The sequence below is a fragment of the Kitasatospora sp. RG8 genome (assembly GCF_017813315.1).
Classification (GTDB): domain Bacteria; phylum Actinomycetota; class Actinomycetes; order Streptomycetales; family Streptomycetaceae; genus Kitasatospora.
Window position 1 is genome coordinate 1 of record NZ_JAGIYX010000009.1, and the last position, 110,596, is coordinate 110,596.

Consider the following 110,596-nt stretch of genomic DNA (forward strand, 5'->3'; position numbering starts at 1 on the left):
CCCCGCCCCGCCGCCGTGCGCCCGCCGCCGCCCCGCCGCCGCCCGCCCCGCGGCGGCGCCGCCCCGCCGTTGCCCGAACGTCCGTACCGGACCTGCCCTTTCGGCACAAGCTCCGCACGCGTCCCTTCCGTTCCGGACCCCCGCCCTGACACCATCGTCCGCTACCCCGTGACGGAACGTCGGTGACCGCCGCCCCGCCCGACGGAAGGACCACGTGACCCGCCCCGCCCGCACCAGCCCATCCCGCGCCCCCGCCCGCAGCCGCCCCGCCACGCCCGCCGGCGAGCACCGGCCCGCCCCCTGGGTCCGCACCAGGCTGCGCACCCAGCCCCTCGCCGCGCTGCTCACCGCCGCCCTCGCCTTCGCCCTGGTGTTCCTGGCCGCGGCCTTCCCCCGGGCCCTGGACCGTGGCGCCGACGCCGCGCTGCGCGACTTCCTCCACGACCGCGGCCCGCTGGAGACCAGCCTGACCAGCACCGCCTCCGCACCCCTCGGCGACCGCGCCGAAAGTGCCGCCGACCTGGAGCGCGTGGCCGCCGAACTCCTCGCCGCCACCGGCCCCGGCTACTCCGTGGCGCCCTCCGGAGCGGTCTTCGGCGCCCAGGCCGTCCAGCACCGCGCCCTCGCCAACCCCGGCCTGGACCGCCCCGACGGCCGCTCCAACCCCACCCTGCACCTGCTCTACCTGCACGGCCTCACCGAGCACACCACCCTGGTCGCCGGCGCCTGGCCGGGCCGCTCCGCCCCCGGCGAGCCGATCCCCATCGCCGTCAGCCGCGCCGCCGCCGACACCATCGGCATCCGCCTCGGCGACGTCCTCCAGGACGACTCCGCCACCTCGCGACAGGTCCGCGTGAGCGGCCTCTACACCGTCACCGACCAGGCCGAGCCGTACTGGAGCGACCTGCCCTGCACCGGCCGGGCGTGCCTGGAACGCTCCCTCAGCGACCCGAACACCCGCTTCTGGCACACCGCCGGGATCGTCGGCGGCGACGACCTGCGCACCCTCGCCGCCTGGGGCGGCCGCCCGGCACGCGACTTCTGGCGGCTGCCCGTCGACACCGGCGCCCTGCGCGCCGACCGGCTGCCCGAGGCCCAGCGCGGCCTCGCCTCCCACCTGACCGGCCCCGCCGCCGCCCACCTGGGCGCGGCCACCGCACGCCCCGACCTGACGACCGTCTCCCGCCTGCCCGGCCACCTCGCCCAGGCCGCCGCCCGCCAGGGCGCCGTCGCACCCCTGGCCGCGATCGGACCGGCGGCCGTCGCCGGGATCGCCGGCATCGTCCTCGCCCTGGCCGCCGCCCTCACCACCGAACGACGCGGCGCCGAACTGCGGCTGCTGCGCGCCCGCGGCGCCTCCGCCGCCGGCGTCCTGCTGCGCCTGTGCGGCGAGGCCGCGGTGCCGGTGCTCCCGGCCGCCGCGACGGCCACGGCACTGGCCCTGTGGCTGCTGCCCACCCCGCGCTGGACGGCGGCCGTCACGGCCGCCCTGGTCACCACCGTGCTCGCGCTGTTCACCGTCCCCGTCCGCGCCGCGCTGCCACCGGGGCAGGACCGCCACCGGGGCCGGGCCGCCCGGCGCGTACGCCTGTGCGCCGAGACCGTCGTCCTCGCCCTCACCGCCGCCGCCGTGGCCGGTGAGCGCCGCCGCGGCGCCGCACCGCCCGGCGACGGCCCCGACCTGCTGCTCGTCGCGGCGCCCCTGCTGATCGCCCTCACCGCGGCACTGCTGCTGGCCCGGCTGCTGCCCCTGCTCGCCGCCGCGGCGGCCCGCGCCGCCGCCCGCGGCCCCGCACTGGTGGGCTTCCTGGGCCTGGCCCGCGCCGCCCGCGGCACCGGCGGCCGGCCCCGCCCCTCCACCCTGCCGCTGTTCGCCCTGGTGCTCGCCGTCACCACCGCCGGCTTCGGCTCGACCGTCCTGGACGGCGTCGGCCTCGCCCGCCGGCAGGCCGCCCGGCTCACCGTCGGCGCGGACGCCTCCGCCGCGGCACCGGCCGGGCGCACCCTGCCACCCGGCTTCGGCCCGGCCGCCGCCGCCCTGCCGGGGGTGGAGGCCGCCACCACCGTCCGGCTGGAGAGCGAGGCCTTCCTGCTCGAAGGCGTCCCGGGCGTCGGCACCGGCGTCGACCCCCACGCCACCCAGGTCACCCTGGTCGTCGCCGAACCCCAGGCGTACGCGCGGATCGCCCGCACCGTCGGGACGGGCACCTTCGACCCGGCCCTGCTCACCGCACCGCCCGCCCCCGACACCGCAGGGCCCGCCGTCCCCGGCACCGCCCCCGCCCCCGGCACCGCGGCGCCCGCCGTCCCCGCCCTGTTCAGCGCCGACCTCGCACGCCACCTCGGCCCCGGCGGCCACCGGCTGCGGCTGCCCAGCGGCGGCGAGGTGCTCGCCGTGCGCGCCGGCGCCGTCGACGCCACCCCCGCACTGCCCGGCGCCACCCGGCCCTTCATCGTCCTGCCCACCCCGGCGGCCACCGCCGTGCTGCCCGAACTCGCCAGGGCCACCGACTGGTTCGCCGTCGGCCGCATCGACGAGCCCGCCCTCGCCGCCCTGGTGCGCCAACTCCCGCCCTCGGACCTCGCCGACCCCGGCGCCCCGCCCACCGCCGGGCCCACCGCCTCCGCCGCCGTCGTCGGCAACGACCCCGACGCCCTGCGCAGCGGCTACCTGACCCGCACCAGCGCCGCCGTCACCGCCGACCTCGCCAGGGACCCGCTCCAGCACGCCGCCGCCCGCTTCTTCCGCCACGCGGTCACCGCCGCCGGGGCGCTCGCCCTGCTCGCCCTCCTGCTCACCCTGCTGCGCGCCGCCCCCGACCGGGCCGCCCTGCTCGCCCGGCTGCGCACCATGGGCCTGCGCTCCCGTCAGGGCCTCGCGCTCATCCTCGCCGAGACGCTGCCGCAGACCCTCACGGCCGCGGCCGGCGGCGCCCTCGCCGCGCTGGCCGCCGTCGCCCTGCTCGGCCCGGCCGTCGACCTGTCCGCCCTGGTCGGCGCCCCGGTGCCGGCCGGCCTGCGCCCCGCGGCCGGGCCGCTCGTCCTGCCGGCGGCGGCCCTCGCCGCGCTGGCCGCGCTCGCCGTCCTCACCGAGGCCCTGACCGGCGGCCGCCGCCAGGTCACCACCCACCTGCGGGCCGGCGACCACCCCTGACCGTCCCGGCCCTGACCGGCCCATCCCTGACCGTCCCGGCCGGGACGGTCAGGGCCGGAGCGGTGCTCAGGCGTCGTGCCGGGCGGGCGGGCGCTTGGCGGCGCGGCGGCGGCCGAGAGCGGTGAGGGCGCCGATGAGCGCGGTGGCGAAGGCGGCGATGTCGCCGGCACGCGGCTCATCGGCGCGGGCAACCTGGAGCTCCTGGTCCAGCACCTGGACGGGGACACCGCGAGGGCGGAGCGCCTGCGCAAGCGGGCGGCCGTCGAGTGGTCCGTACGTCCGGCCCCGGCCACTGCCCCGGTCCCGGCGCAGGCGGGCCCCAGGGCGCCCGGGCCCGCCGGGAACCGGCCGCTGTCCCTCTTCCGGGCCGGCTGCGGCGTGGGCGGTGCCGTCACGCTCCAGCGGACCGGGTCCGGCCAGCCCTCCCGGCCGCACCCGGCGGGGGACCGGCTTGCCGCCGCTGCGCCGAGGGACCAGATTGAAAGGGGTGCGGCCTGCGGCGACAGCCCGGAGAGGTGTGGCGATGAGCAGGGTGGTGGAGTCGATCGACGTGGACGTGCCGGTCCGCGTGGTCTACGACCTGTGGGCGACCTTCGAGGACTTCCCGCAGTTCATGGAGGGCGTGGAGGAGGTCAGGCAGCTGGACGACCGCCACGCCCACTGGCGTACGAAGATCGCCGGGCTGGCCCGGGAGTTCGAGACCGAGATCGTCGAGCGGGTGCCCGGGGAACGGGTCGCCTGGCGCACCACCGGCGAGAGCGTGAAGCACACCGGCACGGTCGACCTGGAGCCGCTCGACGACGCCCGGACGCGGGTGCGGATGACCATGGCCTTCCAGCCCACCGGCCTGGCCGAGAAGGCCGCCGACAAGCTGGGCATCCTCGACCGCCAGGTCCGGGGTGACCTGCGCCGCTTCAAGCGGTTCGTCGAGGACCGCGGCGCCCCGGCCGGCCCCGGCCCGGCCCCCGGCGGCTGACGGCGCCCGTCGCCGATGCCGTCGGCGGCGCTGCGCCGCCGTGGCGGTCGGGGCCGTTCCACCGGGCCGGGCCGGACTGCGGCTACGGCAGCGGCTGGGACACCACGCCGAAGTAGTTCCCGACGACGCGCTGGACGCCCGGGCCCGTCTCGGTGCCGTAGGGGACGTTCGCAGCCGGGCGCGCCCGCGGCCCCGGGCACGGCGGCCCGGACACCGGGCGCGCCCGCGGCCCCGGGCGGGCCGGAGCGGGAGCCGCGCCGCCGGGGCTCCGCTTGACCGGAGATCTGATTAGGCGCCATATTACTTCTCGTGACCCAGCATCCCGGGACCGGCCCCGTCGCGCCCACCCTCGACCAGGCCCGCCGCCAGATCGCCCGCTACGGCCTCACGGCCGACCCGCAGGCGGTCCTGGTCGCGGCGCGGCTGATGGCGGCCGGCGCCCGGATCGGCCAGGCCGGCGAGGTCCACTTCGGCCGCTTCGGCCTCTCCACCGGCCGCTACCGGCTGCTGGCCGACCTGGAGGACCACGGCGGCGAGAAGTCGCCCTCCCAGCTCGCGGCGAGCCTCGGCGTCTCCCGGGCGACCGTGACCGGCCTGGTCGACGGCCTGGAGCGGGAGGGCCTGGTGGCCCGCCGGCCGTCCACCGAGGACGGGCGCGGCAACGTGGTGATCCTCACCGCGCGCGGCGCCGGCAAGCTGCGCGACCTGGCACCCGAGCACTTCGCCCGGATGCAGGCACTGGTCGGCGGGCTCTCCCCCGAGGAGTGCGCCACCTTCCTCGCCCTGCTGGCCCGGGTGGTCGCGGGCATCGACGCACTCACCGAGGACTGACCCCCGGGGGGCCGGCCCCGAGGACTGCCCCCGGGGACTGATCCCGGGGACTGATCCCGGGGGAGTGGCCCCGGGGAAGCGAGCCCCGCTCGGGCGAGGCGGGCCGGGCGGCCCGCCTTCCTTACGGCCCAATAGTTAGGTGCCTAAGCACAAATACTTAGCTCCCTAATCACATCAGCAGAGAGGACAACCCATGAGCAAGAAGGCCCCCGGCGCCCCGCCGCCCTTCGTCCTGTGGCGCGAGGTCCTGGCCGCCTACGCCATGCCCGCCGTGACGGCCGGTCTCGGCGGGGCCGTCACCCGGCAGCCGCAGCTGGTGGCCGCGGCCCTCACCACCATCGGCGCCACCTCCGCCCTGGTGGCCGCCGCCCTCGGCGCCACGCTGCGCCGCCGCCCCGTCCGCACCCGTCCCGCCCGGACCCCGCGCGCGCTCGCGGCCGCCGTCCTGGGCCTGGCCGCCGCGGCGCTCGGCCTCGCCGCCGGCCTCGCCGCCGCCCGCTGGCTGCCGCAGGTACCGGCCCTCGCCCACAGCCCGTGGCCGCGCCGGCTGCCGGTCGACCTGCCGCTCTCCTCGGCGATCGCGGCCACCGTCACCACCTGGCGCTGGCGCGGCAGCCGCCCCACCCACCCCGCCCGCCCCACCCTCACGCCGGAGTACCGGCTCCCCACCACACCCCGACCCGAAAGGCAGACATCATGATCGTCATCATGGGCGCCGGCGGCGCCACCGGCGGCGCCACCCTGCGCAGCCTCACCGCCCTCGGCGCACCGGCCCGCGCCCTGAGCCGCGACCCCGCCCGCCTGGCCGCCGCACTCGACGAGCACACGCTCGCCCGCACCGCGGTCCTCCCCGCCGACGCCGCCGACCCGCAGTCCCTGCGGACGGCCCTGCGCGGCGCGCACCAGCTCTTCCTCACCATGGCCAACGGCCCGCACCAGGTCCGGTACGAGCTGAACGCGATCGAGGCGGCCGCCGACTGCGGCGTGCGGCACATCGTCAAGGTCTCCGCGCCCGCCGCCGAGCCGGACTCCCCCGTCGCCGTCTCCCGCGGCCACCACCTGGTCGAGGAGCGGCTGCGCGCCTGCGGCATCACCGCCACCGTCCTGCGGCCGTACGCCTTCATGCAGAAGCTGCTGCTCCTGGCGCCCGGCATCGCCGCCGCCGGAGTGGTGCACGGCGCGACGGGCCAGGCGCGGTGCAACTACGTGGACGTCCGGGACATCGGGGACGCCGCGGCCGAGGTCCTCACCCGCCCGGAGCTGGCCGGCGGCACGTACCCGCTCACCGGCGGGCGGGCCTACAGCCACCCGGAACTCACCGCACTGCTGGGCGGGCTGCTCGGCCGGCCGGTCCGCTACCTCGACCTGAGCCCGTCCGAGCTGCACGCCCACCTGGTCGACCGGGCCCGGATGCCGCACTGGCTGGCCACCCACGTGGTGGAGATCCAGCAGCTCGCCGTGGTCCGCAAGGAGACGCCGGACGACACCTTCCTGCGCCTCGCCGGGCGCGCCCCGCGCACCCTGGAGGCCTTCCTCGGCGAGAACCTGCACCGGTTCCGCTGACCACCCCGGACGGCACGGCACGGCACGGCACGGCGGGCCGGGCCGTCCGGCACGCGTTCCGGAAGCGGGGCGTCAAAGGCGAGGGGACGGACTACGGTCGGGGGGTGAACGAGTACGCGGTGCCCGTCCTGCCGAGCCGGGACCTGGACGAGACGCTCGACTTCTACGGCCGCCTGGGCTTCGAGTCCCGTGGCGCCCGGGCCGGGTGGCACGGTTACCTGATCCTGGTCCGGGGGTCCGTGGAACTGCACTTCCAGCACGATGCGCAGGTGGACCCGCTGGCCACGGCCGGCAGTTGCTACGTCCACGTGGATGACGCGGACGCCCTCCACCGGGCGTGGGCCGAGATCGGCGTCCCCCGTGACGACGTCACGGGCAGCCGTCTGACGGCACCCGCCGACACCTCGTACCGCATGCGGGAGTTCGCCCTCGTGGACCGCAGCGGGAACCTGCTGCGGATCGGCAGTCCGTCGCCCTCCCGGCCGTGATCATGACGGCCACTCGGTGACGGCGTCGGCCGGCCCGTCCGGCACGCCGACGACGCGGGACCGGCCGACGGGCCGGTGCGGCTTCGCACGCCACACCGGCCCGTCCTGCCTCACAGCGGGGTGAGGACGTCCTGGTGCGCCCCGTCGATGACGAGGCCGTTGTCCAGCCGGACCCGGACCGTCACCCGCTTCCCCTGGTCCCGGTACGCGGCCCACTGCGGCTCCAGCGCGGCGATCTCCGCCTCCAGCCGCCGGCGGCTCGCCTCCGGCATGGTGTGCCCGTAGTCCTCGAACAGCGCCTTGAGCCGCTGGTACTCGCGGACCTCCTCGCTCTCCGGGAGCTCCCCGTCCACCCGCTCCACGGTGCCCTCGGCCCCGGCCCCCAGCGAGAGGAACCCGACGACGGCCCCGGGCTCCCCGGCGACCGCCTCGCCGATCCCGATGTCCTCGGCCAACCGGACACGCCGGCCTTCCTCCAGGGTCATCCGTCCTCTGCCTCTCCGTCGATCGGTGCCGCCGGCGCTGCCGGCCCGCGGCCCCGGCCATTATCCGCCGGGCGCGTCACGGTGCCGGGACGCGGGCCGGCAGCGCCGGCGGTACCGTGACGCGCCCGGATGCCCGCCCGGATGCCCGCCCGGCCCGCCGCCCGCCCCGCCCCGGGCGTCCGGGCGGTAAACCGCGTGCCCCGCGGGCACCGGCCGCGTTACCCTCGGCGCCATGAACGTCACCGGCCCGAACACCGCCACCGCGCGAGCGACCAGCTCGCCGGTTGCCGCCGCCTGACGTACCCCCCTCTCCCCGGCGACCGGACACGGTCCGCCGGTGGCCCTGAGGCGTTCCCCTCCCCGGTTGCGAAGACCGCGCGGCCCTGTTGTCCGGTGCCTCCCCACCCGGCACACGCGAAGGGACCGCCCCATGAACACCGACCAGCTCGTCCGCACCTTCACCGAGTACTACGAGGAACGCGGCCACCGCCGGATCACGGGCTCGACACTGCTGCCCCCGCCCGGCGACCCGGTGCTCTTCACCACCTCCGGCATGCACCCCCTCACACCCCACCTGGAGGGGCGCCCGCACCCGCTCGGCAGGCGGCTGGTCAACGTCCAGCGCTGCCTGCGCACCACGGACCTCGACGAGGTCGGCGACCCCACCCACCTGACCGTCTTCGAGATGCTCGGCACCTGGTCCCTCGGCGACTACGAGGGCCCGCAGAGCCTCGACTGGGGCTACGGCCTGCTCACCGACGGGTTCGGCATCGATCCGGGCCTGCTCCACGTCACCGTCTTCGGCGGCGACGACCAGGTCGGCCCGGACACGAGCTCGCTGGAGCTGTGGCAGGACCTCGGCGTGCCGGTCGAACTCACCGCCGAGGACAACTGGTGGTCCAACGGACCCACCGGCCCGTGCGGCCCGGACTCGGAGATCTTCCTGTGGACCGGCGACACCCCGCCGCAGTCGACGCCCACCCGGGACGACCGCTGGGTGGAGGTGTGGAACCACGTGATGATGCGCCACCGGCGCCTCGACGACGGCACGCTCGTCCCGCTTCCCCAACGCAACATCGACACCGGACTCGGCCTGGAACGGCTCTCCTCACTGCTGCAGGGCCGCTCCTCGGTCTTCGGCAGCGACGTCTTCGACCCCTGGCGCCGCCTCGTCCCGCCCCTGTGGCGGCTGGACGAACCGTCACTGCGACTGGTCTGCGACCACCTGCGCTCGGCCATCGTCGTCATCGGCGACGGCGTCCGCCCGTCCAACACCGGCCGCGGATACGTGCTGCGCCGCCTGGTGCGCCGGGTGCTCACCGTGCTGCGCCAAGGCGACCCGCAGCGCGGACTCGGCGACCTGCCGGTCGAGTTGGTCCGGCACACCCTGGACCGCTTCCGCCAGGACGTGGACCCGCAGTCCGTGCGCCAGGTGCTGCTCGACGAGGAACACCGGTTCGGCCGCCTCCTGGACCGCGGCCGCCAGGTGCTCTCCCGCCCCCGCTTCCGCGGCCCGCTGACCGAGGACGACCTCCACTACCTCCACGACACCCACGGCCTGCCACGCGAGCTGGTCCTGGACCTGCGGCCGCAGTGACGACCCGGGCCACGGCACCGGAGCCGAACGGTTCTCGGGACGTGACCACCCTGCGCGGTGGATCCCCGGCAACGAGGAACGGGATCCACCGCGCAGCCGGACCGCGGACCCGCCGCACGCGCCGCGGGCCGGCCCGCCACCAGGCCGGAGCCGGCCGACCGGCTGGGAGCCGGCCGGGGCCGCCCGGGGCCGCCCGGGGCCGCGAAGGGTGCACGGCCCCGGGGTTCACCCCCGGGTGTCCCGGGCGGCCGTGTCGTTGTGGATCAGCTCGGCCGTCTTCAGCAGGAGGCGGAAGTGCTCGTACGCCTGGGGGAAGTCCCACGGACGTCCCAGCCGGGCGACGTGCCGGCGCAGTTGCGGCAGGCGGTCCGCGATGGCGTCCCGCCGGCCGGCGTCGAGGTCCGCGCCGTTCGCGAGGTAGGCCGAGGCGCAGCCGGCCAGCCACGTGTCCAGCTCGGCCAGGGCGTCCTTGTCCTCGGCCGGGACGTCGGGGAAGGGGGAGCGGTGGTGCACGGCCCGCAGCCGCCCGACCTCGCCGAGAACCGCCTGCCTCCCTTCGGGTCCGGGCCACCTCCACCCGAGCAGGTGGCGCGTCTCGGCCCGGCGCGGAGTGCGCCGGTGCCGGGCCTTCTCGGCGCCGCGGCGCTCCGCGAACGCCTCCATCTCCCCGATCCACACCGTGCGGCTGGCCTCCAGCCGATCCAGGGCGTGCAGCAGTGCGGCCTCGTCCTTCCCGAGGTCACCTGCCGCGCTCAGGTACGCCCACGTCCCGTTGAACCCGAGCGGGCAGTAGCAGCCCACGGCATTCCTCAGGGCCCGGTGGCGCCTGCCGAAGGGAAGACCACGGTCACGCACGCGCCCGGCGTACACGCGAAAGCTCATGGGCCGCATCATCTCCCGGTCCCGGTCCTCGCCGCCTCCGGGTTCCCGGCGGGCAATCCGGTCAACGGTTCTTCCCGGGCAGCCGGCCGCCGGCGGGAGCCGCTCACGGCCGGCCCGCCCCGGAGGGGAGCCCCCGTCAGGACTCCGGGGGCGGGCCGCCGTGCTCGATCTCGTGGATGAGCCGCTTGAGCTGGGTGACCTCGTCCCGCAGGGCGCGGTCGCCGGCCGGGGTGAGGGAGAGCCAGGTGCGGGCACGTCTGCCCTCGTAGCCCTTCTCGATGTCGACCAGTCCGGCCTTCTCGAGGACGGCCAGGTGCTGGCTGAGGTTTCCGGCGGTCAGGCTCAGCGCCGTGCGCAGGAAGCCGAACTCGACCCGGCGCGCCTGGTGGGCGACCGTGAGGATGCCGAGGCGGACTCGCTGGTGGACGACGTCGTCCAGGCCGGTGACGGGATGCGGGTCGGGCCGAGCGGTCATGACGCGGCACGTCGGCGGGGCCGCTGGGCCAGGCCGAAGCCGAGCGCGCCGAGCAGGAGGAGTACACCGGGGACGGCGAAGTGGGGCAGGGCGGACCAGGGCGAGGCGGGGGCGATCCCCGCCCAGCCGGTGGTGAGCGGCACCAGCTCGACGGCCAGGTACACCGCGGCGAGCAGCGCCAGGGCGAGGCTGCGCTCCACCCAGGACAGCACCAGCAGCGGCAGCCCGACCGCCGTGGCGTTCCCGGCGAGCCGTTCGAGGAACATCGTCGTCCCGGAACCGGGGTCGAGGTGCAGACCCCAGAAGTCGACCGGGGCGCCGGGCTGCGGCAGACCGTGGCGCAGGCTCCACAACGCGGTTGCACCCGCCAGGCCGACCAGGACGATCCCGGTGGTGACGTACGGCCTGACCGCAGTGCCGACCCCGCGGTTGCGGGAGCGGCGGATGTAGAAGAACGCCGTCGCGGCGTAGGCCAGGGCGAGCCCGACGGGCCAGTACACCGCCGAGCCCTGCGTGATCAGGGTGCAGCCGCCGCCCGCCGCGGCGTCACCCGCCGGGCAGGGCACGGTCTCGACCCTGAAGGTCAGGCGGCCGACCAGGATTCCGCCCAACGTGAGCACGCCCAGCAGCAGGAGGGGGAACCAGGTGCCGCGCTGAACGGCGCGGACCTGGCGGGTCAAGTTGCCGAGGTCGGACAGGAGTTCACGGGGTGTCACCGACGAAGGCACTGATGCGTCTGTCATGAAATCAGCTTTGCATCACAAACCAGTTGTGACAAGAGAGCTGCGCGCACCGCAGGACCCGGAGACCGGCTGACGGCAGGTCAGCTGGAGTACGCGCCGCCGCTGTGGATGTCCACGCAGGCCCACACGTTCGGGGTGTCGGTGAAGCTGCCGCACAGACGGCCCCAGGCGACCTCGATGTCGGTCCACTCGGCGGTGATCCTCCCGTCGCGGGCGGTGCCGGTCATCCGCTCGTGGACCTCGACCTGCTGGTCGCCCTCGTGGAGGAGTGCGGTGGACCTGGTCGCCTTGCCCGGGTTGGTCCACGTCACCGTCAGGCGCCGCGCCCAGTCGTCGTGCCCGTCGATGGCGATGCAGACCTTGGGGCCGGACCAGTTGTGGGTGCAGGCGTCACTGCTGCGCCGGCCCGCTGCGGCGCCGGCCGGTGCGGCGGTGGCGAGCAGGACGATGGCGGCCGCGGACGCGAGTGCTGCGGCCCTGGCGACGACCGGGTGCATCAGGTCCTCCTTCTTCCCTGGGGTGTGTGCCCGCCGCTCTGTTTGCGGTGGGCACTCGGGTTGAACGAGGGGCGTGCGATGCCGTTGCGGCGGTCCACCCGGACGGCGGAGCGCCCCGGTGCGGCGCTGACGCCGGGAGCCGGACGCCGGCCCGGCCGGGGGAGGGGCCGGCGTGGTTCCCCGCGCGGCGTCCGCCTCGCTTCACTGCAACGATCCGAAGCAGCTGTCGTTGCGGCGACATCACCGCCCGCACCATCTGAAAACCCGCCGCGGCCACGCCTGCGGGCCGCCCGGCACGGTGCGAACGGCGGGCCGGCGGCGGACGTTCCGGGCCGGACCGGCCGGAGGCGGTGGGCGCCAACCGGTCGGCCGGGCCACCGGCAGGCCGACGGCAGTGCCCTGGCGCATCGGCGGTACCCCACGGCCCGGCGCGGCGGCGGAGAACTGCCGCGGACATGTGAACGGGCACGGGAGCGGGCACGGGAGGTGGCGCGGCCACGGGCATGGGTGCGGGCGGATGGCGAACGGTCAGCGGGCGCTGCCGAGGTTCCGGTCGCCGTCGGCGCCTTCGAGCATGAGGGTGGTCTCCTCGATGCGGCGGAAGCGGCCGTCGGGCGCGAACTCGGCGAAGACGTAGACCTCCATGCGGACGGTGGACCCGTCGGCCTTGACGACCTCCATCGTGTGGCGGTCGGCGTACCGGTCGCCGGAGGCGAGCTCGTCGTGGACCTCGACCGACCCGTCGGCGACGACCGTGCGCAGGTGGGCGATGTGGGCGAGGAACTCCGTGCGGTCCGCCCAGCTGCCGTCGGTGCGCTGGCGGTAGTCGGGGGCGAAGTGCCGGTCGGCGGCCTCGTCCAGGTCGAGGCCCGGGGTGAGGAGCAGGTCGGTGAGGGCGGCGCGGATGTCGGTGTGGTTCACGGGGATTCCTTCGGATGGGGGCGGGAACGGCCCGCCGTGGATCGACCGGAGATACGTGCCTTAAGCACGCTTATGACGGTACAGGGAAAGCGTGCGTCGCGCACGCTAATCTGAAGGGGTGAAGAACTCGACGGGACACGACATCGCCGACGCCCTCGGACTGCTCCTGCGGCGCAGCACCCGGGCCCGCCTCTACACCCGGCTGACGGAGGGGTTGGGGGAGGCGGTCGACGACCTCACCTACCCGGTCCTCAGCGGCCTGGCCCGGACCGGCGCGTGCAGCGCCGCCGACCTCGGCCGCGAGATCGGGCTCGACCGCACGACCGTCACCCGCCGCGCCGACCGCCTGGAGCGGGCCGGGCTCCTCCAGCGTCAGCCCGACCCGGCCGACGGCCGCGCCACGCTGCTCGCCCTCACCGACGACGGCCGCACCGTCGTCGCGGCCACCAGGCAGCGGCTCGCCACCGGCATCGAGGACTCGCTCGCCACCTGGCCGCAGGCCGACGCCCAGGCCTTCGCCCGCCTCCTGCGCCGCTTCGTCGACGAGGGGCCCTTCGCCCCCGACCACGACTGACCGTCACCACCCACCGTGCGTCCCGGTTCGGCCCGCCGCCGGGCTGCCCGGCCTGGGGATCGCCTGCCCTGTCCGTCACGGGCGGTGTGTGCGGGCGGTGTGTACGGGTGAGCGGGGCGGGGTCTACCGGTTCGCCCAGGGGAGGTTCCAGCCGCCGAGCCCGTTGTCGGGGGCGACGGTCTTCTCCCTCGTGTTCACGACCGTGACGATGTCGCCGATCAGCGAGCCGTTGGAACCGTTCGTGCCGCGTCTCGCCCTGCGCGCGTCTCGCCCTGCGCGCGTCTCGCCCTGCGCGCGTCTCGCCCTGCGCGCGTCTCGCTCCGCGCCCGCGCGCAGGGCCATGGGCGGCGCCGATCGCCGGCGAACCGAGGGAGCCGTGCGGCGCGTTCACCCCGGCGGGCCGTCATCGTCGCCGGGGGCCGGGCCGGCGGCCCGGGCAGCCCGGGGGCACGGCGGGGGAGCCGGGGGGCGTCGGCACGGCCGGCCGTCCCGCCCCGGGTCCTGCCGACGCCCCGGGTCCTGCCGACGCCCTGGGGGACGGCCGGGCCCTGGTGGTGATGCCGAAGCGGACGGCGGGAGGCCGCCTCCGCCACCTCCCGCCGTCGCCCTGACCCGGTATCACCTGCACGGACGCCTGCCCGCCGCCGGCAGGCGGCCCGCGGGAGGGGCCGCGACCGTTCCCCGCACGGCGTTCACTTCACTCCATTGCAACGACTCCGGTAGCTGTCGTTGCGTTAGATTTGATCCCAGTGCAACGATTTCATCGCTCTGAGCTGCACTGATGCTGCTATCGCGCAACGAACAAGTTGTCAGGAAATGGAAAGCAACGTAGCTTTTCCGTTGTCAGAAACACGGAGTGCAAGCGCGATCGCAGGAGAGAGACCATGCAGAAGTTCGACACCCCCGCCCCCGTCGCCGCGGTCCTGGACATCCCGGCGGGCCTGATCCGCCTGGTCGCCGCCGAGCGGGGCGACACCGTGGTGGAGGTCCTGGCGAAGGACGCCTCCAAGGGCCGGGACGTGAAGGCGGCGGAGCAGGTCACCGTCGAGTACGGCGGCGGCGTGCTGCGGATCCAGGCCCCGGCGGCCAAGAACCGGGTGCTGGGCAACTCCGGCCAGGTCGAGGTCACCGTCCAGCTGCCGGCCGGCTCCCGCGTCGAGGCCAAGGCCGCCCTCGCCGAACTCCACGGCACCGGACGCCTCGGCGAGGTCGCCTTCGACGCCGCCCAGGCCACCGTCGACCTGGAGGAGAGCGCCGGCGCCCGCCTCACCCTCCAGGCCGGCGACATCCGCCTCGGCCGCCTCACCGGCCCCGCCCACCTCACCACCCAGAGCGGCGACCTCACCATCACCGAGGCCACCGGCGGCACCCTCACACTGCGCACCGAGCACGGCGACATCACGGTCGGCGCCGCCCGCGGCGTCTGCGCCACCCTCGACGCCGGCACCGCCTACGGCCGGATCCACAACACGCTGCACAACACCGACACCGCCGCCGCCGGCCTGGCCATCACCGCGACCACCTCCTACGGCAACATCACCGCCCGCACCATCTGAACAGCCGCCGCGGCCACGCCTGCGGGCCGCCCGGACACGTCCTGCACGTCCTGCACGTCCTTCCACGAGACAAGGAACAATCATGGGCAAGGCCCTGCACACCACCGGGAACAACGCCGGGCCCGAGCGCCCGGAACTGCAGAAGGCCGTCCAGGAGTTCGTCGACGCAGGCTTCGCCGGCCTGCAGATGCGCGTGAACGACGAGCGGGGCGAGTGGGTCGGCAGCGCCGGGGTGCGCAAGCTGGGCGAGAGCGCCAAGCCGCCGACGGACGGGCGGTTCTGGGTGGGCAGCTCCACCAAGACCTTCGTCGCGGCCCTGGTGCTGCACCTGGTGGCCGACGGCACCGTCGGACTCGACGCCCCGGTGGCCGGCTACCTGCCCGGGCTCGGGCTGGACCGGCGGATCACCGTGCGGATGCTGCTCCAGCACACCAGCGGGCTGTACAGCTACACCGGAGAGCCGGACCCTGACGGGACGTTCGTGCCGGGGATAGCCGCGACGGGCAAGCCGTGGGTGGACAACCGGTTCCACAGCTACCGGCCGCAGGAGCTCGTGCAGTTCGCCCTGTCCAAGCCGGCACGGTTCGAGCCGGGGACCGACCAGAGCTACTCCAACACCAACTACACGCTGGCCGTGCTGCTCATCGAGCAGGCCACCGGCGGCTCGTACGCCGACCAGATGCAGCGGCGGATCCTGGAGCCGCTCGGTCTGCGGGACACCGTGGTGCCGGGCGACTCACCGGAACTCCCCGCGCCGCACGCCCACGGCTACTGCCGCTACCAGGAGGCAGGCCAGTGGAAGGTGGCCGACGTCACCCGCCAGAACCTCTCCCTCCTGGTCGGCGCCGGCGACATGATCTCGACCACCCGGGACCTCCACACGTTCTTCTCCGCGCTGCTGGGCGGCAGGCTCCTGCCGGCCCCGCTGCTGGCCGAGATGCGCACGCCGCACGGGATGCTCGGCTACGGCCTGGGGCTGTTCGTGCAGGACCTGGGACCGGACGGCGGCGGCATCACCATCGTCCACCACAATGGCGGCGCCCCGGGCGGCTACGGCGCGCTGATGATCAGCACGCCCGACGGCAGCAGGACCCTGACCGCCGGGCTGACCATGGGCGACGCCGCGATCGACCCGGCACAGGAGTTCCCGAAGGCCCTGGACCGGCTCATCAAGGCCGTGTTCTGCGGCGCGCGGGCCACGGGCTGACCGCGCCGGTCCCCGCGGACCGGGAGTCGCCCTCGGGGCGGCGAAGGGCGCTCGCCGGAGCGGCGGAACCGGTGCGCACCGGTGCGCACCGCGGTACCGGGACGAACCGGGCAGGTGGCCGCGGGCCATTGACGGGGCGGCAGAGGGTTATCGATAATCGGCATATCGTTAATCGATAACAACGGGGGTGGCGGGATGACTCTGACGGAGCGCTTGCGCAGGGCCGACTGGCTGGGCGAGATGCAGGCGGCACTGGTGCTGTGCCTGGCAGGGGCGGGAATCGCGGCCGCGCTGCCCGTCGCGAGAGCCGTCCTCGGCGACGACCACGTGGTCGTCCGGCTGGAGGCAGACCCGGCGGCCGGCCCGGCGGCCGGGCTCACGGGAGGAGCCGGGGGACTGCCCGGCGGCGCCGCGATCGCCCCGGAGTCGGTCGTCGAGGCGCACATCACCGATCCCAGCCTCCACCAGCGGATCGCCGAGCTGCTGACCACCCTGCCGACCCTGCTCCTCCTCGCCGGCGTCCTCGCCCTGCTGCTGCGCATCGTCCGCCGCGCCCGCCGCGGCGACCCGTTCACCGCCGCCACGGTCCAAGGACTTCGCGTCCTCGGGCTCCTGACCGCGCTCGGGGGGTCCGCCGCCGGAGCGGCCGAGAGCCTCGCCGCACTGGACCTCTCCTCCACCGTCACGCCCGGGGCGGCGTTCGCGGTGTGGGAGGTCCCGGCCGGCTGGCTGCTGGCCGGGATCGGGTTCCTGGCGGTCGCAGAGGTGCTGCGCCGCGGCGTGACGATGCGCGACGAGCTGGCGGCGGTGATCTGATGCCCCCCGAACAGGAACACCGGGTCGAGATCCACCTGGACCGGCTGCTGGCCGAACGCGGGCTGACGCTGACGGAACTGGCCGACCGGGTGGGCCTGACCCTGGCGAACCTGTCCGTGCTCAAGAACGGCCGGGCGCGGGCGATCCGGTTCAGCACCCTCACCGCGCTGTGCGACGTCCTCGACTGCCGGCCCGGAGACCTGCTCGACGTCTCGGACAGGGGAGGGGAGCGGCCCCGGGAAGAGCCGGGAGGCCGAGACCGGTAGGGGCCCGGACCGGCGGGACCCCGCCGACAGCCCCCGCAGACCGGACCCGCAGACACAACGACCCGCAGACGCGAACGAGGCCCGGCGCCCGCATGGGCACCGGACCTCGTCCGACAGTGGAGCGCCAGGCCCGGGTTGCACGGACTCTCCCTACTGAAAGTAGGGCGTGCTCTGGTAGCACCGCTGACGCCTGACGAGGAATCATCTCCCTCGCGACGAGAAGAATACTAGCAGGTCAGCGGCCCACCACCGAAGCCGGACCACCCGGCCCGCTGCGCCCGCCCGGCACCACCCCGCCCGCCCGGCCCCGCCCGCCGAGGCCCCGCGCACCCCCGGGGCCGGGCCCCGCGCACCCCCGGGGCCGGGCTCCGCGCCCGGCGGACCGGGCGGTCAGTGGCGGCTGAGATAGGTGAGGACCGCGAGGACGCGGCGGTGGCCGCTGTCGGCCGGCGAGAGGCCGAGCTTGGCGAAGATGTTGCCGATGTGCTTGTGGACGGCGTTGTCGGTGATGACGAGCCGGGCCGCGATCGTGGCGTTGTCCCTCCCCTCGGCCATCAGCGCGAGAACCTCGCGTTCACGTGGCGTGAGGGCGGCGATCGGGTCGTGGGCGGGACGGGTGAGGAGCTGCCCGATCACCTCGGGGTCCATGACGGTGGCGCCGGCGGCGACCCGCCGCAGCGCGTCGACGAACTCGCTCACCCGGCTCACCCGGTCCTTGAGGAGGTAGCCGACACCGCCGCGTCCGTCGGAGACCAGCTCGCCGGCGTACTGCTGCTCGACGTACTGGGAGAGGACGAGCACGGGCAGGCCGGGGTGCCGGCGGCGGGCCCGGATGGCGGCGTGGATGCCCTCGTCGCGGAAGGTCGGCGGCAGCCGCACGTCGACGATGGTGACGTCCGGCCGGTGTTCGGCGACGGCGGCGGCGAAGCCCGGGGCGTCCTGGGCGATCGCGGCGACGTGGAAGCCCTTGGCGGTCAGCAGGAGTTCCAGCCCGTTGGACAACAGGACGTTGTCCTCGGCGATCACGACCCGCATGCCAGGCTCACGGCGATCGTGGTCGGGCCGCCGACCGGGCTGTGGACGCGGACGGTGCCGTCGAGCGCCAGGACACGGTGGCGGATTCCGGCGATGCCGGTACCCCGCGACTCGTCGGCGCCGCCGACCCCGTCGTCACCGACCTCGATCGACAGCCGGTCACCGACGCGTGCGACACGGACGCCGGCCCGGGCGGCCCGGCTGTGCTTGGCCGCGTTGGTCAGCGCCTCGGCGACCGTGAAGTACGCCACGGCCTCGACCGCGGCGGGGACCGTCCCGAGGCCGCCGACGTCGACGGAGGTCTCGATCGCCGATCGGGCCCCCAGCGCGGCCAGCGCCCCGGCGAGTCCGCGGTCGGCGAGGATCGGCGGGTAGATCGTCCGGATCACCGCACGCAGCTCCGCCATGGCCTCCTCGGTGCCCTCGTGCGCCTCCTCCAGGAGTGCGGCCACCGCCCCCGGGTCCTCGTCCAGCAGCTCGCGGGCCACGCCCAGCCGCATCGCGACGGCCACCAGCCGGGCCTGGGTGCCGTCGTGCAGGTCGCGTTCGATCCGGCGCAGTTCCGCGCCGTGCGCGTTCATCGCGTCGGCCCGCGTCTCGGTCAGCGTCTCCACACGCTGCGCCAGCCGCTCGGCGGCCGAGGGGGACAGCAGCGCCACGCAGATCCGGGCGTGCAGGCGCGCCAGCGGCGGCACCAGCCAGTGGGTCAGGGCCGCGAAGACGACGAACTGCGCGGTCCCCAGGGTCAACGCCGTGCCCCACCCGGACAGCGGGACACCGGCGCCGAAACCGCCCGCGCGGGTGCCGGCGGGCAACGCCCACCACAGCGGCACCGTGACGGCCGTGGTCACCGCGTTGCCCGCACACAGCACCACGACGAGCCCGAACGCCAGACCGGTCACGACGCCTGCGCACAGCCACCCGAGAACACGCCGCGTACCGACGCGGACGGGACCGGAGCACGGGGACAGCAGCAGCCGGTCGGCGCGGCGGCGATGCCAGGACGCCCAGGCGCGGGCCGTCGCCGGGAAGACGAGCACGGGCAGCGCGAACAGGGCGACCGCAGCGGTGAACAGGCTCCCCGTCAGATAGCCCAGACCGCGCCACGTCGCCGAAAGCCTGCTGCCCCCGAGGTGGTTCACCCGCCCAAGTCTGGGCCATGGCGGCGGCGCCCGGCACTACAGCCCGCCACCCCTTTTTCCCACCGGTGAGGGGTACCGACCGCCCACCCCGGCCGGACCTAGCGTCGACGCCCATGACGACTTCACCGATGCGTCCGCCCCGGCGGCGCGGCCGGTCCCTCCGGCGGAACCTGGCGCTGGCCGCCGTCGTGACCGCCACCCTCTCCACCTGCGCGCCCGGCGCGACGGCCGCCGGGCAGCACGACGACCGAAGCCTGCTCCGGCTCCGGCTCCAGCGCGACGCCGATGCGATCACCGCGCTCGGCGTGACGGGAGTGCAGGCCCGCCTGGTCACCTCCGACGGCCGGGACACGACCGCCACCAGCGGCGTCGCCGACCTGACGGACCGCCGGCCGGTCCCCGGGGACGGACACTTCCGGGCGGCCAGCATCACCAAGACGTTCGTGGCCACCGTGATCCTGCAGCTCGTCGGCGACCACAGGATCGCCCTGGACGACCCGGTCGAGCGGTGGCTGCCCGGCGTGGTGTCCGGGAACGGCAACGACGGGCGCGCGATCACCGTTCGCCAACTGCTCCAGCACACCGGCGGCATCCACGACGACTACCCGGACTACACCTCGGCGCAGGACTTCCGCCGGCACCGGTACGACACCTCCACGCCCGAGCAGACCGTCGCCCGGGCGATGCGCCACAGCCCGGACTTCGAGCCCGACGAGGACTGGGGTTACAGCAACACCGGGTACGTCCTGCTCGGCATGATCATCGAGCGGGTCACCGGACACCCCTGGCACGAGGAGGTGAGGGACCGGATCGTCCGGCCGCTCGGCCTCGACCACACCTTCCGGCCGGGTGCCTCACCCGTGCTGCCCCGGCCGCACGCCGAGACCTACCAGCGGTTCAAGGCCGGCGAGCCGCTCGTGGACGTCACCGAGCAGGTCGGCCCGGGCACCAACGGAGAGGCCGGGCTCGTCTCCACCACCGCCGACCTCAACCGGTTCTTCCGCGCCCTGCTCGGCGGCCGGCTCCTGCCACCGGCGCAACTGGCGCAGATGACACGGACCGTCCCGGTCAGTGAGAAGTTCGAGCACTTCATGCCGGGTGCCCGTGACGGCCTGGGGCTCTTCTCGCGCCCGCTGTCCTGCGGCGGCGAGTACTGGGGCCACGAGGGCGGCGACTCCGGCTGGATCACCGCCACCGGCGTCACCGCCGACGGCCGGCGCAGCGTCACGGTCTCGCTGTCGGGCGTCCAGGCCGATTCCGAGGACGACGTCCTGCGCGTGGCACAGGCCGAGAACAAGCTGGTCGACGACGCCCTGTGCACGACGGCCGCGGACACCGGCCACCAGCCGCGCTGAGGCCCGCCGCACGGAGCGGGCAGTCCGTGGGGCGGGGAGTTGCCCGGGCCCGGGGCGGGGAGCGCGCACGGACGGCTGAGCCGCCCGGGCCCGGGGCGGGGAGCGCGCACGGACGGATGAGTCGGTCGCGGTGATGTCCGGCGCAGGCCCCTATGTTGGGTCGGTGACCAGTTCTCCGGCCCCGGCGGGTCGACCCGTGCCTGCGAAGCGGCATCGCTCCGGCCGGACGGACTACGCCGGTGCGGTGTACGGTTCCCTGCTCGCCGCGTCCGTGGTGGCGACCGCCGGTACCGCCGGGGAATTCCCGCGCCTCCAGCTGGTCGGGCTGCTGCTGGTCACGGGTGTGGTGTTCTGGGCGGCGCACGTGTACGCGCTGGTCGCCGGCGAGCGGACCGTCGGCACACCCGTCGACCGCCGGGAGGTGCGGCGGGTCGCCGGGCACGAATGGTCCATCGTGGAGGCCGCGGTGCTGCCCGCGGTCGCGGTGGCGGTCAGCCCGCTGTTCGGCCTCGGTCTTTCCGGGACCGCCTGGCTGGCCCTCGGCGTCGCGGTGGCGCAGCAGGTCGCCTGGGCGACCCTCGGCGCGATCCGGGCCGGTGCGTCCCGCCGGATGGCGATCGGCGAGGGCGTCGTCAACCTGCTGCTCGGCCTGGTCATCGTGGCCGCCAAGGCAGCCCTGGGGCACTGACGCCGCACCGTGCCCGGGCCCGCGGCAGGTCGGGCCCGGTGGCGGGGGACCGGCTGGGGCACCCGCAGGAGCCGACGGTCCCGTCCGGTCCCGTCCGGTCCTGCGGGGCCGGGACTGGGCCGTACGGGTGACGGCGGGGTTCGGCACCGTGGCACGGTGGGCAGAGCCTGCGACATGACGACACCCTCGACCAGGCGCCGCAGTCGCCGCCGTCCGGCCGTGCCCGCGCTCACCGGGCCCGCGCCCGCCCTGCCCGCACGTGCTGCACCCGCCCTGCCCGTGCCCGCACGTGCCGTGCCCGCCGCCCCGGTCCGTGCCGGGAGGCCGGCGGCTGCGGCCGGGACGGGCGGCGGCGGGTGCTGCCGGACCTGGGCCAGCGAGCGCCTCACCCAGGGCGGCCTGGTCGTCCGTACCACCTGGCACGAACCGGCGTGCAGGACCAGTGGGCGGCCGCCCCGGTGACCGGGGCGCTTCCGTCACCCCTGCCGAGCGGGCTTCCCGCCCCCGGGGCCGGGAACACCGCCACCGCTCCTGACGAGTCGCAGCCTCTCAGCCGATACGCCGGGGGGCGATGCCCAGGATGAGCCTTTCCAGAGCCTCCTGGGCCGGGCCGAACGTCGCCACCCAGGTCTCGATCAGGTAGATCTCGCTGTTCTCGTCGATGCCGAGGAAGAACCGGCCCCCATCAAGCTCACCGATGGGGAAGAGGTCCTTTCCGACCGTCGCGCTCCAGTCCGCGAACCGGTCCTCCTCGCCTGCCACCGGCTCGGGATCGAAGTGGAATCGCGTCTTCGCGACATCGATGCCGGGCCCGTCGATCCGCACGTCCAAGCCGCCGAACTCGGACAGGAAGAGTTCGGCCGCCTCGTGCATGCGAACCAGTCCCGTTGCCTCCAGCATCTCGCGCCACGGTCGGACCGGAACCCGTCTCCCCGGCCACCATCCAGCCGCACGCAACGTCTCCTCAACCGCGCCGGCCTCTCGCAACGGGGCGGCCTCCGCCTCCACCCACGCCTGATCCACGGGCACGTTCTCCGGCCAGCCCGGACGCCACCGCGCCCGCCACTCGTCGAAGTCCTCGCGCAAGAACCGTCGGTCCACCGGCTTGAGCCGCACCTGCGGCCGCTTGTCGGCCCACCAGACCTCGAACTCCGCCACCGTTCCCACTGCCGGCCACCGATGCCCGTCCCCCGGAAGCAGCAGCACGTCGACGAACCCGCCGACCGGGAGGCCGACGTCGACGAAGAGCCCGGTCGCGCCCGGAGCCGGCACCGCGGTCACCGTCCCGGAAAGCCGCTGTCCCAACCGGAGGCCTCGTCGGACCCGGATCCACTCCTCGACGCTGACCATGCGCCCCATCCTCGCAAAGGTGATCACCGCGCATGCGGTGCCGACCGGGAAGGAGGACGCCCCGGCGAGGACCGCAGGCGGCTGCAACACGATCCGACAGCAGCCTCACGACGGCGCCGGATCGTCCGTTCGGCTGTCAGGGCACGTATCTACACTCCTGCCCATGCCGACATCCGCCATCCCCGCAGCCCTGTCCTATGCCGACGCCGACGCCCGCCTGGGCGGCGCGTTGTCCGCCGTGTTCGAGGGGGCGGGAGCGTCGCCCGGCTACGACGAGGTGCTGTTCTTCGACGGCGACCTCACGCTCGACGGGGATTTCCTGGACGCCATCAACGAACTGCGCCGTGGGGACGACGAGCACGACGTCGAGTTGATCGTGGTCACCGGCGACCTGACGGTCAAAGGTCCGATCGCGCTCTACGAGGACCGGCCCGGGCTCTACGTCGGCGGACGCACCGAGGCCGAGACCCTGGAGGGCGGCGACGCGGAGATCTGCATCCACGACGGCGCCTTCACCCACCTGGTCTACGGCTGGTACAACCACGGCTCTCTGCAGACCGGGATCGTCGACACCCCTTGGGTGATCGACTACGACCACCACATGGAAGTGGGCGCCCCCGACGCGCGCTGGGTGAACAATTACGAAGACGACGACGACTCCGACTTCGCCGTCGGGGACGGCATCATCGAGGCGTTCGTGCCCGAGGTCGTGGACGCCGAGGACGGCAGCCTGCGGGTCGAGGATTTCCTGGACCGGCTGCGGGCCGGGCTGCCGGTCCTGCGCCCCGGAGCCCGGTGACGCCGACGCGGCTGCCGGCACTGCCCGCCGACGCGCACGACTCCACCGCGCAGGCGTCCTCACCCGGGCTGCCCGCCGATCCGGGAAGAAGGGCCGCTAGCAACCGCCGCGCAGCGGGAGGGCGTAGACGGGCTCCGGGCCGAAGGTCGTGAAGCCCGCCTTCCGCAGGATCGGGCCGGACGTGGCCGCGTTGCCCTTGACCAGAGCCATCGTCGCCCCGTGCGTCACCGCGTAGGACAGCCGGGCGTCGAGCACCGCCCGGTACACCCCCTGGCCCTGCCGGGACGGTGCCACGACCCCGCCCGTCAGCCGCGCCACGCCGTCCACGATCGCGACGCCGCCGGTCCCGGCGGGCTCACCGTCGACGTAGGCGACGACCGTGCCGCCCCCGCCGGCCAAAACGGCCTTCGCGTCCCTGGCGGCGGCGATCTCGATCCGCTCGTCGGGCGGGAGCCGGCCGCCGAACCCGGTGACCTCGACCGTCGCCCGGTCCCGCGCCGTCGCGAAGTCCGTTGCCCAGCGGAGCGATACGTCCACCGTCGGCGGCCGCAGCGGGGGTGCTCCCCGGCTCAGGTCCGCGGCCAGGACCTCCAGGTCGAGTTTCACCCGCCCGCCCCGTGCGGCCAGCTCGGCGGCCAGCCCGGCCGGGGAGCCGAGCAGCACCTGCCAGTCCAGGGTCGGCAGCCCGAACGTGCGCGCCCGCTCCAGGACCGCGTCAACGGCCGTGCCGAGCGCCCCGGCCGGCGTGAAGGAGACCACCGAGAGGTCGAAGTCGTAGTAGTCGGGCAGCCGCAGGATCGTGTACTCGTCGTCCTCGACGACCTCGGCATTGTCCGGTGCCCAGACCCAGGCGGCACTGGCGGCGGCGACGGCAGAAGCTGACAGGCTCATGCGGGGCAGCCTAGAGGCCGCCACCGGCGGGCGCCGTGGCCGGCCGCCGCACTGTTGCAGGACCAGGACCTGACGGTTGCGCAGACGGCGCCGGGCCAGGGCGAGTCCACGGACCCCCGCGCGGACCCACGCGCCCGCCCGTCCGGTCGGCCCGTCCGGTCGGCCCGGCCGCACCCCGGCGAGGCGCCACGACCGGACCAGGACCTCACCGCCAGGGCACGCCGGCCATGAGCGCCGGCACCGCTGCGCCGGGCGGGCCCGGTCCTTGCCCGGGCGCCGGCCAGTCAGCCGGCCGGCTGGTCAGCCGGTGAGCAGGGTGAGGAGGGCGTCCAGTGGTGACCGGCCCACGGTGGGCACGAGGGCGCCCAGCAGGCAGCCCGCCAGTGCGCCGCAACCGGTCAGCGCCCGCCGGAACCCGGGGCTCGGCCTGGGGTCCGTCAGCGCGGAACCGAACCAGACCAGCGCCGCCGCGCCGGCGGTCCAGGCCAGCGGCAGGAGCACGAAGGCCGCGGCCCAGCCGAGCGAGTGGTCCGGCCGGCGGCCGACGGTCGCCAGCGCGATCAGTGTGCCCAGCAGCAGCCAGCAGAGTGTGGCGGCCGCCGTCAGGAGCCAGCTGACCAGGCCGACGGCGGTCCAGTTGGTGCCCGCAGTGCCCGCCGTGCCCGGTGGCAGGTGCCGAGTGTTCACGTTTCTCCCCCGAAGTTGATCATCTGCTGCTCCGGACGCCCGGTCCCGGGCGGACGGTTCCGGGCAGGTTGCTCCGGGCCGCCGTCGCTTCACGTGCCGGCGCAGCCCTGCCAGCCCTGCCTCCCTCGTCGCCGGCGGATGCGGTCCGCAGGCGGTGGTGAAGCCGTCGGGCCCGGCGCTACGGTAACGAGCCCGGCGGGAGCCTGGACGACGTGAGGAAAGCCCTGAGATGACGTACGGCCGCGAGAGCATCGACCTCCCGGAGGACAGGGGGTGCCTGCGCTGGGTGCTGGGCGTGCCGCTGGTGCTGATCCACGCGGTGAACGCGCTCGTCGTGTTCTCGGCCGTCCGGTTCGGCCCGGCGGGCGACTGGGACGACCAGGGCTACGCCGGACTCACCGTGGCCTGCGGGTGCGCGATCACACTGAGCCTGCTGGGCCTGGCCGTCACGGCGCTCCCGTCGGTGCGGCGCGCGATGGGCCCCTGGTGGTTCGCACCGCCGGCGATCCTCGGCGTGATCGCCCTCGTCCGGGCCGCGGCCCTGTCCTAGGGTGCGCACCCAGGCGCCGGCCTTGTTCACGCGAGCCGGCAGTGCCGGTGCATGCGGCCGCCCCGGGGCGCCGCAAACCCGTTGGCGCACCACGGCGACCACTGCTAGGTTTCCGGAGGCCGTGCGAGAGAACGAGGAGGTGGTACCCGTGAACGCAGTATCGACATGGGTGCTCCCCTCCGGGGTCACGGTCGGGCGGTAGGTCGCCCGGGAGCGCCGTCTCTGAGCACTCCCGAAAGGCACGACCATGCAGTTCACCTCCGAGCAGCGCCTCGACGACGGCGTCCTCGAACGCGAATTCACCCTCGGCGACATCCCCGGCATCCTGTGGACGCCCGCATCCGCATCCGCCCCGGCGCCGCTGATCCTGATCGGCCCCCCTCCTCTGGGACTGCGCACGGTGTACCCCCGGCTGGCGGGGCGGGCCCGGCACTACGCGGCGCAGTACGGCTTCGCCGCGGCCACCATCGAGCTCCCCGGGACCGGTGACCGGCCCCGCCTGGCCGCCGTCGAGCAGGCCCGCGCCGACCTGCGCCGGGCGATGGAGGCGGGCGAGCCGGTCGGCGACGAGATCGTCGACGCCCTCGTCCTCCCGCTGGTCGACGAGGCGGTCCCGGAATGGCAGGCCGCCCTGGACGCCCTCCTCTCGCTGCCCGGGATCGGCGGCCCGGTCGGGTACGAGGGGGGAGTGATCTCCATCGGCATCCGGCTGGCGGTGGTCGAGCCGCGCATCTCGGCCGCCGGTCTCTTCGCCGGGAGTCTCGTGCCCGCGGCCATGTTCGAGGAGGCCCGCCAGGTCACCGTTCCGCTGCACGTCCTGCTGCAGTGGGACGACGAAAGGAACGACCGGCAGGCGGCCCTGGACCTGTTCGACGCCTTCGGCACCAAGGAGAAGACGCTGCACGCCAATCTCGGCGGGCACACCGGCGTCCCGTCGTTCGAGCTCGACGCCGGGGCCCGGTTCTTCGCCCGGCACCTGAGGTGATGCCGGGCCGTCAGGCCGGCAGCAGGCAGCAGGCAGCAGGCAGCCGGCAGCAGGCGGTAGGCGGTAGGCGGTGCAGGCCGGGCCGGTGTTCGTCGAGGACGGGTCCCGCCCTCGACGAACACCGGCCCGGCCCTCCGCATCAGCGGGCTCCTGCCGACCCGGCAGGGGCCCGCGCTGCCCGAAGCCGTGAACTGTCCGATTCCGGCAGGGCTTTCCGTCACCGAGGGCCCGGTCAGGGGCCGGACCGTCCTCGGACCCGGCCCTGCCGGGCCACGGCGGCGGTCACCTGCCGGGTCAGGCGGCGGCGAGGAACCAGGCCCCTTGGCCGCCGCAGCCGGACGCCCAGTAGGTGGTCGAGCGGAAGCCCGCCGGGATGGGCGACCCGGGACAGGTCATCAGGCCGACCCTGGCGATGCTGTGCTGCCAGGCACCGACTCCGTTGCAGCCGTAGCTGGTGTAGTTGGTGAGGACGTACCCGGCGACGATCGGGGATCCGCCGCAGGTCCAGATCCCGTCCTTGGCGATGTTGTGCCGCCAGGAGCCGATCCCGTTGCAGCCGAACTTGGAGTAGTCGGTGATGACGTACCCCGTGACGACCGGGGAGCCGCTGCAGGTGTACAGCCCGTCGGCGGCCGGCTGCTGGTACCACGAGCCCCAGCCGCTGCAGCCGTCCTTGTTGTAGGCGGTGAGGACCCATCCGTTCGGGATGGCGGCGCCGGCGCAGGACCACTGGCCGGGGGCGCTCCGGGACGGCTGGGCGGCCGCGTCCGACGTGCCCGCGGCGGTGCCCGCCAGGACGAAGGCGGCGATGAGCGCGAGCGCTCCCACCGTGGCGCCTATGCCGCGGCGGGCGACCGCGCCGGTCAGACGCTTCCACAGATGACGAGGATGCATGGTCGGTTCACTCCAGTACTGGCGGCGGGCACACTCGAAGCCCGCCGGTCGGGGGGACGGCCGAGCGGTGGAACGGCCTCACCCTAGTGCGGAGATCATGTGGATGACCGGTGTTCATGTCATGGAGGGCGTGATTGGCCGGAACATGCAACCGCGCCCGGCCGGGGAGTGCCCCGGCCGGGCACGGCGGGACGGCACCCCCCCTGCGAGGGACGACCCCCCCGCGCGGGACGGCACCCCCTGCGCGGGGCGGTCGTCTTCCGCCAGTTGACCGCCCGTCTACTCGCGCTGCCTAGCGTCCTTCCCGTACCCGGCCCGACCCCGGGCCGTCGTCGAAGGGAGAACTCTCGTGCTGCGCAAGACCCGTGTCCTGCTGGCCGGTTCGGTCGCCGTCCTGGCCCTCAGCCTCACCTCCACCGCCTTCACCGCCTTCACCGCCAACGCCGCCGGCGACCAGAGCGGCATCGACGCCTGCGCCCGCGAGGCCCAGTGGGCGGGCTTCGCGAAGGACAAGTCCGGCGAGGGCCGCAACGACGACGCGATCTACGCCGTGGCGATCGCCATGGCCGAGTCCGGCTGCAACCGCCTGGCCGTCCACACCAACCAGCCCACCGACCCCGACCCGGGCACCAAGGACCTCGGTGCCTGGCAGATCAACGAGCACTGGTACCCCGAGGTCCACGGCCACGACGCCGGGGTCGTCACCCCCGAGAACTGGCAGGACATGGGCTGGTCGGCCCGCAAGGCCTACGCGATCGACAACGACGGCACCGGCCGCGGCTGGGCCTCCTGGGCGGCCTGGCACCTGGGCACCTACCAGCAGTACCTCGGCCAGGCCCGCGAGGCCGTCTACCGCGTCTGGCAGTGACGCCCGGCCGCGGGTGACCACCCCGACCGCCCGCACCCGCCCGTACCTGCCCGGCCGCCCGTACCTGCCCGGCCGCCCCCGGTGCCCCGTCCGGCACCGGGGGCGGCGTGCCGGCCACCGGCTCGCGACAGGCGAACGGGGAGTCCGGGGGCGGAACCGATGTCCGCACTCACCGCACTCACCGCACGCTGTGGGCGCGCCGTGCGGTGAGCGCGGGCTGGTAGTACCCGCTGGAGGCCGGATCGTGCCAGGTGATGTCGGTGAAGCCGGCCTCGGCCACGAACCCGGTCAACTGCGGGCGTGTCAGCGCCCAGTAGGTGCTCCGGCGGACCCGGACGCTCCAGGTGCCCTGCGCGGGGAGGAGCTGGAAGTGCTCCAGGTCGTAGCGCTCGCCGTCCTCGTGCCAGTGCCACAGCTGGAAGGTGACCACCTGGCCGTCGGGTGTGTCCGAGACCTGGGGAGGTGTCGCCGTGGGCCTGTTCCGGCGCGCCTCGTCGTAGTCCCGGACGGTGAGCACCAACAGTCCGTCCTCCCGGAGCACCCGTCCCATCCCGAGGAGCGCCGTCCGGAGATCCTGCGGGGAGAGCAGGTGCGGGAGTGCGTTGTCCGCGCAGAGGACGACGTCGAAGGCCCCCTCCCGGAAAGGCAGTTCGCGCATGTCGGCCGCGGCGGCCGGAAGCCGGCCGCCGCGGGCCGCCGCCTCGGCGACGGCGCGCGCGGCCGCGACCGGGCTCAGGTCGCTGCCGACGACCCGGTGCCCGGCCAGGGCCAGCCCGATCGCCTGGGTGCCGATCCCGCACGAGCAGTCCAGGACGGCGTGCGGACCCGCTCCGAGACACCCGCTGACAAGCCCGCCCAGTACCTCGGCCTGGTACGCCATGCTCGCGTCCCAGTCCCGGAACATCAGGTGGTAGTCGTGGGCCAGGTCGTCGTAGAAATCCCGCACGGAGAGCTCGGACATGCACCCCACCGTAGTGCCTGACCGCCCCGGGGGACCGGCAGTTCACGCTACGGCTGCCCGACGTCGCACCCGGACCGTTCCGACGCTCGGGGCCGCTTCTGCACGGGGACCTTCAAAAGGAACCGGGCCCCGCCCCGGGCGCTGCGCTGCACGGTGAGCGAACCGCCGTGCGCGTGCGCGACCCAGGCGGTGATCGACAGGCCGAGGCCGCTCGACCCCGCGCCGCTGTGGAACCGTTCGAACAGCGACTGCGCCTGCTCCGGCGGTATGCCCGGCCCGGCGTCGTCGACCGCGACCGTGCCGTCCGCGCCCACGGTGATCCCGATGTCGGCCGGCTCACCGGGGGCGTGGCCGTGGGCGAGCGCGTTGCCCAGCAGGTTGGTGACGGCCCGGCGCAGCAGGCCCGGGTCGGCGAACACCACCGCCGCCACCGCCTCGACCCGCACCCGGTGCCCCCGGGCCGGGGTGTCGGCCACGACGGCGTCGACGAGCTGGTCGAGCCGCAGCGGCTCGCGCTGCAGCGGGACCGCGCCGGCCATCAGCCGGGCCCGGGTGAGCAGGTCGTCGACCAGCTCGCCCATCCGGGTCGACTGGCGCAGCGTACGGCGCAGCACCTCGTGGCCGTCCGCCTCGCCGCGCAGGCCCGTTTCGGCGAGCAGCCGCATCGAGGTGACGGGGGTGCGCAGGTCGTGGGCGGCGTCCGCGAGGAACGCCTCCTGCTGGTCGAGCGCGGCCAGGGCGGGGCGGACGGCGCGCCCGGCGAGCCAGCGGCCGGCCAGGGCGGAGAGGGCGACCAGCACCGCACAGGCGGCCGTGAGCAGCACCGTGAGCCGCTCGTGGTCGTCCAGGCTGCCGGAGACGTCCACCGCGGCGACCACCACGAGGTCCGTGTTCCCCGCGTCCTGGCCGCCGGCGAACGGCTGGGCGGACAGCCGCAACGGGCGGCCGTCCGCGTCCGCGGCGGTGGCCAGCACCACGTCACCCTCCCGGGCGGCCTTGGCGGCCAGCCCGCTCGCCGCCGGGGCCGGGACGGCGAGACAGGGCCGGTGCGGGGAGGCGAGGGCGGTGAGCCGGCCCTGCCCGCCGGTGAACAGGGTCACCGGCGGGCAGTCGTACCCGCCCTCCCGGGGATCCGGGTAGTCGAGCACGCCCTCCTCGTCGTAGCGCAGGTCGGCGGCGAACTCGCTGGTCCTGAGCTTGAGGTCGGCGTCGACCTGGGCACGCCAGGACGCGTCGTCGGCGCGGACCGCGAGCACGGCCATGCCGACCAGGCCGAGGGCACTGACGAGGGCGAAGAGCAGGGTGATGCGCCGCCGCAGCCGGCGGATGCGGCCCGCCGGTGTCGGCGGGAGCCGGCGACGCGAACGGCGACGGAGCGACCGACGGAGCGAACGGCCGGGCGAACGGCGGAGCACGACGCCCGGGGCCGGGAGTCTCACGCCGCGGACTCCAGCCGGTACCCGATCCCGCGCACGGTGTGGATCAGCGGGGGATCACCGAGCTTGCGGCGCAGCTGGGAGACCAGGACCTCGACCACGTTGGAGTTCGGCTCGGCCATCTCGTCCCAGCAGCGCTCGATGAGTTCGCTGCGCCGCACCGCCTCGCCGGGCCGGGCGGCGAGCGTCTCCAGGACCGCGAACTCCTTGGTGGTGAGGGAGAGCAGGACGCCGTCGCGGTGCACCGTGCGGCGCGCCGTGTCGACCTCCAGCCCGCCGCAGCGCACCACCGGCGGGCGGGCGACGGCGGTGCGCCGGCACAGGTTCCGGACCCGGGCGATCAGTTCGGGGACGGCGAAGGGCTTCACCAGGTAGTCGTCGCCGCCGGTCGCGAACCCCTCGACCCGGTCGGCGACGGTGTCCCGGGCGGTGAGGAACAGCACCGGTACCGTCCGGCCGCCGCGGCGCATCCGCTGCACGTACCCGGCGGAGTCGCCGGAGGGCAGCATCCGGTCCAGGACGACGCAGTCGTAGGCGGTGACGAACAGCGCCTCGTCCGCGGCGGGGAGGTCCCCGGCCTCGTCCACGGCCAGGCCGCTGCCGCGCAGTGCCGCGGCCACGGCGAACCGCAGGTCATCGTCGTCCTCGACCACCAGTACGCGCATGCGGGTCACGATAGCCGTGGCCGCCGGCGGGGCCGCAGGCGCCGGCGTGCGCGGCCGGTGACCGTTCGCCGGCCCACGTCCGCCGCCCGGGGCCGTGGGCCGGCGGCGCCGGCGGAGCGCCTCCCTGTGGGGGAGTGGGAAGGCGCGGCCGCCGACGTGGAAGATCATCACAGTGGGAACCTGAGGATTTGATGAGCCCGGCCGCGCCCTCCCGCCGGACGCACCACGGGCGTCCGGCGGCCCTGGTCCCCCCGGCAGAAGCGCATCGCGAGCCGGTGGTGCCCCGCGGCCTCGGCCCGCCCGCACACCACCGCGCGCGGGTCCGCACCCGAGCGCGCCACCACCCCGGCCGCCGTCCCCGCCGTCACGACCGCCGCGAACGCGACGGCCGCCCACCCGGCCCGCCGCAGGACCCGCCCGGCCTGCGCCCGCCGCCGGTACCGGTTCCGTATGCATCCCCGCACCGCCCAGCTCCGTCCCCTGCCCGCCGTCCGTACGCGCAAGAGCCTGACGGTGGCTGCCTGAGGATCTGATGAGAGCCCGGGCCCGGCCGGCCACGGGGGAGGCCCGGCGGGCCCGCGGCCGCGGCCGTCGACGTGGTCAGCGGGCGTGCGGGACGCCCTCGACGCGAAGGTCCGGGCCGGTGCGGGGGAGCGCCCTCGGGACCGGGACCGGGACTGGGACCGGGACTGGGGCCGGGGCTGCGCCGGGTGCGGTGCCCGCGACGGCGCCCGCGCCCGTCCCCGGGTCGCACAGCGTCTTGGCCACGAGCGAGCCGATCGGCTCCCCGCTCGCCGAGTCGTCCGTGCCGACGTACGGGTTGTACGACAGCGCGAACTGGCGCCGCCCGTCCCGGCTGCCGAGCAGCAGGGTGCTCCAGCCGGGGAGGCTGCCGTCGTGGCCCCAGGCCGGCTCGCAGCCCGGGCCCAGGTCGATCCGGAGCACGCCGAGCCCGTACCGCCCGCCCTCGATCGTGGTCGCCACCGTGTCCGTCAGCGCGGCCATCTCGGCCGGCCGCAGCAGCTCCCCGCCGAACAGCGCGGCGTGGAAGCGGTTGAGGTCGGAGGTGGTGGAGATGCCGTTGCCGGCCGCGTCCACGACGCTCGGGTCGAGCCGGGTGATGTCGGCCGGCCCCGCCGGCATGGCGAGGTAGGCGTGGGCGTGCGGGCCGCCGAGACCGGTCCCGGAGCCGGGGAACGTCGTGTCGTCCAGGTGCAGGGGCCGGACGATCCGGCGCTCGACCTCGCGCTGCCAGGTGTGCCCGGTGACCTTCTGGACGATCATCCCGGCGAGAACGTAGTTGGTGTTGGAGTAGTGCCAGCCCTGCCCGGGCGCGAAGTACGGCGGGTGCTCGGCGGAGACCGCGGCCAACTGCTCGGGGCGGTAGTCCCGGTACCGCCACCCCCCGTACGCGAAGTCCTGCAGGTCGGCCTCGCTCCGGATCAGGAACCGCTCGTCCTCCGTGAAGTTGAACAGGCCGCTGGTGTGGTTCAGCAGCTGCCGGACGGTGATCGCGGCGCCGTTCGGGACGACCCCCGGCAGGTGCCGTTCGACCGGGTCGTCCAGTCGCAGCCGGCCCTCGCCGACCAGCTGGAGGACGACCGTCGACACGAAGGTCTTGGTCACGCTGCCGATCCGGAACCGGCCGTCCGGCCTGGCCTGCTGCCCGGAGGCCAGGTCGGCGGTCCCGGCGGCGCCCCGGAACCGGGGGCGTCCGTCGGCGCGGATCTCCGCGAGCGCGGCGGTCGTCCCCCCGCGCTCCACGAGGTCCCGCAGCTCCTGCCGTCCGTCGACGCGGGGCGGCCGGCGTTCCTGCGCGGACCCGGTTCCGGACGCCGACGCGCCCGCCCCTCCCGCCCCGCCCGCCGCCACCGCCGCCGTCGGGGCGAGCGTGACGACGGTGGCGCCGGCCAGGGCGACGGCGGCGAGCCGCGTCCCCAGCCGGCCGCGCCGGCGCGGTGTCCGAGCCTGAACGATGGTCATGGTGCCCGCCCCTCCCGGCCCGGCCCCGGGCCGCCGGCACCACGATCGCATCTGCCGCACCCCCTGCGCGTCGTCCTGCGGAGTCATCGGACGTGAGCCCCGAGGACCGGACCGGCCCGGCCGAAAGAAGGAGATGACGCCACGTCAAATCATCGTGTAGGGGCTTGACTTGACCGTACGGCCACTGCCCCGCTCGGTGTCCTCGGGGGGCGAACCGGCCGCTCCCGTCCCCGCCGGGGTGACCGCCTTCCGGGCCGTCGTCCTCCACCTCGTCACGACCCGGTCCCGGACACCGCCCCGACCCTCAGGAGGGGGCCCGGGCCCACGGACGGCTGCCCCGGTACCTCCACGAGGACCCGCCCGCGGCCGGGCCGGCCACCGGGCCGGGCGGACGGTGCGTCAGTGGGACGGTCTAGCCTCTCGGCCATGGAGGAGAAGGAGACGATGCAGCAGATGGCGGCCCAACCGACCGAGCCGGCCCAACCGACCGAGCCGGCCCAACCGACCGAGCCGGCCCAACCGACCGAGCCGGCCCAATCGACCGGGCCGACCGGGCCGACCGGGCCGACCGGGCCGGCCGCGCTGGTCGCGCTGGTCGAGCAGCTCAGGCAGGTACCGGCCGACGGCGCGGACGTGGTGTCCCGCCTGGCGGCGGCGGGCGAGGCGGCCGTCCCGGCCCTGCTGGCGGCGCGCGCGGAGTTCGAGCGGTCCGGGCGGCCGGAGATCGCACAGGCGCTGCGGGAGATCGGCCCGCCCGCCCTGCGCGCCGTCGCGGCCGCCGCCCTCGGGAGCGACACCCCGCCGGACGAGCGGGAACTCGCCCGGCTCCTGGGCCTGTTCGACGCCCGGTGCGTCGACGAGCTGGCCCTTCTCCTGGCACACCCGTCACCGGCGGCCCGCGGCGCGGCCCTCACCGCCCTGCGCGGCCTCGGGCCGGCCGCCCGGCCCGCGCTGGCCGCGGTCCTGCCGCTGCTCGGCGACCGGCGGGAGGAGAGCTCGGCCCGCCGGTTCCTGGAGGCGATGGACACGTCGGTGGTCGGCGAACTGCTGGCCGTGCGGACGAACGGCCCGGGCCGGCTGCGCCGGCACGCCCTGCACGCCCTCGCCCACCTCGGCGCCTGCGACGCACTGCCGGCCCGTGACCGGGCCGCGCTGGAGCGGCTGGTGCGCGTCAAACTGCTGGACGACCGCCTCCCGGACGAGGTCTGGGACTTCCACTGGGTCGTGGTGCCCGGCGACACCTACGAGGCGGCGTTCGAGGCGCTGGGGCTGCACGACCGGATCCCCGCCACCCTGGCGATGGGCCTGTCCGGCCGGATCCACGACGAGGCGGTCGTGGCAGGGGCCGACGGCACCGAGCTGGCGGTGCAGCGCGTCTTCGTCACGCCCGAGATCGCCGGCTGGCGACTGCTCTTCGGCCCGTCCCTGGTCAACTGCCCGGACGACGGCTTGCTGGAACGGCTCGCCGAGGCCTGCGGGCAGGCGCACTACTACTTCCGCGACGGCTACGAGGACAGCCAGCACTGGGCGGTCGCCGAACGCGGCCGGGGCGTCGTCCGCTCCTTCCAGACCTACCGCGAGCCCGCCTGGACGGGAGAGCCGCTGCCCTGGGAGGAGCCGCAGACCGAGGACCCGCTGTGGGAGCCGGGCATGTACGAGCCGAACGCCTCACTGGAGTGTGACGCGCACGCCGTGGCGGGGCAGCTCACCGTGGACCCGGAGGAGATCGACGAGGACACCCCGATGACCGGCCACGGCTGGTTCGCCGTGACGGCTCCCGGTGCCGGGCACGGGGTGTTCCCCGGGGCGCTGTCGATCTGACCGCCGCCCGGGTCTCCCGCCCGGGCCGGCGGGGCCGTCGGTCGGGCCTCGGCGCCGGCCGGTGGCGTCCGGTGGCGTCCGGTGGCGTCCGGTGCCGCCCGGACCGCCCGGGGCCGATCCGCGTGTCCCGGGCCCGGCCTCAGCCAGTGGCGGCGGCCGTGGCGAGCACGATGCGCCGCTGCTTCTCCCAGTGCTCGCGGAGACCGGCCCGCAGGCCGTCGGGGTCGTCGGGGTCGTCGGGGCGTCCTTCGTCGGGCGTGGCGATGGCGGGGTGGAACGCGAGGAGCCCGGCCCGCCTTCGCCACCCCGCCCAGGGCGTGGGGCAGGCCGTCGCCCAGGTCGGCGGCCCGGTCGTGGGTGCGCGCGAGCAGGGCCACCATGCCCGGGCCCGCCGCTCGGCGAGGTGGTCGAGTTCCACCCCGGCTCCGCGGGCGCCCTCGATGCACATCACACGCATGGGACCGAGGACGGTGTCCGCCGTCTCCACGAGCCGGCCCCCCGGGTGAGGGACCGGTGCGGCGACCGCGAGACTGCGCCCGTGCAGTGCGTCCGTGCGGTGCGCCCGTGATCGCGGCGATCCGCTCGAAGCGGCCGAAGACCCTCGACCGTTCGGAGACGAACAATAAGTGGCGGGGACCGCCCGCCGCGCTCTCCCCGGGGATGACGAACCCATGCGACGCGCTCGAACGCCACCAGCTCGCGGCGCCTTCGCCGTGCCCCCGGCGGGCGGCGAGCACGTCGGCCGCCGGGCACCTTGTCGCGGGACGGGTCGCGACCCGCCGCCCTTCCCGGCGCCGGCGTTCACGTGCCGGATGGGGCGGGAGGTGGCATGGTGGTGCGTCACAGGCGGGCTGTCCGGCGCGCCGGGCCGGTACTGCGCCGGCCGGTGGGCGGCACGGCCGGCCCACCGGAAACGATCCTTGAGGAGAAGGCGCCGCCTTGGCAACCGACTACGACGCCCCGCGCGACAGCGGGGACGAGAGCAGCGACGAGAGCATCGAGGCGCTGAAGAGCCAGCGCGAGGACAAGCAGAGTTCCGCCGTCGACGTCGATCCCGAGGCCGTCGAGGGCCTGGAGCTCCCGGGTGCCGACCTGTCCGGCGAGGAGCTCGCCGTTCAGGTCGTGCCCCTCCAGCAGGACGAGTTCACCTGTATGACCTGTTTCCTGGTGCACCATCGCGCCCAGCTCGCCGGCGAGGACAAGAACGGCCAGCCCATCTGCCGCGACTGCGCGTCCTGACCCCTGCGGGAGCCGCAGCGCGCCCGTCCCCGCGATGGGCGCGGTCCGGCGGGCGCCGTTCCCCGGCCGCCCCGGGCCTTGGCTTCCCGGGGCCCCGGGCGACGGTCACGGGCCCGGGCCCGAGCCCGGTTCGGCGGCCGTGACCGCCCGGCCGCCCGGCTCCCGCCCAGGGCCGGCGCGCGTGCCGCCGGCGTGCGTGCCGCCAGGGTGCGTGCCGCCGGGGTCCGGCGTGGCCGCGTCCTGGACGTGCCCGGTGCCGCCCCGCCGTGTCGCAGAACTCGCGGAGATGGTCATCTGCGAGGGTCGCGGACCACCGCCAACCCGCCGACCCGGGTCGTGATGCCCGCCGGCCCGCGTCGGGCCGAAGCGAGCACGCTGGCCGGTCGACCGAGGGTGTCACCCTGTTCCACCTCGATCGCGACCGTCTGCGCCCCTGTCGTGTCGAGCAGGTGGGCGGCCAGGCAGCCGGTGCTGTTGGCGTTGGCGACGTCCTCGTCGACACCGATCGCCGGCGCGAACATCCGCGCAGCACCCGGTCGGTCGCCCACCGGCGGCACGTACACGAAACAGCCGAGGAGCCCGTACCGCCGGCACGCCGCCGCCAGCCTGCCGAGGTGTGGGCGGACTCGGAGCAGCGCCGACCGGTCGTGGACCGGTACCAGCATGCGTGGTGCGCCGGGCGCGGCGACCCGTGGCGCGTCGGTCGGATGCGGATCGTCCGCGGTGAGCCCGAGTGCGGCGACGATCGCGGCGCGCTCCTCCGGTGCCGGGTGACGCAGCGCGACGAGGCCCTGGTCGAACCACACCTCGATGCCGGCGGGGCGGCGGACCGCGACGGTGTCGAACGTGCGCCCGCCGGTGTGCTGGCGGTCGTTCAGCTCGCCCAGTGCGGTGCGGGCCAACCGGACGGCCTGCGCGGCAACAGTGCCGTGGCCACAGCCGGACAGTTCGGCGGCGGCGGTGAAGAACCGGACCGGCCGGCCACCGTCCGGCGTCCGCCCCGGGCCGAGGAACGCCGCGTGCGAGGTGCCGGCCGCAGCGGCGACCGCACGCCGGTCCGCGTCCGTCGCCGCCGGGTCGTCGTCGGTGACGGCCGTGGGGCTGCCGCCCCGGCCGTCGCGCCGCACGCACGCATCAACCACCGTGACATCCGGCCAGGACATCGGCCCACCTTTGACGTTCGACGAACCGGCGACCGCCAACGGCTCCGCCGACAGCCGGACCCGGCCGCAACGGCCGACCGAACGCGTCCCGGAGCGTACCGTCCTGCCTCAGCCGGTGCCGTCCTGCACCGGATAGTGGATGACGACCGCACCGCCGGTGGCGTAGTTGGCGACATCGGCGGCCACCCGCCGGCCGTGCGGCGACGCCCGCGCCGCGGCCAAGGCGGCGGCGTCGGCGAAGTCGCCTTCGAAGACCGCGAAATACGGCGCTTCCCCCCCGGTCGCCGCCACGTCGAAGCTGTAGCGCCACGCAAGCAGGCCGGGCCAGTTCATGACCAGCGGAAGGTGGTTGGCCACGTAGTAGTCGCGGAAGTGGTCAGGGTCGGCGGGCTTGGGATACAGGACCAGCAACCTGTGCATGACGTCCTCCGTCCGGATCGGGGTCGGCGGGCTTGGAATGCGTCTCGGTGAGGGAGGCCGGCGCCGCAACGGTGCCGTGACCGCACGCGGCAGTTCGCCCGGGCGTCATGCGCGCGAGCGGCGCACCTGCCTGCTCGGTGTACGGCGCTTCCAGCAGGGCTGTCCGCGACATCGGCTCTCCCACTGAGGGTGTCTCGAAATCAGAAACACCAGGAACGCTAGCGTTTCGAATAACGAAACACAAGGAGGGTCGTGCCGACACCGCGCCCGGGAACACCGGTTCGTTGATCGACTACCGGCCGTCCGATCATGGCCGCGATGGATCTCTCCGGCCGTCCGATCACTCTGCTGTCCGTCGGGCACGCCTGCGTCGACGTCCACCAGGGCGCGGTGGCGTCCGGGTGCGACGGCCGGCCTTCGTCGGCCCCGCTGCGGCCGGCCTCCGTCCGCCCCGCCACGGCCGGCCTTCCTCACCGCGGTGCACTCGGGAGGCCCCTGCACGCGCACGGCCCCTCTGCCGCCCCGGCGGAAGGGGCCGTGCGCACCCGAACGCCGGCTGACGGGCGGACGGGCGCGGACGGGAGGGCCCTGCGTCAATCGGCCGTCGTGGGCGTGGATATCGTGTCCGCCGTCGCCACGCGGCCGGCTTCTCGGCGTGCGGCCTTTTGCCATGTCAGGAGAGATCTGGGTGAAGTCCCGTATCACAGCGCTCCGGAGCGCCACGGCCGTCGCGGTGGCCGTGCTCACGGCGGCGCCCGCCGTCGGGTCCGCCGAAGCCGCGCCCGCCGGAGGCCCGGACACCAAGGCGGTGACGTACCAGGGCCGCGTCTTCCGGGTGCCCACGGCCTGGGCGGTGGTGGATCTGGCCGTGAACCCGCAGGCCTGTGTCCGCTTCGACCAGCACGCGGTGTACCTCGGGCACCCGGGCGAACAGCAGGTCTGCCCGCCGCGGTTGATCGGCCGTACGGAGGCGCTGCTGGTCGAGCCCGCCACGGCGGCCGCATCGGACCGGGAGGGCTCCAACCCCGTCGCGCACACGGTCCGGGCGAGTGACGGTGCCGTCGCGGTGACCGGGACGTACGACACGGACCAGGCGCTGGTGCGGCAGATCGTCACCGGCGCCGGGCTCACCCCCGAGCCGGCGCACCGGCCGGACCCTGCGCACCAGCCGGCACCGGCGCCCGCCGGATCCGGGAAGGCCACCGCACCGCGGTCCGCCGTTGCCGCGGCCCCGTCGTCCGACCTGGCCGCGGCCGCGCCGGCCGCGCCGGCTGCGGCGCCGGCGTCGGCGCTGGTACCGGCGTCGGCGACGAACTACACCGGCAAGGGGTTCGACGCCTGTACGGCGCCCTCCGGCGCCGCGATGAACGCGTGGATGACCTCCTCCCCGTACCGGGCGGTCGGCATCTACATCGGCGGCGCCAAGCGGGCCTGCGCCCAGCCGAACCTGACGGCCTCCTGGGTCCAGCAGCAGCAGGCCGCCGGCTGGGCCTTCATGCCGCTGTACGTCGGCGTGCAGGCCTCGAAGATCGCTTCCCCCGCCACCGAGGGCGCCAACGCCGCCGACGACGCGGTGAGCCAGGCCCAGGCCCTCGGCTTCGGCCCCGGCGCGATCCTCTACTACGACATGGAGGCCTACCTCCCGCAGTACTCGGGCGCGGTGCTCGGCTTCCTCACCGCCTGGACCAACGAGCTGCACGCCTGGGGCTACAACTCCGGCGTCTACAGCAGCTCCTCGTCCGGCATCAAGGACCTGGCCGCCAACGCCGGCAACAGCGCCTACGTCATGCCCGACGCCGTCTTCAGCGCGAACTGGAACGGCAGGGAGGACACCGACGACGCGGCGATACCGGCCGGGTACTGGTCCAACCACCAGCGCGTCCACCAGTACGCCTCGCCGGCGGACCCGGAGACCTGGGGCGGCTTCGCGATCGGGATCGACCAGGACTACCTCGACGTCCAGCTCACCAGCGCCCCGCCGTCCCAGTCCTCCGGGTTCTTCCTCGGCGTGCGCCAGAGCTCGGGCAACTGGCCCGGCTTCAGCCCGCTGGCGGGCGGCGCGGGTGTGTTCCGCGGCTCGGAGGCCGCGGTCGCCGGGCTGCCCGGGGGTTCCTCGCAGGAACTGGGCATCGGCCTGGACGGCCTGCTCTATCACGGGGTCCGCGCCGCGAACGGCGGCTGGTCCGGTTTCGCCGCGCTGCCCGGGGTCGGCACGCCCACCATGGCGGCCCGCCGGGCCGCGATCGCGGGGCTGCCGGACGGCTCCTCGCAGGTGCTGGCGATCGGCAACGACGGCAACGTCTACCACAAGACCCGGTTCGCCGACGGCAGTTGGAGCGGCTTCGCGGCGCTGCCCGGAATCGGCACCCCGACCATGGCGGCCGGGGACGTCGCCATCGCCGGCCTGCCCGACGGCTCCACCCAGGTGCTGGCGATCGGCAACGACGGCAACGTCTACCACGAGACCCGTTTCGCCAACGGCAGTTGGAGCGGCTTCGCGGCGCTGCCCGGTGTGAACAGCCCGCGCATGGCGGCCGGGCGGGTGGCCATCGCGGGGCTGCCGGACGGCTCCTCGCAGGTGCTGGCGATCGGCAACGACGGCAACGTCTACCACGAGACCCGTTTCGCCAACGGGAACTGGTCCGGCTTCGCCGCGCTCCCCGGCAACGGCACGCCCGCCATGGCCGCGCGGACGGTCGGCATCGCCGGCCTGCCGGACGGTTCGTCCCAGGTGGCGGTGGTCGGCGGGGACGGCAACGTCTACCACGAGACCCGCTTCGCGGGCGGCAACTGGTCCGGCTTCGGCACGGTCCAGGGCCCGTACGGCGCGAGCACCTTCCCGGCCCAGCGCGCCGCCATCGCCGGCCTGCCGGACGGCTCCAGCCAGCTCGTGGTCACCCGGAGCTGACCCGGGCACGGCCCCACCACCCCGGCGCCCCCGCCCCCCGGCAGTTCCCGGGGGGGCGGGGCCGCCGGGGGGCGGACGACAGTCCTCCGTGCCGTCGCCCAGCCCTCCATGCCCTCTCGCCGCCGCGCCCGGGCCGAGCACCTCCGCGCCGGCCGACCGGGCCCGCGTCGTCCCGGCCTCGCCTCCGAGCACGCCACCGGCCTGTGCGATGCCGGACCCGTCACCGGCCGCCGCGAGCGCTCCCTGGACCGCGGCCACGGCCCGGGGCTTGGGGACATCGGGCCTCACCCCCCGTTTGCGGACGCTTCCGGGCCGCGGTGGCGGGAAGAACCCGGGGCGGGGGAGGAGCTGCGGGAGTCAGCCGCAGGTGTCGCGGTAGCGGACGGTGGGGAGGAGGCGGGCCCACTCCGCGCGGGGCAGGGGCGGGCGCAGGACGGTGCAGGCCGCGGTGGCGGCCGCGGCGGGGTCGAGGCTCCACAGCGGGGCCGCGCCGTCGTCGCCCGCCGCGAGGGCGCGGCCGTCGGGCAGGAAGGCCAGCGCGTTCAGGGGCTGTCCCGGACCGGTGAGGGTGGCGAGCGGATCGGGGGAGGCGGGGTCCCAGAGGCGCAGGGCGCCCTCGTGGCCGACGGCGGCGACGGAGCGGCTGTCGGGGGTGAAGGCGAGCGCGTGGACGGTGTCGGCGCCGACCGTGCGGTCGGCGGTGCCCAGGAGACGGCCGGTCGGGGCGTCCCAGACGCGGACGAGGCGGTCGTTTCCAGCGGTGGCGATGCGCCGCCCGTCGGGGCTGACCGCGATCCGGCGGATGTGGTCGCCGTGCCGCATCGAGGTCTTCCGCGCGGTGGCCGCCGGGTCGCGGACGTCGAGCAGGTGCACGGCCGGCGTGGTGTGGGCGAAGGCGAGTTCGGGCCGCTCTCCGACGAACGCGACGGCGTTCACCTGGTCCTGGTCGTGATGCCACCGCGGCTGCGGCGGCGAGCCGTCCGGCGGGCCGACCAGCAGCCGGCCGTCGGCCGTGCCCGCGGCCAGCAGCGCGCCGTCCGGGCTGAGCGCGACGGCCGTCGGGCGGGCGCCGAGGTCGGTGGCGGCCAGTTCCCCGCCGTCCGAGCCGCGCCGCATCCGCAGGGTGCCGTCGGCCGTGGCGGCCACCCAGGTGCGGGCGGCGCGGTCGAGGGCCAGGCCGGTGACGGCGTGTCCGGTCGGCCCGGTGGCCCTGACGAGGCGGGGTGTGCGGCCGGTGACGTCCCACAGCGCGGTACGGCCGTCGGCCGTGCCGACCACGGCCCGGGTGCCGGCCGCGGCCACGGCCGTGACGGCGGGGCGGTCCGGACCGGGGGCGAGGTCGGTGCCGCGGCGCAGGTCCCACAGCAGGACGCTGCCGGGCGGGGAGCTGATCCCGGCGGAGGTGACGACGGTGCGGTTGTCGCTGCCGACGGCGACGCCGAGGACGAAGGTCGGGTGGCCCCGTAGTTCCGCGGTGGCCCGCCCGGTGGGCAGGTCCCAGACCCTGGCCGTCTGGTCGGCCCCGGCGGAGACCAGGGTGGTGTCGTCGGGGGTGAGGGCGAGGGCGTTGACGGAGCCGACGTGGCGCTGCGGCAGGTCCTGTGACGGCCAGGCCTGCGGCTCGGCGCCCTCTCCGCCCGGCGGGCCGCCGGGCGCGGCGGGCGGCCGCCACAGCCGGATGCCGCCCTGTTCACCGCCCACCGCGAGCAGCCGGCCGTCGGCGGCGAAGGCCAGCGAGCGCGGCATCGGCGCGCGCCCCGAGAACAGCACCGGGGCGCCGCCGTCCGGGCGCGGCGGCGTGTCCAGGTCCCGCACCAGGACCGTGCCGTCGGTGTCGGCCGAGGCCAGCCGGTGCCCGTCGCCGAAGCCGAGGCCCTGGATCACCCCCGTATGGTCCACCAGTGTCCGTACCGGCGGGGCGGCGCCGGCGTTCGTGCGCCAGATCCACACCCGGCCGGGCAGGTCGCCGTCCCCGCTGCCCGCCGCGAGGAGCGTGCCGTCCTGGCTGAACGCCACCCGCTTGGCGACGGAGGTGTTCCCGGTGGTGCTCACCGGCATCACCGGGGAGGGCAGCGGCTGCCGGTCGGCGACCCGCCACAGCAGGACCCGGTAGGCCGGGGTCTGGGTGAGCACGGCGGCCAGCAGCGTGCCGTCCGGGCTGAACTCGACGTCCTGGACGGGGTGGCCGACGCCGTGGTCCAGCAGTTCGGCGGCCATGGTCGTGGTGGCGGTGTCCCACAGGGCGATCTGCCCCTGCGAGTCGCCGGTGGCGACCAGGCGGCGGTCGGGGCTGAGCGCGAGGGCGTTGACGCCGAAGGCGAAGCCCGGGATCCGGCCGGTCAGGTACCGGGCCTGGGTGCTCAGGACCGCGTCCTCGGCCGGGCGGTGCAGCTCCGGTACGTTCGTGGGCGCGGCCCGCCGCGCCTCGACGGACTGCAGGAGCGCGGCGTAGGGGTCGTGGCCGGCGTTGCGCTCCGCGCCGGAGAGCAGCGCGTGCACCAGGTTCGCACGGTTCGCGGTGGCCGCCGTGTTCCGCTGCTGCCACGCCAGCGCCCCCGCCAGCAGCGCGCACACCAGCAGCACGGCGAGCGCGGCGACCAGCCGGCGCAGGGTGCGCACCCTGCGCCGCTCGGCCCGCTGCTCCTGCCGCTCCCGGGCATCGGCCGTCTCCAGGAACTCCCGTTCGTCGGGCGTGAGGGTGGGCACGTCCCCGGCAGTGGGCAGCGCCCACTGCCGGGCGAGTTCGAGGCGGCTGCCCCGGTAGAGCAGTGCCTCCTCGCGTCCCGACCCGGTCCAGTGCTCGGCGTCCTGGGCGAGCTGCTGGTGCAGCCGCAGTCCGGCCCCGGCCTCCTCGATCCACTCCCTGAGGCGCGGCCAGGCGCGCAGCAGCGCCTCGTGGCTGAGTGCCGCCCCCGTGGCGTCCAGGGTGATCAGCCGGTCGGCGGCGAAGGAGGCCAGCACGCGGTCGAGCCGGTCCGGGTCGTTGTCGGTGGCCGCCAACGCGGACCGTTCGGCGCGGCGGCGCACCACCTGGCCGTCCGGGCCGACGTGCACCAGCCGCAGCAGAAGCCGGCGTGCGGTGACCCGGGCCTCCTCGTCCAGCCGCGACCAGGCACGCTCGGCGGTCAGCGCGACGGAGCCGTGCAGCCCGCCGATCGCCCGGTAGCCGTCCAGGGTGAGGGAGCGGGCTGTGCGCTGCTGCCAGACGGCCCGCAGGGTGTGCGCGAGCAGGGGCAACGCGCCGGGGTCGTAGACGCGTTCGGGGTGGCCGGGGTCCAGGCCGAGGTCGGCCGTCAGCAGGTCCAGCAGGCCCGGTTCGAGATCGAGGCCGGCGGTCCGGGCCGGGGCGGTGACCGCGGAGTGCAGTTCGCCGGCCGTCATCGGGCCGAGGGCGAGCTGCCCGCGCCGCACGGCGCGCAGTAGGCCGTCGTGGGCCAGGCAGTGGCCGTAGAGGTCGGCGCGCACCCCGAGGACGACCAGCCTGCTGCCGGCCGGTCCGGCCTCGTGGCAGAGCCGGTCGAGGAAGGCGCGCCGCTCGCCGGCGTCGGGGCACAGGGTGAACAGTTCCTCGGCCTGGTCCACGATCCAGACCATCGTGGCCGGCCGCCCGGCGACGGCGGCAAGTCTCGCCGAGGGTCCGGCGCCCGGCGTCAGGACCTCGGCGGTCACCGGGCCGAGGCCGGCGAGGGCGCCGCGCCGCAGGGCGGGGACGAGGCCCGCGCACAGCAGGGAGGACTTGCCGGCGCCGGAGGGTCCGACGACGAGCACCGGACCGCCGCGGTCGGTCGCCCGTTCGCCGAGCAGGCCGAGCAGTTCGGCCCGTGCCCGGTCGCGGCCGTGGAACCAGCGTTCGTCCTGCGCCTTGAACGAGGCGAGCCCCGGGTACGGGCACTGGCCGCGGGTGGCCAGCTCGATCAGGGCGCCCCGCGCGCGCAGGGCGGTGTCGCAGGCGTGCGCGAAGTCGGTGGTGGGGGGCTTGGCACCGGTCTCCACCTTGCTGATGTGGCTGCGGTCGTAGTGCACCAGGGCGGCCAGTCCGGCCAGGGAGAGGCGTTGCGCCTGGCGCAGTGCCCGCAGAGCGGCGCCGAAGCCCGGCTCGTCGGTGCCGCCGTCCGGTACGGGGCCGGGCCCCGGTTCGACTGCGGGGCGCCGCCCGCCGTGCTCCGTGTCCATCAGCCACCCCCGGTCGGATCGTGTCCCGACCGCTCAACGAGCCGGCCGACGGTGCGTCACGGGTATCGGGCCCGCGCGGAAACGGCAGGTCAAGGGTGTTGTCGAGGGGCCGTCGGCGGGCGACAACAGGCACCTGGTGCAGGCCGGACGGCCGCCGGGCGAAGCTCTCACCAGGCCCGCCAACGAGGCGGCGCACCACCGGCCGCACCATCCGGCCGACGCCCCGTCACCGCCCTCCCCGTCCACAGCAGAGGAGAACCCACGATGTCGCACCCGCCCCGCCGCACGCTCGTCGGAGCGCTTCGGGCGGCCGCCGTCACCACGGCCGCGCTCGCCGTCACGGTGGTCGCACTCGGGCCGGTTCCGCCCGCCGGGGCCGCCGGTACCGGGCCGGACGCCTACACCGTGCGCGGCTTCGACAGCTCCCACCACAACCACGAGACGAAGAACGGCGACAAGGCCTACGACTGGCCCGCCGTCGTGCGCGGCGGCCAGTCCTTCGTCTACCTCAAGGCCACCGAGGGCCTCACCTTCGACGACGGCTGGTTCGGCCGCGACATCGCCGGCGCCCGCTCGGTGGACCTCGTCCACGGCGCCTACCACTTCTTCAAGCCGGACAAGGACGGCACCGCCCAGGCCGACCACTTCCTCGACGTCCTGCGCCGTGAGGGCCTCACCGGCGCCGGGCCGGGCGAGCTGCCCCCGGCCCTGGACCTGGAGGAGTGCGGCAAGGACGGCCGGATCCCGCTCGGCCAGGTCAAGGCCTTCCTCCAGCGCGTCCGGCAGGTCACCGGCACCGCGCCGGTCGTCTACACCCGGCGCAACGTCGTCGACGAGTGCCTCGGCGGCACGAAGGACCTCGCCGGCCACCGCAGCTGGCTCGCCCGCTACGGCACCACCGCGCCCCAGCCGCTGCCCGGCGCCGCCGGCTGGGACTTCTGGCAGCACAGCGAGCGGGCTGGGGTGCCCGGCACGGCCGGCCTGCCGATGGACGCCGACGTCTTCCACGGCGACCTTGCCGCACTGCACCGCCTCGCCCACGTGGGCTGAGACCCCGCGGTCCCGACACCGGCCACCACACCGGCCACCAGAAAATCGAACACCCCGCCAGAAAGGCAGGAACCCCTGATGAACCGCTTCCACCGCTGGAGCGTCCCCGCCCTCGCCGCGACCGCCCTGCTCGGCTCCCTCGCGCTCACCGGCCCCGCCGCCGCGACCACGCCCCCCGGCGGCGCCACCGCCACCGCCGTCGCCCAGGAGCCGGGCCTGCGGGCCGGCGCGCCGAAGATCACCCGGGCCGAGGAGATCCGCCGCGCCAAGCTGTGGCTGACCGACAACGGCGGCAACGCCGTCCCGTACTCCCAGACCAAGCACTGGAAGGACGGCTACCGCCAGGACTGCTCCGGCTACGCCTCGATGGCGCTCAAGCTCCCCAAGTCCGGGCCGAACACCGTCGCGCTGAAGAACGACGGCTGGACCAAGCCCATCAAGATGTCCGAGCTGCGCCAGGGCGACCTGATCATCAAGGCGAACAGTGACGACCCGAACCACCGTCACGTCGTGATCTTCGACAAGTGGGAGGGCGACAAGCGCTCCTACCTCGCCTACGAGCAGGCCGGCCACGTGGGGACCCGGCACGCCACGCACAGCTACGGCCTGAAGTCCGGCGACGGCTACCACGCCTACCGCCCGGTCAACCTGTCCGACTGACCGCTTCCCGGCGCCCGCGCCCCCTGCGGCCACCGGCTCCCACCGGTCCGCAGGGGGCGCGGGGCCGGTACGATCCTTCGTCGGCAACCCGTCGTCCCGCCTTTCACCGCCGGCCGGACGGCGGTTCGCCCGTCGAGGACGCGCACCGCCGGAGAAGGAGACGCCCCGTCATGACACCCGCCGCCCGGCCGAGTTCACCGGAGGACGTCGCGGTGGTGCTGTCGGGCTACGGCCCGGTCGGCCGCGCTTTCGCCGACCTGGTGCGCACCCGGGGCGACGAACTCGCCCACCGCTACGGGGTCCGGCTGCGGCTCGGCGCCGTTCGGACCGGCTCCGCGCACTGCCTGCCGCGCCCGGGCGACCCGGTGCCGCCGCGCCCGGCCTGGGGGCCGCCGGCGGCGCTGGAGGAGAGCCTCGACCGGAGCAACGCACGCGTCCTGGTCCAGGCGCTGCCGTCCTCGCCGGCGGTGCGGCGCCAGGCCGCCGAGGAGGCGGTCCTGGCCCTGCGCCGCGGGGTCCACGTGGTCACGGCGGCCAAGGGCCACCTGCTCACCCACTGGTCCGAACTCGGCGAGGCCGCGCAGGCCGGCCGCAGCCTGATCAGGATCTCCGGGGCCACCGGCGCTGCGCTGCCGACGGCCGACCTGGCGCGGTCGGGCCTTCGCGGTCTCGGATGCCGGTCGGTGCGGGCGTGCCCCAACGGGACCGCCACCTTCGTCCTCGACCGGCTCGCGGCTGGGGAGTCCCTGGAGGAGGCGGTCGGCGCGGCGCAGCGGCGGGGCATCGCGGAGGCCGACCCCTCGGCCGACCTCTCCGGGGAGGACGCGGCCACCAAGGTGCGGCTGCTGGCCGCCCTGCTGTGGGGGTGGGAACCGTCGGCCGTGCGGGTGCGGACGGAGCCGGTGGACGGGCACACCGCGCCGGCGGCCCGGGCCGCGGCCGCCCGGGGGAACAGGCTGCGGGCGGTGGCGGGCGCGAGTGTGGACGAGCCCCTGGTGGTCCGCGTCAGGCTGGAGGAGACCGCTCCGGGTGATCCGCTCCACGCACTGGCCGGGCCGGAGAAGGCCGTCGTCTACGGCTGCCCGGAGGCGGGGGACATCACCGTGAGCGGCGGCCGGTCCAGCCCGGTCGGTGCGGCTCTCGCGATGCTCAAGGACACCCTTGACGTGACGACGGCCGGCCGTTTCGGCTTCGGCTGAGGGCCTCGCGGCGGATCCGGCGCGCGGGCGGCGACGGGCTCGGCGGCCACGAGGGGCAGGGCGCGCTCTCGTGGGCGCCGGGCCGGGAGGCCGACGGGCACTCGTCCGCCGGCCGGGTGGGATCAGCTCTCGTGACGGTCCGGCCGAGTCGACGTCCAGCCAGACGCAACTTCTTCGCATTAAGCTGTGCGCATGAGTGCCCGAGCGACCACACGCCCCGGCGGGCGCAGCGCCCGCGTCCAGCAGTCCGTGCACCAGGCCGTCCGTGACCTGGAGGCGGAGGTGGGGCGGGATGCGCTCACCGTGCCGCTGATCGCCGCCCGTGCGGGAGTGACGCCGTCCACCGTCTACCGGCGTTGGGGGGACCTGCGGGAGCTGCTGTCCGACGTGGCCGTCGAGCGGTTGCGCCCCGACGCCCCGCCGGCCGACCACGGCAGCCTGTGGGCGGACCTGGAGGCGTGGACGGTGCAGTTCGCCGAGGAGATGTCCTCGACGGCGGGGCGCACGTACATCCGCGACGCCCTGCTGGGCGACCCCGGGCAGGGCAACGCGGCCCGGTGCTCCGACTACGCCGCCGAACAGTTGAAGGCCATCGGCGTGCGCGCGGCCGGGCGCGGGGAGGCGGTGCCCGACGTGGAGACCCTGCTGGACGTCGTCGTCGCCCCCCTGATGTACCGGATCCTGTTCCGCCCCTCGGACCTGTCCGCGGCCTACGCCGGCCATCTGGTGGCGGCGGTGCTCGGTCGTGGCCTGCCCCTCTCGCCGCCTAAAAGCTAAATATTTGCGTTCCAGGCGGCGGGGGCCGTAGGGTACTTAACGCAAAGCATTCGCCTTAAGGCTCCGAGGTGTTCCATGACCAGCGTCACGGCCTTACCGTCCCACCCCCGCCGGTCCCACCCCCGCCGCCCGCCCGCGGCGAGCCGCCAAAGCTCCTTCCGGCTCCACGCCCTGGTCCTGGTCGGCCTGCTGGCCGCCTCCAGCGCACCGACCCCGCTCTACGCGCTCTACCAGGCCGCATGGCACTTCTCGGCCCTGACGCTGACCGTCGTGTTCAGCGCCTACGCGCTCGCCCTGCTGGTGGCACTGCTGACCGCGGGCACGCTCTCGGACCACCTGGGCCGCCGCCCGGTCCTCGCCGGGGCACTGCTGGCGGAAAGCGCCGCCATGGCCGTCTTCGCCACCGCCCAGGGAGTACCGGCGCTGATCGCCGCCCGGATCCTGCAGGGCCTGGCCACCGGCGTGGCCACCAGCGCCGCCGGAGCCGCCCTGCTCGACTTCGAGGCCCCCGACCGCCCGGGCCGGGCAACGGCCGCCAACGGCATCGCCCCCGTGGCCGGCATGGCGGCCGGCGTACTGGTCGCCACCGCCCTCGGGCAGTACGCCCCCGCCCCGACCCGCACCGTCTACCTGCTGCTGCTCCTGCTCTTCACCGCACAGGCCGCCGCGGTCCTGCGCACCCCCGAGACCGCCGGCCTCAGCCCCGGCGCCCGGCGCTCACTGCGCCCGACGATCACTGTCGCCCCCGCCTCCCGGCCGGCCATGGCGCTCGTCGCGCCCGGCATCGCCGCCGCCTGGGCGCTGGGCGGCTTCTACTCCTCCCTCGGCCCCTCGCTCGCCCGGCTCATCGCCCCGGACACCGCCCACGCGACCGGCGGCCTGGTCTTCTTCACCCTGACGGCCGCGGCCGGCCTCACCGGGCACGCCGCCCGGGCACTGCCCGCCCGCACCGCGAACCTCGCCGGGACCGCGCTCCTGACCGCGGGGGCCCTGCTGACCCTGAGCGGCCCGTACCTGCACAGCCTGCCCGCGCTGTTCGCCGGCACCGCCCTGGCGGGCGCGGGCTTCGGCGCCGTCACCCAGGGCGCCCTGCGCCTGCTGCTCCCCCCGGCCGCCCCGGGCGAACGCGCCGGCACGCTCGCCGCCTACTACGTCCTCAGCTACCTCGCCATGAGCGTCCCCGCCGTCCTCGCCGGCCTGCTGACCAACCTGTACGGCCTGCAGACCGCCGTCTCGCTCTACGCCGCGACGGTCGTCCTGCTGACCCTGGCCGGCCTCACCCGCGCCGTGCGCCGGCCGCGCACCGCCTGACCGAACCCGACCCGCCCCCAACGTGAGGACCCACCGATGAGCACCGCCACGCCCCGTCAGGCCATCCCCGCCGCGAGCACGGGATGGAGCCTCGGCGACATCGCCGTGCACCGCGTCGACGAGATCGAACTGCCGCGCCAGACCGGACCGTGGCTGCTGCCGGACGCCACCAAGGAAGTACTGGACGAGGCGCCGTGGTTGCGCCCCGACTTCGCCGACGCCGACGTCCCGCGCCTGGCGAGCCACAGCTTCGCGGTGGAGGCCGGTGGGCTGCGCATCGTCGTGGACACCGGCATCGGCAACGGCAAGACCCGGGCCAACCCGGCCTGGAAGGGTCTCGACACCGACTTCCTGGAGCGGCTCGCGGCGGCCGGCTTCGCGCCCGAGTCCGTGGACCTGGTGATCAACACGCACCTGCACACCGACCACGTCGGCTGGAACACCCGCCGCGCGGGCGAGGACTGGATCCCCACCTTCCCCAACGCCCGCTACCTCACCAGCCGCACCGAATGGGACCACTGGGCCGCCACCGACCTGGACGAGGCCCGCACCCAGATGTTCCGCGACTCCGTCCACCCGGTGCGCGACGCCGGGCAGTACGACCTCGTACCCGTGCCCGGGCAGGGCCGTGAGGTGGCGCCGGGCGTCCTCCTGGTCCCCGCCCCGGGCCACACCCCGGGGCAGGTCGCCGTGGAACTGCGCGGCAGCGACCGCCGGGCGCTGATCACCGGCGACAGCATCCACCACCCCGTGCAGCTGTCCCACCCCCACGTGCACAGCTGCGTCGACATCGACCCGGCCCAGGCGGTGCGCACCCGCGCCCGGCTGCTCGACGCCCTGGCGGACACCGACGCGCTGCTGCTGGGCACGCACTTCCCGCGGCCCACCGCCGGCACCGTCCGCCGGGAGAACGGCCGCTACCGGCTGCTCGCCGAGCCGGGCGTCGAGATCCCGGTCACCGCGGTCTGACCACGTGGTCTGACCGCGTGGCCTGACCACGCGGCCGGTGCCGCCCGGCCGCCCCCGCACGGGCCGCCGGGCAGCCGTGGCGCCCGCGGCAACCCGGCCGCTCGGAACCCCTGGCAGGCCGCCGGTTCGTCCGCGCCGTCGGGTGCCAGGACCCGCCGCGATGCCCGGCCCACCGCTACCACGCCCCGGCCCGGCCGGCTGCCCCGTCCCTGGGCGAAGGCGGTGCCGGGGGGCGGCAGGGCTGCCGGCACGAGCGGGGCGGCCGGCCGGGCGCGCACCCGGTGGTTCACCGTGTTCCGCCGGGCTGCCCGGCCGGGACCGGGGGCGGGGGGAAGGAGGGCGGTGCGTCGGCCGGGTTGCCGCCCCAGGCGGTCTCGGGGGTGTCGGCGAGGGTGAAGGCGAGGGTGCCGCCGCGGCGGACGAAGTCCTCGCTCACCCAGGGGCGGCCGGTGGGGCGGCCGTCGGTGCTCAGCGCGTGGACGTAGCGGACGGTGTCGTCGGCGCCGGGCGCGGTGATGTCGATGGTGGGACCGTTGCCGCGGCGGATGGTGACGGCGGGGAAGCGGGGACTGGCGAGGACGAGTTCGGCCCGGCCCGGCACCTGCGGGTACAGGCCGAGGGAGGCCCACACCACCCAGGAGGACAGCTGTCCGAGGTCGTCGTTGCCCGGCTCTCCTCCGGGGCCGTCGGTGAACAGCGTGGTGAGGGCGCGCCGGACCACGTCCTGGGTCCGGTCCGGGCGGCCCGCGTAGGTGTAGGCCCACGGCGTGTTCAGGGAGGGTTCGTTGCCGAGGTAGGCGTAGGGCACCCGGGCGCCGGCGTTGAGCTCGGTGAAGAAGGTGTCGAGCCGGGACACGGCCGCCTGGTCGCCGCCCATCGCGTCGAACAGGCCGCGCTGGTCGTGGGGCACCATCCAGGTGTACTGGGCGGCGTTGCCCTCGGCGAAGCCGTCGGGCCGTTCGGGGCTGAAGGGCGGCCAGCTGCCGTCCGCGTCGCGGGGCTGGATGGAGCGGCCGGTGGCGTTGAAGAGGTTGCGCCAGTTCGCCGAGCGCCGCAGCAGGGCGTCGTGGGCGGCGGAGTCCCCGAGGCGGGCGGCGAGCTGGGCCAGCGCGAAGTCCGCGGTGGCGTATTCCAGGGTGACGGACGCGCTTTCCCCGCTGGTGGCCGTCGGGACGAATCCCGCTGTGTCGTAGGGCTCGTGGCCGGGGCGCTGGCGCGGGTCGTTCCGGCCCTGCCGGGCCAGCCGCAGCAGCAGGGCGGCGTCGAAGCCGGTGGCGCCGAAGGCGTGCACGGTGGCGGCCATGGTCGGCAGCGGGTCGCCGACCATCACGCCGGTGCCGCCGTTGGCCAGGGTCCAGCGGTCGAAGTAGCCGGCCGAGGCGCCCTGGTCGGTGATCGACTGCGCGATGTCGCCGGCCTCGTCGGGGGCGATCAGCGCGACCAGTTGGATCTGGGAGCGGTAGACGTCCCAGCCGGAGAAGTCCGCGTACTGGGCGTGGCCGGGGCGGGTGGTGCGGACCTGCCCGTCGAAGCCCGGGTAACGGCCGTCGGTGTCGCTGAACACGCTCGGGTGCAGCAGCGCGTGATAGAGCGCGGTGTAGAGGACCCGCCGCCCGGCGGTGGTGCCGCCCGCGACGGCGATCCGGCCCAGCAGGTCGTTCCAGCGTGCGCGGGTGCGGTTGCGGACCTCCTCCAGCGGGCTCCCCGCTGCTCGGCGCCCAGGTTGGCGCGGGCGCCCTCGGCACTGACGAAGGAGACCCCCACCCGGGCGGTGACCACGCGGTCGTCTCCGGTGTCGAAGGAGAGCACGGCCCTGGCGTCGGAGCCCGCTGCCGGGACGTTGCTGAAGGGGCGGTCGAACTCGGCGTGGAAGTAGACCCGGTAGTGGTTGGGCGTGCCGCAGAAGCCGCCGCTGTCGGTGTGCCCGGAGACGGTGGTGCCCGTGACGGCGAGCTCGCCGGACGCCGCGTTGAAGGCCCGGCCCGCGTCGAGTACGAGGGAGGCGGTGTGCCCGGCCGGGTAGGTGAAGCGGGCGATCCCGGACCGCTGGGTCACGGCCAGTTCGACGTCGATGCCGTTGGCGAGGGTCACCCCGTAGGAGCCGGGGGCGAGCCGTTCGTCGGCGTGCGAGAACGCGGTGAACGCCGTCGGCGTGCCGTCCAGGACGGGCATGAACGGGGTCGTGCCGTAGTCGCCGCAGCCCGCTCCGGAGATGTGGGTGAGGCTGAGGCCGCTCAGCCTCGGGTCGTCGTAGGTGTAGCCGCCGTGCTGGTACGTGAAGGTGTCGGGGCTCCACTGGAGCATGCCGAACGGCGCGGACGCGCCGGGGAAGGTGTTTCCGGCGCCACCGCCGTGGCCCCGGTCCGGGGCGTCGGCCCGGGTGCCGACGTACGGGTTGACGTAGCCGGCCGGGTCCTCGACCACCACATGCGCCGCGGGCCGCCCGGCGGTGCTCACGCCCGCCGGGCCGGCTCCGGGCGGCAGCGGCCCGGTGGCCGCCATCGTGGCCCCGAGCAGCAGGACGGCCCCGGCCCGCCTGAGGGAACGGAGACGGAACACACGACCTCCCGAGGAGCGTCCGGATGACGGACCATCAGGGGCATTCTGTCGGTGTCCCCACGGCGCACGAGGCCGCGACAGGCGGCTTGTCCCCCGTGTGGCCCGGGGCTCACGCGGCTCCGCAGACGCCGGCCCCGCCCGTCGTGGCGCCGCCGGCCGGCGGGCGGGGCGGTGGGTGGGGCGGTGGGCCGCCAGGGTGGCCGCCGCCCGGCCGGCGGCGGTCTCCGCAGTCGCCCGGTCGGCGTTCCCGGCCTGCTCCCGCAGGGGCCGCGGCGCCGTTCGTGGCAGGGCTCAGGCCGTTTCGTGGCAGGGCTCAGGCCGTGAGGCAGACCAGCGCGCCGAGCCCGGCCAGTGAGCAGTACCAGGCGAACGGCTTCAGCGTGTGCGTCCTGAAGTACTTGCTGAGGAAGTGCACGGCCGCGTACCCGCCGACGAAGGCCAGGACGCTCGCGACCGGGACCTGTGCACCGAGGTCGGCGCCGTTCGCGCCGATCAGCGAGGGCAGCTCGAACAGGGCGGCGGACCCGATCACGGGCGCGGTGAGGAGGAACGCGAAGCGGGCCGAGTCCTCGTGGGACAGGCCGTTGAGGACGCCGGCGCCGATGGTGATCCCCGTACGGCTGATCCCGGGCAGGAAGGCGGTGATCTGCGCCGCCCCGATGCAGACCGCCTGCCGGAAGCTCAACTGGACGATCCGACGGTCCGACTGCCCCTCGGCGGAGAGGTGCCGGTCACCCGGGGCGACGTACGGCTGCGCCCGTCGCCGGCCGGAGCCGCCGCGCCGGAGCAACTCGACGCCGAACAGCAGGAGGCCGTTCACGGTGAGGAAGACGGCGGCGGGGACGGGCCTGCCCAGCGTCGCCTTGAACACCCCGCTGATGGCCAGCCCGGCGGCACCGACGGGCGTGGCCCCCGCGATCACCAGCCAGGCGAGGCGCTGGTCCGGTTCGCGGATCAGCCGGCGGCGGACCGAACTGCACAGGCCCCGCGTGATCCGCGCCCAGTCCTGGCGGAACCTGATCACCAGCGCCAGCGTGGTGGCCAGGCGCAGCCCGACCAGGACGGCCAGGTACGGCGAGCCCGGAGCGGACACGTCGAGGTCGTGCCGCCAGCGCCCGCCGACCAGCGCGGGCAGCAGGATGCCGTGGCCGAGGCTGGAGACCGGGAACAGTTCGGTGACACCTTGGAGCAGCCCGACGCCGACGGCCTCGGGATAGGTCAGGACGGACATCTTCGACGACGACTTTCACGATCGGCGGGAGGCCCCTGCAGGACCTCCGCACGAGGGTGACGCCGCTTCCCCCGTCCCCCGGGCGGAGCGAGATTACTACAAGATGATCTATGTACTTCGCCGGGTCACCCGTGGTCGGCCCCTGCCCGGCAGCCGAGTTGACGCCCCGCCAGGGCGCGCGGGCGGGTGCCCCGGGAAGGCGCCTGCGCCCGTCAGGCGTCGAGTATCAGCTGCAGCAGCTCGTGCAGGTTCTCGCGCTGCGGTGTGGTGAGCCGGGCCAGGGGTTCGGCGGCGAAGGGCATGCGGGTGCGCAGGTCGGCGGCGACGGCGCGGCCGGCCGTGGTGGCGGCGACGAGCTTGACGCGGCGGTCGCCGGGGTCGGGGCTGCGCTCGACCAGGCCGCGGGACTCCAGCCGGTCGATGATGACGGTGACGTTGGAGGGCTCCGCGTGCAGGCGGTCGGCGATGCGGCGCATGGGGACCGGTTCCTCGGCGGCGAGCAGCGCCTTGGCGTGGAGCGGGGTCAGGTCGTGGGCGGCCGCCGCGGCCTCGGACTCCTGGATGTAGCGGCGGTTGACGGCCGCGAAGAGGCCGACGATCTCTCTGGTGAGCTCATCCGTGGGGGTGGACATGGCTTCAGCCTACCGAGGTGCTTGACAAGGTGAAGTGTCTCCCCGCATAGTTATGTTCAATATTGGTTATGAGGCATAAGTAAGGACTGAACGATGAGCACCAAGACCGTCCTGATCACCGGCACCTCCTCCGGCATCGGCCTGGCCACCGCCGTCGCCGCCGCACGCGGCGGCTGGCACGTGATCGCCACCATGCGCGACACCGCCAAGGCGGGCGCGCTGCTGGCGGCGGCGCAGGAGGCCGGGGTCACCGTCGACGTCCGCGCCCTGGACGTGACCGACCCGGCCGCGGTCCAGGCCTGCCTGGCCGGCCTCGACCGGCTGGACGCGCTGGTGAACAACGCCGGCGCGGGCCACGTCGGCACCCTGGAGCAGGAGGGCGTCGAGGACGTACGCGCCGTCATGGAGGTCAACTTCTTCGGCGTGCTGCACGTCACGAAGGCCGCCCTGCCCCTGCTGCGGGCGAGCGGGGGCCGCGTGATCACCGTGTCCAGCGTGGGCGGCGTGATCGGCCAGCCCTTCAACGAGGCCTACTGCGCCGCCAAGTTCGCGGTCGAGGGCTTCATGGAGTCCCTCGCACCGGTCGCGGCCACGGTCGGCGTGTCCGTGAGCGTGGTCGAACCGGGAGCGGTGGCGAGCGAGTTCGTCAGCAACGTGCGCCTCGCCGCCGACCCGCTGGAGCAGGCCGGGCCCTACGCGCCGGCCCTGTCCGCCTACCTGGAGCGCACCCGCGCCGCCTTCGCGAGCGCGCAGACGCCGCAGGACGTGGCGGCGCAGATGGTCGAGCTGCTCGCGGCCGAGCGGCCCGCCTTCCGGGTGCTCACCTCCGACGCCGCGCGCGCCTTCGCCGGGACGAAGCTGGGGGACCTCGACGGCTCGGCCGTCCTCGCCCTCACCGGCGCCTGGGTCCGCTGACCACCGGCCTCCCCGCCCCACCACCATCCAAGACGAGGACCGACATGTCCGAGAACACCGGCAGCACCGACCTCGACCGCCTGCGCACCACGCTGGCCGCGAGCGCCTACGAGCACCGGGTCCGGACCGTGCTGCACCGCTGGTACTGCGGCTACGAGGCCCCGCACATGAACCTCGACCAGCAGGGTGAACTCGTCACCGACGACTTCACCCTGCACCGCCCGCCCGAGGGCGACATGCCCAGCGTCCAGGGCCGCCAGGCCTACCTCGACAGCGTCTCCGCCCTTCCCGCCGGACAGAACAACGCCCACCACCTGCGCACCCTCGCCATCGAGCACACCGGCGCCGGCACCGCGCAGGTGGTGGTCACCCACGACTTCGAGACCGCCGGCCCGGCCATGACCGGCGCCGCACGCCTGCGCTACGACCTCGAACTCCTCCAGGAACCCGGCGAGCACCTGCCCCGGATCAGCACCATGGCCGAGCACATCCTCACCTACCAGCAGACGCCGTTCGCCGACGCGTACGCCGAGAACCGGGTGCTCGCCTTCGTCCACTACTGGCTCTCGCTCCTGGAACAGCCCGGCGCCGACGCCGAGCCACTGCGCGAACTGCTCGACGCCGACCTCGCCATGACCCTCTCCGGCGGCCGCGTCCTGCACACCTTCGACCAGGTCGCCGCCTGGTACACGGACACCGCCGGCCTGGTCGACCTCAGCACCCATCACCTCGCCGACCTCACCATCACCCCCGGAACCGGTGACACCCACGACCTCTCGGTCGACTTCGCCTGGGAGGGCATCACGCGCGAAGGCCAACCCATGACCGCACGCACCCGCCACCAGTGGACTCTCGCCGAAACCGGCGAACGCCACCTGCGCCTGCGGCGCTTCGCCGTCACCGTCCTCGACCCGTTCACCCCGGTCACCGCCCAGGAGGCACTCGCCCACCACGACGCCAACAAGGCCGGCTGACAGGGCACCCGCCGGCCGCCGCGCCCCTCGGCGCCAGGCCGCGGCCCCGGAGAGCGGGGTGCCGGGCCCCGGCCTCCGGGGCCCGGGGTGCAGGCGAGGACGGTGAGGACGGCGGTGATCGCGGCCCGGGCGGCGGACCGAGCGGCTACCGGCTTGCCGTACGCCATCCGCAACGCGTCTCGTCGCTGGTGGCGTTCGCCGCGGTCAGCCGGGCCTTCGAGCCGGCTGGCGAGAACCTCGACACGCGGCTGATGACCACGACCAGCGTCGGGAACTGGCTCCTGCGCCTCCTCGCGGCGCACGCCCCCAGGACCACCGTGGCACAGACCCTCAAGGCCGAAGGCGACCTGTCGAAGCAGGAGCTGCGCCTTTGGTCGACGACGTGCTCCAGGAGGAGCGCACGAAGGACGTCGTGCTCACCATGGCGGAGGTGGTCGCCGACCACGCCCACCGCCACGAAGGCATCGACAACGACCGCACCCGGTTCGCCGGGATCGGGTCACTCGAACTGGACAGGACCACTGGACCTGCTCGAACGCCAGACCTGATCCCACTCACCGTCCCCGAGATCCGCCGGTTGACCACCGACCTCGCCCGGCCTGTCCGCCGCAACATCGCCCATGTCCTGCACTGGTCCCGCTGGCGCCGCCGACGCCAGCGCCAGGCACGCACCAGCCACTACAAGAGACGAGGCCACAGCCCAAGAACTGAATCCTCGTCACGGCAAACACCGTTGCAGTACTAAGGCGACCGTGGGCTCGGTCGCCGGTCAGCAAGGTGCTACTTCGGCTGCCCGTTGGGCGAGTTCGGTGGCTCCGGGGATCCCCCGCTTCGAGTAGACGGCCATGGCTGAGTTCACGGCGAGGAGTTCCTTGGTGTTCCGGTGGGACGCCACGCCGTCCGTGGTGTCGAGGAACTGGTTCCAGAGGGCCACGGCCTCCTCGTGCCGGCGTTGGGACGCCACCGATTTGGCCAGGTTCGCGATGGTCAGGCCACGGACCCGCTGGTAGGTGCCGGGGACGCGGCCCTCCAGGGCTTTGCGGTAGTGGCGCTCGGCGGCACGGTAGTCCTTCGTCTCGGTGAGGGTGCGGCCGGTGTGCGACGCGACGGTGGAGGCGACGGGGCCGGAGGCCGCGGCATAGGTGGGGATGGTGCCGTCTGCGGCGGGCAGGGCGTCCTCGGCGGCCAGGAGCGCCCGAGCCGCGTCCTTGCTCCGGCCGCTCGCTCCGTAGGCGCGGGCGGCCGTGACAAGCAACAGCGCCTCCGTACCGCGGTCTACCCTGCCTGCGGCGCGGGTGAGTGCGGCTTCGGCGAGGTCAACGCAGTGCTTCGGCCGGCCGAGGTCGAGGGCCTGATGGGTCTGGGCACGCATCATCCAGGCCGCGTGGCCGTTCGGGTCGGACTCGCAGGCGAGTTGGAAGCCGAGCAGGTAGTACCTCTGGGCGGCTCCCTCGCGGCCGAGGTCGTGTAGTTTCCAGCCGACCAGGGTCGCCAGTTCGGCTGCCGCGCCGAAGGCGTTCTTCCGCACGTCCTCGGAGGGGTAGGCGGCCCGGAGCATCGGCAGGACGGTGTCGGTCAGGTAAGCGGTGACTGTGGACAGTCCGTGACCGCCGCCGAGCCTGTCGTCGGCGCTGCGGAAGGTCTCGGTGAGGGTCCGCACGGTGGCGACCTCGTCGGAGCCGATCCGGCCGCCGCTCCGTGCCGATCGGAGTATCGCGGCGACGGCCTCGTGGTCGTAGGCGAGTGGCAGCCCGACGGCTGCGGTGGAGAAGGCGAGGGCGAGGAAGTCGCGGCGGCGGTGCATGACGAGCCTCCCGAGGTCGGCGGCAGTGGCCAGAGGGTCGGGGGTGATGGCCTCCCCAATGCCGTCGGAGCCTAGACCGATCTCGGCGAGCGTCACCGTCCGCTTCGTCATTCTCGTCAGGGCCTCGGCGATGTAGCCCGCCGTTCTGCCGGTGGGGTTGCCACCAGCGACCCAGGAGTGGACGGCTGAGGGCGATGTCCGCAGGACCTCCCCGGCCTCGGCCGCGACTGCCCGAATGGCCTTCGCGAGGGCTTGATACGTACACCCGGCTTCCTCGATGACGGCCGCCAGCCGTTCATTCGGCACCTTACGCCCAGTCAACTTGCATCCCCATAAGTGATCTTGAACGAATTGAATGGGATGGGAGGGCCATCACCGTACCTCCGGCGCGTGGTCGGCGGTTCACTGAACGCACAAATCCGCACCACAGAGGGGACATCCTCCATGGCCGACGTGTATTGCGACCCGCGACTGCGCGAACTGGCGGGGGCCCGCGTGCTGGTCACCGGCGGCGGTGGGCTGGTCGGCAGTCGCATCGTCGCGCAACTCGCGGCGCTCGGCGCCCACGCACTGGTCCTGGACCGCTTCGACGCCTACCCGCACCCGGTCCGGGACCGGTTCCAGGTGGACCGGCATGCGGAGAAGGTCGTGCTGGGCGACGTCCGGGAGCGGGCAGCGGTCAAATGGCTGGCCGGCCGCGCGGACTTCGTGGTCCACGCCGCCGCGTACGCCGACGTCGCCGCCTGCACGCGCCGGCCCGACACCGCGTTCGCCGCCAACGTCCACGGCACCCAGACCCTGCTGGACGCGGTCGTGGAGTCGCCGGTGAAGCGTCTGGTGTTCGTGTCCTCCGCCGCCGTCTACGGCGACGGGGCCCCGGGCGGCGCGCCACGGTTCACCGAGGAGCAGCCGTTGACCCCGATCTCGGTCTACGCCAACACGAAGCTGTGGGGCGAGCACCAGGTGCGGCTGATGCTCGGCGGCACCGCCACCGGGTTCTCGATCGTGCGGTACTTCTCGGTCTACGGCGACCCGCAGGTACCGAAGCCCGGCTCGCACTCGTGGATGGTGCCGTGGCTGGCGATGTTCGCCGAGACCGGCCGGCCGTTGCGGCTCAACGGCGGAGGGCGGCAGGTGCGCGACATGGTGCACGTCGAGGACATCGCGCACGCCACCGTCCTCGCCCTGGTCGCCGACCGGGCTGCCGGTCAGACCGTCAACATCGGTACCGGCATCCCGACCTCGGTCCGTGAGATCGCCGAACTGATTGCCGCACGCTACCCGGACGTGACGTACGTAAACACGCCGAGGCCCGAAGGCGATCCGCGCGGTGGCTTCGCCGACACCCGCCGCGCCGCCGACCTTCTCGGCTGGCAACCCACGATCCCCCTCGCCGAGGGCATCGGCCGCTACGTGACCTGGCTCAGGACGACGCCCGACGCGATCCCCGACTGGTTCACCGCCATGCCCGCCACCTCGGCCACCGTCCTGGCAGCCTGAACGAAGGATCAGACCCATGCGCATCGTGCTCCTTGGCGGAGCCGGATACCTCGGCTCCGTCGCCTCCCACCACCTCGCCTCACAGGGCCACGACGTCACTGTGGTCGACGGGCTGATCTACAACCGCGCCGACGAGCCCGGCCGGTTGCTCCCCCACGACGCCGCGTTCGTTCACGGCGACCTGCGCGACCCCGGCCTCCTGATCCGGGTCAGCGACGGGGCGGACGCGGTCGTCCACCTGGGCGGGATCGTCGGCGAGCCCGCCAGTCAGCTGGACGAGCAGCTGGCGGTCGAGCTTAACTACGCCTCCCCGATGATTGCCGCCGAGGCTGCCTCCGCCGCCGGGGTGCGGCACTACGTGTTCTTCTCCTCGTGCAGCGTCTACGGGATGCGCGAGGGCACCGTGGACGAGGACACCGAGCCGAATCCGCTCGGGATCTACGCCCGTACCAAGGTCCTGGCCGAGCGCCGGCTGCCTGACGTCCTGGGGCCCGACACAGCGCTGACGAGTCTGCGGCTGGCGACCGTGCACGGCTCCTCCCCGCGTCAGCGCCTGGACTCCGTGGTCAACGCCATGGCCTCCCGGGCCGCCTCAACCGGCCGCATCCCGCTCAACGGCGGCTCCCAACGACGCCCGCTCGTGCACGTCGGCGATGTCGCCCGGGTCCTTGCCGGCGTCGTGGAGCAGCGGCTTCCCGGGGCGTGGAACGTGGGCAGCGACGGGGAGAACTTCACCATCGGGGACATCGCGGCCACGGTGGCGGAGGTGGTGCCCGGTGCGGTGATCGACCGCGGGCCGGAGCAGAACGAGGCCGACGCCCGCGACTACCGGACCTCCTTCGCCCGGCTCCAACGGGCCCTGCCCGGCGCCTGCCCCACCACCCTGAAGGAGGGGGTGCGGGAGATCGCCGCCCTGGTGCTGACCGGCCTGGTCACCGACCCGCAGCAGGCCCAGTACGACAACCACCGCGGCTTGATCGAGGCGCTCGCCGCCGGGAAGGTCAGCAGCCTGGGAAGCGCCGACTGCCTGCGCCACGGTGGCGAGTACGCGGCCGCGTGGGGGCAGTCGTGAAGGCCGCCGCCTTGCCGTTCCTGCCGTGGAGCCTCCCGTCGATCGGGCGCGAGGAGGAGGCCGAGGTTCTGGACACGCTGCGCTCGGGCTGGCTCACCCACGGGCCGAAGGCGCTGCGGTTCGAGGAGGCTGTGCGGGACGCGCTCGGGGTGGAGGACGCGTTCGCGGTGTCCTCGTGCACCGCCGCCCTGCACCTGGCACTGCTCGCCGCCGGGATCCGGCCGGGGGACGAGGTGATCACGCCGAGCCTCACGTTCTGCGCGGCACCGAACGCGATCGTCCGGGCGGGCGGCACGCCGGTGTTCGCCGAGGCCGACCCGGTCACCTTCAATCTTGACCCGGCCGCCGCCGAACGGGCGGTCACCCACCGGACCAAAGCAATCGTGGTCATGCACTACGGCGGCCAGCCCTGCGACCTCGCGGCGTTCCGCAAGCTTGCCGACGAGTACGGACTGCTGCTGATCGAGGACGCCGCTCACGCCCTGCACGCCTGGCGCGACGGCGCGCGGGCGGGCAGCGTCGGCGACCTCACGGTCCTGTCCTTCTACGCCAACAAGGTCATGACCACCGGCGAGGGCGGGATGATCGCCGGCCGGACCGAACTCGTCCAGCGGGCGCGTTTGCTGGGGCGGCACGGCATCGGCATCTCGGTGTGGCAGCGGCACGGCACGCAGCGCACCGCGGACTACGAGGTCACCGTGCCGGGCCTGAAGTACACGATGCCGGACATCACCGCCGCGGTCGGTCTCCAGCAGTGGCGCAAGCTGCCCGACTTCACCGCGCGCCGGGCCCGGATCGCCGCTTCGTACGACCGGTCGCTGGCCGGCCTGCCGGGCCTGCTGCTGCCTGCCGTCCTGGACGGAGTCCGACACGGCTGGTTCCTCTACGCCGTACTGATCGACCCCGTCGGCTGCAGGAGCCGGGACAGCGTGGCGGACGCACTGCGGGAGATCCATGGGATCGGCACCAGCGTGCACTTCAAGCCGGTCCACCGGCTCGCCGCGTACCGGCACCTCGAAACGGATCTGCCGGTCACGGACCGGATCGCGGCCCGGCAGCTGTCCCTTCCCTGCTACCCGGCCATGACCGCCTCGGACGTGCAGCGCGTCATCGACGCCGTCCACGCCGTCTGGACCTGACCCCAGGAGGGTGCTGTGCCGGCTGTCAGAAGACTGGCGGCCGGCCCAGCCTCGCCATCCGCCACACCGTGTCCCACCGCATCGGCCGACGCGGCGGACACGGCACCCGCACACCCTCGAAGAACCCACCCCACCACGCCCTCAACCCCGCCAGCGGCGGGCGGCGCAGCAGGGTGTAGGCGATCCAGGAGGTGAGGTAGACGGGCACCAGCGGGGCGGGCAGGTGGCGCTTGGCGAGCCAGACGCGGTTGCGGGCGGTCATCCGGTAATAGGCGGCGTGGCGGGCGGGGTCGGTGCGGGGGTGTTGGAGGACCATGTCGGCCCGGTAGTCGATGCCCCAGCCGGCGTCGAGGGCGCGCCAGGCGAAGTCGGTCTCCTCATGGGCGTAGAAGAAGGGCGCGGGAAATAGGCCGACCTGGTCGATGACGCTCATGCGGATGGCGTGGCCGCCGCCGAGGAACGTCGTCACGGGCCCGGACTGCATCGGGTCGCTCGCGCCGAGGCGGGGGACGTGGCGGCGCTGGGTGAACCCGGTCTCGTCCGCGATCCGGAAGGAGACGATGCCCAGCTTCGGGTCCTGCTCGAACGCCTCCCGGACCAGCTGGAAGGTGTCGGTGCGGGGCAGCAGGCCATCGTCGTCGAGAACCACCAGGACGTCAGTTCCGCCGGTCTCCCTCAGCCGTTCGACGCCGGCGTTCCGGCCACCAGGGATCCCCAGGTTCTCCGGCAGCTCCACCGCGTCCACCCGGTCGGGGAGCTGGGGCAGCTTGATGCCCTGCCCGAGCACCACGGTCCGAACGCCGCTGCCGCCACCCTCCTGGGCCTCGACCGAGTCCAGGAGCGCGAGCAGCTCCGCAGGCCGGTTTCCCATTGTCAGCACCACCACGCCCAGCGTGACGCCCATCGCACCCGATCCCAAGTGAGGAGCCCTTCACGATCACATCGACATCCCGGTCCGACGGCGCTTCGCTGCGTGCGCTCGCCGAGGCGGGCCGGCTTCCGGACCACCAGTACATGGACCGGGCCACGCTCTCCTGGATCGCCTGCAACCGCCCCACCGGTCCGGGTATCGGGGCCACCCTGCCACACCGCCCGCTCCTGCTGGTACCCGATGACTCCTGGTTCGCCCGCGCGGAGACCGTCGACTCCATCCACGGTGCCCGGCACGGCGCCCGCGTCGCCGTCCTCGTCCAGCTCCTCGCCCCCAGCTACGGCCTCGGCCCCGCCCGGGCCACGGCGCTCGCGGCTGGAGCGGCCTGCCACGACGTCGCCGCCACCACGACCGCGACGACCCCGGCCACGGCCGACGCGCCGCCGACTGGCTCACCAATCAGCCCGTCGCCGTGACGGCCATCTTCGGGGTCGCTCCCTCGCCCGAGGCAATCACCGCAGTCGCCGTCCATGACGCGGAGGCAGCGGGGCACCGCCAGCATCGGGAAGCGGTGGACCTCCTCAAGCTCGCCGACGCCCTCGACCGATTCCGCCTCCCGCTCGCCCGCTGGTGGCCCGACTCCAACCGGATGCCTGGGCCCGTTCCCGCCTGGGCCCCGCCCCTCGCCCACGACCTCGTGATGCTCAGCGAACAGGCCCGCCTCGACGGCGCCACCAACAACCAGGCCCTTGAACTCGCCCTCCACACCGTCCTGCCCGAGTAGGAGAAGCCCGTGCACACCGAATGGAACGACGCCCACACCGACTACGGCGCCCCGCAGACCAGCCAGGCCCCGGGCGGCCTCGCCGACAGCGACGCCGACTGGCGCCAACACCTCGAACAATCCCCCAACGGGCGGCTGCTACACGACAACGCCATGCTCCGCACGCTCATGGCTGGAGCCCGGGTCCGTCTCATGCACCTGACCCGCTCCCTCGACGCGGTCCGCTCCAGCGGGCAGCTCCTCGCCTCCACCGGATGCCTGGTCGGCGCCATCTACGGCTCCCCGCTCACCCCGGTGCCCGGCGGAGGACTACAACCCCACAACCTCGGCGCCTACCTGTTGACCAGCCGCAGCACCCTGGCGAGCCGCCGTGACAGCACCCCGCTCGTCATCGAGATCACCCCCGACGGCCCGCAGCCGGCCAAGGGCCTGGACTACCTGCGCCTGGGCGGCATCCACCTGCGCACCTACCAGGCGTTTCGGCATGTCCTCACCACCGCTGAGGACCACCAGGTGGTGCAGTCCGTCGTGGACCGGGTGCGCGTCGCCGCGCCGTTCCTCGACACTCTCCTGCGCAACGCGGGTGGCCGGGCGACACCCGACAAGGCGTTCGTCGACGCGCTCGCCGCCACCGTCCCTGTCGTGCCCTATCTCGGGTACCTGTACTTCGAGACCGTCGCCGAGTACCTGATGCTTCACTCCACCAGCCGCGCCACCAAGGAGAACGCCGACCGCGGGGAGATGAACAACCGGCTCTACAAGTGCCTCGCCTTCATGGCCGTGGACGGGATGGACGTCCTCTTCGACCTCGGCCGTTTCCACCCCGACCACTCCCGCCTCCTCCAGCTCGTCGACCGTATCGAGCCCGCCCTGACAGCCCCGGTCGCCCGCTACGTCCGCCGCCGTCTGTCCCACAGGTTCGCCACCACCGCCCTGGCACCGGACCAGGACACCACGGCCTTCTCCTTCGAGTACCCCGACCTGAACGTCCTGACTGCCGCGGTCCCGCATCTCCTCGGCCAGCTGCTCTTCCGGGAAGTCCGCATCCTCGACCGCTACCCGCAGCTCTACCATTGCTTCGAGCAGGCCAAGGCCTTGGAAGCCTGGACCTACTGGAACACCGAGCAGATCGCCACGCCGTTCAACGGCACCATGCCCAAGGGCGAGATCGGGCTCAACCCTGCCTACCCGAACGCCCGGGTCACTGTCTGGACGGCTCAGACCTGCGACCGCGGCCTCCTCCACCCGGCCGAGCAAGTCGCCGCCGTGCCGGCCCCACGCCTCGTTCCCTGGCTGGTCGCTCCCCTGCGGGACCGGACGCAGGAGGACCAGTGGATCAACCGCCGCCCGGTTCCGACATGAGCGGGACCCGGCTGATCGTGCTCCGGGGGAACTCCGGCAAGACAAGCACCGCCTGGCGTGTCCGGCCCCTCTACGGCGACGGGCCGGCGGTCATTTCCGGTGGCCAGGCGGTAGGCGCCGGTGGCGCGTCCGGCGGTGGTGGCGATGGTGATCTCGCATTCCCACTCGCCCGGCGGCCCGGCTCGTTGCGGCGGGCCGCCCCGGCCGATCTCGTGGTCACCTTCGGCGGGGCCAGGACCGGGACCCGCGGCGCGGCCGGCCGTCGGGCTCCGACATCCCGCGGGGCGGCGAGGCCCCCGCGCGGCGACGGTGCCCCCACGGCGGACGGCGAACCGTGCCGGAGCCCGGCATCCGCCCGGCCGGGCGGGCGGTCAGTGCCTGCGCCAGAGCGCCCAGTTCTGCTGGGTGTCGGCCTGCTCGACGTACCAGCCGGCGGGGTGGCCGGGCCAGTACTCCTCGGGCCGCTGCCCCGGTGCCGGCAGCGGGGTGACCAGGACGGTAGCCTCCGCCGGGACGGGCTGCCACCGCGGGTCGCGGTACCAGACCCGGCCGCGGTAGACCTCGAAGGCCTGGGCGGCGCGCAGTGACCACTCGACGTCCCAGGCGAACACCACGTTGTCGTCCGGCTTCAGCCCGGCGGTGCGGGTGAACCCGGTGGCCTGCGCCTTGCGCCACTTCGCGTGGGGCCCGGTGACCTGGGCGGTGATCGTCGAGGTGGCGAACGCGGCGAAGAGGGCCAGCGAGAGGCCGATCGCCCAGAGCACCGGGCGGCCCCCGGCGGCCCGCAGCAGCACGACCGCGCCGAGGATGACGAGGGCGGCGGCGGTGGCCCGGAACATGGTGAGCCGGCTCCAGTCGGTGGACAGGAACGACACGTCCGGCAGTCCCCAGAGCACGAAGCTCTGGGTCCGCAGCTTCGCGCCGGCGGACCGGACCACCAGCTCGGCGAGGACCAGTGTCAGCCCGGCCGTCGCCGCCGCCGTCCGGCCGAGGGCGCGGCGGCCGTACCGGGCCAGCACCGCGACGCCGGCCACGAAGGCCGCCGGGACGAGGTAGGAGGTGTAGCGGGCGTAGACCCAGTCGTCGATGCGTCCGTCGTCCGGCAGGGCGGCCGCTGCGGCCAGCGCCGTCCCGGCCAGCAGTGCCACCAGCGCGCCGCCGGTGATCCGTTGCGGCCGCGGGAAGCGGCGGCTGAACACCGCGAACAGGCAGACGGTGACGGCCAGTCCGCCGATGCCCCAGGTGCAGACGATGAAGTACCAGAGCTGTCCGGCGGTCCTGGTGAGGGTCCGCCGGGCGGCCTCCGGGTCGGTGAGGCCCTGCCTGAGGAAGCCGCCGACGTCGCTGTTCTGGACGGAGAACCGCGTGTGCAGCCAGGCGGCCAGCAGCTCGGCGCCGAGCACGCCGGGGCCGAGCGCCCCGAGGCCGGCGACGGTCGTGCGCCACGGGGCCCACCGCAGCAGCAGGACCCCGGCGAACACCACGGCGGTCAGGGCGACCACCACGCCGCCGCGGTCGTGCGTGGCCATCGCGTAGGCCGCGGCCGCGCCCGCCCCGGCGGCGTGCCAGGCGCGGCGGCGCACCGGGCCGTCGTCGAGCCAGCCGTGCAGGCAGAGCAGCCAGGCGAGGATCAGCGCGGGCAGTAAGGCGTCGGTCATCGCGAACTGGGAGTAGAAGACCACCGGCGGCAGCAGCGCGGTGACGGCGCCGAAGACGTACGCGAGCTGTCGGCGCAGGCCGAGGCGGCGCAGGGCGACGTACGCGAGCGGGAAGACCAGTGCGCTGACCAGGGCGTTGATCCCCATGATCAGGTGGTACGCGGTCACCGGGTCGTCGGCGAGCCGCAGTGCGGGCGAGATCAGCAGCGGGTAGCCGCCGGGGATGACCACGCCGACCGGGATCTCGGTCGTCGGCCGGCCGGCGAGGACGCGGGCCAGGACGAGGTAGGAGTCCTCGTCGGGGTGGACGGACGGGTAGCTCAGGTGCCGGGCGAGGACGAGCCGGAAGAGCAGCTCGGCGGCGTACCCGGCGGTCAGGGCGGCGGGCCAGAACCAGGGGCGCAGGCGCAGCTCCCCGAAGCGCCGTGCCGCCCGGTCGGCGAGGCGGCCGGCGGGGCTGTCCGCGGGGCTGTCCGTGGGGCGGCCGGCGGGGGTGGTCGGTGGGAGTGCGGTGGCGGCCGGAGCTCCGCTCGGCTTCTCGGACGTGCTGGGTGCGCTGCGCTGCTGCATCGAACTCTGATTCCTCCCCTGATGGTTCGGCTCCGCCGGGCACCCGGGCACGCGGGGCGTCGGAGGGCGTGCCGAACCGCGGCGCGGCCCGTGCCGGGACGCACCTTCATGTCACGCGACTATGTATGTTGCTGATCTACATATGCAGATGGGATGAGTCGGCTGGGAAGGGTCTGACGAGAGCGGACATGGTTCCCCCCGGAACACGGCTGCGGGCATGCCGCAGGAACATCTGGCTACGGCTGTGGGCAGGCGGCGCGCGCCCCGGCGGCCCCGGCTGTCCGGGCGCCGTCGTCGGGGCGGCTCTGCTGCGACGCGAACGGGGAGACCGGTTGTCGGCCCCGCCGCTCACTGTGGAAGACGTGTGGCGGGCGGTGAGGTTGCAGGGGCCGGCGAAGAAGGTTTCCCGACGCCCGGATCAGGCCCGGCCCGCCCCCCACGGCCCGGCCCGCCCCTCGGCCCGTGGGCAGACGGCGGCCGCGCGGTGCCGCCGCCGGTCCGGGACGCGGGCAGCTGACAGGGCGCAGCCTCCTGCCTGGCTGCTACGCCCCTTCACGCCTCGGTGTCCGCCAGCAGTTGCCGGGTCTCGGCCAGGTAGCGTTCGGCTTCCAGCTCGTCGAAGATGCCGGCCGCCTCCTGCAGACAGTTCCTTGCGGGCGCCGGCCGTCCCTGTCCGAGCAGGGCCTTCGCCTGTCCGAGAAGTGCTTCGCCCTCCCCGAAGCGGTCACCGCTGCGGCGCGCGATCTCGCGGGCCTTGACGCCGCAGGCCTCCGCCGCCTCGAACTGGCCCAGGTCGCGGTGCCGTGAGCCGGTGAGGACGTACGCCAGGCCGAGGCGGTAGCCGTCGCCGCGCGCTTCGCGGATCGCCACCACCTGCAGCATCAGCTCCAGGGCCTCCGCGTTGCGGCCCAGACCGGACAGGCAGGCCGCCATGGCGTTGAGGGCGGACGCCTCGCGGTCGGTGTTGCCTTCGCGCCGGGCCAGCTCCAGGGCGAGGACGGCGTGTTCCAGGCCCAGCCGGGGGCGGTCGGTGCGGCCGTAGAAGATGACGAGGTTGTTGAGCACCGCGGCCTCGCCGTCGCGGTCCCCGAGGAGGCGGCGCGCGGCGAGGGCCGCGGTGAACATCTCCTCGGCCTCCTTCGTCCGGCCCAGTTCGGTGGCCGTCGCGCCCAGCCGGTTCTGGAGCCAGGCCTGCGCGGCGAGGTCGCCGGTACGCCGGACTCCGGACAGGGCGTCGGTGAGCAGGGCCTCGCACTCGGGCCAGTTCTGGTTCACGGCCCGCAGCACCGAGGCGGCGGCCGGGATCCGCCAAGCGGCTTCGAGGTGGCCGGCGGCTGTGGCGGCCGCCGATGCCGCGAGAAGATTGGCGTGCTCCGCTTCCAGCCAGGCCACGGCGTCGCTGCGGTCCGTGAACTGCGTCGCGGGGGCCCGGGGGGCGGACCGGGCAGGGGACGGCATGCCCAGGGAGGGCAGGAGCGTGGTCGCGGCGTCCTCGGCCGTCCGGGTGTACCAGGTCAGCAGCCGGTCCACCGCCGGGGCACGTTCGGCTGCGCAGAGCCGGTCGGCGGCCGTCTCCTGCGCGTAGGCGCGCAGGATGTCGTGGAGTTCGAACCGCCCCGGCGACCGTTGCAGCAGGAGGTACTCGTCGCACAGGGCCTCCAGGGTGCTGCGTGCCGCACGCGACGTGACGCCGGCCAGGGCCGCGGCCGCCTCCGCCGTCACGTCGATGCCGGGCTGGACCCCCAGCAGCAGGAACAGCAGCCGTGCGCGCCGGGGCAGGGCGTCGAAGGACAGGTCGAACACCGGGCGCAGCGAACGCCGTCCGACCGTCATCGCGTCCAGGCCGCCCCGGCTCAGGTGTTCCAGCAGGTCGGAAGTGGTCCAGGAAGGACGGGCCTTCAGCCGCGCTGCGGCTATCGTCAACGCCAGGGGGAGGTTGCCGCAGGCTTCGGCGACTCCCGCGGCCGCGACGCGGTCGGTGTTGATCCGTTCCCCGCCCGCGACGGCCGCCAGCAGATCGAGCGCCTCGGCGTCGCTGAGGACGTCGAGCCGGTGGATCTCGGCGCCGTCCAGGCCCGCCAGACTGCGCCTGCTGGTGACCAGCACGAGGCAGCCGGGGGAGGCCGGGATCAGATCCCTGACCTGGTCCTCATCCACGGCGTTGTCGAGGATGAGGACGGCGGCCCTGTCCTGCATCCGGTCCCGGAACATCGCCGCCCGTTCGCCCGGCCCGGACGGTACCTGGGCGGCTGGTACGCCCAGTTGACGCAGGAACGCCGCCAGGACCTCCGACGGATCGGCGGGCTCCTGCTCGGAATCGAACCCGTGCAGGTTCACGTAGAGCTGGACGTCCGTGAAGTGTCCGGACCGGACCAGGCGATGTGCGGCGTGCACGGCGAGTTGGGTTTTTCCCACCCCGCCCATGCCCTCGATCGCGGAGATCACCACGGTGGTGGCCCGGGGGCCCGGACGGGCCGTGACGGCGATCAGATCACCGAGCTCCTTCTCCCGTCCCGTGAACACCGCCAGGTCCGCCGGGAGTTGGCGCAGCACCCCGGTGGGACCGCCCGTCTTCGCTTCCCGGTGAACTCTGATGCCGCTCTCGCGCCAGCGCCCGGCCTCGCCTTCGCCCACCCCCAGAGTCCGCACGACCGCAGTGACGAGGTCGATGTCCAGACGACGGCGCCCGGTTCTGAAGACGTCCGCGAGCGTGGACGGCGAGACCACGCGCGCGGGTCTCATCAGCGGCCCGACCCGCTTCGCGAGCGAGCGGTACGAGGGCATCCCCGCCCACGCCCGCAGATCGCCCAACAGGCCGACGAACTCCGCCAGATCCGCGGCGCCCCCCCGGATCCGGCATCCCGCCCCGCTGCTCACCCATGACGTTCGTCGTCCATGACGTTCGCACCCCCCGTGAATCGGGTCCCAGGCCACCAGAGTCTAGGAGCGGGGTGTACGGATTCGTACGGGAAACGTGACTCCGCCGGGCCCGGGCAGCAGCCTGAACAAGCCGCCGCACCGTCGGCGGGGAAGAGTACACACTTCTACCCTGGAGGGGTTCATGGCGCGTTCACTGAAGAGGGCTGCGGCACTGGCGGTCGGCGCCGGCCTGCTGGCCGTCACCGGCATGGGGGGAACGGCGTACGCGGGTTCGACCGGGACCGTGCAGATCAGGGTTGTCGGCTGCGTGGGCACGATGAAGCTGGACGGCGGCGGCTCGCCCAACTTGGCCACCGCCTCGCTGCAGTCCCTGACCTCCAACACCTGCTGGCTGGCGTTCTGGGACATGAACACCACGACGGGCCAGAAGGTCTCCCAGGGCTTCAGCGTCCGGGGGAACTCGAGCGGCTCGGCCGGCTCGGCCTACTACCACGACTTCGAGCACAAGGTCGCCATTTCCATCTCCAACGGGGTCACCTCGGCCGGCAGCGCCTGGTACAACTAGGCCTCCTGCGACGCTCCGGAACTCTGAGCGTCTCCCAGCGGCGCTGTCCGTCCCGGTCGGCTTCCGCACTCGCACCGGCCGCGCCCGCGTGCGCGTACAGGGCGCCGGGCGGACAGACCTCCACGGCGGTCGGCGTTCGGAACCCCGTCACGGCGACGGGGTTCCGAACGACCGTCTCCCGAGGCGTCCGGCCCGGCCGGGGCCCACCAGTGCGGTGGTTCCACCGATCCGGTGGTCCCACCAGCGCGGGGTCGAACACGGGGTGAAGGATCGGGCCGCGTGGTTTCCGCCGGTGCCGGGGCCGGTATGGAGGCTGTCATCGCCGCCACGACACACGGGAGAGACCTGCCGACGAGTGCTTCGGAGCGCTACGCACGCGCGTGGGAGGGCTTCTGGGCCGAGAACACGGGCGAGCCGGGTGCGCCGTTCTGGGACGCGGACGCGACGCTGACGGCCGCCCCGCACACCGCACTGCTCGCGGCCCACGCCGACCGCACGCTGCCCGTCGTCGACCTCGGCTGCGGCAACGGCACCCAGACCCGCTACCTGGCCGGGCAGTTCCCGCGCGCGGTGGGCGTCGACCTGTCCGCCTCGGCCGTGGCACACGCCCGCCGGGCGGACCGCGACGCGGTGGCCGAGTTCGAACAGCTCGACCTCACCGACCTGGCGGGAGTGCGGCGACTCGGCGAGGGGCTCGGCGAGGCCAACCTACCTGCGGGCGGTCCTCCACCAGAGCGACCCGCCCGACCGGCCGCCGGTCGCAGCCGCCGTCGCCCTGCTGCTCGGCCGGCGCGGCCGGGGCTTCGTGGTCGAGCCGACCGCCGCCGCCAAAGCAGTGCTCCAGCAGGTCGCCGAACGACCCGGCGGCCCGCCGGAGAAGCTCCGACAGGTCCGCAGACACCAACTGCGCCCGGCCGAAGTCGCCCCGGGGGAACTGCCCGAGCTGCTGCGCGGCGCCGGATTGGAGATCCTCGACCAGGGCGGGACCGACCTCGCGATGAGCGAGCGCCACCCGGACGGCACCCGGGTCACGCTGCCGGCCCACTGGTTCGTGGTCGCCGCGGCAGCGGGCAGCCGGCCGGGCGGCTGAGCGCCCGGCCGGCCGCACCTGCGCCGGCCGCGACCCCGGGGACGCCCGGGCGAGGTACCGGGAGGAGACGGCGGGGAGAAGACGGCCGGGAGGAGACGGCCGGGACGACCCGCCGCACCTCCGAGGCCCCCGGCCGCCCCGGCGGGCGCACGCGGCCCGCCCCTCGGCTACCCTCCCCCCTCGTGGACGATCACCCCGAGCCCTCGACCCTGCGCGTCTTCGTGGCACTGGCTCCGCCCGACGACGCCAAGGACGAACTGGCCCGGGCCCTGCAGAGCGCCTACGCCAGGTACCCGCGGCTGCGGTGGAACCGGATCGAGGACTGGCACATCACCCTGGCCTTCCTCGGCGAACTGCCCTCCACGGCAGTGCCGCCGCTGCGGTCGGCGCTGGCCGGTGCGACCGCGTCGCGCCCCGCCCTGCAACTGGGCCTGCGGGGCGGCGGCCACTTCGACCAGCGGCTGTTGTGGAGCGGGATCGACGGGGACCTGGAAGGACTGCACCTGCTCGCCGCCGACGTCCGGGACCTGGTCAGGTCCTGCGGGATCGACTTCAGGGAGCGCCCGCTGCGCCCCCATCTGACCCTGGCGCGGTCGCGTCGTGACGATCCCGCCAGCGTGCCGCAGGCCGCGGCCGGGCTCGCCGGGTTCGTGGGCCGGCCGTGGCGGGCCGAACGCCTCCACCTGGTCGGCAGCAACATCGGCCGTGGCCCCGGGCCGATCCGCTATCGCGACATCGAGGCGTGGCGCTTCGGCGCCGCCGTCCGGGCCGGGGGCGACGGCGCCCCCACCGAGCCGTAGCCGGCAGGCCGGGCGCCCGGCAGCAGGACTCCCCGGCCCCGCCCGCAGCACGACACCCCGGCCCCGCCCGCAGCAGCCGCCGCCCCGGACCGCGGCCGGTAGCCGCGTTCCGGGCCCGGGGGCGGGCGGCCGGGGTGGTCAGGGGGTGGTCAGGGGGCGGTCGTGCCGGGCCAGGCGCCCTGGGCGGAGAGGCCGAGGACCAGCGCGGCGATGTTCCACGCGTCGTCCTCGCCCCGGTGGTGGCGACCCTCCAGCGGCAGTCCGGCGATGCGCAGGGCCTCGGCCATCCCGGGGCGCTTGCGCAGCCCGTGGGCCTCGGTGAAGACCGCCTTGGCGTTGGTGTGGCGGCCGCCGAACGGGTACGGGGTACCGGTGCTGTGGCACTGGCGGGTGAACTGGTGGCGGTCGTAGTCGCCCCAGCTGGCCCACGGGCGCGCCCCGGCCCGGTGTTCGGCGGCCAGCAGCCGGCAGGCCTGCGCGAAGCCGGGGCCGGTGTCCACCTCGGCCTGGGTCAGGCCGGTGAGCCCGGTGCAGAAGGGGCTGACGGTGGAGCGCGCGGGCCGTACCAGGATGCGGTGGCGCCCGACCCGCTCACCCGTGCCGAGGTCGACGACGGTCAGGCCGATCTCGATGATCTCGCTGACCTGGCCGGGCGGCGGCAGGCCGTCCCAGCAGGTCGCCTCGACATCGACGACGTTGAGCAGTCCCTCGGCGGGCGTTCCCCCGGTGCTGTCCATGCCGCCGAGGGTAGGGAGGCGACCGCCCGCCGGTCACCCGATTTCCCTGCGCTCCTCTCGCCCCCCTCGCCTTCCCCCACGCGCCCGCAGGGCCGCCTCCCCACGCGCCCGCAGGCCGCCGGCATCCCGCCGCGTTCCCCCGGTCCTCGGCCGGACGTGGAACGGCGCGCGGTCGACGAAGATCATTCCGCGTCCTATGCTGTCGCGATGTCCGACACCACGCCCCCTACCCTGCTCTTCGTCATCGGCCCTGCTGCGGTCGGCAAGATGACGGTGGGCGGCGCCATAGCAGAGCGCACGGGGTTCAAGCTCTTCCACAACCACCTGACCATCGAGCCGCTGCTGCGACTGTTCCCCTACGAGTCGCCCCAGTTCCAGCGCCTCAACCACGCCTTCCGTGAGCAGATCTTCGCCGAGGCCGCCGCGAGCGACCTGCCCGGGCTGGTGTTCACCCTCGTCTGGGACTTCGACGATCCGGAGGACGCCGCACTCGTCGAGCGTTACTCCGCCCCGTTCCGTGAGCGCGGTTCGCGTGTGCTGTTCCTGGAGCTGTCCGCCGACCAGAGCGTCCGGCTGGAACGCAACGCCGGCGAGTCCCGCCTGGCGGAGAAGGCCTCCAAGCGGGACCTTGAATGGTCCAACGGAAACCTGGTCGGCATGGACGCGAAGTACCGCCTGAACTCGGTCGACGACTTCGCCCATCTCCCCGGGGCGCACCTTCTGATCGACAACACCCACCTCGGACCCGACGAGGTTGCCGAGCGGGCCGTGGAACACTTCGCGCTCCGGCCTGCCTCCTGACCGCCGGCACCCGGGGTCGCGGCGACGCCCGCACGCATGCACGTACGCCCGCCGCGCCGCACGCCCGCCACCTGGGGGATCCCGAAGGAGAACGTCATCGGCTCGGCGGCCGCCTACACCTACATCGACGGCAGGATCGTGCGTTCCCGCGAACTCCTGGGCGGCCTGGACCTGGGGCCGGGCAAGCCCGAGCACATCTTCGCCCACACCGGCCGGCTGCCCGCCTTCGCGGGCGGCAACGCCGACGTCGACATCGAGATGCTCCGCAGCGCCGCGTTCGCACTGCTCGTCCGCCACGACGACGACCGGCGCGAGTACGCCTACACCAAGGGCGCCGAGGCCTCGCTCGCCACGGCCCGGCAGCTCGGCGGGACCGTCGTGAGCATGAAGAGCGACTGGGCGACCCTGTTCTGACCGGGAGGACGCGTTGAACGACCTGACCGCCGTCGACGTGCTCGTCAACCCCGACGAGGCGACCCTGCGGCACGCCCACGCCTGGAACGCCCGGATGCGCGGGAGCGTCCCGGACGGCTTCGCCCTGGACGCCTCCCACCAGCCGCACATCACCACCCTCCAGCGCTACGTCCGGACAGCCGATCTGGACGACGCGTACGACGCCGTCCACCGGGCCCTGGCCGCGACCGACACGAGTGCCCTGTCCTACCGGGCCGTCGCCATCGGACACGCCGACTGGGGCGTGCCCGGCCAGGGCCTCGCGGGCCTCCTGCTGCGACCCGGCCCGCAGGCCCTCGACTTCCAGGCCGCGCTGCTGGCCGCGATCTCCCCGTTCACCGAGTCCGGCGGCACGGCCGCCGCCTTCGTCACCGACCCGGGCGAGGGCATCAGCCAGAGCACCCTCGACTGGGTCGACGGCTACGTCCCCGCCCAGATCGGGCCCGGCCGGTACACCGCTCACATCACCGTCGGCTTCGCCACCCTCGACGACCTCGGGGCCATCGAGGCCGAGCCGTTCGACGCCTTCACCGTCCGCCCGGCCGCCGTCGCCGTCTACCAGCTCGGAAACAGCGGAGCCGCCCGCAAGCCCCTCAGGACCTGGCCCACCCCGGACTGACCGGGCCGCACCACGGGCGCCGCCCCGGCGTTCCGGCGGCCGGCGAGGCCGGCGGGAATGCCGGGAATGCTCTGTCCGGGGGGTGGCGCCGTGTGGTGCCGGTGGCGGCGTACCGCCCGGCGTGATACTCGGGTGGTGTTCAACAGCCTCCGTGACCGCGTGCTCCCGGACCATCAGCGAAGGTCCTTGGAGGAGCTGGAGGAGGACCTGGACCTGTCGGTCGGCGACAGGCGGGCGAAGCAGTCCGCGTTCTGGACCATGCTGTTCCTGTCGGCCGTGATCGCGGCCGGCGGGGTGCTGACGGACTCCACGGCCACGGTGATCGGCGCGATGATCATCGCGCCGCTGTCGACCCCGATCATGGGGATCGCGCTGGGTGCGGTGCAGCGGCGGCGGTCGACGGCGGCCCTGTTCGTGGCGTTCGGGGGCCTGCTGGTGGTGGCGGTCGGGGCGCTGTTCTCGCTGGTGCTGCCCGCTTCCTACGACCTTCTGTCGGACAGCCAGATCTCCAGCCGCACCTCGCCCGGGCTGATGGACCTGGTGGCCGCGCTGGCCACCGGCTTCGCCGGCGCCGTGGCGCTTGCCCGCCGGGACGTGGCCGCGGTCCTGCCGGGCGTGGCGATCGCCATCTCGCTGGTGCCGCCGCTGGTGGTGACCGGTGTGTGCGCCGGGCAGACCGCCTGGTGGCTGGCCCTGGGCTCGTTCGTGCTGTTCGTGTCCAACCTGCTGGCCCTGGTGACCGCGGGCATGGTGGTGTTCGGCGGCCTGGGCTACGCGACGGCCGGCCGTCGGCGCGAGGTGGGTTCCACGCGCAGGACCTACCTGGCGGTCGGCCTGCTCTTCGCCGCCGTCGGCCTGCTGCTGGCGGCGAACACGGCGGCCTCCGTGCTGGTGCAGCTGTGGACCACGCGCGCCACGAACGCCGCCTCGGCGTGGCTGGCCGGGACGCCCGGGGCGTCGGTCGTGAACGTCCAGGCGCAGTCGCGGACCCTCTCCATCCAGGTGCGTGCGCCGGGGGACCTGCCCCCGATCGAATCCCTCCTCGCCGACCTCCAAGGGCAGGTCCCCGACGGGGTGCCGGTGGTGGTCACGACCACCGCCGGCCGCCGGATCCAGGCCGGGCGGGTCGGCGGCTGACGCGGTCGCGGTCACCTGCCGTGGCCCCTCCGTCCGGCAGGCGGGGCCGCCTGCCGGTGACTCCTGCGCAGAGGCCTCCCGCCGTCCGGCGCCGACGGCCTGCCGGCCGGCTCCCGGCTTTCTATCTCCCACCTGTGTTGTTCTTAGAATGGCCGGGTGAACGACATCGACGCGATCGCGGTACTGCAGGACCCGGTGCGCCGCCGCCTGTACGAGTACGTGGTGGCCCAGGGGCGTGAGGTCGGCCGCAACGAGGCCGCCGAGGCGGCCGGGGTGGCGCGCACGCTCGCCGCGCACCATCTGGACAGGCTGGCCGAGGCCGGGCTGCTGGAGAGCGGCAGCCGCCGTCTGACGGGCCGTTCGGGGCCGGGGGCGGGCCGCCCCGCCAAGGTGTACACGCGGTCGCCGGCCGAGCGCTCGGTGTCGCTGCCCGCCCGGGACTACCGCACCGCCGCCGAGCTGCTCGCCGAGGCCGCCGAGCAGGCCGGGCTGGACGCCGGGCTCTGCGCGGCCGCGCGCCGGCGGGGCGAGGCCCTGCGCGGTTCGGCGGCGCCCTGCGGCGGCCTCGCGGAGGCCATGGAGGTGCTGGCCGCCCGCGGCTACGAACCCCGCCTGGAAGGCGTCGGGGGCGCCGAGGGCGTCGAGGGTGTCGAGGGCGCGGAGGGTGCCCGGGAGGCCGGGGGCGCCGAGGGGCCGGCCGCGCACGTCGTCCGCATGCGCAACTGCCCTTTCCACGCCGTCGCCGAACGCTTCCCGCCGCTCGTGTGCGGCATGAACCTCGCACTGCTGGAGGGGCTGCTCGGCACGGACGGCCCGGTCCGCGCCCGCATGGACGCCCGGCCGGGGGAGTGCTGCGTGGTGGTCGAAGCTTCTAAAAACAATGAACATTGACTTAGAAAGCGGAGGCGTGCTGGGATGAGGCCATGACCGCCGCCACGCACGCCACGCACGCCGCCCACCTCGCCCAGCTCAACGTCGCGACGCTTCGCCACCCCCTCGACGACCCGCGCCTGGCACCGTTCGTCGACATGCTCGACCCGGTCAACGCCGCCGCCGACGACGCGCCCGGCTTCGTGTGGCGACTCGCGGAGGAGGGGGAGGCCGACGCCACCGGCCTGCGCCCGGCGGGAGAGGACGTCATCGTCAACATGTCGGTCTGGGAGACCCAGGAAGCCCTCTGGGACTTCACCTACCGCAGCGGACACCTGGAGGTGGTGCGGCAGCGGCGCGCATGGTTCGAACGCCACGTCGAGGCGCACCTGGTGCTCTGGTGGGTCCCCGCCGGCCACCTCCCGACCGTCGGCGAGGCCCTGGAACGGCTGGCGGACCTCCGGGCACACGGGCCCTCCCCGCGCGCGTTCACCTTCGCCTCCTCCTACACCGCGGCCGAGGCCGCCCAGCACCTCCCGGCAACGGCAGGGGAGACCGTGGCGTAGGCCGGGGCCCGGGCCTCCCGGCCGCTCACCCCGCATCCGGGCCGAACCGGCGCCGGTACGCCGACGGGGCCAGACCCGTCGCCCGGCGCATCGACACCCGCAGGTTCGCGGCCGTCCCCAGCCCGCTGTGCCGGGCGACCAGCTCCAACCGCGACTCGCCCCGCTCGATCAGTCGGCACGCCAGCGCCACCCGCTCCCGGGTCAGCCACGCCAACGGGGTCGTGCCCAGCTGCGCCCGGAACCGGCGGTGCAGCGTCGCCGGGCTGACCGCGGCGCGCGCGGCCAGCTCCGACACGGTCAGCGGCGCGTCCAGTCGCTCCTGCGCCCAGGCCAGCAACGGCGCCAGGGACTCGTCCGGGACGGCGGGCACCGGCCGCTCGATGAACTGCCGCTGCCCGCCGTCGCGGTGCGCGGCGAAGACCAGCCGCCGGCTGACCGCGTTGGCGACCTCCGCGCCGTGGTCGCGGCGCACGACGTGCAGCCCGAGGTCGAGCGCGGCCGCGCTGCCCGCGGCGGTGAGGATGTCGCCGTCGTCGACGAACAGCACGTTCTCCTCCAGGCGCACCGCCGGGAAGCGCGCCCGGAAGGCGTCCGCCCACTGCCAGTGCGCGGTGGCCCGCCGCCCGTCGAGGACCCCGGCCTCGGCGAGCGTGAACGCGCCGCTGCAGAAGCCCACCAGCCGGGCGCCGCGCGCGTGCGCCCGCCGGACGGCGTCGAGCACGGCGGGACGGCGCGGCACCTCGACGTCGGGCCGGTTCGGGACGATCAGGGTGTCGGCGTCGTCGGCCGCCTCCAGGTCCGCGACGCCGGTCAGCGTGAAGAAGCCGTCCCGCATCGCCGTCCGCGGCCGCGGCGAGCAGAGCCGGAAGTCGTACAGGTCCCGGCCGAGCTCGGGCCGGCGCAGGCCGAATACCTCGGTGGCGCAGCCGAGCTCGAACGGGTTGGAGTTCTCGTCCACGATCACGACGACCCGGTGGAGGCGCTCCCGGGCGGGCGGCTGAGAGGAATCATGCGGCATGTGCGATTCCTAGCACTCGTCCCGGTCGCGCCGCCGCACCAGGATGGGGCCATGGACGACACGAGCACCGCGAACCGCGAACCCGTCTCCCTCGACGAGGCCCTGGCCTCCTTCGACACCCTCTGGAGCCCCCGCATCGTCACCCGCGTCAACGACTACGACGTGCGCGTCGCCAAGGTCGGGGGCGAGCACCTGTGGCACGCCCACGACGACACCGACGAGTTCTTCCTGGTGCTCGACGGCGAGCTGTTCATCTCCCTGCGCGAACCGGACGGCGAGCGCACCGTCCGCCTCCCGCGCGGCGCCGTCTTCACCGTCCCCCGCGGCACCGAGCACAAGCCCCACGCCCCCGCCGGCGCCGCGATCCTGATGTTCGAGCCCACCGGTACCCCCACCGTCGGCGACCGCCACGACCCCGTCCCCGCCCACGTCGACGCCACCACCGGCCACCCCCTCACCCCCTGAGGCCGCGGCGCCGCCCCCGGCCCGCTCACCGTCCGCACCGCCCCCTGTGGAGCCGGCGCCGCGCGTCCCTGTGCGCCGCGCCGCTCCGGGTGCGCCTTCTCCGCGTCGCGGTCCTCCTCGTGGGTGGCGGTCTCCGCCCCGAGTGGCGTCCGTCTCGCACCATTGCAACGAGTCTGGTGACTGTTGTTGCGTTAGATTCTGATCCAGTGCAACGATTTCAGTGCTCTGAACTGCTGTGATGGCACTTCTGTGCAACGAACGTGTTGTCAGGAAATGGAAAGCAACGTAGCTTTTCCGTTGTCAGAAACACGGAGTGCAAGTGCGATCGCAGGAGAGAGACCATGCAGAAGTTCGACACCCCCGCCCCCGTCGCCGCGGTCCTGGACATCCCGGCGGGCCTGATCCGCCTGGTCGCCGCCGAGCGGGGCGACACCGTGGTGGAGGTCCTGGCGAAGGACGCCTCCAAGGGCCGGGACGTGAAGGCGGCGGAGCAGGTCACCGTCGAGTACGGCGGCGGCGTGCTGCGGATCCAGGCCCCGGCGGCCAAGAACCGGGTGCTGGGCAACTCCGGCCAGGTCGAGGTCACCGTCCAGCTGCCGGCCGGCTCCCGCGTCGAGGCCAAGGCCGCCCTCGCCGAACTCCACGGCACCGGACGCCTCGGCGAGGTCGCCTTCGACGCCGCCCAGGCCACCGTCGACCTGGAGGAGAGCGCCGGCGCCCGCCTCACCCTCCAGGCCGGCGACATCCGCCTCGGCCGCCTCACCGGCCCCGCCCACCTCACCACCCAGAGCGGCGACCTCACCATCACCGAGGCCACCGGCGGCACCCTCACACTGCGCACCGAGCACGGCGACATCACGGTCGGCGCCGCCCGCGGCGTCTGCGCCACCCTCGACGCCGGCACCGCCTACGGCCGGATCCACAACACGCTGCACAACACCGACACCGCCGCCGCCGGCCTGGCCATCACCGCGACCACCTCCTACGGCAACATCACCGCCCGCACCGTCTGACCCGGCCCGGGCGCCCGCGCCGACACGCCGCCCCCGGCCCCGCAGGCCGGGGGGCGCGCATTCCACGTGGTGAGTCATCAAGAAAGAGGGGGCGGACCATGAAGACGGCCCAGAACCGGCAGCAGGCGGCACCCGGCGCGTTCACGGCCTTCGCCCGCTTCGTGCTCTGCGGCGGCGGGGTGGGGCTCGCCTCCAGCCTCACCGTGGCGGCCCTCGCCTCCCGGATCCCCTGGGCCCTGGCCAACGCCCTGGTCACCGTGGTCTCCACGCTCCTCGCCACCGAGCTGCACGCCCGCTTCACCTTCGGCGCCGGCGGGCGAGCGACCCGGCGCCAGCACGCGCAGTCGGCCGGCTCCGCAGCGGCCGCGTACGCCGTCACCTGCACGGCGATGCTCGCCCTGCAACAACTGGTGGCCGCACCCGGCGCAGTCCTCGAACAGGCCGTCTACCTGACGGCCTCCGCACTCACCGGCGTCGCACGGTTCGCCATGCTGCGCCTCGTCGTCTTCGCGCGCAGCCGCTCGCAGGCCGCGCCCGCCGTCCGCACCGCCCTTGCCCTGCACACGAGCGCGGCCCGCCCCGGCGCCGCGGCCGGCCGTGCGGAGCTCTGCCGAGCCGCCTGACCGCCCCCGCCGGGCGGTCACGCGCCCGTGGCCGCAGCCGCCTCTGACGGTCCGTGTCTGCTCACAGGCGTCCGACCCTGACGGCACGCCGGGCGGCACCAGGGCGGCACCAGGGCGAACGTCCTCCGTCGAGGCGAAATCCCGTTGCCTGACCGTGCCGCGTGGTTCGACAGTAGGGTCATGCTCGGATTCGTCAGGACCGACAACGAAGCCCTCGTCTCGTGCTTGGGCGACCCGCAGCGCGCCGTGGCGGCCTACCGGGAGCTGCTGCGGCGCAAGGAGGAGGCGGTCGGCGCCGTCCGCGCCGGCCTGTCCCACGAAAGCGCCGCCGTCCGGGAGGGCTGCTGCCGGCTTCTGGACCACCTGGTCGACACCGAGTCCATGAGCCGGCTCATCACGATGGCCGACGATCCCGACGCCCGGGTCCGGATCGCCGCCTTCCACGCCCTGGCGTGCGACCGGTGCAAGGGCGACACCTGCGCACCGGGCGCGGACCGGGTCCTCGAACCCGCACTGCGGCACCTGGCCTCCGACCCCGACCCAGCAGTGCGGGCAAGGGCCGCCGAGCTCGTTGGCAAGTTCGCCCATGCCGACGCCCGGGCCGTCGCAGCCTTGCAGGCGTCGCACGCCCAGGACCCGAGCCCGGCCGTCCGGAAGAAGGCGGGATGGTTCATCCCCGGAGGAGCCGTCTACGAACGGACCAACCCGCGCGCACCCAGGTAACGGTCTTGGTGCTCACCGGTTTTGACTGCGGCGGACATGTCGTGACGATCACTGTCCCGGCGGGGGAGCGGCGAAAGGCCGCCCGGGGCCGTCGTTTCGGAGGCCGCCGCCGGGCAGGTGTGCCGCCCGGCCGGCACGGCTACCGGCGCCCGCGACTCCGGGCCCGGCCCGGATCCGGGGCCGCGGGCGCGTCGCCGCGGGGCCGGTGTCGACTACGAGTTCAGCGCCGCCAGCGGTAGTAGGCGTCCCATTCCTCGGTGATCCAGGTGCCGTCGCCGACCAGCGTCACGTTGTCGACCTCGGCCATCGGGTACTCGATCCGGCCGTGCAGGGCGCCGGTGGCGGGGTCGGCGAGCCAGTGGCTGTGCTCCCTCCAGCCGTCCCTGCCGAACATGTACACCGCGGCCTCGTCGTACGGGTTGTAGAGCGTCACCAACGCCGTGTCGTCGTCCACGAACCCGCTTGAGGAGGAGGAGATGTACGGGGCGTTGTGCACCGAGCAGTCGCCGGTGCCGGGGGCCGGGAAGTCGCCCAGGCCGAGCGAGGCGGTGACCTGGTACGTGGGAAGGCTGTGCCAGCTGACGTCCCGTCCCCTCCGGTCGACGCTCATGCAGCGGGTGTTCCCCGCGTCCATGCCCAGGTACTCGCGCTCGCTCCAGAGGAGGGCGCCCCGGTCCTGCGGCAACTGCCCGCCCAGGACGATGGCCCCGGACTGCCACCGCGCCTCGTAGCGCGTGAGCGCCGCCCGCCCTTCGGAGACGGTCACGCCGCAGACCTCGTCGTTCTCGTCCCAGAGCAGGCTGACGAACCGCTCGTAGCCGCCGCACGGGAGCACGCTCCGTGCCAGCACCGTCCCCTCGGCGTCCAGGGTGAGGATCAGGGTGCTGTCGGGCAGTCCGGAGGGGAGCCGCAACCAGATCCGGAGGTCCTGGCCGGCGCCGCCCGCCGAGGAGCCGGCGGCGGCGGGGCGGGATGCGCCCCCGGTCGTCGAGAAGTCCAGGTAGCCCCAGCGGCCCACGTCCCACGTGCCGTACGGCTGCTTCCACAACGTCGTGCCGTCCCGGTCGACCGCGACGTACTCCGTCGCGGTGCCGAAGACGGCGAACGACAGGTCGGGAGCCGTCCACTCCATCGACCACCGGCCGGGCAGCGGGGCCGGGAACTCGGCTGTCAGTTCCGCCCGTTCCCTCAGGTCGTAGATGCGCAGCGACCCGGCGCCGCGGACCTCCAGACGGGGGACGGGACCGGTGGGGTCGACGAAGGTCCGGGCGCCGTTCCGGTCCGGGATCGGGTACTTGGCCACCAGCCGGGGTGTGATCGTCATGCCGGCATCCTCTCGCGGCGGGCCGACAGCGCGTTCCTCGCGCGGACCCGGGGGCGCCGGCGCCGTCACGGGGGTGGCGTTCGTGCGCGGCCCCGCGCACCGTTCGCGGCACCCGGGGCCGCACTGTGCCCCGCCGCAAGGCCGTGGCCGAGGTCGCCAGGCTGCACGGCAAGGTCCGCCGTCGGCGTCTCGACCACGCCCACAAGACCGCTCTCCTCCTGGTCCGCGAACACGACTTCATCGCGCACGAGGACCTCAGGATCCGCAACATGGTCAAGGCTCCCGCGCCGAAGCCCGATCCTGACCGGCCGGGCGGCTTCCTGCCCAACGGGGCGGCGGCCAAGGCCGGGCTCAACCGCTCGATCAACGATGCCGGTTGGGGGGTGTTCCTCGCGATCCTCACCGGCAAGGCTGAAAGCGCCGGCCGGGAAGTGGTCGCGGTGGACCCCCGCAACACCTCCCGCGACGTGCCCGCAGTGCGGGCACGTCGCGGCGGAGAACCGGCCCACACAGGAGACCTTCCACTGCGTCGGCTGCGGCCACCACGCGCACGCCGACACGGTGGGAGTCGTCAACGTCCTTCGGGCCAGGCTGGTCCGTCGCAACGCCCAGCAGGGTGAGCGAGAAGCCCCCACCCTTGAGGTGGGGGAGGAGTCACCCAGAAGCCGTCCACGACCACCGGGTGCACCGGCCGTTCCTCCGGATAGAAAGAGAAGCCGCCCGAACCCATGGGGAAGGACCCGCCCGGGATCCGCACCATCCCCCGGGCCGGCGCCGGGAGCGGGCGGCGCTGCGCAGTCGTCGTCACGCAACCGACGGTGCACCACCCGCCGCCGGGCCACCCCGACGACACGCCCGGGTGAACACAGTGGCCGGGCCTGCGCCTGCGTCCTTCGTGCAGTTCGGCCGGCTCCGGCCTGCGGGTGGTCGAGGTCCCCGCCGCCGCGCGACGCTCCCCGGCCTCGTGCGGCACGGTCGGCGTCCGACATCCCGGCGACGGTGCCGGTGCCGGGTGCCTGCGCCGGGTGTCGGTGTCGGCGGCCGTTCCGGGGCGGCCGCCGGCACCGGGTTTCCGACAGGTCGGGTCAGGTCAGCAGGTGCCGACCCGGCCGTGGAGGGAGGACCAGACGGGGGTCCACGGGCCGTCGCCGTGGGGGCGGTAGACGACCAGGTTCCCGTCGTTCTGCAGGCGCACCCAGTTGACGGGCGGGTTGCAGCCGAGGGCTGTTCCGGAGGCCCACAGGGCGCGCATGGAGCGGTCGTAGACGACGAGGTTGCCGTCGGACTGCATGATGACCCTGCCCGGCGTGGTGTTGGCGGTCCCGGTGGTCCAGACCGCGTGGCCGCCCTCGTCGTACTGCACGAGGTTGCCGTCGTTCTGGTAGACGAGCCGCTGATCGCCGTTACCGGAGACCAGCGAGTCGCCGGGAAGCAGACAGTGGCGCCAGTCCATGTGGTCCCAGCCGCGCGGGTTACGCGAGCAGTTCCACTCCCAGTCGACGTCGGCCGACGCGCTGGTGGCGGTGGTGAGGCCGATGACGCCGGCCAGGGCGGTCGCGGCGGTTGCGAGTGCGACGAGCCGCTCGGACGTCCTGCGGATGGCCATGGCGTTCCTCCTCGTCCCGAAGCGGTCCTGACCGCTCCCGGGCCGGTGTCGTGGTGGCGCGCGGTACCGGTCCCCGCCCCGCCGATGGAATGGAGCCCTCCGTTCGGCGGCCCCGTACCTGACAACGCTGCGCATACGTCCGGCGGTTCAGATCCCCGGTCCGGCGGTTCGGATCCCCGGTCCGGATCCCCGGACGACGAACGGGGATCCGGGTGCGCCGGGAAACGGTGTGACGACGCGGGTGACGCCGCCCGCGGCCTCGTCCTGCGCGACGCGGACCCGCCCGGTCCCCGCCCGGCCCCCGCCCGGCCCCCGCCCGGCGACAGGCGGCCCGGCACCCCCAGCGGGCGCGGGTCAGCCGTGCGCGAGGCAGTGCTTGAGCTCGTCGAGCCCGTAGAAGTAACTTCCCTTGGCGACGGGCCTGCAGGAGGACTTGAAGGCCGTCTCCTTCTCGTTGTAGAGCATCCGCACCAGGTAGGCGGCCGGCCGCCCTTCGGAGGGCGGGCCCGCGAACAGGTCCCACTGGACGTTCGCGGCCATCGGCGAGACCTGCGCGCCGCGCCACGGGTTGTTCCCGTAGGTGTACGGCTGCCCGGACCCGGCGGGCTCGGTGCTGCCGGGCAGGCCCATCAGGGCGGCGAGCGGCTCGATCTCCTCGGCGTGGGTGAAACGCAGGACCGCGCCGTTGCCGTTGGTACCGGCGGCCTTGGCCTCGGCCTGGGCCAGCAGGTCGTCGAGGAGGACCCCGGCCATCTTGTAGGTGATCGTGCGTCCGCTGAACGCGGGCCCCTTCTGGTAGAACTCCTCGGCGTCGTCGAGGTAGGCGAACCACCGGGCGTCGCGGCGCTCCAGGAACGGGGCGAGGTCGACGTCCGGCGCCTCCACGCCCAGGTCGGGCGCCGCGCTGTAGAGCTGGTACAGCGCACGGGCGAAGGAGACCTGCTCCTCGGCGGACAGCGCCGCAGCGAAGCCCTCCCGGAACAGCCGCGCGACGACACGGTGCGCCGCCTCGGCGGTGCGAGGGTCACCGTCGATCCTGCTGAGGACCTCGGCCAGCTCCGGATCACTCTTCACATACGCCTGGTAGTCGGCGTTCTGCGGCTGCTTGTGGAAGTACAGCAGGTTCTTGTCGGTGACCGGGGCCTTGACCAGGCCCGCCAGCGCCGGATCACCGGAGACCAGACCGCCCGTGAACGCACCGGCACTCGCCACCGCACGCGCCACCCCCGAGGTCTCCACCACGATCGGCTCGTGCCGGGCGGCGATGCCCGCGAACAGCGGCGCCAGCCGCTGCTCCATGCGCAGCGCGGTCTGCCGGTGCTCCTCGGCGCCGCGGGCGGAGAGGTTGCCGTAGCCGAGTGCGGAGGCGGCGGCCAGCAGCGACTGCACCTGCGGGCCCAGCTGCGCACCGAGGCCGGTGAGCGCTCCCTGGTCCTGCGCCCTGCGCAGGACGGCGAGCACGGCGTCACCGTCGCCGCTGTCCGTCATGGCGCGGGAGCCGTGGCGGGCGACGTTCTCGGTGAAGACCGGCACGAAGCCCTTCGGCGCCTTCTGGTAGTGACCGGGCCTGCCCTGCGGGGCGTACGGGGCCTTCGTCCCGTAGAGGTCGCGCCCGGCGGGCGAAGCACCGGGCGTCTCCCGCGCGGAGGCGGTGCCTGCGGTGACCAGCACGCCCGCGGCGAGGGAGATGGCCATGGCGGCGGACAGGGGGGCGGTGCGCTTCACGGCGGCCCTTCGGGTCGGTTCGGACCACCGGCCGGTAGTCTCGGTCTGCCGCAAGGTGGCATGACCACGGAAATCACCGCCGACGTCATGCCGTGACCCTGGTTAACCGAGGCTGAACGCTCTCCGCCCGACCGGCCCGCACGCCGTGCGGGCCACGTGCGGTCCGTGCTCGTCGCCGGCGCCGGGGCGGGCCGAACGCGCCTCCGTCGTGCCGTTGCGGGCGCCGGTGATCTGCATATAGGGCAGGCCGCTGAACTGGTGGCGCCGGCACCTGCCGGGGAGGGAGGACTCGCAGGGCTACGCCGAGTACCAGACGTTCAAGGAACTCGTGTCGCGCATGGCGGAACTCCTGCTGGCCGAGCCGAGGCGATGTCGGCCGCGGTTCCGCATCCGGCGGCAGCACCGGAGCCGGCTGGAGGCCTTCCTGGAGATCACGGGCGGCGACCAGGGGAGTGGAAGCTGGCTCGTTCCCGGAGCGCCGCCCAAGAAGTGACGCGGGGGTGACGCGGTCACGTCCTCCGCGTGCGGCCCCGGCCTCGGCCGGCGGCCGCTCCTGGTCCTGCCCGCCCTGGTGGGCGGCCTGCTGGTCGTCGTGATGCTCGCGGTCCCCCTGCGGGTCGACCTGCTCACGTTCTCCGCCTGACGCACTCGCGACCGCGACAGCCGGGGCGTGCATGCGCCCCGCCCGCAGGAGCCGTGACGGTCGGTCAAGTGCCGGCTGCGGTTCCAGGACACCGGCTCCGGGAGCCGGGTTCCCGCGCCCGGGGGCCGCCGCCGGTGCGCCTCCCCGACCGGGCCTCGCGGACCGGCGGACCGGGCGCTTCGGGCGTCCAACTGCACGGATGCGACCGGCGGATATTCGGTACCCGGGTTTCACGGTCTGAGTTAGGTTCGGACACCGCGGGCCGACCGCCCGCGGGAAGACGGAAATGAGGACGCGTGACCGGCACCGACATGTCAGGGAAGCTCCGGACGGCCGCCGAGCTGTTAGCGGAGTTCCGGCCGCGGAGCGAGAAGGAGGCCGCGGACCTCGCCCGCATCGCGCCGCTCGCCACGGCCGGTGACCCTTACGACCGTGCACGGCCCCTGCACCTGACGGCGTCCGCGGTGATCGTGCACCCCGCTGGGCGGGAGGTCCTGCTGCGCTGGCACGAGCGTCAGCAGGACTGGCTGCAGGTCGGCGGGCACGGCGACCCGGGCGAGGAGTTCCCCGCACAGATCGCGCTGCGCGAGGCCCGCGAGGAGACCAACCTGCCCGACCTCGCCTTCTGGCCGACCGCACGGCTCTTTCAGGTGGTGGTGCTGCCGGTGCCCGCATCCGCGAGCGAGCCCGCACACGAGCACGCCGACCTCCGGTTCGTGCTCGCCACCCGGACGCCGTCCGCCGTCCGCCCGGAGCGGCCCTCCGCCCGCGTACGGTGGCTGCCGCTCGGGGAGGCCCGCGAGGCGGCACGGGGCGAGGCTCTGCGGGAGTCGCTGGCACGCGTGGCCGAACTGCTGGAGAACGACGGCCCGGCCGGCCCACCGGCCGACGGACCGTCATGGAGCGACGGGGGACGACCGTGACCGGTGACCAGGTGCTTGTCTTCGACGCCGACGACACGCTGTGGGAGAACAACGTGCTCTTCGAGCGCGTGATCGACGGCTTTCTCGACTGGGTGGCCGCCACCCCGCAGGACCGGCCGGGCGCGCGGGCGCTGCTGGACAAGGTGGAGGCGGCGAACGCCTTGACCCTCGGCTACGGGGCCGCGGTGTTCCGCCACAACCTCACCGAGTGCCTGGAGCAGTGGCACGGGCGGACACCGACCGCCGAGGACCGGGACCGGATCGACGAGCTGCTGCGGCCCCTGACGAGCCGGACGGTGGAGCTCATCCCGGGCGTCGCCGACACCCTGGCCCAGCTCGCCGGCCGGCACCGCCTGCTCATGCTCACCAAGGGCGACCAGGACGAGCAGCGACGCAAGGTCGAACAGTCCTCGATCGCCCACCACTTCGACGGCATCCACATCGTGGCGGAGAAGGACGTCGACACCTACCACCGCCTGGTGGCCGAGCTGTCGCTTCCCCCCGAGCGCACCTGGATGATCGGCAACTCGCCCAAGTCGGACATCATCCCGGCCCGCCGGGCGGGCCTGAACGCGGTGTTCATCCCGCACGAGCACACCTGGGTGCTGGAGCACGAGGAGTTCGGCGAGCACGCCGCGACCCTGCAGCTGCCGAGCTTCCCGGAACTGCTGGCGCACTTCTGACCGGGCTGCAAGGCAACGGGCCGCCCACGGGGGAACGGCGGCCGGTGCGGCGGGTGACATCCCGTCGGGCTGCTCGACGTTCCGGGCCCCGGGGCGTCGAGCAGCGGAGGGAAGGCCGTTGCCTGCGGCGGGAGAGCGGCCGCAGCCACTTCCTCCACGAGGCCTGACGCCCGCGGCAACCGGCTGCGGAGACCACTGCGCCCCCGCCGGCCGGCGGGGGCCCAGTGGCAGGCGCTCAGGCTCCGGTCAGCCAGTCCTCCTCGAGGCCGTCGAGGACGAACCCGTTCTCGAAGCGCACCCTGTACCTGATCCGGGTGCCGGCTGCGGCGTCGAACGCCCCGTGCTGGACGATCTGCTGACGGAGGTTGTTGAGCAGGCCGGCCGTGAAGGCGTCGAACTGGCCCGGGCGGACTTGCTGGTCGAAGGCCGTGAGCGCGTCCTGGGCCATTCCGCCGCGGGCCTCCTTCGCCGAGCCCGTGACGATGCCTACCAGGCCCTCGGTCAGGGACAGAGGACCGGGAAGGCCGATCCTGGCCGCCGTGTCGTCCGCGGTGACCTGCACATCCCTGGTCAGCTTCACCTTCGCGCCGGTCTCGTACGGCATGGGTGTACCCCCCTCGTTCGGTCGTGGGCCATGGCCATGGCCATGGCCAGCGTAGTCAAGATCCCGTGGAGGGAAGGGGTGTCCGGCAAGACCGGGAACCCGCTGACGGCCGGGCAGGGCACAGGTGTTGGGATCCCGCCGCGGCGTGTCGGCCCGGCCCGTCGGTGAGCCCGGCGACGAGTGGGATCCGCGGTGGGATCCGCGGTGGGACGCACACTCGCGTCCCACGCGGCCGGGCCGGCGAAGCAGCCGGGGGGCCGGCGTCCGCGCCGCCCTCCCGGGCGTGACCTGCCGGAGCGCGACCTCGTGCGGCGGGCTTGGCGGGGGAGGGGCGGGCCGCGTTGTCAGCGGCCACCCGCCGCGGGGGCGAAGGGCCCGTCCAGGGCCGCCCACTGCAGGAGCAGGATGGTCTTCCCGTCGGTGATGCGTCCGTCGCGGGTCATGGCGAGGGCCTCGGCGAAGGGCAGTTCGAGGACCTCGATGTCCTCGCCCTCCTCCTCGACTCCGCCGCCGGTCCCGGTCCGGTCGGCCGGGGTGTAGGGGGCGGCGAAGAAGTGGAGGCGTTCGGTGACGGAGCCGGGGCTCATGTAGGCGTCGAGGACGTGGGCGAGCGGTCCGAGGGTGACGCCGAGTTCCTCGGCGCACTCGCGTCTGACGGCGGCGGGCGGGTCGTCCGCGTCGAGCAGCCCTGCGGCGGCTTCGACGAGCATGCCGTCGGGGTGGTCGTTGACGTAGGCCGGGTAGCGGAACTGGCGGGTGAGCAGGACACGGTGGCGCCGGCTGTCGTAGGGCAGGACGACGGCGCCGTCGCCGCGGTCGTAGGTCTCGCGCTGCTGGGTCTCCCAGCGCCCGTCGCGGCGGCGGTAGTCGAAGGTGGTGCGCCTGAGGACGTGCCAGCCCTGGGAGGTGAGCTCGACGTCGCGCACCCGGATGCCGGGGTTGCGGTCCAGGCCGCGTCCGGCCAGGTCGAGGCCGGTGCGGCCGCGGTGGTCGGGGGTGTCGACGCCGGGGCGGCCCGTCACGTGGTCTCCTGCGGGGCGCGGCGGGGGATCTCGGCCACGTCGTGGTAGACGGGCAGGCCGCGGCGACGGGCGGTGGCGACGTCCTGGTCGGCTCCGGCGGAGTCGCCGGGCAGGCGCAGCACGGCGTCGCAGCGTGCGAGCAGGCGGTCGGCGGTCGGGTAGAGCACCTGGTCGGCGAGGGGGTCGGTGGGGCCCGCGCCGGCGGAGCGCAGGACGGGCAGGGCGATCCACTCCCCGATCACGGGGAGGTGGCCGGCGGCGAAGACCGGCCAGGCGGCGGCTTCGAGGCGGGCGAGGTTGGCCGCCATGGCCTGCAGGTCACCGCCGGTGCCGGAGCGGTAGGGGCCGGCGATCAGGATGAGCATGGGGTGGTCGGTCACGGGCGCTACCATACATGCAGAAACGTGCAAGAACGGGAGAGAATGCGGATGCTGGCTGCTGAACGGCGCGACCACCTGCTCGGTCTGCTCGCCCGCCGGGGCAAGATCGTCGCCAAGGACGTCGCCGCCGAACTGGGGATCTCCGAGGACAGCGTGCGGCGCGACCTGCGCGATCTCGCCGCCGAGGGACTGTGCCAGCGGGTCTACGGCGGCGCGCTTCCCGTCTCGCCGGCGGTGGTGGACTACGCCGCCCGGCAGAGCGTGGCTCCGGACGGCAAGCGGAGGGTCGCCGCTGTGGCCGCCGCTCTGGTGCGGCCGGGCGGCACGCTGATCCTCGACGGCGGCACCACCGCCCTCGCCGTCGCCCGCGCGCTCCCGCAGGACCTGGCCTGCACCGTGATCACCCACAGCCCGACGATCGCCGTGGCCCTGCTCGACCATCCGCAGGCGGAGCTCTTCCTGCTCGGGGGCCGCGTCTTCAAGCACTCGGCGGTCGCCTGCGGTGCCGCCGCGGTCGAGGCCGCGCAGAACGTCTCCGCCGACCTCTGCCTGCTCGGCGTCACCGGCGTGCACCCCGAAGCGGGACTGACCACCGCGGACGCCGAGGAGGCCGCGATGAAGCGCGCCCTGTCCGCGCGGGCCGCGGACACCTACATCCTCGCCTCCTCCGAGAAGATCGGCACGGCTTCGCGGTTCCGCGTGCTGCCCTGGGAGAAGGTCAGCGGGCTGATCACCGACGCCGACCCCCAGGACGCGGTCGTCCGGCAGATCGGGGCGCACGGTGTGGAGATCCTGGCCGCCGGCTGACGGCCACGACCCGACGGCGGCATCGGCGGCGGGCCGGCCCCGTCGTCCAGGCCGTCAGGTCGTCAGACCGCCATTGTGGTCCGGCGGTTCACGGGACGGGTGGGCGGGTACGAGCGGAAGCCCCTCAGTGCCCGGGCCGCTACCGAGCCCCACGCGGCCGTGCCCGGCCGGGCCGCGAATGCGAGCGCCGCCCACGGCCCGTACCTCCTGTGCAACACCGTCACCGCCAAGTGCGCCGGCATCCCGGACTTCGGCGCCGGCAGGATCAACGGCCCCGTCAACGAGTACACCTGCAACGGAGCCTCGGGCGACAACCAGCGGTTCTGGCTGCTGCCCCGCGGCGACGGGGGCTTCTGGGGCGTCGACCTCAAGAGCGGCCTGCACCTGGACGTCGACGGCGTGCGGACCGGCGACAACGGCGACCACTCCTGGAAACCGACCTGACGGACCGTCAGCTCACTGCTCGTAATGGCGGCTGCGTCTACCGTTGGCCGGAAGGCGGCCGAGGCGGCCAAGGCGTGACGTGGAGGCGGCGATGAGGGTCGTGTTCGTGCACGGGGCGTGTGTGCGGGACGGGTCGTGGTGGTGGCACCGCACCGCCGGGCTGCTGCAGGAGCGAGGGGTGCCGAGCGTGGCGCCGGCGCTGCCGAGCTGTGGCGAGGCGGGCCTGCCCGCGGGCGGCGGCGGTCCGGGGCTTTCCGAGGACGTCGCGGCGGTGCGGCAGGCGCTGCTGGACAGCGACGAGCCCACCGTTGTGGTCGCCCACAGCTACGGCGGCATCATCACCGCGGAGGCCGCCGCCGGTGTCGCGTCGGTACGCCACCTGCTGCTGGTCTCCAGCTACCTGCCCGAGGTCGGGCAGAGCCTGTCGGACTTCGGTGACGGCAGCCCCGCCCCGTTCCTCGACATCGACCCCGGCGCCGGTACCTTCGGAGTCCGGCCCGAGCTGCTCGTGGACACGTTCCTGCAGGACTGCGACCCCGGGATCCAGGCGCGGGCGGCGGACCACGTCGCCCGGCAGAGCCTGCGGGTGACCGGGCAGCCCGTCGGGGCGGCCGCATGGCAGCACGTGCCCTCGACCTACCTCGTCTGCGCCCGGGACCGGGGCACCCCGCCGCGGCTGCAGCGCGAGTTCGCCCGCCGGGCCGACAGCGTCGTCGAACTCGACGCCGGCCACCACCCGTTCCTGTCCCGGCCCGCCGCGGTCAGGGACCTGCTGCTGGGCCTGCAGTGACACGACCGTGCACGGAACCGCGGCCGGGGCCCCGTAGTTTTGCGAGGCTTCGCCAACGGCCTGCGCAAGGACCGGGACGCGGCCGTGGCCGGCCCCACGCTCCGCCGGAACCCCGGCCCGGTCGAGGGACGCGTCAACACGATCGCGATGCTCAAGCGCCGGATGTCCGGCTGCGCCCGGCTCGACCTCCTGCGCAAGCGCGTCCTGCTGTCGGCACGTTGACCGTCTCCCCGTACGATCAGTGCCTTTCCGGATCTTGCGTCCCACACCTGCCGCTCGGGTCCGGTCAGGTCTTCGTACGCCGGCACGCGGCCCTTTGGTCGTGGGGGAGCGGGCTCCGGCCGGTCGGTCGATGGGCCCGCATGACGTGCCGATATTCGAACGCCGGTATGCGCGCGGTGTGGTTGGCTGGCTCACGGTTCCGGCAGGCGTCCGACCGAGGCGGTCGGCGACTTCGGCCGGTCCTTCACGAAAGCACTCTCCAACCTGCGAGGTCCGTGGTGAACGAGCTGCAGGCACTGACGGCGCTCTGCCCGCCGTCCGGGCGGAGGGTCGAGGTGGTGCCGGCGGGCGGGGCGGGGTTCGAGGTCCCGCCGAGCCACCGGGCGCTGATCGACGCGTACGGTCCGGGTTGCTTCGACGAGTTCCTCTGGGTGTACGCGGAGGGCTCGGCCCGTCCGGGACTGGACATCGTCAGCAGCACGCGGGAGAGCCGCCGGCTCCTGCGGGACTATCCCGAGCCCACCCTCCCGGCCCTGCTCGCGGAGGACGGCCTGACCACGGACGACCTCGTGCAGTGGGCGGTGACCGACAACGCCGACCTGCTGTTCTGGCTGCCGGTCGGTGAGCCGGACGCCTGGCCGACGCTCGCCGTCCAGGCCGGCCGGCTGAGGTTCGCCCGGCTGCCCCTGAGCTCCACCGGGGTGTTGCTGGCACTGCTCTCCGGCGAGGTGCGGTTGGACCTCTTCCCGGACGACTTCCCGAGTGAGGGGCCGGTGTTCTCGATCGATCCCTACGCGTAGCGGCCGGCGGACCGGTGGGAAACGGCGGGGCCCCTCTCATGGCCGACCGCGGGGGATCCGCCGCGGCGAACGCCGTATCATTCCCTGATCGTCCAGCCGCGCAGGGTGTCTCTGCCGGTGAGAGGGGACGCGGGGCTGTGCCAGGACCGGATCCGGGCGGCCGCCATCAACAACGGGGGATTCACATCATGCTGACCAAGGCCGCACTGCGCACTGCCCTGCCCGTCGGCGCGCTCGCGCTGCTGCTCGCCGGCTGCGGGCCGGACAACGACCCGGGCGCGGAGCCCTCCGGCGCGCCGGCCGCCGCGAAGGGCACGTTCGACGCGCCGTTGGCGTGGAAGACACCGGCGGACGCGAGCGCGACGACGTACGGGACGCACGAGACGGTCAGGCTGGGCGTCACGCCGGTCTCGGTCGTCAAGGGCGACGCGGCCGCGGTGGACAAGCTCAGCACCGGGGTGGTCCAGGGCAGGGTGCCGTACTACGTGACCGTCACCTTCTCCCACAAGGGCGGCCCCGAGGACATCGGCGCCTACGTCCACGGGGTGGCCCTGCACAGCGACGCGGAGCACGCGTACGGATACCTGCCCTCCTGGGGGGTCGACTTCCCGCCCTGCCAGGAGGGCGACGGGGAGGCCCGCCGGCTGACGCCGGGCAAGTCCGTGACCACCTGCGAGATCTTTCTCCTGCCCGCGAACGCCCAGCCCGTCTTCCTCGCCTACAAGGGCAGCGACGAGAAGGGCGACGTCCAGGCCGTCTGGAAGGTCGGCTGAGCCCACCGCCCACCGCCCACCGCCCACTGCCCACCGGCGGACCGGCACGGCACGTGTGCACGCCGGTGCGCCGGAGTACGGACCTGCCGCGTATCCGGAGCAGGGCCCGGCCGGGCACGGCTGAGCCCGGGCGGCCTGCGGGGGCCGGGGGATGAGACCCCCGGCTGCCCGGCCGGCATGGCTCCGGCGTCCGGCCGCGAGCGGACCGGCGGCCGGTGCGCGTCTACCCGGCCGACGTCCGGGCGGTGCCTTCGGCGCGGATCCGCTGACGCAGGAAGAGGGCGGCACGGTCCAGTGCCTCGTCCGCCTCGTCGAGGACGCCGGCGAACGACTGGAACACGTGCGGCACGTCGGCGGTGACGTCGAGGATGACGTCCACGCCCGCTGCGCCCGCCCGCGCGGCCAGGCGGGTGGAGTCGTCCAGCAGGACCTCGTTGGCGCCGACCTGGATCAGCATCGGGGGAAGGCCGGTCAGGTCGGCGTGGACGGCCGGGCTCAGCAGGGGCTGGCGCGGGTCGGCCCCGGCGAGGTACATGGCTCCGGTGTGTTCGAGGGCCGCGCGGGTGAAGACCGGGTCGATGCCTTCCTTGGTGTCCATGCTCTCGCCGGATCGGGTCGCGTCGGTGCCCGGGGAGAAGGCCAGGACGGCAGCGGGCATCGGGAGGCCCGCGTCCCGGGCGGCGAGGCAGGTGGTGACGGCGAGGCCGCCGCCGGCGGAGTCTCCCGCGAAGGCGATGGCCGAGGGGTCCTCGCCGCGGTCGAGGAGGGCCCGGTAGGCGCTCAGGGTGTCCTCGATCGCGGCCGGGAAGGGGTGTTCGGGGGCGAGCCGGTAGTCCGGCGAGTACGCCCCGAAGCCGGTCCTGGCCACGAGGTTGCCGGTCAGCGAGAGGGCGGTCTCGGGCGAGCCGAAGACCCAGCCGCCGCCGTGGAAGTACAGGATCGTCCCGGCGCCGGGGCCGCCGTCCGACCCGCGGCCCGGCCCCCCGGCCGGCTCGACGCGCAGTGCCGGCCGGCCGCCGAGGGTCGTCGGCGCGGTGCGAATGCCGTGGGGCACGATCATCCGGGCCATCAACTGCCTGAATCCGGACCGGATCTCCTCGACCGACCGGGGCCCCTCGGGGCCCGGCTGCCGCAGGATTTCGTCGACCCGGATGCGCTGTTCCCTGCTCATGGGCACACTCCTGCCACAAGTAGCTTCCGGTACACTATATGCCATGGAATATACATCGAGCGGGGATCCCGCCGCAGCCGACTTCCCCGAGCTGTTCGCCGACCTGGTCCGGTGCGAGACGCGCCTGTACAACGCCCTCAACGACCGCCTCCGCGAGCGGCACGGGATCGTCACCTCGCAGTACGAATTCCTGGGCTACCTGCGCGACCACCCCGGGTGCCGGGTGGCGGACCTCGCCGCCGAGTTCGCCATCGGCGTCGGGGCGACCAGCAAGGGCATCGACCGCCTGGAGAAGCAGGGGTGGGCCGCCCGCCGGCCGAACCCGGCGGACCGCCGGTCCTCGCTGCTGGCCCTGACCGACGACGGCGCGCGGCTCGTCGAGGAGGCGGAGCAGACTTTCACGGGCGGCCTGGCCGAACTGCTCGGAGGCACCCTGGACGCCCCCTCGCTGGCAGCGGTCGCACGGGCCCTCTCGACCCTGCGGTCCGCACTCGAACGCGACCAGGTCGGCACACCCACCGGCTGACCGGCGCCCCGGGCAGACCGGCCCGGGCCGTCGTCGGCCGGGAGGCACCTCGGTCAGGGACGGGGCGCCCGGCCAGGTGGGGCGAGGCCGGTGTCGGCGAGGATCCGCCCGACCGTGTCGTCGAGGGTGCTGTGCCGGCTGATGACGTGTTCGAGGCCGCCGGGCAGGACGTCGTGCGCCTGGTACCAGCCGGCCATCTGCTCGGGGGAGACCTCGGCGGCCAGCGGGCGGGTGGCGTGCCGCCGGACGGTCTCCTCGAAGTCGACGTCCAGGTAGTACAGGAAGCTGCGCCCACGGTGGTCGGCCGCCAGCCGGGCCAGCATCCGGCCGTAGCGGTCGGCGGCGAGGATGCCCTCGACGACGACGTGGAAGCCATGGTCCAGGGCATGCTGTGCCACCACGTCGATCAGGCCGATGTTCGCCCCGCCGGCGACATCCCGCTCCCGCAGCACGTCGCGCCGCAGAACGTCCTGGCCGACGACGGCGACACCCCGGCCGTACGCGGCGCGAAGCCGTGCGGCGGTGCTGGACTTGCCGGCGCCGCTCGGCCCGCGCACCACGATCAGCACCGTGTCCGGGCCGCCCGTCACGGTACTGTGCACGCCGTTCGGGAGCCGCTCTGCGCTGTCGTCCACGACGTACGACGGTATCGGCCGACAGGCCACGGGCGAGGGAGATCCGGCCTCTTGGATCCCTCCGGCCCGCTGTACCCCTCCGGCCCGCTGGGTGGGCCGGAGCCGTTGGGCCGGAGCGGAGGGGGCAGGACAGGAGTCCCGGGCCGTCGTCCTGCGGTGCGCTACTGCGCCGACGGGATGTCGCGAGGAGCGTCGTACATGCGGACGTCACGTGCGACCACGAGGGGCACCACCTCGCCGAGGCCGATGTCGCGGAAGTGGGCCGAGGCCCGATGCGCGGCGAAAGCCTCGGCGTCGGCGTACTTCTCGATGCTCACGCAGCGCTCGGGCTGGTCCAGCGAGCGGAAGACCTCGTAGGACAGGCAGCCCGGTTCGGTCCGGCACGCTCGGGCGAATTTCTGCAGGACGCGGCCGAACTCCTCGGCGTTCTCGGGGCTGGAGGAGGTGTCGGCGATGACGAGCACGTGAGAGTCCACCCGTGCACTCTAGCCGCGGGTCTTCGGACGGCCCCCGGCGGTGGGCGCTGACTGGACCGCTGCCGTGAGGTGTGCTGATCAGACCCCTGCGGGTGGGGGCGGGATCGCCTCGGAAGAAGTCCGGCAACTCCGTCAGGGACGCGATGGCGGGCACCCTGGACGTGACCGGTCCCCGGCAGACCGCGCGCCCCGCGCGCCCCGCGCGCCCCGCGTGGCCGAGCCCGATCGCGGCGGCGACCAGGTCCGGATCGTCGTCGAGGAACAGGCACTGCGCGGGCACGAGATCCAGCGCGGTGCCGGCGTGGTGGTACATCCGCGGGTCCGTCGTGTTGCAGCCGAGCTCCGCCGGGATCGCGTACGCCCCGAAGAACTGCCCGATTCCCAGGCCCGCGTGGAGGTCGGGCAGATCGGGCCAGGCGTCCGACACCACCGTCATCCGCACACCTCGCCGGCTGAGCTCCTCCAGGGTGTCCACGACCTCGGGGAACGTCTCCAGGACGGTGGACGGGGGGACTTCGCGGCGCAGGTCGGCGAGGAGCTCCGGGGTGGGGTCCACCCCGAGGCCGCGAAGCACCACCCGGTGGTAGTCGTCGTGGCCGGGTGCCGACGGGGAGGTGGTGAGGAACCGGTCGCCGGCGACGACGGCTGCCGCGAACTGTTCCGGCGTGATCGAGGGTTCGTGGCCGAGGACGGTCTGCTCGACGTCCGCCCGGGGGTTCCAGCGGCCACCGATCGGCTGCATCAGGACGCCGCCCGAGTCGCACAGAACAGCACGGAGACCTTCGGAAGAGGACGCTCGTGTCGTCGTCACCCGCTCAGCCTGCCGCGAGAACCCGCCCGGCCGCCACGGGGGTGCGGCGGCCGGGCGGGTGACCGGGGGAGCGGGCGGGGGCCGGGCGCCAGGGCTCAGGCGCCCTGGAACGGCCCCCGGGGCAGCCGCCCGGTCAGCAGGTGCCGGCCGCGCGCTCGCGCACGACCAGATCCGTGCGGCCCGCCGTGGCGTCCAGCCAGATCACCCGGGTGCCCCGGTCGGCCGCCGGCGCGTACTGGCCGCCCCGGTTGCAGGAGACCCGCTCGGGGGTGCCACCGGTGAGCGGCAGCTGCCAGAGCTTCGGCAGGTCGGCGTTCTTCGTGCCGCCGGTCACCCGGCCACCGGCGACGCCGAAGGTGACCGCCTGGTCGGAGGCGGTCAGGGTGGTGATCCGGCGCGGCTCGGCGGTGCCGCCGGGCAGGAGGTCGGTCACGCCGGAACCGTCCAGGGCGCCGGAGCGGATCGCGCTGCCCTTCGTCCGGTCGCCGGGCGTCTGCACCCAGAGCAGCCGGCCACCGGCGAGGCGGGTGCCGGTGACCACGGTCCCGGGGGTGGCGGCGTCCGCGTCGTCCACCACGTACTGGGCGACGACCTTGCCGGCGGCGGTCGAGTAGACGGTCGGCGCGCTCACCGTCCGCTCACCGGCCTGCCAGCTCTCCGTCCAGGCGAGCAGGCCGTCCTTGAGCGAGAGGTCCGAGGCGCGGTGGCCGTCCGGCAGCGGAATCCGCACCGCCGGGGCACCGTTGCGGGACAGCACGGGCCCGGTCAGACCGGCGGCGTAGTCGTTCGCCACGAAGGCCACGTCGCCTCCGGAGATCCGCACGTCGCTGACGAACTGGTTCGCCGCACGGTGGACGCTGCGCACCGGGCCGCCGTCGAGCGGCCGGGCCAGCACCTCCATGCCCCAGGCGCCGTCGGCGCCCGGACCCATGGCCACCCACGCGGCGGACGTGCCGTCGGTGGCGGGCCAGCCGTGCGAGCGGCCGTCCTCCGGGCTGAGCCGGGCGGGCTCGGCGGAGTCGCTGACGGCTCCCGCGTGCACGGCCATGCTGCCCTTGGCGCCCTTGCCCGCGGTGGCCGCCACCCAGCGGCCGGCGGCGACATCGGGTGCGACGCTCTCGGTGGAGAGCTCGCGCAGCAGCGGTCGGCTGTCCACGCCGATCCGGCGCTGCCAGCCGTCCTTGACCCCGTGCGCGTCGAACGCGCCGGCCACGGTGCGGAGCTGGGCGCGGTCGAGGCCGAGGGCGCGGCCGGCGGCGAGCACCGCGTTGCGGGCGTCGACGAAGTCGTCCAGCGGGGTGAGGTACTCGGCGAGCGCGCGGTAGACCAGGCGGTCGGCGAGGAGCGGGTCGAGGGTGCGCCGGATGTCCCACAACGCCCCGGAGAAGATGGTGGAGTTGAGGTGCACGCCGCCGTTGTCGACACCGGCCGGTGCGCCGATGTAGTCGGCGACGGTGGTGCGCCGGTCGTCCATCCTGCGGTCGGCGCAGGCCTGCGGGGTGCCGGTGCGGCAGAGGCCCTCGCCGAGCAGTGCGGCCCTCGGGTCGGTCATCGGGATGCCGCGGCTGGTCACCTCGATCGCGTTGCCGAAGTAGTCCGCGAGGGCCTCGTCGAGTGCGCCGGACTGGCCGAGGTTGACGAGCTCCGCCGTGTGCTTGACGACGCCGTGGGTCATCTCGTGCCCGGCGACGTCACGCGCGACGGAGAACGGGTGGCGCTTCTCGCTGCCACCGCTGTAGATCATCTTCTCGCCGTCCCAGTAGGCGTTCTCCAGCGGCTGGCCGGAGCTGGTGACGTTGACGACGGAGGTGATCGGTCCGGCCTTGCCGTCGATCCCGTCGCGGCCCAGGCGGTCGCGGTAGAAGTCGTACACGGCGGCGGCGTTCAGGTGGGCGTCGGTGGCGCCGCTGGTGCCGGTGGAGGCCGGGAAGCCGGGGCTCGCCGAGGCGGCCGGGCGGGCGTCGGCGGGCAGGGCACGGTCGAAGTCCGTGACATCCCGGCCGGCCGCGTCGTAGGTGGTGATGGCGGCGGGGCGGGTGAGGTCGACGAGCTGGTAGGTGCCGTCCGGGAGGCGGCCGATGTTCACCTGGGCCGGGCGGCCGAAGGCGTCCGGGGCGGTGCCGGTGGCGGGTTCGAGGCCGGCCGCCCCGGCTGCCGGGGAGGCGGCCTCGGCGGAGGGGGCGGCCTTGGCGGCCTTGGCGGCGGGGGCGGAGGGGGCGGCCTTGGCGTCCGGGGCGCCGAGCGGGTACCGGTCGCGGACCTCGTAGGTGAGGGCCACCTCGCCGACGGTGGCGTCCACGAACACCTCGCGCGCCTTCGCCGCCCAGGGGTCCGTGCCGGCAGCGCGAACGGTGAAGTGGCGGGCGAGCCGGCCGGCGCCACCGGGCAGCACCACCAGGCCGTGGTCCTCGACGGCGGCGCCCTCGCGCGCCGCGGGGTCCTGGAGCGCGCCGATCGCGAGCCGGCGCAACACCTCGTCCGGCACGGTCTGCGCGGTCGGGGCGGTGAGGCCGGTGAAGAACTTGCCGCCGACCGACTCGACCCGCTGTCCGGCACCCTCGCCGACCAGGTGGACCAGGTACCTGGCCCCGAAGACCGGTACGCCGCCGTGCCGCTGCTCGAACCTGACGGTGCGCCGGCCGTCGACGGCCTGCCCGGTCCCGGCCTCGGCGAGCTGCGCGGGGTCGACCCGGTAGCGGTCCTGATGGGCGGCCAGGTGGGCACGGGCCGCGTCGGCCGGGTTGTCGCCGGGGGCTGCGTCGTCCAGGCCGGTGACCAGCTGCGGAGCGATGGTCTCGGAGCCGGCGACCAGCCCGGGCACCGGGTCGGCGCCGGAGGACGGCCCCCCGGCCGGTCCGGCGGCGGGTCCGGCGAACGCTGGTGGCACGCCCGCGCCGAGGCTGAGCACGGCGGCGATCGCGATACCGAGCAGCCTGGGTCCGGGCGTACGGGAACGGTGATGCACTGCGGTCCCTCCCACGGGGAAACGGGCGGTCCGGCGGCATGCCGGACCACATCTGAACGGCGGACGCCCACCCACGGCTCGTCCGTTCTCCGGAGCCGGCGGCCCGTCATGCGGACCAACATAGGCCATCTTCCTGAATATGTCGATCGACTGCATATGCAGGCGACTGGCACTCGCCGGCCGAGGTGCCCCTCCTCGCCGGATCCCCGTCGAAGCGGCGCCGGATCCCCGCCGAAACGGCGCCGGCGGACGCCGGGACGGCCCACCCCGCCGTGCCGGTTGGGCGGCGGGCCCTCCCGGCCACGGTGGGGCGCCGGCGGTGTGACCGGTGCGCCGCCGACGGGGTGACTGTTCGACGGGTCATGACAGGTCCGCGGCGGGCCGGTACCTAGCGTGACGGCATGACCACAGATCGCTCTCCCGGTGTCGCCGTGCTCCCGCGGACCATCCGGCACCACGGCCTGGCGCCACTGTTCGTGCTGGCCCTCGCCCTGCTCACCCTCGTCGCCGCCATCACCCCCGCCGCGGCCGCGCGCCGGGCGGGCGGCCTGCTCGGGGTGAACCTCGTCAACAGCAGCGACCGCGACCTGACCCTCGCCAACCTCCAGGTCACCGACGGCTGCGCCAACACCAACCCGCCGGCGCGACTCGCCGCCCTCGGCGGAACCGGGCAGTTCAACGTCGGCGTGTGCAACGGTTCCAACGGCGCGTCGGGGACCGTCAGCTACCAGGTGGGCGGTGAGAGCCAGGGCACCGTGATCACGTTCGGCTGGAACGTCCCGGCCCCGCTCGACGCGCCGAACACCCTCACCGAGACCGCGCCCACCGGCTACGTGGCGAGCCACACCGGAGGTACCGACCCCTTCACCCCCGTCACCTTCACGGTCGACTGCAACTCCACCACCTGCGACGGGATCCCGGACGACTGGAAGCGCAACGGCGTCACGATCAAGCCCAGCGACGGCAGCCCCGACCAGTTCATCGACCTCAAGGCCATGGGCGCCGACGTGAACAAGCCGGACGTCTTCGTCCAGGTCGACTGGATGGCCGACGCCACCCACAGCCACGCGCTCACCAACGACGCGATCAGGAAGGTCGTCGACGCCTTCAAGAACTCCCCGTTCAACCGGCACAGCCCCACCACCGGGATCAACCTGCACGTCGACGCGGGGCCGGACAGCATCCTCGACTTCACCAAGAACACCACCTGGGGGACGCTCAGCAAGGCGAAGAAGCAGACCGAGGCGGCCAACCTCGGGACGGTCGACGCCAACGGGCGCTACCTGTGGGACGCCTTCAACAAGATCAAGACGGCCGCGGGCGGCTTCATCAGCACCGGGCGGAGCTCGCTCTTCCACTACGCCATCGCGGCGCACAACCTCCAGCCCGGCGTCACCTACAGCGGCGTCGCCGCCGGCGTCCCGGGCAGTGACTTCATCGTCAGCCTGGGCAGCTTCGACAACCAGGTCGGCAGCACCAACCAGCAGGCCGGCACGCTGATGCACGAGCTGGGACACGACCTGGGCCTCAAGCACGCCGGGAGCGCCGACACGCCCAACCACCAGCCGCAGTACTTCAGCGTGATGAACTACTCCTACCAGATGGGCGGCCTGTCGGTCGGCACCACCACCGGGGTCATGGACTACTCCCGCGCGGTGGGCTCGCTGAACGAGCCGACGCTGAACGAGCGCCAGTTCCCGGCCAGCACCGCCGGCTACGACGTCACGCACTGGTGCCCGAACACCAAGCAGGGCTCCCGCTTCGTCACCGTCCAGGCGAGCGCCGGCCAGGTCGACTGGAACTGCGACGGCATGATCAACCCCCAGGGCACCGTCGCGTTCGACACCAACAACGACGGGTCCCAGACCGCGCTGAACGGCCACGACGACTGGGGCAGCATCCAGCTGCGCGGCGGCTCGATCGCCCACTCGGGCGCGGCCGGGGTCCCGGCACCGACCGAGGAGAACGAGATGACCCTGGAGGAGGCCGGGATGGAGCTGCCGCTCGACGTCCTGCCGCCGGTCACCACCGCGCGCACCGACCCGCGCCCCGACCGGCACGGCGTCTACCACTCGGACGTCCTGGTCACCCTCGACGCCACCGACGACATCAGCGGCGTCGCGATGACCGACTACCGGGTCGACGGCGGCGAGTGGACGCGCTACACCGGGCCCTTCACGGTGAGCGGCGACGGCCGCCACGAGGTCGAGTACCGCTCGGACGACCACGCGCAGAACGTGGAGCAGGAGCACTGCCTGGAGATCCGCATCGACTGCGACCCGCACGAAGCGGAACCCTGGGACGCCTCCGACGGCTCCCAGGAGGGTTGATCCGGCCGGTACCTGACGAAACATCCGGACCGAGCACCCGGCCCCGGGTCACCCCGAGGTGGCCCGGGGCCGCGGTGCGGCAGGGGCGTCACGACGCCCCCGGTCCCGGTCAGCCCAGCCAGAAGCCGAGCACCACCGCGCCCAGCAGGACCAGCGCGGTCAGCGCCGGCGCCCCCATCCCGCCCCTCGGCCCGGACGTGACGGCGGCCATCGACACGACCGGCACCGCGAGGGCCAGGCCCACCGTCAGCACGACCACCGTGCCGGAGGGCGCCCCGGCCACCATCGCCCCCCACACCACCGTGAACATCAGCACCAGCCACATCGACGCGGTCACCAGCAGCCAGGCCGCCCGCGCGGTCCACCGGGCCGCCTGGTCATCGGCGTAGAAGTTGGCGCGGGTCGTCGTCCAGAACCGCAGCAGGGGCCGGCCAAGCCGGGCGGAGATCAGCATGGCGTCAGTCTGGCGTGCCCCGAGCCGTCGCGACACCCCCCGAATCCCTGCGGCCGCGTTGTCACATCCGTCCTCCTGCCGCCGTGACCAGCCGGCAGACGACCGATGACCCCTCAGCCGGCGACAGGACGCGGGAAGTCGAGCCGGAGCCCGTACTCGCCGACAGGGCCGTGCAACCCTTGCGGCGTCGCGGCGGTGAGTAGGGCAGAGCGAGGGCCCGATCGGGTCGTCGCGCGGACGCGAAGAGGAATTGGATGACCGCGAGCGTAGTGCACAACCCGCTGGAGGACCGGCCGCGGCCCGTCACGGCACCGGCCGCGGGCGGCCCCGGCCTGCGGGGGCTCGACTTCGAGGGGTTCGCCGCCACGCGCTGGCGGCGGCTGGTGCGCACCGCCTACCTGCTCACAGGCGACTACCACGAGGCCGAGGACGTGGTCCAGGCGACTTTCGCGAAGGCCTTCAGGAACTGGCCGCGGATCAGCCGCCTGGAGGAGCCGGACGCCTACATCCACCGGGCCCTGGTGAACAACAACCTGAGCCGCCACCGGCGGCGCCGGGTCAGGCAGCTGCTCGTGCCCGTCCTTCCCGACCGGGCGTACACCGCGGGCGGCGGCCACCGCGACGTCGAGGAGCGCTCGGTGCTGATCCAGGCGCTGGCGGAGCTGCCGCCGCGACAGCGGGCCGTGGTCGTCCTGCGCTACTGGGAGGACATGAGCGAGGGCCAGGTCGCCGAAGTGCTCGGCTGCTCACCGGGCAACGTGAAGAGCCAGGCCAGCCGGGGCCTGGCGAAACTGCGCGGCCACCCGGCGCTGGCCCCGTACGCGGCGGACACCGGTTCAACGATCCACGGCACGAACGGAGACAACAGGTGATGGACACCGAGGACATGGTGCGCGGCGCTCTGCGGGACGAGGCGGCCCGGGTCGCGGTGGCGGACTGGTCCGCCGGGCCCGTACGGGTCCAGGTCCGCCGGCAGCGGCGCGGACGCCGGATGGCGGCGGGTGCGGCGGCCGTGGTGGCCGCGCTCGCGGTGGCGGCCGGTACGGGGACGGTACTGTCCTCGCAGCACGGGCCCCAGGCCGCCGGGCCGGCCTCGCAGGCCCAGGCTCCGCGGGTACCGGCGGGGCCGCCTCCCGAGGCCCTGGTGGTGGAGCCCGGCCGGCAGCTGCCGCTGGACCGTCAGGACTGGTGGATGCAGCTGAAGGACCAGGAGATCTGCATCCACGACGCCCCCGCCTACGGCAGCGGTCCGGGCTGCAGCGGGCACTCCTGGACGTCGGGCGCGACCGAGATCACCATGCAGTACTACGGGAACCCGCCGCTGTACCACGAGGCCCTGTACAACCTCGTCTACCACGGGCCCGGGCAGGTGGCCCGGATGGCCATCGAGGTGGACGGCCAGGCCTACTGGGCCACCGTCGCCTCGCTCCCCGGCAACCCGGGCTACGCCACCGGTTACGTCTGGGGGCCCGGCCGCAAGACCCCCGACGATCCGAAGGCACTCCCGCTCCAGGACATCAGGCTCGCCGCGTACGACGCCCAGGGGAGGGTACTGGCGAGCAAGACGCTGCCGTCCTGAACCGGACCGGCATCGCGGCCTTGGCGTCGGCGTCGCGCCTGGCGCCGGTCGAGTCGCCGAGCGGCCCGTGCGGCCGCCCGGCGCCGTCGCGCGGGCCGGCGGTGAAGCCGCGCCCGCCCCGCCGGGCGAGGAAGAGGCCCTGAACGTTACTGCTGGTCACCGCGGTTGGCAGGCCTCCGTACACCCGGCTTGCAGTCGCCGCGGACATCGGCCACGGTGGAACGGTAGGGCCATGTGGGGGACATCCGTAACAGCAGGTGACTGAACTGCACTGAACTGCACGGCACAGCAGTGGCGTTCTTTCGGAGGTCGCATGCCACCGGTGAACTGGATCCCCCAGGCCGTCGGCAGGCCGGAAGGCGGCGGTGAGGCCGCCGCCGAGGCCGCCGCCGCGGACCGGGTCCTCGTGAGGATCGAGAAGATCGGCGCCATGGGCGCCCTGATCGGGGCACTGGAGCAGCTCGCCGCCTCGTCCGCGCTGAGTGACGACGGCATCTTCTCCTGGAGGGTGAACCAGACCCGGTTCCGCGGCCTCGAACGGTTCCCGCTGACGTACGTGTCCAGGCTGCTGGAATACCCGCGGGTCGTCGTGATCCCGCAGGTGCGGCTGACGGCTGCGGCCAGGCTGCTGCTGGGCCGGCCGCACCGCAGGGAACGCGCCGCGCTGCTCCTCACCCTCACCGGCACCGCCGCCGGCATGCAGGTGCGCCAGTACTACGGCTACGACGGCTCGGACAACATCTCCATGATCACCTTCCTGGTCGCGACCCTGGAGAAGGCGTTCCCCGGCGACGACCGGGCGCGGGAGGCGTGCATCCGGTTCATCGCCTTCCAGGCGTGCGTGGCCTACGCCGCCGCCGGGGCGATCAAGCTGGTATCCCCGGTGTGGCGCGACGGCTCCGCCATCACCGGGATCCTCCGCACCCGCGTCTACGGGGACAAGGGGCTGTACCGGTTGCTGCGCCTCCACCCCGCCGTTGCCCGCGCCGTGGCCCGGGGCGTGATCCTCGGCGAGCTGACGTTCCCCCTGGTCCTGGTCGCGCCCAGACCGGTGGCCCGGGGCATCCTGGGCGCAGGTGTCTTCTTCCACCTCGTCAACGGCAGGTTCATGGGGCTGAACCGCTTCCTCTGGGCGTTCACGGCCACCTACCCGGCGATCGCCCACGTGTCCCGGTCGCTGCGCCCGTGAACACCCACCACACGGCCGAGGCCGGCACCCGGAGCCGCAGCAGCGCCGTCCAGGACCGGCTGATGGCCGGCGCCGTGCTCACCACGGCGGTGGGAGTCGTCGTCACGGAGCTGAGAAGGGGCGGCGCACCGTCCCCCGCGCCGGGCCGGGTCGTACGCACGCCTCAGCCAGGCCGACTGGTCGGGCCGGGCCGCGCTGCTGGCCTCGGTGACACCGTGCCCGGTCGCGGTGGTCTCCGCGGCCGTGACGCACCAACAGGATCCCGCGTACGCCGGGCTCCAGCGCGAACTCGGGGCGCTGTCGCGCGTCAGCCGGTCACAGATCGTGGCGGGGGCCCGCCACGACTCGCTGCTCACCGACCGGTCGCACGCCGCGACGGTGACCGACGCCATCCACTGGGTCATCGACAACGGGTGACGAGGACTGCGGCGGGAGGTGCCGACACCATGGCAGCGACGATCACCAGGCCGATGGCCCGTCAACTGCTGTACGCGGTCCTGTGCGGCTGGGGCGGTCTCACCGCGCTGCGCCAGATGGGCTTGGGCGGGAACGTCCTCGTCCGCCTGAAGTGGGCCGGCAGGATCGTCCCCAACTACCGCTTCTTCGGCCCGATCCCTTCCATGCACGACCTGCACATCCTGGTACGGGACAGGCTCTCCGGCGGGCAGGTCGGGCGGTGGCGGGAGTTGGACGTCGCCCAGGAGCGCAGGGCGGTCCACGTCCTGTGGGCTCCGCATCGCCGGGTGGAGAAGGCGCTGCTCGACGCCGCGAGGGAGATGGCGGTCATCAGGCGGCGGAGCGCCGAAGCCCGGCAGTGGAAGACCACCATCCCCTACCTGGCGCTGCTGAACGTCGCCACGTTCGGGGTCCCCCACGAATCGGGTGCGTGGCAGACCCAGTTCGCCATCGCCAGGGCGGCGGCGTACGAGCAGGAAGTCGAGCCGGAGATCCTCTTCGTCTCCGATTTCCACGACCTGGACACCGGCCCCGGCGTGAGCGGGACTCCTGCGAGACGTGGAGGAGAGTGATTCGGATGTTCGAGGTGAAGGTGTCGGTGGTGACCAGGTTCGCCGACCGTGCCGTCGGGACGGGGACGGGCCTGGTTGGGGCCCCGGCCCCGCCCACGTTGTGCGCGGACGCCGGCGAGGGCGTCCAGGGCACTCAGGACATCGGCGACGACGTCCGGGAGGCGCAGGACGTCCAGGCGGACGTCGAGTCGGACATCGGCGACAACATCCTGGACGCCATCGCGAATTTCGCGGAGGAGGCGACGCTGACCGAGGGCCGTGATGTCGCCGCCGCGGGGGCTGATGGCGGCCCGGCCCTGGGCGTGTTCTCCGAGAGCGCGTCGGTGGGCGAACTGCTGCGTGTCCGCAGGACTGCAGTGGCGGGCCGGTGACGCGCGGGCCGGTGATGCGTGGATCGGTGATGCGTGGATCGGTGATGCGCTGGTCGTGACGCGTGATGCGCCGGTCGTGATGTGCGGGTCGGTCTCCGGCGGGTGGCCGGCTCGGCGGACGCAGCCCGGGGCCTCGGCCGGGGCGGTTCGGGCGGCGGGCAACATCGGGCTGGACGCACCGTAGTAGTCATAGAAGACTGGTCGTAGAAGCTGCCCGCGGCAGGAATCGTGCCGCAGGGGCCCGAAGGCCCGGCCGCTGTGGAGAAAGGGCCTGGCCGGTGCTGAACCCGTTGGACGCTCCTGCGGCGGTCGAGGCTGCGGCCGAGCCGCTCGAAGAACTGCTCGACGACATCAACCACGTGGTGTCCGTGCAGCTGTACCCGGTTGTCGCGGTGGCGGCATCCGGGCGGGACGACATCGGGAAGCTTGTCCAGGCGGTGCTCGACGCGGGTTACTGGCGGGACGAGTTCGGCTCGGTCCTGTCCGTGTTGGAGCCGGCCCGAAGCTGGCGGGAGGTCGTGCACCGGGCTGCGACCGAGAGCGGGCTGATGCCCTGGTACCAGTTCGTCGAACGCACACCCGACCAGATCAGGCAGGCCGGCGAACTCGCTTATGGCATCGCCGACCTGATCGAGTCGCACCTCGGCCCGGTCCGGACCGCCGCCGAGGTCGCCGTCGTCCTCGCGAACCCGGGCGCCCTGTGGACGCGGCAACTCCTGTTGGTGTCCGACGAGTGGGCGACCGTCCTGCACCTCCGGGTCGACCACTGACCGTGAGCCGTCCGGGCGGCGCGGTTCGTCGCCGTGAGAGCCGTGGCCCGGTGTGGCCCGGTGTGGCCCGGTTGGCAGGGCCGGGCCGGTCACGCCCGGTCCGGACAGGCTCCTACAGCTGCTCGAAGTGGAAGGAGCGGATGAAGCAGTCCCGCGGCTGGTTGATCGCGAACAGGACGCAGTCGAGGACGGATTGCGCGGTCAGCGGATCGCTTGTGGTCCGGGAAGCGTGATCCCAGCCGGGGTCGAGCGGGTCGCCGTCCGCGAAGTCCGGGGGGTAGAGCGAGATGACGCGGATGCCCTCGGGGCGCAGCCGGTGGGAGAGGACGTCGGCGAAGCCGGCCTGGGCGGCTTTGGCGGCGTAGAACGCGGGGTGCGCCCGGGAGCGGTGGTCCCGGGGTTCCGCGGCCGAGGAGACCAGGTTGACCAGGTCCGCCCCGACGGAAGCGCGCAGCAGCGGTAGGACGTGCTTGACCATCAGGAGCGTGCCGGTGGCTCCCGAGGCGATGGTGTCGGTGATCGCGTCGTCGTCGGCGTCCCAGAGATCGGGACCGTCCAGGTAACGGGCGCCGTTGTTGATCAGCACGTCCACCCGGTCGGTGCGGGCGGCCATTCCATCGGCGAAGGCCCGAATGGAGGCCGGATCGGCCAGGTCGCAGGCGAACGCGTCAGCCCTCGCGCCGCTGTCGGCCGCCATCTCGGCAGCCACCTTCCGGGCCGTCGTCAGAGAACGCGCGGACACGAACACGCGCGCACCCAACCGGCCTGCCTGAAGGGCCAACGCCCGCCCGAACCCGCGTCCGGCCCCCGTCACCGCCACCGTGCGTCCTGTGAGATCCACGGGAACACCTCCCCCTGCTCAGCGTGATGATCACCGTGATCCTATCCAGCGCGGCACCGGGCCCCCGTCCGGTGCGCCGAACTCACGGACGAGGACGGACCCGGCGCGCCGCCCGCCGTCCCGCCGGCCGGCCGGGGTGCTTCCGGGCCGAAGCACCCCGGCGTGGCGGGCCGGGAGGGCATCGTCTGCCCGCCCGCGGGCCGGGCGAGTGGTGCGTCGTGGTCACCGTGACGAGTCGACGCCCGAGGCGCTCTCGTGGGTGT

108 protein-coding genes and 4 pseudogenes are annotated in these 110,596 nt (G+C 74.3%); 68 read left to right on the top strand and 44 right to left on the bottom strand.

What is annotated here, in order from left to right; translation table 11 throughout:
* Window positions 1-214 precede the first annotated feature (214 nt).
* Window positions 215-3,154, top strand: coding sequence for a hypothetical protein (locus J5Y04_RS15660; RefSeq protein ID WP_209412631.1), 2,940 nt, complete (start codon window positions 215-217; stop codon window positions 3,152-3,154).
* A gap of 66 nt (window positions 3,155-3,220) precedes the next feature.
* Here the strand turns inward: J5Y04_RS15660 and J5Y04_RS15665 are convergent, their stop codons facing one another.
* A complete protein-coding gene (locus J5Y04_RS15665) occupies window positions 3,221-3,367 on the bottom strand; it encodes a hypothetical protein (protein WP_209412632.1) in 147 nt (48 codons plus the stop codon).
* Between the two features lie 310 nt (window positions 3,368-3,677).
* Between J5Y04_RS15665 and J5Y04_RS15670 the strand changes: the two genes are divergently transcribed.
* The 5 genes from J5Y04_RS15670 (at window position 3,678) to J5Y04_RS15690 (ending at window position 7,012) form a co-directional block, all read left to right on the top strand.
* Window positions 3,678-4,130: an SRPBCC family protein gene (locus J5Y04_RS15670; protein ID WP_209412633.1), complete on the top strand. Its 453-nt coding sequence runs from the start codon at window positions 3,678-3,680 to the stop codon at window positions 4,128-4,130.
* A gap of 309 nt (window positions 4,131-4,439) precedes the next feature.
* Window positions 4,440-4,961: a MarR family winged helix-turn-helix transcriptional regulator gene (locus J5Y04_RS15675; protein WP_209412634.1), complete on the top strand. Its 522-nt coding sequence runs from the start codon at window positions 4,440-4,442 to the stop codon at window positions 4,959-4,961.
* Window positions 4,962-5,154: 193 nt separating this feature from the next.
* The gene (locus J5Y04_RS15680) at window positions 5,155-5,661 is read left to right on the top strand and encodes a hypothetical protein (RefSeq protein ID WP_209412635.1); all 507 of its coding nucleotides are present in this window, start codon (window positions 5,155-5,157) and stop codon (window positions 5,659-5,661) included.
* Window positions 5,658-6,524, top strand: coding sequence for an NmrA family NAD(P)-binding protein (locus J5Y04_RS15685; RefSeq protein ID WP_209412636.1), 867 nt, complete (start codon window positions 5,658-5,660; stop codon window positions 6,522-6,524). Before J5Y04_RS15680 ends, J5Y04_RS15685 begins: the two co-directional genes overlap by 4 nt.
* Before the next feature lie 104 nt (window positions 6,525-6,628).
* Window positions 6,629-7,012, top strand: coding sequence for a VOC family protein (locus J5Y04_RS15690; RefSeq protein ID WP_209412637.1), 384 nt, complete (start codon window positions 6,629-6,631; stop codon window positions 7,010-7,012).
* A gap of 110 nt (window positions 7,013-7,122) precedes the next feature.
* Here the strand turns inward: J5Y04_RS15690 and J5Y04_RS15695 are convergent, their stop codons facing one another.
* Window positions 7,123-7,497: a hypothetical protein gene (locus J5Y04_RS15695; RefSeq protein ID WP_209412638.1), complete on the bottom strand. Its 375-nt coding sequence runs from the start codon at window positions 7,495-7,497 to the stop codon at window positions 7,123-7,125.
* 430 nt (window positions 7,498-7,927) lie between these two features.
* Between J5Y04_RS15695 and J5Y04_RS15700 the strand changes: the two genes are divergently transcribed.
* A complete protein-coding gene (locus tag J5Y04_RS15700) occupies window positions 7,928-9,094 on the top strand; it encodes an alanine--tRNA ligase-related protein (protein WP_209412639.1) in 1,167 nt (388 codons plus the stop codon).
* 225 nt (window positions 9,095-9,319) lie between these two features.
* Here J5Y04_RS15700 and J5Y04_RS15705 read toward each other — a convergent pair whose 3' ends face one another.
* From J5Y04_RS15705 to J5Y04_RS15725, 5 genes are all read right to left on the bottom strand, one after another.
* Window positions 9,320-9,976: a hypothetical protein gene (locus tag J5Y04_RS15705; protein WP_209412640.1), complete on the bottom strand. Its 657-nt coding sequence runs from the start codon at window positions 9,974-9,976 to the stop codon at window positions 9,320-9,322.
* Window positions 9,977-10,112: 136 nt separating this feature from the next.
* Complete coding sequence (locus tag J5Y04_RS15710) at window positions 10,113-10,451, bottom strand: transcriptional regulator (RefSeq protein WP_209412641.1); 339 nt, start codon at window positions 10,449-10,451, stop codon at window positions 10,113-10,115.
* Complete coding sequence (locus tag J5Y04_RS15715; protein WP_209412642.1) at window positions 10,448-11,194, bottom strand: hypothetical protein; 747 nt, start codon at window positions 11,192-11,194, stop codon at window positions 10,448-10,450. Before J5Y04_RS15715 ends, J5Y04_RS15710 begins: the two co-directional genes overlap by 4 nt.
* Before the next feature lie 80 nt (window positions 11,195-11,274).
* The gene (locus J5Y04_RS15720) at window positions 11,275-11,691 is read right to left on the bottom strand and encodes a hypothetical protein (protein ID WP_209412643.1); all 417 of its coding nucleotides are present in this window, start codon (window positions 11,689-11,691) and stop codon (window positions 11,275-11,277) included.
* Window positions 11,692-12,219: 528 nt separating this feature from the next.
* Window positions 12,220-12,612 carry a nuclear transport factor 2 family protein gene (locus tag J5Y04_RS15725; protein WP_209412644.1) on the bottom strand — a complete coding sequence of 131 codons (393 nt, stop codon included), beginning with the start codon at window positions 12,610-12,612 and terminating at the stop codon, window positions 12,220-12,222.
* A gap of 118 nt (window positions 12,613-12,730) precedes the next feature.
* Here J5Y04_RS15725 and J5Y04_RS15730 point away from each other — a divergent pair, with 118 nt between their 5' ends.
* From J5Y04_RS15730 to J5Y04_RS15750, 5 genes are all read left to right on the top strand, one after another.
* The gene (locus J5Y04_RS15730; RefSeq protein WP_209412645.1) at window positions 12,731-13,186 is read left to right on the top strand and encodes a MarR family transcriptional regulator; all 456 of its coding nucleotides are present in this window, start codon (window positions 12,731-12,733) and stop codon (window positions 13,184-13,186) included.
* An 884-nt stretch (window positions 13,187-14,070) separates the two neighbouring features.
* Entirely contained in the window at window positions 14,071-14,742 is a 672-nt protein-coding gene (locus J5Y04_RS15735) for a DUF4097 family beta strand repeat-containing protein (protein WP_209412646.1), read from the top strand.
* Window positions 14,743-14,824: 82 nt separating this feature from the next.
* Entirely contained in the window at window positions 14,825-15,949 is a 1,125-nt protein-coding gene (locus J5Y04_RS15740) for a serine hydrolase (RefSeq protein ID WP_209412647.1), read from the top strand.
* 195 nt (window positions 15,950-16,144) lie between these two features.
* Window positions 16,145-16,765 (top strand): DUF2975 domain-containing protein, encoded by a 621-nt coding sequence (locus J5Y04_RS15745; RefSeq protein ID WP_209412648.1) that lies wholly within the window; start codon window positions 16,145-16,147, stop codon window positions 16,763-16,765.
* On the top strand, window positions 16,765-17,031 hold the full coding sequence (locus J5Y04_RS15750; RefSeq protein WP_209412649.1) for a helix-turn-helix transcriptional regulator: 267 nt from the start codon (window positions 16,765-16,767) through the stop codon (window positions 17,029-17,031). The genes J5Y04_RS15745 and J5Y04_RS15750 overlap by 1 nt, the downstream gene beginning before the upstream one ends.
* Window positions 17,032-17,421: 390 nt before the next feature.
* Here J5Y04_RS15750 and J5Y04_RS15755 read toward each other — a convergent pair whose 3' ends face one another.
* Together J5Y04_RS15755 and J5Y04_RS15760 are read right to left on the bottom strand one after the other, a co-directional pair.
* A complete protein-coding gene (locus J5Y04_RS15755) occupies window positions 17,422-18,066 on the bottom strand; it encodes a response regulator transcription factor (RefSeq protein ID WP_209412650.1) in 645 nt (214 codons plus the stop codon).
* Window positions 18,054-19,208, bottom strand: a complete 1,155-nt coding sequence (locus J5Y04_RS15760) for a histidine kinase (RefSeq protein ID WP_307853136.1) — start codon at window positions 19,206-19,208, stop codon at window positions 18,054-18,056. Before J5Y04_RS15760 ends, J5Y04_RS15755 begins: the two co-directional genes overlap by 13 nt.
* 113 nt (window positions 19,209-19,321) lie before the next feature.
* Between J5Y04_RS15760 and J5Y04_RS15765 the strand changes: the two genes are divergently transcribed.
* A complete protein-coding gene (locus J5Y04_RS15765) occupies window positions 19,322-20,563 on the top strand; it encodes a serine hydrolase (RefSeq protein WP_245204894.1) in 1,242 nt (413 codons plus the stop codon).
* A gap of 244 nt (window positions 20,564-20,807) precedes the next feature.
* Window positions 20,808-21,251 carry a hypothetical protein gene (locus J5Y04_RS15770; protein WP_307853137.1) on the top strand — a complete coding sequence of 148 codons (444 nt, stop codon included), beginning with the start codon at window positions 20,808-20,810 and terminating at the stop codon, window positions 21,249-21,251.
* A 549-nt stretch (window positions 21,252-21,800) separates the two neighbouring features.
* Here J5Y04_RS15770 and J5Y04_RS15775 read toward each other — a convergent pair.
* Window positions 21,801-22,601, bottom strand: coding sequence for an SUKH-3 domain-containing protein (locus J5Y04_RS15775; protein WP_209412652.1), 801 nt, complete (start codon window positions 22,599-22,601; stop codon window positions 21,801-21,803).
* Window positions 22,602-22,764: 163 nt separating this feature from the next.
* Between J5Y04_RS15775 and J5Y04_RS15780 the strand changes: the two genes are divergently transcribed.
* Window positions 22,765-23,400: a hypothetical protein gene (locus J5Y04_RS15780; RefSeq protein ID WP_209412653.1), complete on the top strand. Its 636-nt coding sequence runs from the start codon at window positions 22,765-22,767 to the stop codon at window positions 23,398-23,400.
* Between the two features lie 96 nt (window positions 23,401-23,496).
* On the opposite strand, the gene J5Y04_RS15785 is transcribed toward J5Y04_RS15780, so the two are convergent.
* Entirely contained in the window at window positions 23,497-24,291 is a 795-nt protein-coding gene (locus J5Y04_RS15785) for a GNAT family N-acetyltransferase (protein ID WP_209412654.1), read from the bottom strand.
* 300 nt (window positions 24,292-24,591) lie between these two features.
* On the bottom strand, window positions 24,592-24,978 hold the full coding sequence (locus J5Y04_RS15790) for a hypothetical protein (RefSeq protein WP_209412655.1): 387 nt from the start codon (window positions 24,976-24,978) through the stop codon (window positions 24,592-24,594).
* A gap of 229 nt (window positions 24,979-25,207) precedes the next feature.
* Here J5Y04_RS15790 and J5Y04_RS15795 point away from each other — a divergent pair, with 229 nt between their 5' ends.
* Window positions 25,208-25,528: a hypothetical protein gene (locus tag J5Y04_RS15795; protein WP_209412656.1), complete on the top strand. Its 321-nt coding sequence runs from the start codon at window positions 25,208-25,210 to the stop codon at window positions 25,526-25,528.
* A 247-nt stretch (window positions 25,529-25,775) separates the two neighbouring features.
* Window positions 25,776-26,513 carry an alpha/beta hydrolase gene (locus tag J5Y04_RS15800; protein ID WP_209412657.1) on the top strand — a complete coding sequence of 246 codons (738 nt, stop codon included), beginning with the start codon at window positions 25,776-25,778 and terminating at the stop codon, window positions 26,511-26,513.
* 294 nt (window positions 26,514-26,807) lie between these two features.
* Here the strand turns inward: J5Y04_RS15800 and J5Y04_RS15805 are convergent, their stop codons facing one another.
* The gene (locus tag J5Y04_RS15805; RefSeq protein WP_245204896.1) at window positions 26,808-27,407 is read right to left on the bottom strand and encodes a hypothetical protein; all 600 of its coding nucleotides are present in this window, start codon (window positions 27,405-27,407) and stop codon (window positions 26,808-26,810) included.
* 349 nt (window positions 27,408-27,756) lie between these two features.
* Here J5Y04_RS15805 and J5Y04_RS15810 point away from each other — a divergent pair, with 349 nt between their 5' ends.
* On the top strand, window positions 27,757-28,275 hold the full coding sequence (locus tag J5Y04_RS15810; protein ID WP_209412658.1) for a hypothetical protein: 519 nt from the start codon (window positions 27,757-27,759) through the stop codon (window positions 28,273-28,275).
* 178 nt (window positions 28,276-28,453) lie between these two features.
* On the opposite strand, the gene J5Y04_RS15815 is transcribed toward J5Y04_RS15810, so the two are convergent.
* The 4 genes from J5Y04_RS15815 to J5Y04_RS15830 form a co-directional block, all read right to left on the bottom strand.
* Window positions 28,454-29,236 carry a class I SAM-dependent methyltransferase gene (locus tag J5Y04_RS15815; RefSeq protein ID WP_209412659.1) on the bottom strand — a complete coding sequence of 261 codons (783 nt, stop codon included), beginning with the start codon at window positions 29,234-29,236 and terminating at the stop codon, window positions 28,454-28,456.
* A 47-nt stretch (window positions 29,237-29,283) separates the two neighbouring features.
* Complete coding sequence (locus tag J5Y04_RS15820; RefSeq protein WP_307853138.1) at window positions 29,284-30,675, bottom strand: HAMP domain-containing sensor histidine kinase; 1,392 nt, start codon at window positions 30,673-30,675, stop codon at window positions 29,284-29,286.
* Entirely contained in the window at window positions 30,672-31,337 is a 666-nt protein-coding gene (locus tag J5Y04_RS15825) for a response regulator transcription factor (protein ID WP_148648057.1), read from the bottom strand. The genes J5Y04_RS15820 and J5Y04_RS15825 overlap by 4 nt, the downstream gene beginning before the upstream one ends.
* A 600-nt stretch (window positions 31,338-31,937) precedes the next feature.
* Window positions 31,938-33,320: a serine hydrolase gene (locus J5Y04_RS15830; RefSeq protein ID WP_209412660.1), complete on the bottom strand. Its 1,383-nt coding sequence runs from the start codon at window positions 33,318-33,320 to the stop codon at window positions 31,938-31,940.
* Between the two features lie 426 nt (window positions 33,321-33,746).
* On the opposite strand from J5Y04_RS15830, the gene J5Y04_RS15835 reads away from it, so the two are divergent.
* Window positions 33,747-35,141, top strand: a complete 1,395-nt coding sequence (locus tag J5Y04_RS15835) for a hypothetical protein (RefSeq protein WP_209412661.1) — start codon at window positions 33,747-33,749, stop codon at window positions 35,139-35,141.
* Between the two features lie 139 nt (window positions 35,142-35,280).
* Here J5Y04_RS15835 and J5Y04_RS15840 read toward each other — a convergent pair whose 3' ends face one another.
* The gene (locus J5Y04_RS15840) at window positions 35,281-35,589 is read right to left on the bottom strand and encodes a hypothetical protein (protein ID WP_209412662.1); all 309 of its coding nucleotides are present in this window, start codon (window positions 35,587-35,589) and stop codon (window positions 35,281-35,283) included.
* 491 nt (window positions 35,590-36,080) lie between these two features.
* Here J5Y04_RS15840 and J5Y04_RS15845 point away from each other — a divergent pair, with 491 nt between their 5' ends.
* On the top strand, window positions 36,081-36,380 hold the full coding sequence (locus J5Y04_RS15845) for a DUF4193 domain-containing protein (RefSeq protein WP_209412663.1): 300 nt from the start codon (window positions 36,081-36,083) through the stop codon (window positions 36,378-36,380).
* A 290-nt stretch (window positions 36,381-36,670) separates the two neighbouring features.
* Here J5Y04_RS15845 and J5Y04_RS15850 read toward each other — a convergent pair whose 3' ends face one another.
* A complete protein-coding gene (locus J5Y04_RS15850) occupies window positions 36,671-37,543 on the bottom strand; it encodes a PhzF family phenazine biosynthesis protein (RefSeq protein WP_209412664.1) in 873 nt (290 codons plus the stop codon).
* Window positions 37,544-37,651: 108 nt separating this feature from the next.
* Window positions 37,652-37,963, bottom strand: a complete 312-nt coding sequence (locus tag J5Y04_RS15855) for an EthD family reductase (protein WP_209412665.1) — start codon at window positions 37,961-37,963, stop codon at window positions 37,652-37,654.
* Between the two features lie 688 nt (window positions 37,964-38,651).
* Between J5Y04_RS15855 and J5Y04_RS15860 the strand changes: the two genes are divergently transcribed.
* Entirely contained in the window at window positions 38,652-40,871 is a 2,220-nt protein-coding gene (locus J5Y04_RS15860; RefSeq protein ID WP_307853139.1) for a glycoside hydrolase domain-containing protein, read from the top strand.
* A 357-nt stretch (window positions 40,872-41,228) separates the two neighbouring features.
* Here J5Y04_RS15860 and J5Y04_RS15865 read toward each other — a convergent pair whose 3' ends face one another.
* Entirely contained in the window at window positions 41,229-45,044 is a 3,816-nt protein-coding gene (locus J5Y04_RS15865; protein WP_209412667.1) for a helix-turn-helix domain-containing protein, read from the bottom strand.
* 264 nt (window positions 45,045-45,308) lie between these two features.
* Between J5Y04_RS15865 and J5Y04_RS15870 the strand changes: the two genes are divergently transcribed.
* The 6 genes from J5Y04_RS15870 (at window position 45,309) to J5Y04_RS15895 (ending at window position 51,010) form a co-directional block, all read left to right on the top strand.
* Window positions 45,309-46,094, top strand: coding sequence for a glycoside hydrolase family 25 protein (locus J5Y04_RS15870; RefSeq protein ID WP_209412668.1), 786 nt, complete (start codon window positions 45,309-45,311; stop codon window positions 46,092-46,094).
* A 78-nt stretch (window positions 46,095-46,172) separates the two neighbouring features.
* Window positions 46,173-46,754 carry a hypothetical protein gene (locus J5Y04_RS15875; protein WP_209412669.1) on the top strand — a complete coding sequence of 194 codons (582 nt, stop codon included), beginning with the start codon at window positions 46,173-46,175 and terminating at the stop codon, window positions 46,752-46,754.
* Between the two features lie 170 nt (window positions 46,755-46,924).
* Window positions 46,925-47,953 carry a homoserine dehydrogenase gene (locus tag J5Y04_RS15880; protein WP_209412670.1) on the top strand — a complete coding sequence of 343 codons (1,029 nt, stop codon included), beginning with the start codon at window positions 46,925-46,927 and terminating at the stop codon, window positions 47,951-47,953.
* Between the two features lie 192 nt (window positions 47,954-48,145).
* On the top strand, window positions 48,146-48,730 hold the full coding sequence (locus J5Y04_RS15885) for a TetR/AcrR family transcriptional regulator (RefSeq protein ID WP_209412671.1): 585 nt from the start codon (window positions 48,146-48,148) through the stop codon (window positions 48,728-48,730).
* 75 nt (window positions 48,731-48,805) lie between these two features.
* Window positions 48,806-50,041, top strand: coding sequence for an MFS transporter (locus J5Y04_RS15890; RefSeq protein WP_209412672.1), 1,236 nt, complete (start codon window positions 48,806-48,808; stop codon window positions 50,039-50,041).
* 36 nt (window positions 50,042-50,077) lie between these two features.
* Complete coding sequence (locus tag J5Y04_RS15895) at window positions 50,078-51,010, top strand: MBL fold metallo-hydrolase (protein ID WP_209412673.1); 933 nt, start codon at window positions 50,078-50,080, stop codon at window positions 51,008-51,010.
* Between the two features lie 286 nt (window positions 51,011-51,296).
* Here the strand turns inward: J5Y04_RS15895 and J5Y04_RS41780 are convergent, their stop codons facing one another.
* From J5Y04_RS41780 to J5Y04_RS15910, 4 genes and pseudogenes are all read right to left on the bottom strand, one after another.
* A complete protein-coding gene (locus J5Y04_RS41780) occupies window positions 51,297-52,913 on the bottom strand; it encodes a glycoside hydrolase family 92 protein (protein ID WP_307853155.1) in 1,617 nt (538 codons plus the stop codon).
* Window positions 52,823-53,512, bottom strand: a pseudogene (locus tag J5Y04_RS41785) (glycoside hydrolase family 92 protein); the annotation flags it as partial. The gene J5Y04_RS41780 and the pseudogene J5Y04_RS41785, both read right to left, overlap by 91 nt.
* Before the next feature lie 370 nt (window positions 53,513-53,882).
* Window positions 53,883-54,800 (bottom strand): undecaprenyl-diphosphate phosphatase, encoded by a 918-nt coding sequence (locus J5Y04_RS15905; RefSeq protein WP_209412674.1) that lies wholly within the window; start codon window positions 54,798-54,800, stop codon window positions 53,883-53,885.
* 212 nt (window positions 54,801-55,012) lie between these two features.
* The gene (locus J5Y04_RS15910; RefSeq protein WP_209412675.1) at window positions 55,013-55,432 is read right to left on the bottom strand and encodes a MarR family winged helix-turn-helix transcriptional regulator; all 420 of its coding nucleotides are present in this window, start codon (window positions 55,430-55,432) and stop codon (window positions 55,013-55,015) included.
* Between the two features lie 93 nt (window positions 55,433-55,525).
* On the opposite strand from J5Y04_RS15910, the gene J5Y04_RS15915 reads away from it, so the two are divergent.
* The 3 genes from J5Y04_RS15915 to J5Y04_RS15925 all read left to right on the top strand — a co-directional run bounded on the left by J5Y04_RS15915 (window position 55,526) and on the right by J5Y04_RS15925 (window position 58,066).
* Window positions 55,526-56,347 (top strand): SDR family oxidoreductase, encoded by an 822-nt coding sequence (locus tag J5Y04_RS15915; RefSeq protein WP_209412676.1) that lies wholly within the window; start codon window positions 55,526-55,528, stop codon window positions 56,345-56,347.
* A 44-nt stretch (window positions 56,348-56,391) separates the two neighbouring features.
* A complete protein-coding gene (locus J5Y04_RS15920) occupies window positions 56,392-57,321 on the top strand; it encodes a hypothetical protein (protein ID WP_209412677.1) in 930 nt (309 codons plus the stop codon).
* Between the two features lie 370 nt (window positions 57,322-57,691).
* Window positions 57,692-58,066 carry a hypothetical protein gene (locus J5Y04_RS15925; RefSeq protein ID WP_209412678.1) on the top strand — a complete coding sequence of 125 codons (375 nt, stop codon included), beginning with the start codon at window positions 57,692-57,694 and terminating at the stop codon, window positions 58,064-58,066.
* Between the two features lie 24 nt (window positions 58,067-58,090).
* On the opposite strand, the gene J5Y04_RS15930 is transcribed toward J5Y04_RS15925, so the two are convergent.
* Window positions 58,091-59,446, bottom strand: coding sequence for a tetratricopeptide repeat protein (locus tag J5Y04_RS15930; protein WP_209412679.1), 1,356 nt, complete (start codon window positions 59,444-59,446; stop codon window positions 58,091-58,093).
* Window positions 59,447-59,569: 123 nt separating this feature from the next.
* Between J5Y04_RS15930 and J5Y04_RS15935 the strand changes: the two genes are divergently transcribed.
* Genes J5Y04_RS15935 through J5Y04_RS15945 form a run of 3 tightly spaced genes read left to right on the top strand, consistent with a single transcriptional unit; the run spans window position 59,570 to window position 62,836 of the window.
* Window positions 59,570-60,625 carry an NAD(P)-dependent oxidoreductase gene (locus J5Y04_RS15935; protein WP_209412680.1) on the top strand — a complete coding sequence of 352 codons (1,056 nt, stop codon included), beginning with the start codon at window positions 59,570-59,572 and terminating at the stop codon, window positions 60,623-60,625.
* A gap of 16 nt (window positions 60,626-60,641) precedes the next feature.
* On the top strand, window positions 60,642-61,697 hold the full coding sequence (locus tag J5Y04_RS15940) for an NAD(P)-dependent oxidoreductase (RefSeq protein WP_209412681.1): 1,056 nt from the start codon (window positions 60,642-60,644) through the stop codon (window positions 61,695-61,697).
* Entirely contained in the window at window positions 61,694-62,836 is a 1,143-nt protein-coding gene (locus tag J5Y04_RS15945) for a DegT/DnrJ/EryC1/StrS family aminotransferase (RefSeq protein WP_307853140.1), read from the top strand. Before J5Y04_RS15940 ends, J5Y04_RS15945 begins: the two co-directional genes overlap by 4 nt.
* A gap of 25 nt (window positions 62,837-62,861) precedes the next feature.
* Here J5Y04_RS15945 and J5Y04_RS15950 read toward each other — a convergent pair whose 3' ends face one another.
* Entirely contained in the window at window positions 62,862-63,740 is an 879-nt protein-coding gene (locus J5Y04_RS15950) for a glycosyltransferase family 2 protein (protein WP_209412683.1), read from the bottom strand.
* Window positions 63,741-63,850: 110 nt separating this feature from the next.
* Between J5Y04_RS15950 and J5Y04_RS41790 the strand changes: the two genes are divergently transcribed.
* From J5Y04_RS41790 to J5Y04_RS15960, 3 genes are all read left to right on the top strand, one after another.
* A complete protein-coding gene (locus J5Y04_RS41790) occupies window positions 63,851-64,183 on the top strand; it encodes a hypothetical protein (RefSeq protein WP_245204897.1) in 333 nt (110 codons plus the stop codon).
* Window positions 64,184-64,278: 95 nt separating this feature from the next.
* Window positions 64,279-64,491 (top strand): hypothetical protein, encoded by a 213-nt coding sequence (locus tag J5Y04_RS41795; protein ID WP_245204898.1) that lies wholly within the window; start codon window positions 64,279-64,281, stop codon window positions 64,489-64,491.
* Between the two features lie 9 nt (window positions 64,492-64,500).
* Complete coding sequence (locus tag J5Y04_RS15960) at window positions 64,501-65,853, top strand: hypothetical protein (protein ID WP_209412684.1); 1,353 nt, start codon at window positions 64,501-64,503, stop codon at window positions 65,851-65,853.
* Between the two features lie 371 nt (window positions 65,854-66,224).
* Here J5Y04_RS15960 and J5Y04_RS15965 read toward each other — a convergent pair whose 3' ends face one another.
* Both J5Y04_RS15965 and J5Y04_RS15970 read right to left on the bottom strand, forming a co-directional pair.
* Window positions 66,225-68,081 carry a phospholipid carrier-dependent glycosyltransferase gene (locus J5Y04_RS15965; protein ID WP_209412685.1) on the bottom strand — a complete coding sequence of 619 codons (1,857 nt, stop codon included), beginning with the start codon at window positions 68,079-68,081 and terminating at the stop codon, window positions 66,225-66,227.
* Between the two features lie 552 nt (window positions 68,082-68,633).
* Window positions 68,634-70,823: a tetratricopeptide repeat protein gene (locus tag J5Y04_RS15970; protein WP_209412686.1), complete on the bottom strand. Its 2,190-nt coding sequence runs from the start codon at window positions 70,821-70,823 to the stop codon at window positions 68,634-68,636.
* 319 nt (window positions 70,824-71,142) lie between these two features.
* Here J5Y04_RS15970 and J5Y04_RS15975 point away from each other — a divergent pair, with 319 nt between their 5' ends.
* From J5Y04_RS15975 to thpR, 3 genes and pseudogenes are all read left to right on the top strand, one after another.
* Window positions 71,143-71,526, top strand: a complete 384-nt coding sequence (locus J5Y04_RS15975) for a hypothetical protein (RefSeq protein WP_209412687.1) — start codon at window positions 71,143-71,145, stop codon at window positions 71,524-71,526.
* Window positions 71,527-71,832: 306 nt separating this feature from the next.
* Window positions 71,833-72,616, top strand: a pseudogene (locus J5Y04_RS15980) (class I SAM-dependent methyltransferase).
* 182 nt (window positions 72,617-72,798) lie between these two features.
* The gene (thpR, locus tag J5Y04_RS15985) at window positions 72,799-73,416 is read left to right on the top strand and encodes an RNA 2',3'-cyclic phosphodiesterase (protein ID WP_209412688.1); all 618 of its coding nucleotides are present in this window, start codon (window positions 72,799-72,801) and stop codon (window positions 73,414-73,416) included.
* 149 nt (window positions 73,417-73,565) lie between these two features.
* Here thpR and J5Y04_RS15990 read toward each other — a convergent pair whose 3' ends face one another.
* The gene (locus tag J5Y04_RS15990; RefSeq protein ID WP_209412689.1) at window positions 73,566-74,153 is read right to left on the bottom strand and encodes a 3'-5' exonuclease; all 588 of its coding nucleotides are present in this window, start codon (window positions 74,151-74,153) and stop codon (window positions 73,566-73,568) included.
* A 207-nt stretch (window positions 74,154-74,360) separates the two neighbouring features.
* Between J5Y04_RS15990 and J5Y04_RS15995 the strand changes: the two genes are divergently transcribed.
* From J5Y04_RS15995 to J5Y04_RS16020, 6 genes are all read left to right on the top strand, one after another.
* On the top strand, window positions 74,361-74,954 hold the full coding sequence (locus J5Y04_RS15995) for a hypothetical protein (protein WP_209412690.1): 594 nt from the start codon (window positions 74,361-74,363) through the stop codon (window positions 74,952-74,954).
* A gap of 36 nt (window positions 74,955-74,990) precedes the next feature.
* Entirely contained in the window at window positions 74,991-75,368 is a 378-nt protein-coding gene (locus J5Y04_RS16000; RefSeq protein WP_209412691.1) for a hypothetical protein, read from the top strand.
* 13 nt (window positions 75,369-75,381) lie between these two features.
* Window positions 75,382-76,026, top strand: a complete 645-nt coding sequence (locus tag J5Y04_RS16005) for a hypothetical protein (RefSeq protein WP_209412692.1) — start codon at window positions 75,382-75,384, stop codon at window positions 76,024-76,026.
* 135 nt (window positions 76,027-76,161) lie between these two features.
* Window positions 76,162-77,163, top strand: coding sequence for a DUF389 domain-containing protein (locus tag J5Y04_RS16010; RefSeq protein WP_209412693.1), 1,002 nt, complete (start codon window positions 76,162-76,164; stop codon window positions 77,161-77,163).
* Between the two features lie 156 nt (window positions 77,164-77,319).
* Entirely contained in the window at window positions 77,320-78,054 is a 735-nt protein-coding gene (locus J5Y04_RS16015) for a metalloregulator ArsR/SmtB family transcription factor (protein ID WP_209412694.1), read from the top strand.
* Between the two features lie 32 nt (window positions 78,055-78,086).
* Window positions 78,087-78,599 carry a DUF3291 domain-containing protein gene (locus J5Y04_RS16020; RefSeq protein ID WP_209412695.1) on the top strand — a complete coding sequence of 171 codons (513 nt, stop codon included), beginning with the start codon at window positions 78,087-78,089 and terminating at the stop codon, window positions 78,597-78,599.
* Between the two features lie 25 nt (window positions 78,600-78,624).
* Here the strand turns inward: J5Y04_RS16020 and J5Y04_RS16025 are convergent, their stop codons facing one another.
* Entirely contained in the window at window positions 78,625-79,617 is a 993-nt protein-coding gene (locus J5Y04_RS16025) for a GlxA family transcriptional regulator (protein WP_209412696.1), read from the bottom strand.
* A 51-nt stretch (window positions 79,618-79,668) separates the two neighbouring features.
* On the opposite strand from J5Y04_RS16025, the gene J5Y04_RS16030 reads away from it, so the two are divergent.
* The 4 genes from J5Y04_RS16030 (at window position 79,669) to J5Y04_RS16045 (ending at window position 82,441) form a co-directional block, all read left to right on the top strand.
* On the top strand, window positions 79,669-80,082 hold the full coding sequence (locus J5Y04_RS16030) for a cupin domain-containing protein (protein ID WP_209412697.1): 414 nt from the start codon (window positions 79,669-79,671) through the stop codon (window positions 80,080-80,082).
* Window positions 80,083-80,423: 341 nt separating this feature from the next.
* Entirely contained in the window at window positions 80,424-81,095 is a 672-nt protein-coding gene (locus tag J5Y04_RS16035; protein ID WP_209412698.1) for a DUF4097 family beta strand repeat-containing protein, read from the top strand.
* Window positions 81,096-81,193: 98 nt separating this feature from the next.
* Window positions 81,194-81,718 carry a hypothetical protein gene (locus J5Y04_RS16040; RefSeq protein ID WP_209412699.1) on the top strand — a complete coding sequence of 175 codons (525 nt, stop codon included), beginning with the start codon at window positions 81,194-81,196 and terminating at the stop codon, window positions 81,716-81,718.
* A gap of 180 nt (window positions 81,719-81,898) precedes the next feature.
* Window positions 81,899-82,441, top strand: a complete 543-nt coding sequence (locus tag J5Y04_RS16045) for a HEAT repeat domain-containing protein (RefSeq protein WP_209412700.1) — start codon at window positions 81,899-81,901, stop codon at window positions 82,439-82,441.
* Window positions 82,442-82,661: 220 nt separating this feature from the next.
* Here J5Y04_RS16045 and J5Y04_RS16050 read toward each other — a convergent pair whose 3' ends face one another.
* Window positions 82,662-83,765 (bottom strand): hypothetical protein, encoded by a 1,104-nt coding sequence (locus J5Y04_RS16050; RefSeq protein ID WP_209412701.1) that lies wholly within the window; start codon window positions 83,763-83,765, stop codon window positions 82,662-82,664.
* 110 nt (window positions 83,766-83,875) lie between these two features.
* Between J5Y04_RS16050 and J5Y04_RS16055 the strand changes: the two are divergent.
* Window positions 83,876-84,362, top strand: a pseudogene (locus tag J5Y04_RS16055) (RNA-guided endonuclease InsQ/TnpB family protein); the annotation flags it as partial.
* A gap of 493 nt (window positions 84,363-84,855) precedes the next feature.
* Here J5Y04_RS16055 and J5Y04_RS16065 read toward each other — a convergent pair.
* Complete coding sequence (locus J5Y04_RS16065; protein WP_209412702.1) at window positions 84,856-85,371, bottom strand: hypothetical protein; 516 nt, start codon at window positions 85,369-85,371, stop codon at window positions 84,856-84,858.
* A 354-nt stretch (window positions 85,372-85,725) separates the two neighbouring features.
* A complete protein-coding gene (locus tag J5Y04_RS16070) occupies window positions 85,726-87,096 on the bottom strand; it encodes a histidine-type phosphatase (protein WP_209412703.1) in 1,371 nt (456 codons plus the stop codon).
* 337 nt (window positions 87,097-87,433) lie between these two features.
* Between J5Y04_RS16070 and J5Y04_RS16075 the strand changes: the two genes are divergently transcribed.
* The 3 genes from J5Y04_RS16075 to J5Y04_RS16085 all read left to right on the top strand — a co-directional run bounded on the left by J5Y04_RS16075 (window position 87,434) and on the right by J5Y04_RS16085 (window position 89,345).
* A complete protein-coding gene (locus J5Y04_RS16075; protein WP_209412704.1) occupies window positions 87,434-87,589 on the top strand; it encodes a hypothetical protein in 156 nt (51 codons plus the stop codon).
* A gap of 446 nt (window positions 87,590-88,035) precedes the next feature.
* Entirely contained in the window at window positions 88,036-88,662 is a 627-nt protein-coding gene (locus J5Y04_RS16080) for an NUDIX domain-containing protein (RefSeq protein WP_307853141.1), read from the top strand.
* A complete protein-coding gene (locus tag J5Y04_RS16085; RefSeq protein WP_307853142.1) occupies window positions 88,659-89,345 on the top strand; it encodes an HAD family hydrolase in 687 nt (228 codons plus the stop codon). The genes J5Y04_RS16080 and J5Y04_RS16085 overlap by 4 nt, the downstream gene beginning before the upstream one ends.
* A 235-nt stretch (window positions 89,346-89,580) precedes the next feature.
* Here J5Y04_RS16085 and J5Y04_RS16090 read toward each other — a convergent pair whose 3' ends face one another.
* The 3 genes from J5Y04_RS16090 to J5Y04_RS16100 form a co-directional block, all read right to left on the bottom strand.
* The gene (locus J5Y04_RS16090) at window positions 89,581-89,949 is read right to left on the bottom strand and encodes a hypothetical protein (protein ID WP_209412706.1); all 369 of its coding nucleotides are present in this window, start codon (window positions 89,947-89,949) and stop codon (window positions 89,581-89,583) included.
* A gap of 344 nt (window positions 89,950-90,293) precedes the next feature.
* On the bottom strand, window positions 90,294-90,971 hold the full coding sequence (locus J5Y04_RS16095) for an NUDIX domain-containing protein (protein WP_209412707.1): 678 nt from the start codon (window positions 90,969-90,971) through the stop codon (window positions 90,294-90,296).
* Complete coding sequence (locus tag J5Y04_RS16100; RefSeq protein WP_209412708.1) at window positions 90,968-91,351, bottom strand: DUF4406 domain-containing protein; 384 nt, start codon at window positions 91,349-91,351, stop codon at window positions 90,968-90,970. The genes J5Y04_RS16095 and J5Y04_RS16100 overlap by 4 nt, the downstream gene beginning before the upstream one ends.
* A 48-nt stretch (window positions 91,352-91,399) precedes the next feature.
* On the opposite strand from J5Y04_RS16100, the gene J5Y04_RS16105 reads away from it, so the two are divergent.
* From J5Y04_RS16105 to J5Y04_RS16130, 6 genes are all read left to right on the top strand, one after another.
* Complete coding sequence (locus J5Y04_RS16105) at window positions 91,400-92,158, top strand: DeoR/GlpR family DNA-binding transcription regulator (RefSeq protein ID WP_209412709.1); 759 nt, start codon at window positions 91,400-91,402, stop codon at window positions 92,156-92,158.
* A gap of 159 nt (window positions 92,159-92,317) precedes the next feature.
* Window positions 92,318-92,602 (top strand): RICIN domain-containing protein, encoded by a 285-nt coding sequence (locus J5Y04_RS16110; RefSeq protein ID WP_209412710.1) that lies wholly within the window; start codon window positions 92,318-92,320, stop codon window positions 92,600-92,602.
* 91 nt (window positions 92,603-92,693) lie between these two features.
* Entirely contained in the window at window positions 92,694-93,392 is a 699-nt protein-coding gene (locus tag J5Y04_RS16115) for an alpha/beta hydrolase (RefSeq protein WP_209412711.1), read from the top strand.
* A gap of 39 nt (window positions 93,393-93,431) precedes the next feature.
* The gene (locus J5Y04_RS16120) at window positions 93,432-93,614 is read left to right on the top strand and encodes a transposase (RefSeq protein ID WP_209412712.1); all 183 of its coding nucleotides are present in this window, start codon (window positions 93,432-93,434) and stop codon (window positions 93,612-93,614) included.
* 278 nt (window positions 93,615-93,892) lie between these two features.
* Window positions 93,893-94,414 (top strand): hypothetical protein, encoded by a 522-nt coding sequence (locus tag J5Y04_RS16125; RefSeq protein WP_209412713.1) that lies wholly within the window; start codon window positions 93,893-93,895, stop codon window positions 94,412-94,414.
* 188 nt (window positions 94,415-94,602) lie between these two features.
* On the top strand, window positions 94,603-95,187 hold the full coding sequence (locus J5Y04_RS16130) for a hypothetical protein (protein ID WP_209412714.1): 585 nt from the start codon (window positions 94,603-94,605) through the stop codon (window positions 95,185-95,187).
* A 223-nt stretch (window positions 95,188-95,410) separates the two neighbouring features.
* Here J5Y04_RS16130 and J5Y04_RS16135 read toward each other — a convergent pair whose 3' ends face one another.
* Window positions 95,411-96,358: an alpha/beta hydrolase gene (locus tag J5Y04_RS16135; protein ID WP_209412715.1), complete on the bottom strand. Its 948-nt coding sequence runs from the start codon at window positions 96,356-96,358 to the stop codon at window positions 95,411-95,413.
* 43 nt (window positions 96,359-96,401) lie between these two features.
* Between J5Y04_RS16135 and J5Y04_RS16140 the strand changes: the two genes are divergently transcribed.
* Window positions 96,402-96,884: a MarR family winged helix-turn-helix transcriptional regulator gene (locus J5Y04_RS16140; protein ID WP_209412716.1), complete on the top strand. Its 483-nt coding sequence runs from the start codon at window positions 96,402-96,404 to the stop codon at window positions 96,882-96,884.
* 53 nt (window positions 96,885-96,937) lie between these two features.
* On the opposite strand, the gene J5Y04_RS16145 is transcribed toward J5Y04_RS16140, so the two are convergent.
* The 4 genes and pseudogenes from J5Y04_RS16145 to J5Y04_RS43210 form a co-directional block, all read right to left on the bottom strand.
* The gene (locus tag J5Y04_RS16145; RefSeq protein ID WP_307853143.1) at window positions 96,938-97,519 is read right to left on the bottom strand and encodes a kinase; all 582 of its coding nucleotides are present in this window, start codon (window positions 97,517-97,519) and stop codon (window positions 96,938-96,940) included.
* Between the two features lie 161 nt (window positions 97,520-97,680).
* Entirely contained in the window at window positions 97,681-97,995 is a 315-nt protein-coding gene (locus tag J5Y04_RS16150; RefSeq protein ID WP_209412717.1) for a putative quinol monooxygenase, read from the bottom strand.
* Window positions 97,996-98,227: 232 nt separating this feature from the next.
* Window positions 98,228-98,737 (bottom strand): annotated as a pseudogene (locus J5Y04_RS43975) (HAD family hydrolase); the annotation flags it as partial.
* A 202-nt stretch (window positions 98,738-98,939) separates the two neighbouring features.
* Window positions 98,940-101,771, bottom strand: a complete 2,832-nt coding sequence (locus tag J5Y04_RS43210) for a M4 family metallopeptidase (protein ID WP_209412718.1) — start codon at window positions 101,769-101,771, stop codon at window positions 98,940-98,942.
* 401 nt (window positions 101,772-102,172) lie between these two features.
* On the opposite strand from J5Y04_RS43210, the gene J5Y04_RS16160 reads away from it, so the two are divergent.
* Entirely contained in the window at window positions 102,173-104,101 is a 1,929-nt protein-coding gene (locus J5Y04_RS16160) for an OmpL47-type beta-barrel domain-containing protein (protein WP_209412719.1), read from the top strand.
* Window positions 104,102-104,210: 109 nt separating this feature from the next.
* Here the strand turns inward: J5Y04_RS16160 and J5Y04_RS16165 are convergent, their stop codons facing one another.
* Complete coding sequence (locus J5Y04_RS16165) at window positions 104,211-104,555, bottom strand: hypothetical protein (RefSeq protein ID WP_209412720.1); 345 nt, start codon at window positions 104,553-104,555, stop codon at window positions 104,211-104,213.
* A 254-nt stretch (window positions 104,556-104,809) separates the two neighbouring features.
* Here J5Y04_RS16165 and J5Y04_RS16170 point away from each other — a divergent pair, with 254 nt between their 5' ends.
* From J5Y04_RS16170 to J5Y04_RS16200, 7 genes are all read left to right on the top strand, one after another.
* Window positions 104,810-105,427, top strand: a complete 618-nt coding sequence (locus tag J5Y04_RS16170) for a SigE family RNA polymerase sigma factor (protein WP_209412721.1) — start codon at window positions 104,810-104,812, stop codon at window positions 105,425-105,427.
* A complete protein-coding gene (locus tag J5Y04_RS16175) occupies window positions 105,427-106,134 on the top strand; it encodes a hypothetical protein (protein ID WP_209412722.1) in 708 nt (235 codons plus the stop codon). The genes J5Y04_RS16170 and J5Y04_RS16175 overlap by 1 nt, the downstream gene beginning before the upstream one ends.
* 322 nt (window positions 106,135-106,456) lie before the next feature.
* The gene (locus tag J5Y04_RS16180; RefSeq protein ID WP_209412723.1) at window positions 106,457-107,323 is read left to right on the top strand and encodes a hypothetical protein; all 867 of its coding nucleotides are present in this window, start codon (window positions 106,457-106,459) and stop codon (window positions 107,321-107,323) included.
* Window positions 107,324-107,566: 243 nt separating this feature from the next.
* Window positions 107,567-107,740: a hypothetical protein gene (locus tag J5Y04_RS16185; RefSeq protein ID WP_209412724.1), complete on the top strand. Its 174-nt coding sequence runs from the start codon at window positions 107,567-107,569 to the stop codon at window positions 107,738-107,740.
* Between the two features lie 29 nt (window positions 107,741-107,769).
* Complete coding sequence (locus J5Y04_RS16190) at window positions 107,770-108,351, top strand: hypothetical protein (protein ID WP_209412725.1); 582 nt, start codon at window positions 107,770-107,772, stop codon at window positions 108,349-108,351.
* A gap of 5 nt (window positions 108,352-108,356) precedes the next feature.
* Entirely contained in the window at window positions 108,357-108,722 is a 366-nt protein-coding gene (locus J5Y04_RS16195) for a hypothetical protein (protein WP_209412726.1), read from the top strand.
* Between the two features lie 278 nt (window positions 108,723-109,000).
* Entirely contained in the window at window positions 109,001-109,492 is a 492-nt protein-coding gene (locus J5Y04_RS16200; RefSeq protein WP_209412727.1) for a hypothetical protein, read from the top strand.
* A 112-nt stretch (window positions 109,493-109,604) separates the two neighbouring features.
* On the opposite strand, the gene J5Y04_RS16205 is transcribed toward J5Y04_RS16200, so the two are convergent.
* The gene (locus tag J5Y04_RS16205; RefSeq protein WP_209412728.1) at window positions 109,605-110,333 is read right to left on the bottom strand and encodes an SDR family oxidoreductase; all 729 of its coding nucleotides are present in this window, start codon (window positions 110,331-110,333) and stop codon (window positions 109,605-109,607) included.
* Window positions 110,334-110,596: the final 263 nt, after the last annotated feature.

What these genes read in the sequence shown, in the direction of transcription:
- J5Y04_RS15720 (WP_209412643.1), bottom strand. Translation starts at nt 11,691, where the DNA reads ATGCACCCGGTCGTCGCCAGGGCCGCAGCACTCGCGTCCGCGGCCGCC.
- J5Y04_RS15740 (WP_209412647.1), top strand. Translation starts at nt 14,825, where the DNA reads ATGGGCAAGGCCCTGCACACCACCGGGAACAACGCCGGGCCCGAGCGC.
- J5Y04_RS15890 (WP_209412672.1), top strand. Translation starts at nt 48,806, where the DNA reads ATGACCAGCGTCACGGCCTTACCGTCCCACCCCCGCCGGTCCCACCCC.
- J5Y04_RS16035 (WP_209412698.1), top strand. Translation starts at nt 80,424, where the DNA reads ATGCAGAAGTTCGACACCCCCGCCCCCGTCGCCGCGGTCCTGGACATC.
- J5Y04_RS15680 (WP_209412635.1), top strand. Translation starts at nt 5,155, where the DNA reads ATGAGCAAGAAGGCCCCCGGCGCCCCGCCGCCCTTCGTCCTGTGGCGC.
- J5Y04_RS16105 (WP_209412709.1), top strand. Translation starts at nt 91,400, where the DNA reads ATGCTGGCTGCTGAACGGCGCGACCACCTGCTCGGTCTGCTCGCCCGC.
- J5Y04_RS15755 (WP_209412650.1), bottom strand. Translation starts at nt 18,066, where the DNA reads ATGCGGGTCGTGATCGCCGAGGACAACGTCCTGTTGTCCAACGGGCTG.
- J5Y04_RS15775 (WP_209412652.1), bottom strand. Translation starts at nt 22,601, where the DNA reads ATGGTCAGCGTCGAGGAGTGGATCCGGGTCCGACGAGGCCTCCGGTTG.
- J5Y04_RS15815 (WP_209412659.1), bottom strand. Translation starts at nt 29,236, where the DNA reads ATGTCCGAGCTCTCCGTGCGGGATTTCTACGACGACCTGGCCCACGAC.
- J5Y04_RS16025 (WP_209412696.1), bottom strand. Translation starts at nt 79,617, where the DNA reads ATGCCGCATGATTCCTCTCAGCCGCCCGCCCGGGAGCGCCTCCACCGG.
- J5Y04_RS15695 (WP_209412638.1), bottom strand. Translation starts at nt 7,497, where the DNA reads ATGACCCTGGAGGAAGGCCGGCGTGTCCGGTTGGCCGAGGACATCGGG.
- J5Y04_RS15970 (WP_209412686.1), bottom strand. Translation starts at nt 70,823, where the DNA reads ATGAGACCCGCGCGCGTGGTCTCGCCGTCCACGCTCGCGGACGTCTTC.
- J5Y04_RS15855 (WP_209412665.1), bottom strand. Translation starts at nt 37,963, where the DNA reads ATGCACAGGTTGCTGGTCCTGTATCCCAAGCCCGCCGACCCTGACCAC.
- J5Y04_RS15935 (WP_209412680.1), top strand. Translation starts at nt 59,570, where the DNA reads ATGGCCGACGTGTATTGCGACCCGCGACTGCGCGAACTGGCGGGGGCC.
- J5Y04_RS15895 (WP_209412673.1), top strand. Translation starts at nt 50,078, where the DNA reads ATGAGCACCGCCACGCCCCGTCAGGCCATCCCCGCCGCGAGCACGGGA.
- J5Y04_RS15870 (WP_209412668.1), top strand. Translation starts at nt 45,309, where the DNA reads ATGTCGCACCCGCCCCGCCGCACGCTCGTCGGAGCGCTTCGGGCGGCC.
- J5Y04_RS15765 (WP_245204894.1), top strand. Translation starts at nt 19,322, where the DNA reads ATGACGACTTCACCGATGCGTCCGCCCCGGCGGCGCGGCCGGTCCCTC.
- J5Y04_RS16115 (WP_209412711.1), top strand. Translation starts at nt 92,694, where the DNA reads ATGAGGGTCGTGTTCGTGCACGGGGCGTGTGTGCGGGACGGGTCGTGG.
- J5Y04_RS15745 (WP_209412648.1), top strand. Translation starts at nt 16,145, where the DNA reads ATGACTCTGACGGAGCGCTTGCGCAGGGCCGACTGGCTGGGCGAGATG.
- J5Y04_RS15670 (WP_209412633.1), top strand. Translation starts at nt 3,678, where the DNA reads ATGAGCAGGGTGGTGGAGTCGATCGACGTGGACGTGCCGGTCCGCGTG.
- J5Y04_RS15880 (WP_209412670.1), top strand. Translation starts at nt 46,925, where the DNA reads ATGACACCCGCCGCCCGGCCGAGTTCACCGGAGGACGTCGCGGTGGTG.
- J5Y04_RS16160 (WP_209412719.1), top strand. Translation starts at nt 102,173, where the DNA reads ATGACCACAGATCGCTCTCCCGGTGTCGCCGTGCTCCCGCGGACCATC.
- J5Y04_RS16190 (WP_209412725.1), top strand. Translation starts at nt 107,770, where the DNA reads ATGGCAGCGACGATCACCAGGCCGATGGCCCGTCAACTGCTGTACGCG.
- J5Y04_RS15805 (WP_245204896.1), bottom strand. Translation starts at nt 27,407, where the DNA reads ATGCATCCTCGTCATCTGTGGAAGCGTCTGACCGGCGCGGTCGCCCGC.
- J5Y04_RS16165 (WP_209412720.1), bottom strand. Translation starts at nt 104,555, where the DNA reads ATGCTGATCTCCGCCCGGCTTGGCCGGCCCCTGCTGCGGTTCTGGACG.
- J5Y04_RS15920 (WP_209412677.1), top strand. Translation starts at nt 56,392, where the DNA reads ATGTCCGAGAACACCGGCAGCACCGACCTCGACCGCCTGCGCACCACG.
- J5Y04_RS16090 (WP_209412706.1), bottom strand. Translation starts at nt 89,949, where the DNA reads ATGCCGTACGAGACCGGCGCGAAGGTGAAGCTGACCAGGGATGTGCAG.
- J5Y04_RS15830 (WP_209412660.1), bottom strand. Translation starts at nt 33,320, where the DNA reads ATGACCATCGTTCAGGCTCGGACACCGCGCCGGCGCGGCCGGCTGGGG.
- J5Y04_RS41790 (WP_245204897.1), top strand. Translation starts at nt 63,851, where the DNA reads ATGGACCGGGCCACGCTCTCCTGGATCGCCTGCAACCGCCCCACCGGT.
- J5Y04_RS15875 (WP_209412669.1), top strand. Translation starts at nt 46,173, where the DNA reads ATGAACCGCTTCCACCGCTGGAGCGTCCCCGCCCTCGCCGCGACCGCC.
- J5Y04_RS16045 (WP_209412700.1), top strand. Translation starts at nt 81,899, where the DNA reads ATGCTCGGATTCGTCAGGACCGACAACGAAGCCCTCGTCTCGTGCTTG.
- J5Y04_RS15910 (WP_209412675.1), bottom strand. Translation starts at nt 55,432, where the DNA reads ATGTCCACCCCCACGGATGAGCTCACCAGAGAGATCGTCGGCCTCTTC.
- J5Y04_RS15850 (WP_209412664.1), bottom strand. Translation starts at nt 37,543, where the DNA reads ATGTCCTGGCCGGATGTCACGGTGGTTGATGCGTGCGTGCGGCGCGAC.
- J5Y04_RS15835 (WP_209412661.1), top strand. Translation starts at nt 33,747, where the DNA reads ATGGAGGAGAAGGAGACGATGCAGCAGATGGCGGCCCAACCGACCGAG.
- J5Y04_RS15780 (WP_209412653.1), top strand. Translation starts at nt 22,765, where the DNA reads ATGCCGACATCCGCCATCCCCGCAGCCCTGTCCTATGCCGACGCCGAC.
- J5Y04_RS15735 (WP_209412646.1), top strand. Translation starts at nt 14,071, where the DNA reads ATGCAGAAGTTCGACACCCCCGCCCCCGTCGCCGCGGTCCTGGACATC.
- J5Y04_RS16195 (WP_209412726.1), top strand. Translation starts at nt 108,357, where the DNA reads ATGTTCGAGGTGAAGGTGTCGGTGGTGACCAGGTTCGCCGACCGTGCC.
- J5Y04_RS15795 (WP_209412656.1), top strand. Translation starts at nt 25,208, where the DNA reads ATGACGTACGGCCGCGAGAGCATCGACCTCCCGGAGGACAGGGGGTGC.
- J5Y04_RS16140 (WP_209412716.1), top strand. Translation starts at nt 96,402, where the DNA reads ATGGAATATACATCGAGCGGGGATCCCGCCGCAGCCGACTTCCCCGAG.
- J5Y04_RS15685 (WP_209412636.1), top strand. Translation starts at nt 5,658, where the DNA reads ATGATCGTCATCATGGGCGCCGGCGGCGCCACCGGCGGCGCCACCCTG.
- J5Y04_RS15705 (WP_209412640.1), bottom strand. Translation starts at nt 9,976, where the DNA reads ATGAGCTTTCGCGTGTACGCCGGGCGCGTGCGTGACCGTGGTCTTCCC.
- J5Y04_RS15950 (WP_209412683.1), bottom strand. Translation starts at nt 63,740, where the DNA reads ATGGGCGTCACGCTGGGCGTGGTGGTGCTGACAATGGGAAACCGGCCT.
- J5Y04_RS15865 (WP_209412667.1), bottom strand. Translation starts at nt 45,044, where the DNA reads ATGGACACGGAGCACGGCGGGCGGCGCCCCGCAGTCGAACCGGGGCCC.
- J5Y04_RS16175 (WP_209412722.1), top strand. Translation starts at nt 105,427, where the DNA reads ATGGACACCGAGGACATGGTGCGCGGCGCTCTGCGGGACGAGGCGGCC.
- J5Y04_RS16040 (WP_209412699.1), top strand. Translation starts at nt 81,194, where the DNA reads ATGAAGACGGCCCAGAACCGGCAGCAGGCGGCACCCGGCGCGTTCACG.
- J5Y04_RS16075 (WP_209412704.1), top strand. Translation starts at nt 87,434, where the DNA reads ATGGCGGAACTCCTGCTGGCCGAGCCGAGGCGATGTCGGCCGCGGTTC.
- J5Y04_RS15990 (WP_209412689.1), bottom strand. Translation starts at nt 74,153, where the DNA reads ATGGACAGCACCGGGGGAACGCCCGCCGAGGGACTGCTCAACGTCGTC.
- J5Y04_RS16170 (WP_209412721.1), top strand. Translation starts at nt 104,810, where the DNA reads ATGACCGCGAGCGTAGTGCACAACCCGCTGGAGGACCGGCCGCGGCCC.
- J5Y04_RS15905 (WP_209412674.1), bottom strand. Translation starts at nt 54,800, where the DNA reads ATGTCCGTCCTGACCTATCCCGAGGCCGTCGGCGTCGGGCTGCTCCAA.
- J5Y04_RS15800 (WP_209412657.1), top strand. Translation starts at nt 25,776, where the DNA reads ATGCAGTTCACCTCCGAGCAGCGCCTCGACGACGGCGTCCTCGAACGC.
- J5Y04_RS15885 (WP_209412671.1), top strand. Translation starts at nt 48,146, where the DNA reads ATGAGTGCCCGAGCGACCACACGCCCCGGCGGGCGCAGCGCCCGCGTC.
- J5Y04_RS16065 (WP_209412702.1), bottom strand. Translation starts at nt 85,371, where the DNA reads ATGGCCATCCGCAGGACGTCCGAGCGGCTCGTCGCACTCGCAACCGCC.
- J5Y04_RS15785 (WP_209412654.1), bottom strand. Translation starts at nt 24,291, where the DNA reads ATGAGCCTGTCAGCTTCTGCCGTCGCCGCCGCCAGTGCCGCCTGGGTC.
- J5Y04_RS15915 (WP_209412676.1), top strand. Translation starts at nt 55,526, where the DNA reads ATGAGCACCAAGACCGTCCTGATCACCGGCACCTCCTCCGGCATCGGC.
- J5Y04_RS16030 (WP_209412697.1), top strand. Translation starts at nt 79,669, where the DNA reads ATGGACGACACGAGCACCGCGAACCGCGAACCCGTCTCCCTCGACGAG.
- J5Y04_RS15825 (WP_148648057.1), bottom strand. Translation starts at nt 31,337, where the DNA reads ATGCGCGTACTGGTGGTCGAGGACGACGATGACCTGCGGTTCGCCGTG.
- J5Y04_RS15715 (WP_209412642.1), bottom strand. Translation starts at nt 11,194, where the DNA reads ATGACAGACGCATCAGTGCCTTCGTCGGTGACACCCCGTGAACTCCTG.
- J5Y04_RS16135 (WP_209412715.1), bottom strand. Translation starts at nt 96,358, where the DNA reads ATGAGCAGGGAACAGCGCATCCGGGTCGACGAAATCCTGCGGCAGCCG.
- J5Y04_RS15700 (WP_209412639.1), top strand. Translation starts at nt 7,928, where the DNA reads ATGAACACCGACCAGCTCGTCCGCACCTTCACCGAGTACTACGAGGAA.
- J5Y04_RS16130 (WP_209412714.1), top strand. Translation starts at nt 94,603, where the DNA reads ATGCTGACCAAGGCCGCACTGCGCACTGCCCTGCCCGTCGGCGCGCTC.
- J5Y04_RS15840 (WP_209412662.1), bottom strand. Translation starts at nt 35,589, where the DNA reads ATGTGCATCGAGGGCGCCCGCGGAGCCGGGGTGGAACTCGACCACCTC.
- J5Y04_RS15965 (WP_209412685.1), bottom strand. Translation starts at nt 68,081, where the DNA reads ATGCAGCAGCGCAGCGCACCCAGCACGTCCGAGAAGCCGAGCGGAGCT.
- J5Y04_RS15995 (WP_209412690.1), top strand. Translation starts at nt 74,361, where the DNA reads ATGTCCGACACCACGCCCCCTACCCTGCTCTTCGTCATCGGCCCTGCT.
- J5Y04_RS15975 (WP_209412687.1), top strand. Translation starts at nt 71,143, where the DNA reads ATGGCGCGTTCACTGAAGAGGGCTGCGGCACTGGCGGTCGGCGCCGGC.
- J5Y04_RS15710 (WP_209412641.1), bottom strand. Translation starts at nt 10,451, where the DNA reads ATGACCGCTCGGCCCGACCCGCATCCCGTCACCGGCCTGGACGACGTC.
- J5Y04_RS16020 (WP_209412695.1), top strand. Translation starts at nt 78,087, where the DNA reads ATGACCGCCGCCACGCACGCCACGCACGCCGCCCACCTCGCCCAGCTC.
- J5Y04_RS16050 (WP_209412701.1), bottom strand. Translation starts at nt 83,765, where the DNA reads ATGACGATCACACCCCGGCTGGTGGCCAAGTACCCGATCCCGGACCGG.
- J5Y04_RS15940 (WP_209412681.1), top strand. Translation starts at nt 60,642, where the DNA reads ATGCGCATCGTGCTCCTTGGCGGAGCCGGATACCTCGGCTCCGTCGCC.
- J5Y04_RS15750 (WP_209412649.1), top strand. Translation starts at nt 16,765, where the DNA reads ATGCCCCCCGAACAGGAACACCGGGTCGAGATCCACCTGGACCGGCTG.
- J5Y04_RS16000 (WP_209412691.1), top strand. Translation starts at nt 74,991, where the DNA reads ATGCACGTACGCCCGCCGCGCCGCACGCCCGCCACCTGGGGGATCCCG.